The sequence below is a fragment of the Scytonema sp. NUACC21 genome (genome assembly GCF_054684315.1).
In genome coordinates, this window is sequence record NZ_BAAFZH010000087.1 from 1 (window position 1) to 115,343 (window position 115,343).

The window sequence follows — 115,343 nt, forward strand, 5'->3', positions numbered from 1 at the left end:
CTCGAAGAATATGCACCAAAAACTTGGTGGACAGAGATTATCGAGGTTAATATTACCAATCTCGCAGGTGTTCCTTCTATCGTTTACGGATTGCTGGGATTGGGTGTTTTCAATTATCTCATGGGTTTTGGTCCCGCATTGATTTCTGGGGCACTCACTTTATCTTTGCTGTCCTTACCAGTTATTATTGTGACTTCTAGAGAGGCTATCAGAGCAGTTCCAGATTCTCTCAGAAACGCTTCTTATGGTTTGGGCGTCACAAAGTGGCAAACCGTCAGCAATCATGTTATACCTTATGCTGTTCCGGGCATTCTCACGGGTGTAATTATTTCAGTCTCCCGTGCCATTGGTGATGCAGCATCTCTAATTGTAGTTGGAGCAGTTGGGTTCTTAACATTTAGTCCTGGTTTGTTCCAGAGATTTATGGCATTGCCCATCCAAATTTACTCCTATATCACTCGCCCCGAACCAGGTTTTTCCAATGGAGCAGCAGCAACGATTATTGTTTTAATGCTCGTCATTTTGATTCTGAATGGCGCAGCAATCTACATCCGACAAAAATACTCATTATTGCGGTGAGAATTGTTAGTGGATAGTGGATAGTGGTTCTTGGTTATTGGTTAACTACCAACTACTAACCACCAACCATTAACATCTTTCAAAGTTTTGCAAATATTTGGAGAACACACATAATGACTTACAATAATCCAAGAAACAGACCTACTGGCGCAATACAAGAACGACAAGGAAATTCAGTGTTTAATGTCGAAGGCGTTAGGGTTTTCTATAATGGATTAATGGCTCTTCAAGAAGTTTTTATGGAGATCCCCGATCGCCAAATTGTAGCTTTTATTGGTCCTTCTGGGTGTGGCAAAAGTACTTTGTTGCGCTGTTTTAACCGAATGAATGATTTGATTCCTGGAGCCGAGGTTAAGGGTAGGCTGCATTACCGAAGTAAAAATATTTACGATGACAAAATCAATGCAGTAAAGTTACGCCGTCAAGTGGGAATGGTTTTCCAAAGACCAAATCCGTTTCCCAAGTCTATCTATGAAAATATCTCCTTTGCACCACGTACAAATGGTTACAAAGGAAATATGGATGAACTGGTAGAGCAATCGTTGCGTCAGGCGGCTCTTTGGGATGAGGTCAAAGACAAGCTGAAATCAAAGGGGACAGCATTATCTGGAGGACAACAACAACGTCTTTGCATTGCACGAGCGATCGCAATGAAACCAGATGTGCTATTAATGGATGAACCCTGTTCTGCGTTAGATCCAATCTCAACACGTCAAGTTGAAGAACTTTGCCTTCAACTCAAAGAGCATTACACCATCATCATGGTGACCCATAATATGCAACAAGCTTCGCGAGTTGCTGACTGGACGGCTTTCTTCAACACCGAAGTAGATGAGCACAACAAACGTAGAGGAAAATTAATCGAGTTTAGCCCTACAGAGCAAATGTTCGATACTCCTGCAACGAGGGAAGCCGCAGAGTACATCAGCGGACGTTTTGGTTAATCTCTAAAACAATAATTCACTAATTCCAAAAACCCGGTTTCTTTGATTAACAAGATCGAAATTTTGTTAAGAAAAGTCAAAGAAACCAGGCTTTCATATTTTAGGTTTTGTGATGTTGAGCTAAGCTATTGTACTTTTAAATTGCGTGATTGAACGGGTAAGGAAACCTATTCCATTCATAGTTACAATGTCGGCATTTAAAAATAAGAAGTGTTTGCTCCAAGGTCAAATGCCAATAGATTTAACACTGAGTAATTTCGGAGCTAGAGATGAGAAAATTGTCAATCAATAATCCGGATTCAATAGTAGAGTCCCCTACATCTACAACTCCAATCCCTAAAATATATGTTCCGGTAGTCGGTATTGTGAAGGAAAAAGTTTGAAAGCCAGTCTCTTCAAAAAACTGTGTCGTCGAGGAAATTACGGTTGATGGCAATCTTGTGTCAGCTAGTTCTGACAAGGCATTAATTGAAACGAAGGCAAAATCGTTAAAAGGGAACACTTGTGCTTTCTCATTTGTAAGGAAATTCCAATCAAAAGTCAAAATGTCACCAGCCTCCGCCGTAAATGTTTGTTGAATAGCGGAACCTTCAATAGCATCCCCATTGCCAAAGTTATCTAAGCTTCCAGGTTCTAACCCTAGGAATGCTTCTATAACTTCGTCAGAAAATGTAGCATCGCCAGTTGACAACAAAGCCTGGAAAGTTCCTTCGCGAGGATCGCTGCCAAACTCTGACGTTTCAATACTGGTAGAACCTATTGTTGTCCATCCAGTAAAATCATTAGTTTCAAAGCCACCGTTGGCGAGCGTTGGGTTAACAGAGGGTTCGGGTAAAGCAAACGACTTCAATGAGACTGTATAAGAACCAGATTCAAAGTGGTCACCTGTAAGTCTATCATCGTTCAAGCCAGACACTGCGAAATTCAAATTACCACTTGCTGGTACTGTTCCCGTCAGTACGGATAGAACACTCTTTTCACTTCTATCAAGATTTATCTTCACAGTATTACCAGAATCATCCAGTAACCCCAGAAGTGGATCGATTGCCTCTGCATTTATTTCTAGAGTAAATAAACTTCCAGCATCAAGACCTGAAAGGGTGAAAAAGTCAAGGTCACCGCTGTTAAGTTCTCCATTTATTATAGTAGTACTAGATGGTAGAAATTGTCTGGCAATGAAAGAGCTATTGGGTTCACTTTCAGTTACTGGATCGGTAAGTTGAAGTGAAGGGGAATTTTCTGTCATGAGAGTTACCGTAGAAACTAAACGTTGAATGGTTTGTGTAATTCTGACCTGCCTTTAATAAAAGCTACGGTATTACCTCAAAGGGCAGCATCATTTCGTTGTCCTCATGTTCAAGCATATGGCAGTGCCACACATAGCGCCCGGTGAAGGAGTTACCAAAGGGTAAATTTTCTGCCGCTTGAGCACCAAATGGCACAATGAGGCGAGTCACCTCACCTGGTTGGACTAACACTGTATCCTTCCACCCAGCCTCGTTCGGTGCGGGCGGTCTTGCAGGACCGATGGCAAAGGGTGTGGGGTCGGGGGGTGGGTATCCAGCTGGCACGGTTGGTCCACCTGGTGCATGGTGTGTGAGTACCGTGCGAGGACCAGTAGCGAGGTAAGCTTTCATGTACTGGGTCGTATCAATCTTTTGCCGATTCAGAATTTGGAAAAATACCAGGTGCAAGTGCATTGGGTGAGCAACAGGCTGAAGATTGATGATGTTCCACTGCTCCACCGTGTCCACCTTTGGTCGCTCCATAAACAATTCCGGGTATTTCTCAGACTCATCCCAATATACGTAATTGAGCAGCACCACAAGTGGTCCGGTTGGGCTTGGAATCTCTACCAAGGTTATAAAGCGCTGTTGCACTGGTGGATTTGCTATCGGTGCTATGAGTGGTTTATGCACTCGCAATCTCTGGGGAATGGGTTTAGGAGAAGCAGCGCCAGGGTTTACCGTAAACTGCATGATTTCGGGTAGTAAGAAATTACCTAATACAGTATTAGCTCTACCATGTGGATACGGTGCAATAGCCTCATTTTCTAAAACGATCTTGTCTCCCGGTAGATTATTGGAAAAGTCGATCAGCACATCAGCCCGCTCACCGGAAGATAGCAGCAGCCTGGAAAGCTGAACTGGTGCGTTGAGCAGACCTCCGTCAGTGCCAATTTGAATGATTGGCTGGTTCGACGACAGCTTAAGGTTGTAGGTTCGGGAACTTGAGCCGTTAATGATCCGGAATCGGTATAAGGTGCGGTCAACATTAAGATTTGGCCAAGCTTTACCGTTGACGGTAGCGACATCACCAAGAAATTCTACTTCCCATTTTGCAGGGTGGAATATTGACCCATCGTCGTTGAATGTCCGGTCTTGTATCACTATTGGAATTTCATAGGGAGGACCTGCCGGAATACCAAGCGGTCCATTCCCACCAGCGGGATCGTCAATGTCTCTAAGTAAATAAAATCCAGCAAGTCCAATCATGACATTCTGACCAGTGATACCAAGTGCATGGTCGTGGTACCAGAGTGTTGCCGCTTCCTGATTGTTGTTGAAGTTGTATACGTAGTTTTGCCCTGGAGTGAAGGTGTCTGTTGGGTAACCATCGCTTTGTGGTTCGGTGTTGCTACCGTGCAAGTGCAACGATACCCTCGGGCTAGTTTTGTCGGATTCCAGCACCCCATGCAAACTTGTGTCGAGGGGCAACGGGTGAGGTCCGAGATTGTTGATTACTTTGAGCTGAAGTGGCGTACCCCGAGTGACCTCGATCGTAGGACCAAGGTAATCAGCCCCACCATAGCCCCAGGTGGGTCCTGCCCCTAAGTTGCTGTGGAACGAGTGTGAACTTGCTGCTATCTTTAAGGTCTTAGGTGGTGCAGTCGGGAACGGGATAGGCAGAGGCTCAGTAAATTTTGATATCTGCGGTGAGGCAGCATAAGTTTTTTTTGCCTTGAACATCGCAGGAACGAGAAATGCTGTTCCCAACCCCGCACTTGCCATTATCAATTGCCTTCTGGTTAACATTGCTACCTCATCATTTGTCAAACAAGCTTACCCAAGTTCATTTGGGCTTGATTTATTGTGTTGCTGAGTGAAGGGATGGTTATATCCTTCTTAAGAGCTAGGGTAGTCTAAAGAGATAGATATACCATTTAATTAAACTGTTTGTATTAAGAACGCTCAAGCTATCAGACACAGTTATTATTCATTGGTGTTTGGTTCCAAAGTCTTTCGCTATGAAACTTCGTTGATTCTGCCGATTTAACAAAGCTCTTGTCCATTGAAGATCTATATCTTAAAAAGAAACTTAAGGTTTTTACCACTCAATGAAAATATATTTCTTAAAAAAAATATAAGCTGAAAAAGCATTGCAGACAGGACTTACACGTTGACAAAAAGATTATTATATGGATACAACCCAACCTTCTGCTTAGGTTATATCAGAAGATCGAAGTGCTCATTCGCATGAAGTACAACTTTATCTATGTTTATCTGCTAAGTAAGTCGGCGGAAATCAAAGCAGATATATTAAGATATGTAAACCTCACTATAGCCTATTAGTTTTATCATATAACCAGCGCATCACTACTGAATACATCATGAAGGAATTTACAATGACAAAACATAAGTTAGTTCTTAAATTAGGGAAATTGACTGGTCAAGACTTTTTTAAAAGTGAAAACTATACTTACTCAATGAGCTATTTATACAGTTGCTTAACCAAGCTAAAAAGAGGTAACCTCATGCTTAGAATCTCTGGAGCTTATAGACGATTGCGTCAGTCGGTGCTACTGGTAATGCTGAGTTTCCTGGTGTGGGCGATCTGCTTGCTTGTAGCATGGGTTCATTTTTTGCCGAACAGTGAATATGAGGTCACAAGACAAAGCCTTGACGAACAAAGCATTTCTTCCATTAACCCTGTAGTTGGGCGTGCTACCAATGAACTTGCCGAGTATATTCAGCTCAGTACTAACCTTGTTAGCAATACCATTCAAGATTTGATTGACCAAGAATCTGCCAAAGCTGAGGCTCAGTTCAAGCATATTGTTGGCCCTAATGCCCTACCCGCACCTGGTCTGCGTGATGCTATTAAGATCACTCTTGTTCAAAATCTTTGCAAAGAACTTAGAGAATAAGTAAGTTTTTCGTAGGTCGATCTCTATGCAAGTCTAGAGGTATTGATATACTCTTGTGCTCTATTACAAATTCAAAGTCAATTGGCCTCACTTTTCTCGATGATGTTTGCGCTGATTTTGCCTTCGTATTCTGGTTGCTTAAAAATGCTCGGTCTCTTATCATGGCTTCAATTGCCATTATTGATAATACCAATGATGGGAACTATTAATTTGTAGGAATAACTTTAAATCATTTGTTTATACAGCTAATGTGGAAATTCGTAATTCATTAAGCTGTTATTAAATGATGAAAAAGGTTAGATTTATTGAATTGAAGCTAGAAGTCATTGAAAATTCAAAGACAGATTTATTATTCAAAAAGGAGCGATAAAAACTTGATTCACTTTGCTAGCTAAAATTTCCGAGATGAATCAGGCTGAGAAATAGTTAATTGCTTTACTTAAAGCCTACAAGAACTTAGAGGAGGAAAAGCAGTGGTTGCTGAAATACAAATTGATATCCAAAAGCAAACCGATGAACTGTGTATCAATACCATTCGTACCCTGTCTATAGATGCAGTTCAACAGGCAAACTCCGGTCATCCAGGCACCCCCATGGCTATGGCACCGATTGCTTATTGCCTCTGGCAGAGATTTTTACGGTTTGACCCTAATGACCCGATCTGGTCAAACCGCGATCGCTTTGTCCTGTCCATCGGTCATGCTTCTATGCTGCTGTATTCGCTACTACACCTATGCGAAGTTAAGGCGGTAAATGCCAAATACGAGCAGTTAGGGGAGTTGTCGGTCTCCTTAGAGGACATCAAGCGTTTTCGTCAACTTGACAGTAAGTGTCCCGGTCACCCTGAGTATCGTTGGACTTCTGGCGTTGAAACGACCACTGGCCCCTTAGGTCAGGGAGTTGCTACAAGTGTGGGAATGGCCATTGCTGGACAATGGATGGCCCAGTATTTCAATCGCCCCGGCTTTGAAATGTTTAATTATGACGTTTACGCCCTATGCGGTGACGGCTGCATGATGGAAGGGGTATCGGGCGAGGCTGCTTCTTTGGCTGGTCATCTTAAACTTTCTAATTTATGTTGGATTTATGACAACAACAAAATCACTATCGAAGGTAACACGAGTTGGGCCTTCAGCGAAGATGTAGCCACTCGCTTCATCAGCTATGGATGGAACGTCACCCGCGTCGGCGATGCCAATGACTTGGATATGCTAGAGCGGGCTTTTCATACCTTTAAGAACACCTCAGACAAACCCACGTTAATCATCGTTGATAGCCATATTGCCTACGGTGCGCCGAATAAACAAGATAGTAGTGCTGCTCACGGAGAACCGTTGGGCGAAGAAGAAATCAGGTTGACTAAGCGGAATTACAACTGGCCGGAGAACGCTAAGTTTTTGGTGCCCGACGGAGTGCGGGAGCATTTTCAATCCGGGATTGGTAAACGCGGATCTGAACTGCGTAATGGCTGGATGGCAAAGTTCAGTGACTACAAAATTCAGTATCCAGAACTAGCTGAGCAGTTATATCGGATGCAGCGTCGGCAGTTACCCGAACATTGGGATCGCGACTTGCCTGCATTCTCTCCAGATGCAAAAGGATTAGCCGGACGTGACGCCTCGGCAAAAGTACTTAATGCGATCGCCAAGAATGTCCCGTGGCTGATTGGAGGTTCGGCTGACTTGGCTCCCTCAACCAAGACCCGCCTCACGTTTGATACAGCTGGAGATTTCACCGCTAAGAATTATGGCGGTCGGAATTTCCACTTCGGCATTCGCGAACATGCAATGGGATCTATTCTCAATGGAATGGCGCTTGCTAAAGTCCGTCCTTATGGTTCCGGATTCTTAATCTTTAGTGATTACATGAAACCACCAATCCGACTCGCAGCGTTAATGGAAATCCCAGCAATCTACATCTTCACCCATGACTCCATAGGGGTCGGTGAAGATGGACCGACACACCAGCCTGTAGAACAGTTAGCTTCATTGCGAGCTATCCCTGGGTTGATTACCCTGCGCCCTGGTGATGCCAATGAGGTGGTAGAGGCTTGGCGGGTAATTATGCAGCTACAGCACACACCGGCAGTTCTTGTCCTTACACGTCAGCCACTACCCACTTTAGACCGTTCTAAATATGGTTCTGCGTCTGGTGTCCAACGAGGAGCTTATGTGCTGGCTGATACTCCGGATGGTAAGCCTGACGTTTTATTGATAGCTACAGGTAGCGAAGTTTCTTTGTGTGTTAACGCCTACGAACAACTTGTGAGCGAGGGCATTAAGGCTCGTGTGATTAGTATGCCCTCGTGGGAGCTGTTCGAGCAACAAAGCCAAGAGTACCGAGACAGTGTTATCCCACCCACTGTTACCGCCCGAGTTTGTGTTGAACAAGCCTCCACCTTTGGTTGGAGTCAGTATGTCGGTTTGGGCGGCGATCGCATCGGTATGCATACCTTCGGAGCTTCAGCCCCTCTTAAGGAACTCCAGAGCAAATTTGGTTTTACTCCTCAGAAGGTGGTTGCAGCTGCCAAAGCACAACTAGCTCAAGTTGGGTAAAAATGCAGACCGAGCAGGGGCAAGGATACACTAGTTCTTCCTCGCTTGAACATTTTAGGATTAGGGGTGCGGTCAAAGTGTACTGCATCCTTTAAGAGGACTCGTATAAACGCAAAAAGCAAGGCGGGTTCTTTTAAGTAAGAGACGGGCAGCCGCTTCTCTAAAATAGAAACGCAGCGCGAACATCGGGAAAAATCCTGGTGTTCGCGCTGTGCCGATCGATGCTTTATCCCGACTGGGATGGTATGAGCCGATGGCACAGAGAACCAAATTGGTATAAATAATTACATTTTTCTTTCTGCATAGCTGCCTTCTTGGACTCGCTAGTGGCAGTTAAAACCATATGGTGAATTTGTAGGATATTCGTACAGAAAAATGTGCAATTTAGATTCACGACCTCTTAGCACTAATCTGTTACCGTAAGCAGTTACGATGAAATTTACAGAAAAAATTAAGTTTGTCCTTAACTTAGCTATTTTAACTGGTCAAAACGTTTTTGAAGGTGAAAACTTTAATACAGAGTTATCTTCCCCAGTACCGCCTCGATCTGTATCGAACAAACCGTAACCAAAGGTGAAGGTCAGTAGCTCGGCAACAGTAGCTCGTGCATTGGATGTATATCTTTGGTGCTTTGGCTCTAAAGGAACTCCAAAGTCGAAGTCCCAGGAAGGCGGTTGCTGCGGAAGACACCGTAACTGGTAAAACAAGTTGAGAAGCTGTAATGCAAGTAACGTTAATCAATGCTTCTAAAACCGCAACCATGAACCCTTTGCAAACCCTGCAGAATTACGGGCAGTCTGTCTGGCTAGACTACATTCGCCGCAACCTGATTAGCAGTGGCGAACTGCAACGCTTAGTGGATGAGGATGGGTTGCGTGGTGTCACGTCTAACCCTGCCATTTTCGAGAAAGCGATTGCTGGTAGCACCGACTACAATGATGCACTCATTGTGCTAGAGCAGCAGAAAGACATGGACGCTATGTCGCTGTATGAACAATTAGCGATTAAAGATATTCAAGATGCTGCTGATATCTTGCGACCTGTTTATGAGCAAACGAAAAAGCGTGACGGTTACATCAGCTTGGAAGTATCACCTTACCTTGCTCACAACACCCAAGGCACGATCGCGGAGGCACGGCGACTTTGGCAAGCTGTTGGACGCGAGAACGTCATGATTAAAGTTCCGGCAACCCTTGCTGGTATCCCTGCTATCCGGCAAATAATTAGCGAGGGCATTAATGTTAATGTCACGCTGCTATTTTCCCAAAAAACCTACGAGCAGGTCGCAGATGCTTATATTAACGGTCTAGAAGCCTTTGCAGCACAAGGTGGGGACGTAAGTAAGGTAGCGAGCGTTGCTAGCTTCTTCATCAGCCGCATTGATAGTGCCATTGATGCCCTCATTACCGCCCGCACCAAAACAGCTACCAGTGCCAGCGAGCAGGCGTCCTTGCGTAGTCTCTTGGGTAAAGTTGCTATTGCCAATGCTAAACTGACTTACCAACGTTACCAGGAAATCTATCAAACCCCTCAGTGGCAAGTGTTAGCGGATAAGGGAGCACAAACGCAGCGGCTCTTGTGGGCTAGCACCAGCACCAAGAATCCCTTGTACCGTGACGTGGTTTACGTAGAGGAACTGATTGGTTCGGATACAGTAAACACGATTCCTCCAGCAACCTTTGAAGCGTTTCGCGATCGCGGACAACCCCGTGCTAGCTTGAACGAGCATCTGGAAGAAGCGCATGACGTCATGGAAACCCTGTCTCGGGTTAACATTTCAATGAAGGATGTCACGGACAAGTTATTAACAGAGGGGGTACAGCTATTTATTGAAGCATTTGACAAGTTGTTAAGTGTGGTGGAGAAAAAGCGTGAAGCTGTACTGGGCACAGAATTAGATCGGCAAACTTACTCTCTGCCAGAACACCTCGCTAAGAGCGTCCAAGAATCCCTTAAGGATTGGCTTGTTAACGGTAAGGTGCGTCGGTTATGGGCGCAGGATTCTTCGCTCTGGACAAGTACGGATGAGAACCGTTGGCTTGGCTGGCTTGGTATCACTGAAGACCAATTGGCACACATTGACCACCTAAAAAAGCTTGCTGAAACGGTCAAGAGTGCGGGTTTTGAGCACGCACTACTACTAGGAATGGGGGGCTCTAGCCTGTGCCCTGAAGTGATGAAACTTACCTTCGGGAAAGTGTTAGGCTACCCCGAACTACACGTGCTGGATTCGACAGACCCAGACCAGATCAAATCCATAGAGAGCAAAATAAACCTGGCTAACACCCTGTTCATCGTGTCTAGTAAATCGGGTGGCACTTTAGAACCGAATATCTTTAAGCAGTATTTCTGGGAACGGGTACAGCAACTTCTGGGTGCAGAAGAAGCAGGCAAACGCTTCATTGCCATCACTGACCCTGGCTCGAAACTACACCAGGTGGCAGAGGGCGACAACTTCCATGAGATTTTCTTTGGCTTACCCAGTATTGGCGGAAGATACTCGGCATTATCAAATTTCGGTTTGGTACCTGCAGCGATTATGGGCGTAGATGTCGCGAAATTCCTCGACTATACTGAGGAAATGGTACACTCTTGCGCTGCAACCGTTCCAGCCTCAGATAATCCCGGTGTAGTTCTGGGAACTATTCTAGGGGTACTTGCCAATCAGGGTCGGGATAAAGTGACTCTCATTACCTCCCCCGGTATCGCAGACTTGGGCGCGTGGTTGGAGCAGTTGTTGGCCGAGTCAACCGGTAAGGACGGCAAAGGTCTAATTCCCATCGACCTAGAACCCTTGGGGAAACCGTCCGTGTATGGCAGCGATAGCGAAGCGCCGCTGCGAAGCGCAGATCGCGTGTTTGTCTATATAAGGCTGGAGTCAGCCCCAGATTCGGAGCAGGATGCAGCAATAGACGCGTTAGAACAGGCAGGGCACCCTATAGTACGCATTTTGATACAAAATCCGTACCAATTAGGTCAGGAGTTTTTCCGTTGGGAAATTGCCACTGCTGTTGCTGGCTCAATCATTGGAATCAATGCATTCAACCAGCCAGACGTGGAAGCGAGCAAAATCGCTACACGGCAGCTAACTTCGGAATACGAACAGAAAGGTGCATTACCTGCAGAAACGCCAATTCTTGTAGAAAACGGTATTCAGTTGTTTACCGACCAAAAGAATGCATCAGCACTCTTTGAAGCAGCTGGCGATCGCTCACTGGTGAGTTATTTGCGAGCACATCTCAGCCGCATCCAAGCTGGTGATTACTTTGCCCTGCTAGCTTATATCGAGATGAACGATCCGCACCAAAAGCAATTACAAGCAATCCGGCAGTCTGTTCGCGATGCAAAGCGAGTAGCAACTTGTTTGGGTTTCGGTCCTCGCTTTTTACATTCCACAGGACAAGCTTATAAAGGCGGACCAAATACAGGTGTTTTTCTACAAATTACTTGCGATTCGACAGTCGATTTACCCGTACCCGGACAAAAATACAGTTTTGGTGTAGTCAAAGCGGCTCAAGCACGTGGAGATTTTCAAGTATTGGCGGAGCGGGACAGACGGGCTTTGCGAGTGCATTTAGGCTCGGATGTGCAGGCAGGTTTAACAACACTACAAACAGCGATCGGGCAAGTTTTGATTTAAATTAGAAATCTGAAGGAGAAATAATATGCAAATAGGTATGTGCGGTCTAGGACGCATGGGCGCAAATATAGTCAGGCGTCTGCTACGAGACGGTCACGACTGTGTCGTATACAACCGAACCCCCGATAAAGTGAAGCAGCTAGAAAGTGAAGGGGCACGAGGAACAACATCTCTGGATGATTTCGTCAATCAATTGACTAAACCCCGTGTAGCTTGGGTAATGGTGCCAGCCGGTGACGCGACAGAGCAAATAGTCATGGAGCTAGCACAGAAGATGGAGCCAGGTGACATCATCATTGACGGCGGTAATTCCTATTATAAAGATGATGTGCGCCGTGCTAAGGCTCTGCAAAAATTGGGCATTAACTATGTAGATGTGGGAACCAGCGGTGGAGTGTGGGGATTGGAACGAGGCTACTGCTTAATGATTGGCGGAGACAAAAAGAGTGTTGAACATTTAGACCCGATTTTCAAGACTATTGCTCCAGGACTTGGCGATATCACTCGCACACCAGGGCGCGAAAAACTCACCAGTACTGCTGAAGTCGGATACTTGCACTGTGGGCGAAACGGTGCCGGACATTTTGTCAAGATGGTTCACAACGGCATTGAGTATGCCCTGATGCAAGCCTACGCTGAAGGCTTCGATATCTTCCGCAATGCCAACTCCCAGGAACTGTCCGAGGATTATCGCTATGACCTTAACGTAGCAGACATTGCCGAAGTTTGGCGTCGAGGCAGTGTTGTGGGCTCATGGCTACTAGACCTAGCCGCAATGGCCTTGGTGGAAAACCCAACTCTTGATAATTATACAGGTTTTGTGCAGGACTCTGGCGAAGGGCGCTGGACAATTATAGCAGCAATAGAGTCAGCCGTGCCTGCAGATGTGCTGTCGGCGTCACTCTACACGCGCTTCCGTTCTCGACAGGAGCACACTTTTGCCGAGAAGGTTCTGTCAGCAATGCGGCAGAAGTTTGGCGGGCACAAGGAGCAAAACGGCTCGAGCATAAAGGCAGATGCAAAACCTGTTGGCATTGGGCATTGAGACAAATAAAGCCATGACGGGGCAAAACAATGAACATGACTGATAAACATTTGGATCGACCTGGCGATTCCTGCGTTATAGTCATTTTTGGCGCTGCCGGAGATCTAACTAAACGCAAACTGATTCCAGCTCTCTACAACTTAGCGCAAAGCAACTTGTTACCCAAGGAATTTGCTGTTGTGGGAGTGGCTCGCGCTCAAATGAACACCGATGACTTTCGCCAGAAAATGAGTCGGGACATTCATGAATTTGCGACCATCTCAGTTGATACCAACCTTTGGGATTCATTTGAAAAGCGGCTTTACTATTTGTCGGGTGAGTTTCAAGACCCCAGCACTTACGAGCAGTTGCGGGATCTACTGGCGACTGTGGATCGAGAATGCGGTACAGGCGGCAATTACCTGTACTATCTAGCAACAGCGCCTAACTTCTTCAACGATATTATGTGGCAACTTGGAACTGCTGGGTTAACTCGTGAAGATGAAAGTTGGCGGCGAGTGGTCATTGAGAAACCCTTTGGGCATGATTATGATTCGGCTCGCGCTCTTAATAAAAATATCAGTAGCGTGCTTGCAGAAAGCCAGATTTACCGCATCGATCACTACCTTGGTAAAGAAACGGTGCAGAACATCTTGGTCTTTCGATTCGGTAATGGCTTATTTGAGCCAGTCTGGAATCGGCGTTACATTGACCACGTGCAGATTACGGTCGCCGAGAGTGTTGGTGTAGAGGGCAGAGGCGGCTATTACGAAGGAGCAGGTGCGTTGCGAGACATGGTGCAAAACCATATGTTCCAGTTGCTGGCGCTGATGGCAATGGAACCACCGCTTTCGTTTGAAGCCGATGCAGTGCGGGATGAGAAATCTAAACTGCTGCGAGCAATCCAACCGCTTAGCCCAGAAGAAGTTCTTACCCAGACTGTACGGGGACAGTATGGTGCGGGCACTGTAAAAGGTTCCCCGGTGCCTGCTTACCGCACTGAGCCTCGCGTCGATCCAAACTCCGGGACCGAAACCTTTGTAGCACTCAAGTTGATGCTTGACAACTGGCGTTGGGCTGGTGTGCCATTTTATCTGCGAACTGGCAAATCTTTACCCAGTCGCGTGACTGAAATCGCCATCCAGTTCAAGCACGTCCCGTTCTTACTGTTCCGTCAGACACCCGTCGAGCAACTGACACCAAATTTTCTGATTTTACGCATCCAACCCGACGAGGGCATCAGCTTGCAGTTTGGCGCTAAAGTGCCGGGTCCTACTGTACGCATGGGCGCGGTGCAGATGGATTTTGAATACGCTGACTACTTTGGCACCCAGCCGAGTACTGGTTATGAAACGCTGCTTTACGACTGCATGATTGGCGACGCCACTTTATTCCAACGTGCTGACAACGTTGAAATTGGCTGGAGTGTGGTAACACCCATTTTAGATGTGTGGAGAGCCTTACCCCCTCGTAGTTTCCCCAACTATGCAGCAGGTACCTGGGGTCCAAAAGAAGCTTTTGACTTACTAGAGCGCGACGGTCGGCAGTGGCGGACGATCGCTCCATGACTCTGGTAGATATAGAAAGCGTTTACAGCTAAAGGTTGTCTCCATATGACTACAATATTGAACAACAATACCCAAACAATACCACCTAAACTTTCCCTGCTGGTTGCCGATGTAGACGGTACACTAGTGACCAAACAGAAGGTACTCACCGAGCGTGCTCGAAATGCGGTAAGTCAGTTGCACGCAGCGGACATCATTTTCACAATTACAAGTGGGCGTCCGCCCCAAGGTATGAGAACACTCATCGACTCCCTCGCCCTGACAGCGCCTATTGCTGCCTTCAACGGTGCGGTGTTCCTGCCGTTCGGTGAGTCTTGCTCTTATTCTTTCTCCACCGATAGGCAACTTTTGCCGTTCGGTGAGTCTTGCTCTTATTCTTTCTCCACCGATAGGCAACTTTTGCCGTTCGGTGAGTCTTGCTCTTATTCCTTCTCTACCGATAGGCAACTTTTGCCGTTCGGTGAGTCTTGCTTGAGATTGCCAGAGCGATCAACATCAGGAGTAACGCGAGTGACATACTCCTACACCAAACTGGCGTTACGGTATAGGCTAGCAGCCCTGTAGTTGTAAACTTTTGTATCAAAAGTTACTCATCCGGCTAAGTACTAGACTTTTGCCAGGGAGGAAGAAAAACCCCTTGCCATCCAATGTCAAGCTTAAAAAGCGAGATACGTCGGTATAGCTATGTAAACTTCTGTTAAGAGCCTTAAAGTCGGTGTAACTACTAACCACTATCAGCCCTAACACCAAGTTATGTTTATTCACAGCGACTTACTTAATAAGAGAATTGGGGATATTTTTCTTCTATCAACTCCTGATAGCGCCGATTGGCTCGAACATCGGCAGATGGAACCCACTCTTGAAAATGTTCCAATATCGTATTCAATTCTTCCTGGCAAGCATTTAATTCAACCTCGTGAATCTTAAGAATTTGTGTATTTATTAAATCTTGAATTCTTATTATTTTAGCGCTTCCTTCAATAACTAATTCCTCTATACCTTCTTGAATCACGTCTACAAAATTAGTCAACCAGTTGCACAAGTCCTCGACGTTGGTGTTTTGATTGAAGTGGTTTAACTTATTCAATTGTAGTGCGTGCTTGAGAATTGAATAACGAGAGCCAACATTGCTGAATAGCTTGCGACATTCACGGCAGAGGGAATAAAGTGCGTTAATGCTCTTTCTCAATTCTTCGATATCGCCACTATCTTGTCTTTGGTAATATTTAGCGAGACAGCCGTGAGCTTTGTTAACGAGTGAAGGTATTCTTTTTTTGCCAAAACCATCCATGCGTTCAATAATGACTGAGAATTCCAGGATTTCAGTTCTGGCGGTAACAGTTGACCTCATGATTTCAGGAGGATTTTTGTTCCATTGGTCGCAAGCGATCGCCACTAGCTCTTTATGAGGTAAAGGTTTAATATTTAGCCGAACTGCGGATAGTGCCTCCCTAAATAATTGCTGCTGCTTCTGAATTTCTAAATCTCTTATATGTGCTTCAATTCGTCTTTCTTCTTCTCTTTCTAGACGAGTTTGAGCACCTTTTCTAGCTGCTTCTCTACGCTTGGACGAAAGGATTTTCCACTGCTCGAATTCCTGACTGGATTCTGCTTCTAAAACGCGTGTTAGTAAATATAAACAAACTGGTGCTGCCTGACGGTAGAGGGGATTTCTCGTGTTCTTATCCTCCTTACCAAGAAACTTTTTGATGGCTGCATCTGTCCATCCGCGAGTTATTTTCAGATCCGTTTTGGTAATATATTCTGTGTTCATTGCTTTGATAGTGCTTGTTGTTGATTGTGTTTGGATGGGTGGGTAATGCCCTCCTTTGCTTTACATACTGAATCTGTAAAAATTAAGTATAATAAATAACATAATATAATAAATTAGGTATAAGTGCTACTTCCAATTTCCTCTCTTCAGTCACCCTAGCGAAAGATGAATCAAGGCTTTACAAAGCTTTACATAGAGGGAGAGGCTAAGGGTAATAATTATGCAATTAAAACCTATTAATCAACAAGTTGTTGCTGTTGTTGGTGCTTCCAGTGGAATTGGGCGCGAAACAGCAGTTAAGTTTGCCCAACGCGGTGCTAAGGTCATGGTTGCTGCACGCAGCGAATCAGGGCTAAAGTGTTTGGTATCCCAAATAGAACGCTTTGGAGGCACGGCAGCATATATTGTTGCAGATGTAAGTGATTTTGAACAAGTCAAAGCGATCGCATCCCAAACCGTAGCATTATATGGAAGACTGGATACCTGGGTGCATACAGCAGCTACAGGTGTACTTGCTCGCTTCGACCAAATCACACCAGAGGAGTTTCAACGCGTCATAGATGTTAGCTTGATGGGACAAGTCTATGGTGCAATGGCAGCATTACCTTATCTCAAACAAGAGGGACGAGGAGCATTAATTCATATTTCCTCAATGGAAGGTGTACGCAGTCTACCACTACAAAGCCCCTATTCCTCTGCCAAGCATGGGGTTGAAGGCTTCTTAGAATCCCTGCGTGTTGAATTGCAACACGAAGGATTGCCCATTAGCGTCACATCAATAAAACCTGCAGTCATTAACACCCCTTATTACAACAAAGTTCGTACTAAGCTAGGAGTTAAACCTACAGGGATACCGCCATATTACCAGCCCAGCATTGTTTCCGATGCCATTCTCTACACCGCCGAACATCCCACTCGTGATTTTATCACTGGAGATGTTGGTAGAGTCTTGGATTTCCTGCAGCGCCTTTCACCAGAACTTGTCGATTATATACTACTGCAGATTGGTTTTATCGGACAGCGCACTAACGAACCAAAGTCAGAAGATGCACCTGATAACCTCTATGGTCCGGTACCTGAATATGACCGAGTTAAGGGAGACTTTGACCAATTGGTAATTCCAACTTTCTTAGATTGGTTGGATATGAATCCACCTCTAAAATGGGGTGCCGTTGCCTTTGCTGCATTGGGTGTTGCAGCATTCCTCGGTGGATGGCGTCCGGGAGACAATGTTTGATTTAAGACACGGTAAAGACGCGAAATTCCGCGTCTCTACAGACTATCTTGTTGATTGAACAAGCGGTTGTACAGACACTTTTTCTAGCCCAACCAATTTTAGTAGGTTCTTCCACTCTTCAACTAACGCTGAATCTTGGGGACTTGCAAGGCGGAGTTCAGCCAAAATTGTAATTGTATCATACCAAATGCCTTTAAGAGCATAAATTTCTGCTTGTTGGTAGGGGGAAGCTTCTTTGAGCCCCACTCTTGAGGCTGTATCTAGATTGACTCGCTGTATCCAGCCTTCGACATAATCTAAGGTCTCTGTTTGTTTGGGGTTACATGCAACCCTAACTTTGAAAAACCAGTGATAGCCCTTGTCTGTCTCTAAGGAAACTGGAGTATCTTTGAGGGGCACCCGGATAATTCCGGGAGTTGATGGTATTGAGACATTTGTGCGGTAAATTGTTTTATTACTTTTATTTTGTAAAACAAACTCAATTGCTTGAATAAATGATTTTTTGTAAGGAACGTAGAACCAAAAGCTGGGCTGTTCTAAACTGGTTAAACCCCAAACTTGGGTGATCCTTTCTCCTCCATCCTGGTTTAACCGTTGTTCATAGCTTGGCACCAGAGCAGTTAAAGGTACATCAGTTGCCACACACTCTCCCCGTGAGGCTCCTTCCCCTCGGTTCCCTGGTGCGCCGCGATCGGGTGGTGGCGGGGGTGGGTTGAAGCGAATGGGCGCTGATTTTGCCTCAAGTGCTATCGGGCTGCTGAGGTAACTGATTAGAACTAAGGTAAATGTTGTTACTGACGTCAGTTTCTGAAAAAACGGTTTCATTTGTCACTCCTAAGCCGTGTTTAGTAACATTGGTTTTTCACCTAATTAATTACTTCAAGTGTCTTCTCATGTGGGCAGTGATGATGCTAGTACTCCCGAGGGCAATAGCAGAGGGAACAAGTGGTATCCAAACACCCCACTGAATTAAACAGACAAGGCAAGCCCCATAGAGACAAATAATGGCAAGCCCCGTGGCAATTCCTAAATAGGGTAGTTTTCGGATAGAGTACGCTAGTAAACTACCTATTAATGACCATCCCCAAATCCACATTGTTTCCTGCCATAGAGGCAAAGCCCACAGAAGCACACGTCCTTCAAGGGCTGCACTTAGCAATTGACCGATCGTCTGTGCTTGCAGGATAACGCCCGGTATTTTTTGTATCCCCCCATCGGCTGTTCTATAAGGTGTGAATGAGGAATCTTGGAAGCTTTCAGCAGTTGTACCTATAAGAACAATTCGGTCTTTGACTGCGCTGGCATTGACTTTACCTGCGAGTACCTCTGCCAGTGTCACTTGTGGCACAGACTTCTGTAGTGAATCGCTGGAGCGGTAGTTCAACAAAATTTGGTAGCCTGAAGCATCAATGCCTTGATATCCACTCGTATGGGCTTCTAGTGGTCTAAAAGCGGTTTTACCCAATTGCCAACCCCCATTGGTCGTAAATTTTAGTGCAATATTCTGAGTAGCCAAGTACCGCAGTGCTAGCTGTACGCTGAAGGCGTAGTTAGCAGTACAGGGGGATGAGGGCGGTGGCGTTAATGATAGGAGATGGCGACGGACAACGCCATCGGGATCGACTGCTAAGTCACTAAAGCCCAAGCGATCTTGCGGTACCTCTGGGGGCGGTGAGATTCCCGGTCGATCGGAGTGAGTATCGCTAACTCGACAGACTGCTACCAAGCGATCGCTCTTCTGCATTCTAGCTGCAAGTTCTGGTAAGTTTCGCCTCACTGCATAATCTCGGTAGATATCCAATCCGATGACGCGTGGTTCGTATGCCTCTAATTTTGCTAGCAATTTCAAGAGCGATCCATCACTTAGAGAACCTCGGCGTTCCTCTTGGGGCTGTGATTGTACATCTTCTTCAGTAATCTTTACAACTAATAAGCGAGTGTCGGGGTTTTCAGAAGGGCGGAGTCTTAGCAATCTATCGAATGCTTGTAACTCCAATGGCTGAAGCATTCCCAGATAGCGCACGCTAACCAGTAAACTGGCGATCGCCACACTTATGACAATAACCCGAAGAATATGACGTTTTAAGTTTTGAGTTTGGGCGTAGAATAAAGAGGACGCAAAGACATAGGGAACTCTTAATCCCAACTTCGAGGCGATTCGTGACGACGGGGATACCGAGTCATTTCTTGTCTGGGTGCTTTCAAGCCTGTCCGCATCTTCTTGCTGCTCTATCAACTCCCGCCAACTAGGTGGCACTTCTGCTGGATTTTGATAAATAACAGGTAGCCAAGTTGCACAAGGAAATTGCCCCTCTAGCCCTTGCATCCGTTCCCTTGCCTCCCGAACTGCCAGATAAAGCGATTTACCTCCCGCATATGCCTGTAAGAAATGTTTGAGAAATGTCTGCGCCACGACATCTGGTACGGGTTCGCGCATGACAATCAACTGTGGAATTTGCAAAGGAGCGAATTCTCGTGCCAACCCCAAGCCATCGCAGGAGTTGAAAATTGCTAACTTTAAGCCTCGTTTCACTGCCTGCCTCAAAGCATACTTTAACTGACTAATCGTCAAACTCTCAGTTTGGTTAATGTAAATTAGACCTGTATCCCCGGAACTTTGGGTTGAACTGTGTCCTGCAAAAAAAAGAATATCCCAATTTTGCTGCCAGAGATTATTTGTTAAGTCTTCACGAGCAGGCTCTACAAGAAAGTGAACTTTTGCATCAGGTAGTTGCTCTAGCAGCTCGCGATCTGCTATCACATTAATTCCACTACTGTCACCCAATAAAGCTAAGATTTTAACGGTTCCACTCGGTGTTGAGGTCAGACTAACTTTTTCATAGGAAGGGGTACTTACAGCAATTTCTGCGTTTGGATAGCGCTCTACGAGTTCCCAAAGATGCCAAGGAAGTTTTTGAAGTTGATAGTCCTGAGTCTGTAAAATCACGCGAATTTTGTCTGAAGGCAGAAGTTTCTCCAGCCATTTCTCCCGTATAGGACGAAAGACCTCTGATTGGAGCCAGCAGTTAAGGCGATCGCGTAAATCTTGTGCTGCTTGCAAACACTCAGAAATACTCAAAGATTGTGTCCTTGGTTTTGATAACCCAATGGGACGAGCTGAAGAAAAATCCAGGCTACGATAAATTGCTTGCCAACGATTAAAATTTAGCGGCAATTCTATGTTTGGTGGAAGTTCACCTGTCACCTCAGTTTGAGGACGGCTGTTTTCCTCACCAATCTCAAGTGCGATCGGAAACCCAGTTTCAAAGCTCCCTTTACCAAATTTTAAAACCACCAACTTATTCACTGCAATCTCTCCCTTTAAGTAGAAAAGTCAAAATAAAACCTCCCCTTAAAAACGATTTTTATTCCTATAAATGTAAATTTATATACAAGAAAAAACTTGCGAGAATTGGAAGTAAAAATTAACAGAGAGTAAGTGTATTTCAACTTACAGTCTCTATATACGACTATCCACATTTTTTATGCAAATTTCATCATGGAACATAAAATTGTTAGATTATTTTGCGCTCCAACTTTGAGCGATTTCAACCATATAGATATTTAATCTCCATAATAGATATGGTGCCAATTTTCCACGCCCAATAAAGTGGCGACAGTGAGGATTGGTCTAAAATCATTTGCTATTTTTGCAATATCAAAAATTTCATGCATTCAAGGCAAGGTATAATAGAGATATTTTCCACATTTCTGCAATTTGATAGAGATGCTTTCAGTCGTTGGGTTAGTGTTCCCAAGTTGCGACGCAGTATGCAGAACTGTTTAGAGCAATCTTCTCAACAAGCGTCCGAAACCTATTGGGCAATCTATTGGCATCGCATCTGGCTTCTTCAAGCAAGTTCTCTTGCCACTGCTCATCTAACAGCCTACTTGCAGGAAGTTTGCTATTGGGTGGCTAAAAAAATAAAGATGAATGTGTCGAGCCAACATTCTGTTGCAGATTTCTTCCAAACTGCAATCTCTCATATCGACAAAGTTCTCAAAGGTTTTAACCCGCAGTTCAGTTCAAATTTGAAAGTGTATGCTGAATATGCTTTTAAGAACCTAATTAAAGACCTGTTACGCAAGCACCAAGAGACTGATATTTGTAGCGACTGGGGCTTACTGCACAAACTCAGCCAAAAGCGTCTGGTGAAATCTCTCCAACAGGCAGGGTATAATGAACAAACTATTGCTCGTTACGTTCTCGCTTGGAATTGTTTTGTCCAACTCTATGCACCCGATAATACTGCCACTGCTTACAAGTTGGACAAACCAGATAACGCGACTTTACAGGCGATCGCACAGCTTTACAATCGTGAACGTCTGAGCCGGCTGAGTTTTTCTAGTCCAGCGTGTACTCCAGAACTTTTGGAAAGCTGGTTACTTGCTTGTGCGACAGCGGTACGTTCTTTCCAATATCCCACCTTAGTTTCAATTGATACTCCTATACCCGGACAAGAAACAGGGGAATTTTTCGACCGTCTAACGGGAAATTCTCAGGAATCCGCTTTAAATGAAATAATTGTCCAAGAAGAAGCAGAATCAATAGCAACGCGAAATATTGAAATCAATACCGTTTTAAAAGATGCACTGGCAAAATTAGACACCGAAGACCAAGCGCTTCTGCAAGCTTACTACAGGCAAAGATTAACCCAGCAACAAATAGCTCAAGAGCGAGGAGTCAAACAATACACAGTTTCTCGCCACCTCGGTAGAGTCAAACGAACTTTGTTGCTTTCATTGGCTCAGTGGAGTGAAAACATTCTGCATACTCCCCTCACATCTGACGTAATCAACAGTATGAGCAATGCTTTAGAGGAATGGCTCAATGTGTACTATCACCATCCCTCTTTATCGTCATGCTATTAGATGGCTCCTTTTGTTTACGCGCTAATTTCTTTTGTTTGCGTTTTAGGTTCTTTTCATGCAGTGCAAGATGTTTAGGGTTGTCGTATTTGGAAACCTTTTTGCCATCTGCAATAACAGCAAAGTGCTTCAACCCTAAATCAACTCCATAAATTTTCCCGTATGTAATAGAAGGATTTTCACCCTCTACAGAAGTCAAGATGGATGCAAAATATTTCCCTGATGAAGTTTTGCTCACAGTGACAGTCTTTATCTTCCCTTCGATTGGACGATGAATTTTAGCTTCAACCTCTCCAATGTTTCCTGGAAGCTTGACAATATCGTCAAGAACTTTGACGTTTTGAGGATATTGAATAGACTGCTTGCCGTGCTTAAATTTGAACCGAGGGAAGCCTGCCCTGCCTTCAAAAAAGTTCTTGTACGCTGTAGTTAGATTGAGTGTTGTCGTATTGGCTATAGCGTCTGCTATATAATAGCTTATTTTGAGGAAATATATAAATCAATACGGTTCAGTTAAGGTTGATGCGTAAAAAATTACGTATGTACAGATGCGTCATGGCGCGTCTGTACAATGTTGTCCCGCTCGGGTTATGGTCTTATGTTAACCGTATTGATTTGTAAACAGTCGGATAAACAAAAATGAGAAACCGGGTTTCTTTGCAAATCCCGGTTTCTAAAACTTGAAATATCGTTAATCAATTGATAATGTGTAGCTTGAGTTGAAGAACGAAACCAAATGACAATTAACAATTAGCAATTAGCCACCAGCTACAGCAGGGACAATACTCACTTCGTCACCATCTTTTAATGGTGTTGCCGTCCCGTCCAAAAAGCGGATGTCTTCGCTGTTAACATATAGATTCAGAAACCGCCGTGGTTGTCCGCTTTCGTCACATAAGCGCGATTTTATACCAGGGCAGTGCTGTTCTAGAGACTCGAACAACTCGGAAATGGTATTGCCTTTACACTGTAAGGTAGCTTGGTTGTTTGTGAATTTCTGAAGGGCGGTAGGAACTAAAACTGTTACAGACATAGGTGTAGAAAGTATGAAGTATGAAGTATGAAGTGTGAAGTATGAAGTCTAAGGTGGAAAGTACTCGGTTTTCATACTTTACCCTTTATCCTTCATACTTTATCCTTTATACGAGAACTTGCTGCCATTCCAGGCGGTCGAGGGTGTGGGAACGCTCTAGTGCTCTTTCAAAGCTGTCGAGCTTCGCTTCAATGGTCAACGGTTCGCCAATGTAGCCTTGTACGGCTTCTTGGGTCTTCAAACCATTTCCGGTAATGTAGACCACGGTTGTTTCGTCTGGGTCAATCTTGCCAGCTTCTACCAATTTTTTCAGCACGGCAACGGTTGTACCTCCAGCAGTCTCGGTAAAGATACCTTCTGTCTCAGCAAGCAGCTTGATGCCTTCGATGATTTCGGTATCTGTTACAGTCTCAATATTACCACCTGTTTTCTTCGCTATATCTAAAGCATAAACACCATCTGCAGGATTGCCGATCGCAATGGATTTAGCAATTGTATTTGGTTTTACTGGCTTGATAAAGTCGCGTCCTTCTCTATATGCTTGAGCGATTGGCGAACATCCTTCTGCTTGTGCGCCGCTAAACCTAACACTCTTAGCTTCCACCAAACCCAGTTCCACAAATTCTTGGAAGCCTTTGTAAATTTTTGTATATAGCGAACCAGATGCCAGAGGTGCAACGATATGGTCGGGTAATTCCCAACCCAGTTGTTCTGCCACTTCAAAACCTAGGGTCTTAGAACCTTCCGAGTAGTAGGGACGCAAGTTGATATTGACAAATCCCCATCCATGTGTATTGGCTACTTCGGAACAGAGACGGTTGACTTGGTCGTAATTGCCTTTAACAGCCATGAGGGTTGGGCTGTAAATCAGGCTACCCAAAACTTTTCCTGCTTCCAAGTCAGCGGGAATGAACACGCAGCAATCCAAACCGGCGTGGGCGGCGATCGCAGCAGTAGAATTTGCTAAGTTACCGGTACTCGCGCAAGAAACAGTAGAGAAACCTAATTCCCGTGCCCGAGTCAGGGCGACTGACACCACTCTATCTTTGAAGCTGAGAGTGGGCATATGGACGGCATCATTTTTGATATACAGTTTATTCAGACCCAAGCGACGTGCCAAGCGATGGGAACGAACCAATGGAGTCATACCTGTTCCCACATCAATTGGGTTTTCGCTTTCGACAGGCAAAAAGTGACGGTAGCGCCACATGGAATTTGGTCCTGCTTGAATTGTTTCACGGGTAACCCTAGAGCGCAGTGAACTGTAGTCATAGGTTACTTCCAATGGACCAAAACAGAACTCGCATACGTGGAGAGCTTTGAGTTCGTATTCCGCACCACATTCCTTACATTTTAAGGATTTGAAAGTGCCGGCGCTTGTTTGGGTATGGGTGGTTGTCGCCTGTGTCATATGTCCGCTTTTCCTGGGTATCCGTCTACTGTGGTTTTGATAGTAACACGAGCAAAAATACCCGTCAAACATATCCGACAATTTTTGTCGGGATTAAAAAAACTGCAATAACACAGTGCGGTCATTTTTTATCGATAAACCTTGTAAAATTTCTGCCCTCTGACTGACCCCAGGCAAAAATAGAGACGCGCCATGGCTCGTCTCTACAAAAAACTAGGTTTTTATGATTTTTGTACCGATGCTGTAACCCGTGCTATAAACTGGACGGGCAAGGATGCCCACCCCACATTCTGAGGTAATCTATTTGTTAGGAGTTTCTGAAAAATGGCTTGTTTGGATTTGGAGCGTTTAGGTTTGCAGTTCGCTAGAACTATCTGATACTACGTCTGCTAAGGTTTCAAGCAAACTATGGGCACTAGCGCGTATACTATTACTTATATTAGGGTTGAAGCAGCAGACTTTCCTGTTGCGCTGCTACAGAATTGCCGTTGAGGCGGCGACAATGGCAATGCATTACAGTCTTATTGTCCCCGTCCTGGTTTACAATCTGCAAAACTATCATGCCTCTGTGTCGAGAAAGCTGGCGATCGCCATCTCAATAACTGCTTCAACGGGATACTCTATTTCAGCAGCACGAGCAATTAGGGCAGATCGAATTCTCTCAGGTAAGCGTTCCAAGATGGCTTCGGCATCAGCGGAGGAAAGTTGTTCCAAAAGTTTTGCTTGCATAGCTTTACTGTTCGCTTGGGATCTGGACGTTATAAGGAGGTTCGGTAGCTCGTAGGAAGTATATCAGTAGGGGCGAACGGTTGAGAGCCCTTACAGCAATCTGTACCTCCTCCGCGTTGCAATCTGCTGTATGTTCCCACAAAAAGCATTTCAGCAGATATTATCACCTTTGGCTAACAAATTTATTAAATCCTACTGCCGTAACAAATATTTGGACTGGTTTTCTCAAGTGTGCAGAAGAGGTAGTCCGTATGGCATTACCAATGAATGTAAAGAAACATTTCTGTTTCTTAGAATAGAGTTAAAACGCTTTTATTTCCTCTAAGGAAGCCCCAACTGCTGCTTTAAGGCTTTAGGCAGAGTAGTATTTTCTAAGCCCCTGACACCATCCCATTTTGTATTCTCATCCCAAATAATATCTCCTCTATCTTCACTAATGAGGATAGTTTCATAAAGGTCAGCACCACTGAGGTCAGCACCACTGAGGTCTGCACCACTGAGGTCTGCACTGCTGAGGTCTGCACCACTGAGGTCTGCGCTGCTGAGGTCTGCACCACTGAGGTCTGCGCTGCTGAGGTCTGCATCACTGAGGTCTGCGCTGCTGAGATTTTGTATTGCTCCTTGATTAACAATTTGCCAAACTAAAGACCATTTTTGATCAATTTTTGTTGTTTCAATAATTTGAGTTTGTCTCAGGTTAGCGCCGTTGAGGTTAGCGCCGTTGAGGTTAGCGCCAGTGAGGTCAGCGCCAGTGAGGTTAGCGCTATCGAGGTCAGCGCCAGTGAGGTCAGCGCCAGTGAGGTCAGTGCTAGAGAGATTAGCGCCTATGAGGTAAGTGCCTATGAGGTTAGCGCCAGTGAGGTCAGCGCCATCAAGATCAGCGTTATCAAGGTAAGCGCCTCTGAGGTAAGTGCCTCTGAGGTTAGCGCCAGTGAGGTCAGCACTATCGAGGTAAGCGCCATCGAGGTCAGCGCCACCGAGGTCAGCGCCATCAAGGTCAGCGCCAGTGAGGACAGTGCCATAAAGGTTAGCGCTTCTGAGGTTAGCCCCTCTAAGAAATCGACCAACTACAGATCCAAAATCTTCAGCTTTAAGGCACTGACTGTAACCTATGATAGAAGATAGTCGAAATTTGTCTTCATTCTTTGTACCCGGTTTCCCTAGTGGGAAGAATTGGATTTTTTGTTTGAGCTCGTCGTCATCTTGTTCCTGACCATAACGATGCAACTCAAAGAGCAAAATCATGACATTTAAACCTACATAAACGTCAACCTGTCGCTGACCTATTTGAATGTTATATTCTTTCAGTTGTTGCACTTTTTTCTGAGGTAAAGTTTCTGTACCAGAGTCAATAAATTTGCCTTTGAACCAGTTATTATAAAAATTATTTAAGCGCGTAAATAGCGTCTCCCAATCAAAGTTTTTACTCTCAATAAGCAACCCCATGAGGTATTCCATAATTTCTGGTGTTAGTTTACCAAAACCCAGTAGGTCATAAATTTCCCAATCGATCTGAGCTATGGGAATCATAGGTTCTTTTTCTTCGTCTTCATCTTCATCAGATTCTTTGTATTGTGTCCAGGCTTTTAGGCTAGCTTTCAAACGCTCGGCAAACAAGAATTCACTAAAACTCTTATGATAAAATTCAATGCCACCTTCTTGATTACTTGCAGGACGAATATAAAAAGCAGCCAAAGCATTTTTTAAAGCTTCTTCACCAGCTTCTTTTTTAGCTGTTTCTAGAGCTTTTTTCACAGGATCATCTTGTAAACGCCCTTCAAGCATTGACATTAAAGCCAGTTCGCCACCTGATTGAGCAACACATAAAGCGGCTTCTGTCAGAATACGTCTTAAATCTTTAGGTTTGAGTTTAGTTATCTTAGGATTAAGATTAGTACTGTCATCCTGAGTAGAACGTTGTTTGTCTAAGACCAATTCTAAAGCCTTTTGATAAATGACTATTTTTGCCGATCGCGCAGAGATCTTTTCAAATTCTTCAATTGCTAACTTGCCCTCTCGATGCATAACCGCCAATAAATAGAGTAAGAGAGGCTCTTCAGCCAATTTCTTTACTTCCTTTAATGAATCCGGGCAGTCATCTTTCTGTAAAACTTCCAAAAACTGTTGGAAATTTGTAGGTTGTCCTTGGTTTGTTGATAGTGCTTCCCATTTTTTGACCCATTCTTTTTGGAGTTCTCGATCGAGTTCGATAATTTCTACTCATTCAAAAATGCGGGGCAATTCATAGATACCTTGTAAAGACATGGGTCTACCAGTGATTAATACTCTATGACCCATCTCTTTAGAATCATTGCACTCCTTCTGAAACCCTTCGACTTGGTCGAGAAATGCTTTTAAATTAAAATTGTTTCTTGCTTCAATCTGTAGCTCGTCAAAGCCATCAAGTAAAAACAAAAACCGGGTATTCCTATTTGTTAGCCAATTGGGGTCATTTTGAATAAAACTATATTTTAGTTCTGCTTTTAAAGTACTTTCTAACCGGGATTCAAAATGGTCAATATCCCGCAAGCGAATCAAAATAGGTGTCCAAACAGGATGCAAATACCGCCGCACCCAGTCTGCAAACATCCGACAAAATACGCTTTTACCCCGTCCCGGTCCACCTTGAATAAACAGCACTTTCTTCTGTCGGTTTGGCTCTGTGTCTGTAAGCATTTCCCACGCCCATTTCTCCAACAAAACAGGTGATGCATCATCGTCCCTCTGTCCATTTTCCTTGACGGGTTTTTCTTCCAAGGATACATAAATATCTCTATAAGAGAAATTTTCAGTAAAGACCTTTTCTAAAGGTTTCTGCTTAATTTCTTCCAAGTAGTTATCAATACTAACAAGTCTTTCCTCTTCTTTAAGCCAATCACCAAGACTAGGCTGAACGACTTTTTTGATAGTCTCATCTGACTGTATCCAAGCTTTCATCAAATAGCGGTGAGTATTCCAAGCAACTCGTTCTGTTAAAATATCAATAATTTGTAGATTTTTTAAAACTGTTAAGCGTTGTGATAAAATTTTATTAAATTTTTCTGATAATTGCGAATCGTGGAAACAAACAACTGCATATCTAGCGCTATCATAATCTAATTCAAAATTATTGAGTTCTTGGCGAATAAATTTTCTGACTTCTTCATTAACTTCAGAAATATTTTCACGATTATCCCAATTAAGGTCTGGATAGAAAGAGAAAATTTTGCTGAGGCTTTCTAAATAAGCCGCTTGACTCACTATAAATACACAGTCTTCTAAAGAAGGATCTTTCTCAGTCAATTGACGATAACCATTTAACAAAGCTATGCCAACAGATACAAACGGTAACCCCGCACCCACGACTTGTGCTAGGGGCGAACACAAGACATCTAATAATGAAGAGGAATTTTGCAATACAGGCTTCAATAACTCTATACTGCTACCCTGCTCTTTAAAGGTTTTTACTGCCTCTAGAACCGCTTTACTAGCCTCAGCGGTCGTTTTTACGCTCTCTTCTATTGAAAATACTTCCCGCAAGCGCTTCCAGAGACCCATTTGTATGCTCCCGTAAAACTACTTACATAGTAAAACACAATCCATTGTCGAAGTTTACAATTTACTAAGCTTTTGTTAAATACGGTTTCATAAATGTAGTTATATACTTTGATCTAACCCTGGCGCTCAACCACTAAGCCTGATAATAGCAACTCCATATGTTTTGGGCTACTATCAGCGATCGCTTCTCCCTGCTGTAAAATTTGCTGTTAAGTTTTTCTTCATATGTTTTGCCAGTGCTTCACAGATCGTGTTTTCTTCCCCAGCAGGATCTAATGGAACTAAGTCAGTAGGACTGGACATAACTAGCAGAACCTTGAGCGGCTGACTGGCTGACTTTAGCTCGCGCTTCTGCAATGAAACATCAATATAGTTAAGTTGTTAATCGTTGATGCGGAAAGTGAGGTAATTGTGCAATGGATAGATTAAAACATTATCGGAAAATCGTCCAGGAAGTTTTAACAGAATACTATCAACTTAATGAAAAATTGAGTTCTACAACTGAAAGTGCTTTAGCTTTTGATGAGGTACACGACCAGTACCTTTTGCTGTTGATGGGTTGGCAGAAAGATGATCGGATTAAAAGTGTAATGATTCATATCCGGCTTTAGTCATGCTCCTGTTAAGGGTTACATGACAATAAATATGAGGACAATGACTCCAGATACCACATTGCCTGAAATTGAGGCATTGATGGTGACCTACGATATTGGACGACTGCCAGTTTTAGAACACGGGCAGTTGGTAGGAATTGTCACCCGTACTGATGTATTGCGAGAATTGCACCAAGAGGAGCATGGGAGAGGAGCAGTCGGGGAAAGGGCAAGCAGAGGAGAAAGGAATCTGAAATTTCCTACCTTGGAAGAATTAAAATTGCGACTAGCTCCTCAACTCTGGCAATTGTTAGCTAAAGCATCAACAGAGGCAGAAAAACGGGGTTGGCATCTTTACATCGTTGGAGGCGCAGTACGGGATTTACTTTTAGCAGAAGAAGCCGCCGGAACTCTGCTAATTAAAGATATCGATTTAGTGGTTGATGGCTTTCATAAAGCAGCTGATGTGGGTGCCGGTGTAGAATTGGCAAGAGCGCTTCAGGAAATTTACACAACAGCACGCTTAGAAATTCACGGGGCTTTTCAAACAGCAGCTTTATTGTGGCGTAAAGACCCAGAATTAGATTCACTGTGGGTTGATATTGCCACTTCTAGAACAGAATTCTACCCGTATCCAGCAGCGAATCCAGAAGTTGAGGCAAGTTCAATTCGTCAAGATTTGTATCGCCGCGATTTTACAATCAACGCAATGGCATTGCGGCTGACACCTCCCCGCGCTGGTGAATTACTTGATTTCTTTGGTGGAATGCTCGACTTAAAGGCAAAGCAAATTCGGGTATTACACGCTAACAGTTTTATTGAAGATCCCACCCGCATTTATCGCGGCGTGCGCTTTGCTGTCAGATTGGGATTTCACTTGGAACCCCAAACAGAGGAGTATATCCGCTACGCTATCAACAGTGGTGTTTATGACCGTACCACCCGAGAGAATGGCAGAGCACCAGCACTGCAAACCAGGCTTAAGGCAGAACTAAAGCATATCTTAGAAGCTCCCTATTGGAAATCGGCATTGCTGTTGCTAGAGGATTTAGGGGCATTGCAGTGCATTCATCCTACCCTCAATTTAAATGAGGAACTCTTACGGCAATTACGCGTTCTAGAGCGGTGCTTGCGGCGGTACGATCCCGAACAAACTCTCATCATTCACTGGCAAATGCGTTTGGAAACCTTAATTGCCCACTTAGCACCAGAATATCGCGGACAAGTTGCAAAAAACCTGCAATTGCCTGATGACAGTATTAACAGGTTGGATAACGTAGCGCGGGCGCAGGAAAATGTCAAGACCCTCACCCCCAACCCCTCTGTGCAAGCAAACAGGGAAAAGGCGGAAATATATCCTAGTAAAGTCGTGCAATTGTTACGGCAGTACGATTTACCAATGCTGATTTTAATTGCAGTTCAAAGCCCGCGATCGCTAAGACAAAAAATTTGGAAATATTTAACAGTTTGGTCAGGAGTTCAGCCAATTCTTAATGGGAATGACCTGAAAAAATTGGGCTACAAACCAGGACCCCAGTTTCGACAAATGCTTGATGATTTGCTAGCCGCAACCTTAGATGGAGTGATTTGCGATCGCGCTCAGGCTGAGGAGTTTTTGACTCAACACTATCCTCTCCGTCTAATTTGATTGGGATAAATGGGACTTGAGCCGAATATCATCAGGAGAGAGAAAATTGAAATAATCGCTGACTTGCGTTGTTAACATAGTCTTTCTCATTAAAGTGTTGCTTTCTATTTTCTCCCATCCTAGTCAGCCCTTGTTCCTCCCTCATCCTGCAAAAACTGGGACTAACATCAAGCCCCTGAAGCAATTGCCAGCATTTGTAATCGCGCTTCCGGAATCCTGTGCTACTATAGTGTAGCTAGAATCAAACCTCAAAACGCCTCATATAGCTGAAATGAAGTAGTAGCAAAAGACAGTTGCCTAAAAGCAACAGTGACTGACAAATAAATCTCTTGGCTCTCATATCTTGTGGGACTTGACTCTTATCTCTTATAAGACTTGGCTCTCATATCTTGTGGGACTTGACTCTTATCTCTTATAAGACTTGTCTCTCATATCTTGTGGGACTTGACTCTTATCTCTTATAAGACTTGTCTCTCATATCTTGTGGGACGGGCGAGACGCCCGTCATAGCCCATAGACAATTAAAAACTCCACTCCACAAGAAAGTATTCACTGAAAAAAATAATCCGCATATCTATATATAAAGCAGCCATGAGCTAAGGATTTGTCACGACAATTTTTACTACAAGCCGCCTTGTTATTCTCTGCGGCTAAATTTGCTCACTCAACTGCACGACTCATGCCCTTCATAACACGCATTGGGCAAGTATGCGCTGCACAGCTTTACTAAGGTTTGAAAATAATGCAGAAAAAATCAATATTGATAGCCGAAAATTTGGGCTATGAACTCAGCGCAACCAGGGCTTTGTTTAAGGGTGTTCATCTCAGCATTGAAGAGGGAGCACGCATTGCTTTGGTTGGTTCTAATGGGGTTGGTAAATCAACTCTGCTAAAGATTTTGGCGGGTCAACTCACCCCCACAACAGGTTCTGTCATGGGTCATAGCACGATTTACTATTTACCTCAAATCAGCAACATTAGACGGGAAATCAGAACAGAAACAGTTCTCGATATTCTGACTTCTAGTTCTGAAGAATGGTGGAATATTGAAACAATTTTGGAAACTCAATTCCACACCGTGCTTGACTTATCTCTACCACTCTTTAATTTAAGTGGTGGCGAACTTACAAAGCTCTTCTTAGCTATTGGTTTATCCCGACAGCCAAAGTTACTATTGCTAGATGAACCGACAAATCACTTGGATTTGATGGCTTTAGAAAGCTTGAAAGACTTTTTGAATAATTTTTATGGGTCATTTGTCATTGTTTCCCACAAGCCATTTTTTCTAGACCAGGTGACAGACACAACTTGGCAACTCACACCAGAGGGCGTCAAAATTTATGGAGGAAATTTTTCTCTATATCGAGAGCAAAAAGAGATAGAGTCAGAAGCCGCATTACGATCGCATGAAGTGGCAAGAAAAGAACTCAAACGTGCCAAATCGTCGGCATTACAAGAACAGCAAAGGGCAGCCCAATCTCGCAAACAAGGACGCCAACTAGCGGGTAGCATTCCTAAAATTGTGGCTGGAACAATGAAACGAAAAGCAGAGGTGACAGCGGGAATCGCCAAACAAAAACACGAAGCAGCTGTAGAGAAGGCAACTCAGAAATATGCAGAAACAAAAGTAAAAACAACAAAGGCAACAAGTATTAAACTGGAGGAAAGAAGTCAAAAACGCAGAAATATTATTGATATTCAAGGTGCAAATCTTTGTGTGGGGGAACGGCTGCTAATTGAGAACATTCAGCTTCATATCTCTTCTGGCGATCGAATAGCTGTAGCTGGTACTAATGGTTCCGGTAAATCAAGTCTGGCAAAAGCAATTTTGGCAACTTTGGCAATGGATGAGGTAACGGAGAACTTATCTGTCAGGCTTACAGATAGACTATCCGTTACAAAATCTCCTACCAAAGCGGTTTATCTCGACCAAACCTACGAAATAGTCAATCGCAAACAGACTATCCTAGAAAATATGCAAGCCGCCAACCCCAATCTCAGCTATCAGCTTTTGCGGCAACAGTTAGGACACTTCCTGTTTAAATATGATGATGTAAATAAACCAGCATCCGTGTTGAGTGGTGGTGAGTTAGCAAGATTGGCGATCGCTATTATCAGTATCTCAGAAATCGATTTGCTGATACTAGATGAGCCAACAAACAATTTGGATATCGAAACCGTTAACCAAATGATTGAAGGTATCAATGAATATCAAGGTACACTTTGGGTTATTTCCCACGACCTAAATTTCTTAAGCCATATCGGTATTACCCAATCCTACAAATTGAGCGGGCAAGTCTTGCAAATGACCACCTACTTACCTAGTGAACCCGAGCAATACTATCAAGAGTTGCTCAGTAATGAAACATAAAGTATCAAGAATAAAAAATAGGCTATGTGAAGAAGGGTAAAGGATAAAGGATGAAAAACAGGTTAATATTTTCCTTACTCCCTTATACCTTATCCTTCATACTTTATCCTTCATCCTTCATACTTTATCCTTACCTCAATCCCAGCCAATTTTTCATTTCTTGAACTAGCCACAAACATTCTGTTTCAGCAGATTTAAAATCAAAGTTGCCAAACTTATATTTATTTTCACTAGCAGCAATAATAATTTTCATAATTTCCGAAGAATTTTCTCCTTTGGTTTGATAAATATAGACATAAACGTTATGTATATCTAGTGTTTTCCCATGAACTTGTCGGTAACGCTTACCGAACACACTCCACGTAATTGTAAAGGAGTCGCGTTGGAAGCTGATGTCTGTTTCAGTCAGAAGAGGAATTAGGTAACCTAGTGAGACAAGTGAGACAATAAACCAAATCGATGGAGCAACAGCTACGCCAAAACTAAATAATAGAGCAAATAGAAAAGACGCAAATAACCAAAGTATTAAGGCAAAAAAATCTAAAGCTCTCATGGGTTGCTTGGGAAGTTTGATGTGGAGTTGGTGCAAAGACTTTTTAATCTGAATTCGGCTGTTCTGTGGCTTGTGAACCGGGAGATGAGTTTTAGGATTCAGAGGTGTATCGAGTGCTGTTAAAGCTTGACGAGCCATGCTAAATCTAGCTTCGACATCCGGTTCCGTGAGGGTTTCAATCCAACTGACAAGATGGGGGCTGACGCTGACGTGCTCGCCAAACTGAATTCGCATCTTCCGTTGTGGTAAATCAGCTGGTGCGACTCCTGTAAGCAAATGAATTAAACTTGCTCCTAATGCGTAAAGATCGGAAGCGGGAACTGCGCGACCGCCAAACTGTTCCATTGGTGCATAACCGTAGGTACCAATTACAGTAAAAGTTGCTCTCTCACTAATGGCTCGATCTTGTACGGCTCCAAAATCAACCATATAAATTCGCCTATCTTCCCCTAAAATTAAGTTACTAGGTTTAATATCTCGGTGAAGTACAGCAGGGCTGAGTTCGTGCAAATAAACCAAAATATTTAAGACATCCGTGGCAATTTTGCGAATTTGCTTTTCAGAGAACTTTTGCCCTTGAGTTAGCAACTCTTTTAAAGATGAACCGGGTATATAATCCTGTACCAGACAAAACCACAGAAGACGATCGTCAATCGAAAAATAGTCCCGATATTTCGGAATTTGAGGATGGTTCAATTGCTTAAGAATATTAGCTTCTCGCTCAAAGAGTTTCAAGCTTTCCCACTGGACTCGATCGCCAAATGTCAGGAGTTTCACGATAACCCGTTCAGGAGGCTGTGTTGTCAAATCTTCTGCTAGCCAGGTTTGACGACCCGCATTTTGTCCTAATTTCTCTTTAAGTTGATAGCGTGTTTGTAAGACTTGCCCCACTTCTAGCATTGCCAACCCCTCTCAACAACTCAATGAGCCTCAGATCCTCAGTGATGTTGGGATATGGCTCGCTCTACCTTTATAACCCCTGTTTCGTAAGAGCGCTGATTTCCTGACAGAAGTCTACCACTAAAGCAGAAGCACCAAGGTAAGCGAGCAAGTTATAATTTTTTAGCGGATGAGCGTAACAAAAATTTATGAGTAACCCTTTAGTGCAAGCATTTTTCGTTGGGCGAGCCGTTGCTGAGATTGTCAGCGAAAAGTTAGAATTCGCCCTTACTGATGCCTTGAGCGAACTCGGTAAGTTGGATGCCCAAACCAAAGAGCAAATGCGTGAGTTTACTGAAGAAGTCATGGAGCGAGCAAACCGAGCATCGGAAGCAACGGGTGCAACTTCGACCTCTCCAGGATACCCCAGAACCAGTTCAGCCTCAGTTGACACACAAGCCACAATTGATGAGTTGCGAGCAGAAATTGCTACATTGCGAACTGAGTTGCAGCGCTATCGCAACCAAAGCAATGCCAATGGTTAGTGGTGAGTGATTAGTGGTTAGTGGTTAGTGGTTGAGACTCAACCAGTAACGACTAACAAATAAAAATAAACTATTAGCATAGCAAATACCTTTTTGCTCCCCTATTAAAGATAGTTTAGGAATCAGAGTGTCTTTTCTTCCTACTGACTCAGTTAAGAACCAGCGGTAAGCAAAACATATGGAAAAAGGTTATTCAGATAAGGCATACCGTTGGAATCGGGAAAATTACTCTCGCAGACGGCGCTTTTTGGACATTTGGTCTTTTGTCTTGACTTTCATGTTCAAGCTTTGGCGTTACAACAAATCTTGGAGTTACCCAGGAGGAGTCACTGAAGCCAAGAAAACAGCAAGACGAAAGGCTCAAGCACTATGGATTCGCAATACCCTCCTAGATTTGGGACCCACTTTTATTAAAGTTGGGCAACTTTTTTCTACCCGTTCTGATATATTCCCCAGTGAATATGTAGAGGAACTTTCAAAGCTACAAGATAGAGTACCGGCTTTTAGCTATGAGCAGGTAGAAGCAATTATTGAGCAAGAGTTAAGCAAAAAAATCCCCGAACTCTTCGAGAGTTTTGAACCAGTTCCTTTAGCTGCGGCTAGTTTGGGACAAGTTCATAAAGCTACTTTGCACACTGGAGAAGCTGTGGTTGTCAAAGTGCAGCGTCCCGGTCTTAAGAAATTATTTGAAATAGATTTACAAATTCTTAAGGGAATTACTCGCTACTTCCAAAACCACCCCGACTGGGGAAAAGGTCGTGATTGGATAGGAATTTATGAGGAATGTTGCCGCATCCTTTGGGAAGAAATTGATTATCTCAACGAAGGTCGTAATGCCGATACTTTTCGCCGCAATTTTCGTGATTTTGATTGGGTGAAAGTCCCCCGAGTTTACTGGCGTTACACCTCGTCCCGTGTTGTGACTCTGGAATACTTACCTGGTATAAAAATTAGCCAATATGAAGCAATAGAGGCAGCAGGTTTAGATCGGAAGGCGATCGCCCGTCAAGGTGCGGAAGCTTATATGCATCAACTTCTCAACAACGGCTTTTTCCATGCAGACCCTCACCCAGGGAATATTGCTGTCAGCCCGGAAGGTGCGCTAATCTTCTATGATTTCGGCATGATGGGGCGTATAAAAAGCAACATACGTGAAGGGCTAATGGAAACTTTGTTTGGTATTGCCCAGAAAGATGGCGATCGCGTTGTGAAATCTCTGATAGATTTGGGGGCGCTAGCTCCAGTAGAGGACATGGGTCCTGTACGGCGTTCTGTTCAGTATATGCTGGACAATTTTATGGATAAGCCGTTTGAAAATCAATCAGTAGCTGCTATTAGTGACGATTTGTACGAAATAGCATATAATCAGCCATTTAGATTTCCAGCTACCTTTACTTTTGTGATGCGAGCTTTCTCAACTCTCGAAGGTGTGGGTAAGGGGTTAGATCCTGAATTTAACTTTATGGAAGTAGCCAAACCATATGCGATGCAGCTTATGACTAATATGAATGGTTCTGAAGGCAATAGCTTTCTTAATGAATTAAGCCGTCAAGCAGTTCAAGTCAGCAGTACGGCGTTAGGACTACCTCGCAGGCTGGAAGATACACTAGAAAAACTAGAGCGGGGAGATGTGCGGGTACGGGTTCGGTCTATCGAAACAGAGCGACTGCTGCGACGACAAACAAATGTTCAGCTGGGAATGACCTATGCTGTTATTGTGAGTGGTTTTACACTCTCAGCTGCCATTTTCTTGGTGAAAGACTATACATGGTTAGCTGCACTCGCTGGTTTAATCGCCGCGGCTGTCTCGTGGCTGCTGATTCGACTGCTTCTACGCCTCGACCGCTATGACCGTATGTATTAAATTCTGTAGAAACTATATGAAAATTAACTCCACCGGGAAAAGCGATCCGGGACTTATTCGTTCTAATAACCAAGATGCTTACTACATTGACCCTGAAGGGCGGTTTTTTATAGTTGCTGATGGTATGGGTGGTCATGCAGGAGGCGAGCAAGCAAGTCGCATTGCCACACAAGAAATTCAATCTTATCTCACACTAAATTGGAGCTCCTCCAAGTCTTCCGAGCAGTTACTAGAGGAAGCTTTGTTAAAAGCCAATGAGGGAATTTTGCGGGATCAGCAAAATCATCCGGAACGTGGTGACATGGGCACAACGGTCGTAACCATCATGTTTCGCAATTCGGAGCTGCCTTGGTGCGCTCATGTTGGGGATTCCAGATTGTACCGTTTCCGTGAGTCTCAATTAGAACAAATTACTGAAGACCATACCTGGGTAGCACGCGCTCTGAAAATGGGTGATATTACCGCCGAAGAAGCTCGAGTTCATCCCTTCCGTCACGTGTTATCTCGTTGCTTGGGACGTGAAGATTTACATCAAGTCGATATCAAGCAAGTAGATATTAAAGCAGGCGATCGCTTCCTATTGTGCAGTGATGGGCTTACAGAAGAACTCGCTGACCAAGTTATTGCTTCCTACCTTCAAGAAAACTCCTTGCCAGATAAAGCTGCTTACTCCCTGATTGAATCAGCCAAAGAGCACGGTGGACACGACAACATTACGGTTGTCATCGTTACAGTTGACTAAACCCTATGGAAAAAATCCTCGCTCGGACAAAGACACAGTAGAAATTCCCCCCTTGTCTACCTTGTCTACCTTGTCTACCTTGTGCTCCTGGTGTCCCCATTTCCAAATATCCCACTTACGATTTTGTTCAGCCTGAGCATTTTTCTTATTTACTAGTTGATAGATATATTCATAAGCCTCCGTAGTTAAAAACTTCGGAGGCTTATTACCGTATTTTGTATAATTGACATCTTGCACCTTATAAGGTAGTGCGAATATAATTCACATTTACTACCCCTTATCTCTTGCCACAAGCAAGGGAACTAGAGGAAGGTAGAGTAACAAAGAAAGCCAATAACCAGCCTAGCCTTCTAGACCTTTGACTTTCTCAACAGCTTTTTACTTTCCGGAATCTGCTTTAGCAGACTTGGGGTCTATATCACTAGAATGAGCCGCAAGATGCTCAACCCCAAAAATTATCCATTAGGGTATGGGCAATTCGTCAAACAATTGTTATCTTCTGTAATATACAGCAGAACAAATGTATGACAAATCGCAGTCCACAGAAACACCCTTTTGGACTTCTCAAGACTAAATCACTCTCAAGACTAAATCACATTAACTTATTCTCTTAGGAGAGAACTTATGAACCAACCCATCGAATTGACTTTAGAACAACAATTCAGTATCCGCTCCTTCGCTACTCAAGTTCAAAACATGAGTCACGACCAAGCAAAAGACTTCTTAGTCAAACTTTACGAGCAAATGGTGGTACGCGAAGCCACTTACAAAGAGCTTCTCAAGCACCAGTGGGGGCTAGACTCAGGTTCCACTTTGGCATAGAGATTTGATGTCGCAGTGGGCGACCTCCTTCTCTTGCTCAGTTCCAAGGAGGAAAAGGGCTGGGGATGCAGGGGCGTCAACTCCGAAAAAAAACTCATTAGTATAAGTTTTATAACGGATAATTTACCCTACTAGAAACATGGCTGCTCCTTTAAAGCAGTGAAAACTTTGGTATGGAGTATGAATTGTGCATATACCTATCTAAACACCTGGATGAAAGGCAATGACAAGGCATTTGCCTACTTTTGCCTTTTTTAGCATCACACCAGATATCGAGGAAAGTACACACAGCCTTTAGTTTACCCGTCTTTCACAGCCAGTAAGTTGATTATTTATATTTCTTATAACTTTAGACAGCGTCTTGTATACAGGGTTTTTAACATTTTGTAATAAAAACCGTCAACAATGCTTTACTAGTTATAAGAACAATTAAGTATATTTCCCTTAAGCAGAAAGGTCAAATGGCGAATCCGTATCAATAGCTTGTATTTTTGCCAAAATTTGGGATTTTATCTTTTCGTACTCTGCTTTTAATAAACTTTTACTAATTTGCGGGTCGGCAGAGGATATGAGTGTAGCGCTCATTTTAACCCAATCCTGCAAACGCTGCCGTTGAGCAGGTGCAATGCTAGAGAGTAGTACGTGGGCACAGCGACTTGGGGCTTCTCGAGAAAAGAAGAGCAAACGGTAAGAACCTGTTTGTCCGAGTAAGTTAGTCACCTCTCGCCCAAAACTTGTTTTTAAATCAAGGTAATATGGCAACCATTTAGGACCGTGCTTGCGATTGTGTATCAGAGTAATCCACAACAACATGGGATGGGGAGAAGCAATAAAAAGAAATTGATTGTAACGGGTACATAATAAACGTTTGACAATTTCTTGTTGTGGCAACATGACCCACAAAGCTGCAATCACCTCTTCATTAGGAGTACGGATCAGCTTTGGAAAAACAATATCAGCAATAGGTTTATTGGGGGGCCAAGCAGCTTGTTGTGCAATTTCATCAGTTAACATAGATGGCAGAAGAACAGGTTTTGTCTTCTGCTCGGAATCCGTTCTGAGGGTAGAAGCACTAGCAGGTGTCAAAGCAACTACTTCGTCTTGTGGTGGAATTTTACGCGTACCGTAATTTTGTTCAAGAGATACTAAAACTTTCAGAATTTCATCGACACTCTGAGGACGAGAACTTGCTGATTTGGCTAGGCAACGCATAACCAAATTTTCCACCTCATAAGGCAGTTGCAGCGTAGGTGCTATCTCAGAAAATGGACGCGGTTGTTGTTGGTGATGTACTTTATACCATGCTCCAAAAGAGTGGTTAGTGGCTACAAAAGGCAATTTACCAGTAAGCATCTCATACATCATCACTCCTAAACTATAGATATCAGCACGGTTGTCTAGTTCCTTACCATCCATTTGTTCGGGCGAAGAATAAGCCAAAGTACCTAAATAATAGTTAGTATAATTAGAGTCTGACAATAGTAACTTTGCAATACCAAAATCCAAAACCTTCACAAGCTCGCCAAAGCTAGCATCTTGAATGACTAGCATATTACTTGGTTTAATATCACGGTGAATAATTGGGCAAATTTTGCCCTCAACTGGAATGCCATTATGAGCGCAGTTTAACCCCAAGCAAATTTGACGTACAATACTTAAAAATCTCGGTAAAGACAATTGTTGCTTGCGGATGAGATGACTGAGGTTTGTCCCTTGTAAGTATTCCATTACATAGTACGGGGTAGCATTCTCGTCTACGCCATAATCCATCACTCGGACAATGTGAATACTTTTTTGCCCCAGTAAGGCACAGGTTTTTGCTTCTCGCTCAAACCTTTCTAGTACCCGTATTTTTTGGTTTTGAATTGATAGGGAAAGAAATTTAATCGCAACCGGTACACCACCCAACAAAGTGTCCTTAGCACGATAAACTCTACCCATTGCTCCAGTACCAATTATGTCCTGAAGCTCGTAGCGTTTGCTGAGTAAGCGACCAATGTTGGGGTCTGACATAAGAAATTCGACTCCAAGGTTAAGTAATTTTAGAAAGTTTCTACTGTACACACAGGTTAGAAGTTTTGGGTATGTGCATTTGGCACAACCTAGTAGAACTAGTAAATACACTTAGTTCTTTTGTACAAACCCGTACTTTAGTTACTCTTTTTAGTTACTATTTATTTTTCCCAATTTTTATTCATTAAATAACACGGTTAGTAGTTAGTGGTAAGCGGTTATTGCTTATTGGTACTACTCGCTATTCGCCACTAACTCTTAACTACATTTATTTGCCGTTCTACGTTAGCTTCCATTGTACTGGTTAAAAAATGACCGGATAAAATCCCACTTGTTAAATAATAGGTATTATCCGACACTTTATGTAGGGTTTCAAAGCCACTACGACGTTGGCGATCGCCAAGTACCCAGTAGCGTTGCACTATCGTCTCTATGCCAATCCAGCCTTCTCCTTCCACCTGACCCAATAAATTGTGTTGAAGTAAAAAAGTATACTGTCTTTCTCCTCGATCCAGACGCCCCTTGTATTGCAAAGCAATTTCTGAGTGTTCGCTACCGGGAAATATCAACTTTGTCGCCATTGTGAACCAGTTATCTCGATTCCAAGCAACCAAAGTCATGCCTTTGACGCTGATTGGCATACCATTACGTTCCAGCCAGGTTCCTTGCAAAATCCAGCGTCCCGGTTCCAATAAAAAAGAGTGTGCCACCTTGTATTTTCCTTGCTTCGCTTGCGAACAGCGTGAATTGAAAAAAGTAAGTTAAGTATAACCGTTCGTCCTTTGTCCTTTGTCATTCGTCCTTTCTCATCAGAAAATTGGGTCTGAAACCCCGCCTTTCGCTTTGCTAAAAGGCGGCTGTACAAATATCTTCTAGGCTGTAATTCTTACGTAACTGAATTTTATGCTCCCTAACTTACTTACCATTTACTTCATAAACTTCTCCCAAAAGCACTTCTTGAGTTGCTCCTGTCGCAGTGGGTAGGTTACCAGGAGTCCCCATCTGCCGCCAATAGGCTAACACTGCGAAAGCAATCGCTTCTTTAAAATCGGCATTCAAACCCACATCATCCGTTGTCATGACCGGCACTGGTGCTAACAGTTCCTGTATCCGACCTCTTAGATAAAGATTGCGGCTACCACCTCCACATAACAACACCCGTTGTGGCATTAGTGGCAAGAAACTGCGGTAACTGTGAACAATCGAAGCCGCCGTCAGTTCTGTAAGAGTTGCCAGTATATCGGCTGTACTAAGTTGGTACGCCTCCGCATCTTTTAAGCAATCCAGAAAATAGGATTCCCCAAATAACTCTCGACCGGTGGATTTGGGAGGTGGTAAATGAAAATAATCTTGACTGAGCCATTTTTCTACTAACAAATTGCTTGGACTACCACTTGCTGCCCAAGCACCATTTTCATCATAGGTTTTTGCGCCAGCAGTTAAATGCTTGACTGCCAAATCTAAAAGACTGTTTCCCGGTCCGGTATCCCAGCCACGAATTTTCTCCAACCAACTGCTGTCATGACGGGGCGGTAGATAAGCCACATTACCAATACCACCAATATTTTGAACACAGCGAGCTTCGTGAAAATCACTTAGTAGTGCTGCATCTATACGCGGTACTAAAGGCGCACCTTGACCGCCGACCGCAATATCTGCTACACGGAAGTTGCTCACAGTGGTAATTCCCGTGTGATTGGCAATCACCGCTCCACGTCCCAGTTGCAGGCTGTAACCAAGTGGATATGGGGAAGACGCCTCAACTCTCTCGACTAGAGAACCGCGCTGACTTCCTTGTTTCCCTGCTCCTCCCTGAGGTGGCCTGTGATACACTGTCTGACCGTGGGAACCAATTAGAGAAGCGTTTTCGCGACCAAATTGAATACTTTGTGCTGCTTGAGCAAAAACAAAGGCGATCGCATCATCCAATTCTGCCAACTCAGCCATAGAAAGGGCTGCTCCTGCACAAACAGCCAAGATGCGTTCTCTCAAGTGTACGGGGTAGGGATAGGTTGCACCCGCTATCAACTCGATTTTGATATCTAAATCTGTTCCAGAAATATCAACTAATGCCGCATCTATACCATCTACGGACGTGCCACTCATTAAACCTATGACAATAGCCATATTATTTATAACTCATGACCAATAACTCATCTATTTTGCTGGCGGTTAAATTCATCCAAATCCAAGGCATAATTTAACTTTAGAACATTGACGGCAGGTTCACCAAAAATCAGTAGAAATCTACCTTCTGTAAACCTATTTAGAAAAGGTAAGATTTCATCTGGTCTAAGTCCACGAGCACGAGCAACTCTCTCTAACTGCTCCCGTGCTGCTCGTATTGAAATGTGAGGGTCTAAGCCAGAACCAGAAGCATAAACTAAATCGGTAACTGGTTCAATACCTTCGTCTTTGAGCCGAGTTATTTCCTCTGTAATTCGCTTGAGCAAAGCTGGATTCCCCGGAGCAAGATGACTGGCTCCAGATATGCCCGTTGTCTTTGCATTTGTGCCTTGGCTATATTCAACCACACTGGGACGAGAACGAAAATAGCGATCGGAGGTAAACTGTTGACCAATCAAAGCTGAGCCAATTTGTTCTCCTTGGATATTCTGCACAATACTGCCATTAGCCTGATAGGGAAATATAAACTGACCAATTGTAAGTACAATTAAAGGATAGATAATTGCAGTTAATAACCAGAGTACTAAAGTAATACGAACTGTTTTAGAAATTTCTTTAAAAATATACATAATAAATTTCATAAGATTATTAAACTACTAGCCATTAGTCACTTCCTCACTTCCTCACTCCCTCCCTCCCTGCGCTACAGTTAATTAAACCAACCTCACCATAGTAAGAAACAAATCAATCAACTTAATTGCAATAAACGGTACGAGCAAACCCCCCAAGCCATAAATTAAGATATTACGTTGTAACAATTGATTAGCATTTAAGGGTCTAAAGCTCACACCTGTTAGTGCTAAAGGAGTTAATGCTGGAAGAATCAAAGCATTGTAAATTAAAGTCGATAGAACAGCGGAATTTGTATTAGTTAACCTCATGATATTGAGACTTTGTAAATTAGCCGCAGTAAATAAAACTGGGATAATAGCAAAATATTTAGCAATATCATTGGCGATAGAAAACGCAGTCAAAGCACCGCGAGTTATGAGCAGTTGTTTGCCTATAGTAACGATATCAATCAGCTTTGTGGGATCGGAATCCAAGTCCACCATGTTCGCGGCTTCTTTTGCTGCTTGAGTACCAGTATTCATTGCTACACCTATATTGGCTTGATTAAGCGCGGGTGCATCATTGGTACCATCTCCCGTCATCGCTACTAATTTGCCCTCTCTTTGTTCCCGTTCAATGACAGCAATTTTATCTTCTGAACTTGCTTCAGCGATAAAGTCATCTACTCCTGCTTCCCTAGCAATCACAGAAGCCGTAATGTGGTTGTCCCCAGTTAACATAACAGTACGCACCCCCATCCGCCGTAACTGTTCAAAACGAACCAATGGTTTACAAAGTTCCGGCGTGTCAACCAATGGTTTACAAAGTTCCGGCGTGTCAACCAATGGTTTACAAAGTTCCGGCGTGTCAACCAATGGTTTACAAATTTTGCCAACCAACGAGCGTCAAGTTCGACCTTTGACAAAACTGGAACCAGAACAACAGCAAGAGGCTTGGCATCTAGCGGTAAAGAGTGCAGGTGGAAAGGTACCAACAGGTCGGCTTGTCGAGGACATCGTTCAACGTATTATGCAGCGCACGCGGGTACCCAATCCCTATCGAGTTGGTGAGGTTTGCCAATTTGTTTCCAAGGGCAATCCAGAACTGAAAGGGAAGGGAGGATGCTGGTGCATTGTGGGTCAAGTCAATGATTTCAGTTGTACTGTGACTGCTTGGGATGGAGAGTACGTTGTCAGATTCGACCATCTCAAATCCCTAGATTATTCGGATTCTGATTGTCAAGAAATGCAAAAGATATGCGATCGCATAACTAGGCTTCGCAGTCATAATATCCTGGAGGACGCAGCACATGCAGTTTTAAGACATCTAGGAGAATTGAAACGTCCTTATCTGACACCAATAGAAGAAGGATTGTTAAGTTTTTTGGAGCAAAAGCACGGGCATTGAAAGATTGCTTTTTGGTGGGTAGGGATGCCCAGCCCACAAGAGATAGATTTTTTAGAATGCTTGTTTAAAAGTTGTTCATTCAGAAAGTAAAGATTGGTTTCAATAGGAATACTTATCTCAATAGCAGTGTTAGTTTAGTAATTGAAGCTAATAGCTTCCCTGGCAGATTTAACAGCCATGAGTAAAAAGTTGAATTGATTTAATGAGGTAGAAAGCTGTTTATTTATCTGTCTCGTCAACCAAGAGCAGCGCCCAAGACGAACGCTTAAATTTCCTCCCATTAGTTATGGAGGGTAATGTGACCGAGCTTTAGTCCGATCGTCAGGACAGGCGAGCGGTACAACCCTAGGTAAAGTTATAAAGAAGAGGAAATTACTAGGTCAGTAGAAGCTTGGGTGTTGCTATTTTAATAATTCTGCTGTTGCACTTGAGAAATGCAGATGGAGGAGATAGCAAAGATGGGAATCTTTTTATTATTAGGTTTTGGCTTTCTCTGGCTTATTGGCTTAACACTTTTAGCAGAAATTTGGTTTTACGAAGAAGAGCAGCAGTTGTGACTGCAAAATCTAATGAGAAAATTATGAAAGTCTTTCTGGGTTTTAGGAATGTCGGGAATGTCGGGTTAAATGTTGGGTAGAGTTCCTCAACCCAACCTACAGCTTTTTTTGTGTGACGACCTACTTAATCCTAATTAAATAGGTATCTTTTCATATTTATATATGTTGATATTTTTCTATTTATATCTGGTGATTGATGAATATATATTTCATAAAATATAAGATTAGAAGAATAAAAATAACAACGAATTTAATACAGCAATTCTGTAAAAAAATGTGAACTGATTGTTATGGCTGTCATTTGTCCTTATGAATACGAAGGATTGATAAATGACAAAGGACGACTTTGCAGGAGAGTGTCACAACCTTGCAGGGGATTGCTGTAGTTGCTTAGCCTCATTTGTAACTGTAAAAAAAAATGAACTCAGGTAAACAAAAGCGTATTCTTGGCATATTTCCTAACCTTTACGATGCAGAGTTTGCCCTTAACGAACTTCGAGATGCTGGTTTTTCTATGGAAAAGGTTTCTGTAGTCATGCGGGATGGTAGCGGTATTGAGGAGAATGCGATCGCTACCATTAGCAATTCGCTCAATACTAATAGCTTGGTATCCAATGATAATAACGGAAAAGAAGCTGTTACACGGGGTGCAATTGCAGGTAGTGCATGGGGAGGCGTAACAGGTTTGTTAGTAGGTTTTAGTGTGTTGCTTATGCCTGGAATTGGTTCTGTAACAGTAGCAGGTTCCGGTCTGGCTACAGCCTTTTCTGGTAGCGCAATTGGCGCAGTCACTGGTGGATTCCTTGGTACATTAATGAGTTTGGATATCTCTGAAGAGGTAGCTAAAATCTATAACCAAGAAGTATCTCAAGATGAGTATTTAATCTTAATAGAAGGCTTTGACAGGGATCTGCATCAAGCCGCATCCATCCTTCTTGAATTGGGTATTCAAGAATGGAAAATATATAATGCACCAAATCTAAGTAGAATGTAGTTCAATCATAGGCACCTAGCCAAGGACCATCCAAACTACAGGTGTGTACCCACACTCGGTTTGCACCAATTGCCCATGCTCGTTCTACTCCGACGCTGAGCAGGTGCCCTCCCAATCTTTGCCCAATAAACTGTTGTAAAATACCGAAATAGGCAACTTCCACATTTTTCTCTGGTTGAACTTCAAGTTCAATGTAACCTGCGGGAGTACCGGAAACGTAAGCAACCCAAGTTTCTAATTCTGGTCGGTTCAGATAAGCTAACCAACGTTCATAATTCCAATTTAAGCGATCGAGCCAATACCAATCTCCCCCCACGCTGGTATAAAGAAAGCGACTGAATTCAGGTGAAGGAATTTCTGCTTGCTCTATTTTCAGCTTATTGTTTCTTGGCTGTACTGGCTGTAGTTGCTTGGAATCGAGCATTTCTAAATACCAAGTGGTGATTTCAACAAGCATGGTATGGCATTGCCAAAGGTATTCATTGAACCAAGTTTAATAAAAAAAGCCTCTCGATTAAGAGGCTTAACTATGAACTCGATAGAACACTTATTAACTGAATAGATTGGAACCAGACACTGCTAAAGCTCCCGCTATTGCTGAAGCCGCCAGAGATACAAAAGCTGTATTAAATAACCACCAAGCAGCACCTGCAACAGTTTTCTTCGTTTCTATTGCTTGTTTTTGAGCTTGCTCTTTGATGGCAGAAAGGCGTTTTTGTGTTTCTTGTTGGATAAGTTCAGCAGATAGAGTACGCTATCTCGTAAGGATTGCAGTTCTTGTGCCCGGTGTAAAATATTGTCGCGGGTACGTTCGAGTTGACTAACAATATTATTAGCAATCAGGAAATGCCCCAAAGGTTTTATTGGCTAGTGTTATAAGCCTGGTAAAGGGCTCAGTCACTAGCCATATAATATGCCTTACTGATTTAAGAGATACGCCTACAGTTTCGGCAATGACACTTTGGGGATTGTCCAAGGCTTTTGAAGCATTCATCCAAGGAACATGGATATATGGGATAAGTGCTTACCTACGATGACCAAACCACTTAGAAGCGATCGCTCCCAAAGCTGCTCCTACTAATGGGTTGCTGAGAAACTTCATAATTGCTGGTTGCTCTGCCATCACTTCTTGGAACACATCAGGATGGTTATGATAAACAAAAGACGCAAGTTTGCTGACATCATCAGCTGACATCCGGTTGGGGTGATGGGTGGAAAGCCCTAACTGTTGCTCCAGATGGCGCTCGTCCAGACCTCTTTGCTTTAAGTGCTTGAAAAACGCCCGCGCTACATCATCACGTTGATTGGGCTGAATCTGAGCGATCGCCTTTTGAAGTTCTGGCTCCATCTGGCTCGGAGGGATGTTGTTATGATTTAAAGAATCACGAAACAATTGACGGCGTTCATCATGGGATGAGCGTTGAGCAAAATCGTCAAAGTTTTGGTATTCTTTCGTTTGATTGGATGGGGGAGCATCATCAAGGGATTCGACATTTCCTTTAGCCAAGTCATTCATAATTTGGCGTCTGTATTGTTCGCTGCTGCTCATTGTACTTGTCTCCTTTTCTACTTCTTATTAACAGAGAATGTTCGGTTTTTCATCAAATCAAGTTATTATTTATACTCAATTTGATTTGATTGCGTATCATATTGAGCCGTCAAAATCAGTTTTTTGTCTGGTGCATATACCAAAACTGTCAGGTCTTGATTGGGGAAGTTACGATGAAAACCTTGGAGTAAAGATTTTGCCAGTGGTTGTACCTCTGTCGGACGAACTTGAGGTGCAATCACAACACCTAACTTGTTGTTATCGCGGACATAGGCATCTTGAACGATACCCTTAGCTGTTGTAACAACCCAACTGCCAAAATCCTGACCCTCTGTAGTGTTACCCCGTTCCAACTGGGCATAGTCCCCACTACGACTAATGGATGGCGATAATTGCGTTGGTTGTTTAGCTTGAACCGTACCACTACAGGCTGTAGTTGTTGTTAGTACTAAAATCAAGACTAAAGCTACGAAAATTTTGCGAAGCTGTTGAACCATTCTCAATTTGACCTCCTATCTAAGCTTTTTAACTCTTTTGCGACATCAATCTGCTTGAAGTCCTTTTTATACAAGTAGATAGAAACCACTCCTACTTAAATGTGGTTTAGCTAGGTTAGACGCGGTCAGTTCTATCCACTATTGGACGTCCTTCCATGTCAATATCTAACTCTTCGCGCCGAACTGTTTCTTTAGCCTCAACGGTTTCTTGGTCTACTACTTTCCGCACTCTGACTTCTTCCCGTACAAAGGCTTCTTTCCGGATCTCAGGAGTTTCTTCGTAGATTTCCATTCGAGCGACTTCGCCTTCAGTGAAGTTAGCTTCACCAGGGGCAACAGCTCTACCCGCGTCTTGTGGAGTCACTCGCTCAACAACGACTCGCTCTTTTTCAATGGGAACAGAAACCCGTGCAGTTTCGGTTTCAATGTGCTTGCCTAGGGCGACTTCTCCGGCTTTCCGGCGCTGTTTGTTGGCAATCAACCTTTCTTGGTAGAGTTTGAAAGTTTGGTCTTCGTGACCGCTGACATCGTACAGATCCGGCTCTTGCGAATAGTTATAGGTATTGCGGTTGTAAGAAGCAGTGCCACTACCAACTGTTGGTTGTGCTAAATCAGCCGCAGATGCTGAGGAAGATGCTTCCACAGGTTTTGTACGATATGCCCCACGCACCCGCTCTTCATAGTCGTAATCAAGGGGCATGCCGTCTTTGTATTCGGGCAAATTTTCTGCTTGTTCTTTTGTCATTCCAACTACATAAACACGGTTTGCGCTAGAGCTAATCCGCGCACGACCAATGGGTAGTAAGACTTTCTTGCCAAAAATCCAAAAGCCTAAATCAAGGATTAAATAGCGGAACGCACCTTGCTCGTCTACCATTACATCGCTGACTGTGCCAACTTTATCGTCAGTTCCTTCAACATAGACGCTCATTCCATGAATATCGTTACCCTGAATAGTATTGCCATATTCTGGATCGAATTCGCTAAGTTTTTGAAGTGGCATTATCCTGTTCCTTAAAATTTTCGCTCTTGATACTTAAATTAGAAAAAATATTCAACATAGTTCATCTCTCTGAAGATTGAATTCATTTTTTTGACCTTAGTAAAAGTTAATAATTTATTGGATTGGAATAAATTTCAAAAATATATTCGTAAGCTGAAAGCTCCCTATTAAAAGGCTTTTTAGAATATCCTTTGCCTAGAAGTTCTAATTTTGGTGACTGGTCTCTAGATAAAATGTAAGGTATTCAAACCAGTATCTCTTTAGATTTTATGCTAATTTTGTCTTTTACTTAAACCTTACATTTACTAAATAAGGTTTGCTGTCTTTAATTTTTATTTGTAGCGTTACTGAAAACTCTACTTTTATCAATCTTGAGAAATACATAACTTATTCCAAAAGATTGATAAGAAGTTCCTAAAAAAATGTAGAAATACTATTAACGGCATCAATAGATTTGTGAATAAGTCATTTTGTCCTGCTACTAAGGAGTCACAATGGTCGTAGGTGTACATCGGCGTGCTGTAGGCGTATTGACTCATCGTCTGGATGCAGAACACGCTCTGTATGAATTGAGAGATTCTGGCTTTCCGATTGAGAAAGTCGCTGTGGTTGCACAGAATGCAAGCCAGAATGATGGTCTTGCTGGTACTGCAATTAGAGAGCGCGTTGGCGATAAAGTTGACGAAGCTGCAACAGTAGGGGCAATTTCTGGTGGTGCTTTGGGTGGATTGGCTGGTTTATTAGTCGGTCTTGGCAGTTTAGCAATCCCCGGTATCGGTCCTATAATGCTCGCCGGTGCAACTGCAACTGCCTTGGCTACAACTCTTGCAGGAGCTGGTATTGGTGCTGCTACTGGTAGTTTGCTTGGTGCATTGATTGGTTTGGGAATTCCACCAAGAGCAAGCTATAGGATACAACGAACGAGTAGAGCGCGGACACTACTTAGTTATCGTAGATGGCACAGATGCAGAAATTGCTAAAGCAAAAGCTATTTTACTACGTTGGGGTATTGAAGAGTTTGGTATTTATGACTACCCCAACGGCAAGCATGAAACTACAGATTATGTCTCTACGACTCCTCCGACTAGTGCCATTCCTTATAGGGGTGTGAATCTAACCAAACACGCTATCGGTTACTTTAGCAAGATTGGCGATGCTGAAGCTGCAATTCACTATTTATACACGATAGGTTTCCCATTGAGCCAAATTTCCCTAATTTGTAGAGACTTTTCTCAATTAGAACAGTCAATGGGTGTTACTGTGAGCGATCGCTTTGACGCCATGAGGTTAGGGCTACCAGATGAACGGGCTCGCTTTTACAACGACCAAATCAATCAAGGCTATTACGCGGTTATTGTCAGTGGCACAGACAATCAGCTTCATCATGTTAGCTCTCCTCTTGCTTGGCATGGGATTCAAGAGTTGCAAATTTACGACCCAATGTTAATTCGTTCCACAAGTCCTAATAACGCTGCAGTGCCTGTTGCTCACTCGACTGCTACTAGTGCTTAGTTATTCAGCCTCCACCAGGTAATGTTATCAGAGAAGCTAGAAAAGCAAAAGGATGGTCTAGGGCTTTTTTCGCTGCAATTATGGAGAAAAGTATTTCTTGGGTTGATGCAATTGAGATCGGTCATCGTAAAGTGTCAGAAGGACTTGCTTAAGCTGGTTAATAATTTGGAATTACACTAGTACAGAAAGGCTAAAGTATGAAGGATAAAGGATGAAATTAAAAGGCTTACACTGTAAGCTTTGGAGCGATTTACAATAGTCGCCTTATTTACGCCGACTTGTACTAGTACAGAAAGGCTGAGGCATGAAGGCTAAAGCAATAATAAGCACTTGGGCACCTTGTAATTTTACGTAAATTTTACAAAAAACTCATTATAAATTTACTAATGGTTAGGATTGTTTAGGGTAAATCAAATTATAAGATAGTAGCGGTCTCCTAAAAACGTTGCATAAATCAAGGAAGGTGTGCAACATTTATGGAAACTTTATCAATGGCTATTGCAGAATCGGTGTTTTTAGAATTAGAAATGACTAAGGCTAATTGTTTCGCTCTTTGTCAGTAATAATTCTAGTTTTCTTATTGCTGATTTTTATATGTTGAAATAACATGAAACAGTTGATGAGTAACCTCTAGCTCTCATACAATTTTTTGTAATTTCCTGTTGGCTAGACAAATTAGTTGAATAGAAATTAGGCACCTTGACGTTAAGGAGAAGCGAAATGAAACTGACTGATGGTCTTGTAAACCCAGATAAAAAGAATATACTCGTGGCTGACTGCACAAAGTTGCTAGACGAGCAGGTCGGTTCAATGAAAGGAGTTTCTGGTCTCGCCATAAAAGCAGGCTATGCGGCTATAAAGGGAATTGCGCCGGATTATTGTTCTGGTGCCATTGAGCGGCTTCTGCCAGAATCCTTCACGGCACTCGACCCTATTTGGAATGAGGGTGTACAGACCGGCAATCCAGTTGAACACCTCACCCAAAATCGCGATCGCACTGCAGATGCATTGCTTGGTATAACTGACGCAAAAATCGAGAGAAGCAAGAACACGACCGTGCGAGGCGTGTACAATAAACTCCGCAGCTCGGCTAAGAAGCACGTGGAAGATGCAGTACCGAACTTAGCCAAAATCATCGATAACTATACCAAGAACTAATCTGGTCTTCGGTGGTAATAAAAACTTCAGGGCTTGCAGCACTATTACGGTAAGTTAGCAAAGAAAAAATGTCTCGCGGTACCAGCCATTTCTGTATCCTCTTTCCTGAGGGAAGGCATTTATCAACAGTGTACCGCAGGCTAGTTCAGCGCGTACTAAGATTGCTGACTCCTTTAAGGTATAGCGGAAATGGCTGGCAGTTTGCGGCCACCGCTACAACTAAAAACTTATAGACGTTATCATGAAGGTACGGGTCTTCTGCATCCGCTGCGCTTATTACTGCGATCTGCCGCTATGCTGTAGCGAAGCTATCGCATACCGGACTCAAGCAGATGTCCGAACCTTAAGATATGAGAAACCTTATATTAACTAGCTTTGAGAAATGGTTACAACGTCAAGAGCAATCTATTTTGTTATTTAATTCAATTGCTGCAGCTCAAGACATAGCCTATATGCTTAACGGCGAGTGGGATGGTTGCAACAGTGTAACGATATCTAAATGTGATGAGGTAGCTGTGAATGCGGCTGCTAGTTTAACGGAAGCCCAATGGTGTTACCAAGGCGCTTGTGAAGCTGTTTTACACAGATTGGTAGCTCGTGAATTTCTACATCGTTATGCAATAGGAGAAAGAAACTTCATCAATGCAAATCTAAGATGTACACAGCTTTGTTCGCTTTCTTTAACAGAAGTCAACCTAAGTTGGGCGAAATTGCATTTAGCTAATCTTAGTGGAACTAACTTAAGTCAAGCACGCTTAACAGCAACAGATTTTCGAGAAGCCAACTTAAGTGATGCTAATTTGAGCCGAGTGCAGTTAGTGAGAGCCAACTTGACATCAACTAATTTAGTTCGGGCAGATTTAAAAGGGGCGGATTTAAGTCACGCCTGCTTGGTTAATGCTAATTTACAAGAATCGGATTTAAGAGGCGCAAATCTTTCTGGGGCAGACCTAAGAGGAGCTAATTTGAGTGAGGCACTTTTTGATAAAAGTTTTTGACTAGTTAAGGAGGGACTACGATGTTTAGAAAAGAGCAGTTAAAAATCTTTGTTGTTATTTTAACTGCCTTGCTGTTTGTGGTACTAATACCAATTGTTAGTTCCGCACAGAAATCTCCTTCTTCGAACATTACGACTTCTCCACAACCTACAATGGTGGCTCGTATGTGGCATGGTAGAACACCATCTGCAAAATCTTCGGAATACGCAGAACATCTTTATGAAGCTGGCATTAAAAAAATACGTTTAATTGATGGAAATAAAGGTGTTCATGTATTTCGACGCACCGATGATAAAGTAGCAGAATTTTATGTTATTTCCTATTGGGCTTCACGAGAAGCAATTAAGAAGTTTGCAGGTGAGGATATTGAGAAAACCAGCCACTTACCAAGAGACAAAGAATTTCTTCTCGAACTTGAACCTAAAGTAAAGCATTTTGATTTGCTTGTTAATGAGTGGAGCAACTGATAATTCATCACTTAAGTTCGTTAATTTCTTGCTGTTTGAGGTTATGTTGTTTCAGTAAATGTATTATCAAAATTCCTATTCTTTCCTGCATAAAAAGCTCGTCTGCATCATCCAACGTAAATCACAAAAGACATAACCACTACTTTCTTGGAAAATAGGTTTTTGTATCATTTACTTTCCTTTCCTGCCACAGCATCCTTAGATTTGCATTTTTCAATTTCAGTCATGGGTAATAATAATGTTTCTATAATATTATCTTTAACTTCTTGGCTAATACTACAACTGCTTTAAGACTTCTTCTCGATCTTTCAAATAAGTTAACAAGAATATTATTAGTGCGATCGCTCGCAATGCTTTACAAGAATAAGTCGGGTCGTAGAAAGAGGAAATCTCAGAAGTGATTCTGGGAATCCCACTCCTTTTAGGAGTGGGAGAATGTCAAAATACAGTGCTTGCTATTTTTGCTCTGGTACTCACAATTCTAGTAAGTCACATGATTTATCTACTGCTACCAGTAAATTAAGTGGAGCAAGTGATAATTTATCGCTTGCTTATTCAATCAAGAGCGTATTTCTACTTTCCCCAAAGGGTTACCTCTTGACTATACTATAGTCTTGTGTTTTTCACTTACGGTTTGTGGCAAAGACTCAGGCAGTGAGAAGATGAAACAAACAATGCCACTCATGACCACTTGCTCACCACCATCTTCTATAAGCCCGAGTAAAGTATACAAGGAGGGAGACTTAACCGCTATGTGAACCATATCTACTACAATCCCAAATAAAGCGAGAGCAAACAGCGCTAGGATCAGATATCTGGATGTTTTTCTGGCAAAGCGATCGCTGAAATAATAGGTAATACCGATAAAAATTAGAAAAAATAAACTTACTAAAATAGATACCGTAAGTTCCCCAAAGTCTTGTGCGCGTAAGTTGAACCAGCTAGAGAAATTGAGTTTTCTACTTATAAAAACGCCTAACTTTTCGTGAATCTGAAGTGAATCATCAAGTAACAAATAAAAGAACAACAAAGACCAGATTAAATAGAGAAAAGAACGCTGGCGGAATGCTAAAAAGCTTAATAAAAGAACGCTCCAATATTCTTTAAAGTATTGAAATATCTCTGCATATCCTCGGTCTTGTTCAATTGAAAAAGAAGAATTTGAAATCAAGTCAGTATACGTATAAATGATGTGAAGAGCGATGAAAGTAAAGTCCATTGCTAAAAGTAAGTACAAAAGTTTACTTGACCAAGTGCTGAGATAAAGTTTCACTGAAACGCCTCCTTGAGCTTGCTACCTAATAAGGAACTAAAACCCGCAGAAAATCACAGGCTAAAAACGCTTTTCTACTGCAGCACTTCCTGAGCTTGAACAGTAAGCACTTGCGTTTACCCGAGACAATATAGTTTGGTTAAGAGTTGTTTATGAGAATTTCAGGTGTACCAAAAGCTCCAAACATCTTGTCTGAACAGGGTTTATCGGTAGATGAATCTGAGTCAAATAGTACTGGGATTTACCAATCGCCGTGCTGTACCTGATAACCAATAATTAATTATTGCTTAACCAAAGCATAATTTTTACTACCAGGCAGAAAAGTGACAAAGCTGTAACCGGGTATTGAGGCGATATCCTGGCTAAATCGTGCAATTTTGTTTAAGCTGTACGACTTATAGCAGTTTTCATCTGCATGAAATGCACCCGATGTAGGGGCACAAGGCTTTGCGTCCTTATATTGGAAGTACTACAACGTGTATTATGGCTCTGGCATGTAGGGTCTACCTCCCTTTATCCCCCTAATAAAGAGCTTGCAGATCCAATTCCCTCCCCTTGATAAGGGAAGGACTAGGGTGGGGTAATATTTCAGACTTTTGTGTACGCGTAGCCTTATAAAGCAGGACAGGAGCATTCTTGCTTGTCTTATGTTAAAAACAACATGGAAGATGGGAACTACCCGTCCTCATGAGTTAGTCTGTTCTAAAAAAAGAATTAAGTTTTTGCGCCTCTATGCCTAGTGATATGACGACTGTATATAGCGTTAATATTTCTGAGAAAAAATTAAAAACCAGCAGCCCCATCATGAATGCTCTCTTTGGGATGTTCGCCGCTTTACCTGTTGCATTCGCGTCCCCTGCACAAGCTTTACAAGTACAGGTGAGCCCACCAAGCCCCCAGCTTGGAGATACGATATCAGTTGTGGTCAATTTAGACAATACCAATCCCGGCACCAATGTGACTGTCACAAGTAGCGATGAAAATTACCCAGCATATGAAATTGCACCCAATCAATATCGAGCTTTTATTCCCACAACACCATTGGAAAAGCCCGGAACGAGAGAAATCCAGGTTTCAGCAGAGGAACAGGTAAAAAACTTAACCGTACAAGTACGGGCTCGTAAGTTTCCCGTACAACGGATTAATTTACCTCCAGGAAAAGCTGGGGTGAAAGCTACAGAGTATGAACTTCAGCGTGTCGCAGCTTTCAAGGCACTGCAAACCCCAGAAAGATACTGGAACGGTCCTTTCTTAGCACCAAATAGAGGACGAATTAGCACAATTTATGGCGTTCGTCGCTACTATAATGGTAAATTCGCAAATGATTACTACCATCGCGGTCTAGATTATGCTGGAGGAGCGGGTTCACCTGTAGTTGCTCCAGCTGCTGGGCGAGTAGCGTTGGTGGGTAGAGTCTCTGAAGGTTTTCGAGTCCACGGTAACGTCGTTGGTATCGACCACGGTCAGGGAGTGACCAGTGTTTTTTTGCACCTCAGTCGCATTAATGTTAAAGAAGGCGATATTGTGCAACCCGGTCAGCTTATTGGTGCGGTTGGTTCAACAGGTGCTTCCACAGGACCACATTTACACTGGGGTCTGTATGTCAATGGTAAATCCATCGATCCTGTCCCCTGGCGAAACCAAGAAGTTAAATAACAATTTTCTGAGAAAATAACTTTTTGCGTATTATTTGGTTCTTAAATTGGGCACAATAAGTAGGATTGGTACCGTCCCAACCTTGCTTGGATGGCTTAATATTATGATGGGCATTATGAGTATAGAAAAAATTGTGGAACAAGCTCTTCAGGATGGTTATCTTACACCAGCAATGGAAGCAGAAGTCGGGCGAATTTGTGATAACGCTAGCGAACTGTCAATAGAAGAGTACATGGCGTTGGATCGACTGATGGGAGCGCTTTTAACTGGTGAGGTGATGGCGGTACCACGCAAACAGTTTATTAACGTCATGGAAGAGTTGGTACTTACAGAGGCAATAGCCCGCGTCGCAGAAATTGAAGCAACTAGCGAAAGTTCTCTCGATGTGGGAGATATTGCTGCTTATGCCCTCAACCGTCTGCCACCCCTGTATGCCACTACAGAAGAAGGTGCTAACTACCAGCGTCAACGCGCTAGAGCAGAACTTCAGGAATTGATTGCTCAACAAGTTAATGAGGCAATTGCTCGCAGCCTCGACAGACCGACTGTTGGAAATACTCCAGTCGGAACCAAAAATACGAGTAATGAAGTTTTGCGTCAGGTTAGTTCGTTGCTTGAAGCTTACGCACCTCAATTTGAACAAAAATAAATTTGGTCATTAGTCATTAGTCATTGGTCATTTGTCATTAGTTATTTGCCAAGGACAAGGGACTAAGGACTAATGACTAATGACCGTTGTTGTGTCATTAGTTATTCACCAAGGACAAAGGACAAAGGACGAAGGACAAAGGCCTATTATTCGCGTACTTCTACTGGTGTACCCAAGGTGACTTGCTTGTATAAAATGTGTACATCTGGATTCCGCATACGCAGACAACCGTGAGATATAGCAGCACCCACGAGCTCATCATCCGGTGTGCCGTGAAAACCAATTTGATTGCGTCCATCAGTCCAAAAACCAATCCAGCGATCGCCTAAAGGGCTATCAATCCCTGACGGGAAAACTTTACCTGTAATGGGATGCTGCCAAATAGGATTGCGTTGTTTGTGCAAGATTTGGAATGTACCTGTAGGTGTTTCCCAGCCTTTCTTCCCAACACCAATTGGGTAACTTGCTATGACTGTATCCCCACGGTAAACATAAACCCGGCGATCGCTTAAATCAACCAACAACTGGCTGTTTTTAGATGCTGGGTTAATCGTTTGTTTTGAGGTAGGGTGAACCGACAACAAAGTTAGGGAATTATGACCATTTGCTTTGTGTTCTCCACTCGTCGTTCTTTGTTTTACCTTCTGTTCAGTTTGAGGTGCCATAGAAGTTGTAATCCGCCAATGGACAACGAGGGATAGGAATGCAGTACCAAAACAGAGAAACATTACTATACGCGTTAAAGAGTCATTTCTTGCCATCGCCATTGTCTATCTTCTCCAGCACATCCCACTCTTTGATTTAGCTATGAGCCTACCTTAGTCTATCTTGAAGCGAAAAGTCTCTTCATTAGTAGTTTGCACAGGAATACTGACTAGTTTTTTATACTTTTATCATGTAGTTACGAAAAATTCATAAATAATTATCACTCCCCTCATGAATTTTTTGATAATCCTGGGCACACTAGGGCTATGGAGAGATTGTGCCACTGCTTATATTTGAAAAACGTTGCTGAGAGAACCTTCGCTCCTTGGAACTCTTTCAAAATGCAGCCATCAATCATCATAGGTGTGGGTGGGAGAAAAGCCATGTTGGAAAAATTATTCCTAGCGGTTACAATTACTTTTTCTTTGAACCTGTTTTTGCAAGTTGAAGGCCCTCAAAGAAGCAATACAGAGACAAATTACCTACAGCAATCTGAAACAACAACTAACGTTGTTGTAACGCTACCAAGGAAATAGAAGCAGGAGAGTAGGGGAAAAATGGCTTTTTTCCTCTATTTCCCCAAGTTCCGATTTTCCCAATGGCGTTCTAAAATTGGAACATCAGAGGCATCAGTACAGTAATCCCAAGCAACCCGATTTTTTGTACGGCAAAGACCGAAATTTGGTTGAATCAAGCAGTAGCAACCGGATTTTTGTCTATTGTATCGAGACTCAGAGCGTAGATTGCAAGTAATAAATGTTGCGATTATCAAAGTAATATTACTAAATTTTCTTCTAGGTGGACGGATGAAGGTGCTAATATCTACGCAAAAGACATAGGGAGCAGCCAACTGTCCTGCTATGCATCTACCAAAGTTGTATACCTTAGTGTTCCAGTCAAAAATCCGTCACTCACTAAGGGAACATACACCTGATTAGCAGGTCTAATAGATAGGGAAGATTTAAAGCCAGTACGATCTATGAGTCAATCGATTACTGTATCCTGGTCAACGGTTGATGCGAGGCTTCCTGAAGCGTCAGTGCAAGTTGACAAATTATCAAATCACGACCTAATTCTGCGCTGTCAAGCTGGACTGCGTCCGGATCGTGCTGCGTTTGCCGAGTTGTTGCGTCGCTATCAATCTCAAGTTGACCGGGTGTTATATCATCTGGCTCCCGATTGGCCCGACAGAGCTGATTTAGCTCAAGAGGTTTGGATTCGCGTGTATCGGAATATCAACCGATTACAAGAGCCGTCCAAATTTCGGGGCTGGTTAAGCCGCATTGCTACCAACTTGTTTTACGATGAGTCTATGGTGAACGTTACTCCTGCTCAAATATGGAAGTCGGTATGCCAGACATTGAGCTTTTGGCAAAGGCATACGGCATTACGGGCATGGTGATTCAAAATCGTGATGAATTGCAAGATGGAATTGCCAAGATGCTCGCCCATGACGGACCAGTTATTGTCGATGTCCGTGTCACTAAAGACGAAAATTGTTACCCAATGGTAGCCCCAGGTAAGAGTAACGCCCAGATGATTGGTTTACCACGCCAACCTCAGAAAGCATCACTTGAACCAGTTTATTGCGGCAACTGCGGTGCCAAGAATGCTCCCGGCAATAACTTCTGTCCTGAGTGCGGGACAAAGTTGTAATATTTTCTTTCCCCTTAAACAGATCTAATAATTGCGGCAATGTCGGAACACTATCCGTATTGCCGCATAAATTTTTTATGTCCTATATAAAGAAGCAAACGCGTTCACCAGTCTTGCCGCCTGCAGTGCTGTTAATTTAAAGCACGATTTTGGGAATACTGAGTATATAAAGGTTCTCAGTTGCGTGAGATACAAAGAGAAATATAAAACTCTTGTGGGCTGAACTCACTGTTGGCCCTAGTGTATTTAAACAAAACGGGAATTGCTATGTACTTGTGCCCATTAAAAACATCAAGAATCAGGAAAGTTAAATCGTGGGAAGAATTAAGGAAGCGGTGACTCTTTTTAGCGACAATATTATCCTATTTAGCGCCATTATACTTACGGTCCGATTCCCCGCTAATATTTTATCAGAGATAATTATCCATAACCTAACACCTACAAATGATGAGTTCACTAGATTTGCTACAGAATTAAGAGTTTATAGCTTTTCAAGTGCAATTTTCGATCCAATTTATGTAGGTTCTCTCATTTACTCTTTGTGGCAAATCAAGCAAGGTCGTAATTGTAACTATTTTAAAGCAATATTTGTGGGAATTAAGAATTGGGGAAAAGTTTTTACTATTCGCTTTGTATCTGGATTTTTTCAATCCTTAGGATTTTTAGCCTTGATTATTCCTGGAATTGTAGTGGCAGTCAGATATAGCTTAGCTGATTCTATAGTTGTTATTGAAGGATATAGCAATGCATCATCTGTACTCAGACGTAGCGCTTATTTGACGAAAGGAAAAAGATGGCAAATATTTGGATATGGTTGTTTAATAGTATTAGCTGTGTTCATTTACTCCATTATTATAGGAATATTTTCCATTGTTACAGACAATCTTGTAACTAGGATAATAGTTTCCTGTATTGTAGACTTAATTTCAGCTATAATTCCTATTTTATTATTCCTGTTTTATTGGCAAGCAAGGCAAGCAGGAGAAAATGTTTAGTACCTCGTCGAATGTGTTATAGCATTTCACATTAATCGTAATACATATAAACCTTGTAGAGACGCGCTGTTTGAAGCGTCTCTACACTATCTATTTGTATTATTTTTTTCGGAAAACGATATTACCAAGAAAGACGCAAACCTTGCTTTTTCATCACTTGTTGCAATTGAGGCATTCGTTGTTTTGAAACAATCTGGGCTGGCGTTAAATCTGGTTGAGACAACAGCCAAGCTGCTGTCGTTCCAGATGCTGCCCCAATACCCCACTCGCTATGATGAATGCGAGTCACGGCGTTGACAATATGAGTGACGGCTATGCCCTTGCTACCAATCAAGAGATTATCTATTCGTTGAGGAATCATACTTTCCAAGGGGATCGTGGTGGGTCGAACTACAAACTCTCGGGCAGGGGCTTTAGCTGCTTCGTTTGATGGTTCCCAGTTACGATAGCGACACCCATGTATATCAATATCATAGTGAGTAACAGCGACTACGGTTTTTGAGAAATCGCGACCACCTGAAACATCTGTTCTAATATCTGCTTCCCGCATCATGAACTCGTTCTGTCCGTAAGCTTTGCGTCCTAAAATCCGGCGTCCTTCCCGAATGTAAGGCACCACACTTAATCCTGAAACTGTGCCCATAGGAGACTCGGTTCCAAAGAGGTAGGCAAGAGGGAAACCGGGTCGAGTTTGAGTTTCTATCAGCCATTCCGCAAACAAAAGCGCATGGTTTTCACCGTTCTTAAGTGCTTCTAAAGAAAGCCCCCCCATCCAGTTCTGGCGCTGTCCGGAGGCGTTTAGCTCTTCTTGTGTCAGAATCAAAGGCGGATTCATTAGGTTCCAATCGTTGCCTCGATTCCAATTCACCATAGTTATGTCCCCCAGGATAGGGGTATCAACAAAGGGGTCGCTGCGTTTCATACTGACAATACGTCTGTAATTAAAAAAGCTTCGACCCGCAAAAATGGGAATCCCTTTGACAGAATAATCTTTCCGATGTTCTTTTTCTGACATTCCTGGCACAACACGTGATAGGTGAGTGCGGCTTAAATCGCGATCGTCATAAATGGCAAGTGCAAAGGGAAAGGTGAATGCTTGGGTACATTGGGGGTTATCTTTGGGCGCTGCGTGAATTTCACCTGTTGTGGCACGAGATTCCGATCCCAGTCTATGGGGAATACCTGCCCATCCTATCAACTCCCCGGTATCAGTAGCATCAATAACTATCATGCGATCGCCAAGAGGAGGTTGCAATCGCAGTGGTACTTTTTCAAATTCTTCATTGTCAAACCAGGAGTACCATGAGGCGAGTTCTTGAGAAAGGCGACCTTTAGGAACATAGTTAGAATTACGCGGTATTCTTCTAACTGCATGAATTGCCGTAATCTGCCGTCCGTTACTATCAAATTCAGCGCCTTTAAAGGCTATTGAAGTTTCCCAACGACTGCCAGGAGCACGACTGGATGAAGACTCCAGCAATTTTTGTGCTGCCTGCGCCCCAGCCTTGGGAGGAAAACACAACTTACCCACCCAACAGCTATTAATATCCTTTACCTTGAGAGGAGAAGAAATATTTGACCATGCGGGCAGTTCTACAGGTTGTTCTTTGATTAACTGCTTAAATTCAATCCAACTTCTTGAATGATTCTCCTTTGCACGCATTGCCAGCGATTCATCAACAGCCGATACCCCTTGGGAACTAATTTGTCCCCCAAGCCAAGGAGTCAGTTCAATTAAGCAAGTCTTTGCCCCTCCTTCCATTGCCTTGGAAGCAGCTGCGACTCCTCCTAAAGAACCGCCAACAACAACCACCGAGCATTCCCAAACCTCCTTTGCCTTTGGGAGGGGGCTCAGTTGGGGTAAGCCATTCTGTGTTATAGAGGATTTAACTTTTACAGGTGAGGTAGGTGTCGAATCCAGTTTCCAGGTTGGCAGGAGTAATGCAAACTGGGTACGGAGATAAATCAAGCCAAGGGCAGCAAGGACACTTAAAGGTAATATCAGGAGAAGGATCTGACTCAGACGGTGGGGTAGCTTCACTATCGGTAGACAAAAGGGAACATGTTGTCATCTTTCAAGTGTTTATCTTAACCCTAAATCTTTTTAAAAGTTTTAAAAACAGTTTCCTTCCGGTACATTACACTTTTTCTATAAGTACTATTATGGTTCGGTATTCATTATTGATTTTGGTTCCTAAAACCGAACCTCTACCTCTTATATTTTTGAATACTATAAGAATCAAAGCAAGTGAATTGCTGAATTTTTTAAATAAAATACTACAGACCAAGAGAGGAAAGATATGACACTAGCTCGTTGGAACCCCTGGCAAGAAATGAACACTCTACAACGTCAAATAAACCGCTTATTTGATGATGCTCTTGTCCCAACAACATGGTTAGACACAGAGTTGGCAAAAGTTCCTGCAGTTGAGTTACAAGAAACAGAAAATGCTATTCATCTTAAAGTAGAACTGCCAGGAATGGAAGCTAAAGACCTGGATGTACAAGTCACAGAAAATGCTGTTTCTATCACTGGTGAACGTAAGTCAGAAACTAAGACTGAAGAGAAGGGTGTGACCCGCAGTGAATTCCACTATGGTAAATTCCAGCGCGTTATTCCTTTAAACGCTCGCATTCAAAATACAAATGTCACTGCGGAATACAAGGATGGTATCTTGAATCTGACTCTTCCTAAAACAGAACAAGAAAAGAACAAAGTTGTTAAGGTAAACCTAGACCAAGCTACTGCCTAATTGATTCTCATCAGTGATTAATTTTATCTTTAGGCTTTTTAACTTAAATGCACAGTAGGTTAGCCTAAAGGTAAAGCCCAGTCGTTAGAAAGCGGCTGGGCTTTTTTAATATTTAGAATCTGTGCTTCCCTAGCCAATATGTTTGTATCGGTTCTTCTGGTTTGTATTGATAATCGCACTGGGGACTTAATAATCATTGCTGGCAAAGAAACTTAAGTTGAACGCGTGTAAGTAGCTTTTTTAAGTCCTAGTTGTTCAACACTGATTGCTTTACCTTCACGCTTGAAATCAAAACCTTTAATCACTCTTCCGTGAATAAACAATGTCCATGCTTGTTTATTCTCTTCAATCCAGATTGAATGATACTTTTCAGCAGACCGGAAAATAATCGAACCTGGTTTGTACCATCTGACACCTGCTTCGGTTTTTTCCCAGTAACCACCCTTCAAAATAATACTTATATTAAACCAGGGATGATTGTGGAGTATTCCTTTGTACCATTCAGGACGATCTAAAATTTGATTAAGTGTAATGTTAAACCACCTATTGTTAGGAAATAAAATAAAGTGAGTATGTTGTCGGGGTTCTTTTTCGTCTGTATCATTAAAAGCTGTTAGACGAGGACGAGACTCTAAATACTTTTGAAATAGTGAGTACATAAGCAGTAACCGTTGTGGTAAACAGTCCTTTTCCACTCTAAAATTACCGATTTTTTATAGGGTGAGTGGCAAGCAACAGCTATCGGTGGGCAGTGCCCACCCTACGTCTCTAAAATTATCGATTATTTTAGGGTGGGTCGTGTTGAACAATAGCTAACAGTGGGCAGTGCCCACCCTACGTTTCATATAACAATATACAACTGTTATCTGAATTGTTAGTAGTCAGTAGTTGTGTAGCAAGTAACCACTAACTACTAACTACTAACTACTAACCCTAATGGCCAACATTACTTCTGAGCCAGAATCTGTGTAATCTCAGCATTTGCCAACGCAGCAGCTGGTTCACGTTGCAGAGCATCATAGTACTTTCTGCCGAATGTATCGCCATCCTCGGATGGCGTAAGCAGCGTGCGAACACTATCAATCAGACTCTCAGCATCGTTCAATGATAGGGGTTCGTCGCCTTGGAGTGCCTCATCAATTTCGACAACTAACATAGAGATTTGACGCAACCAAGCGAATTGCTCGTGAGAGATTAGGAGTTGCAGCAGTTCTCCTCTGGAGACTCGCCCACGTACTTGTTCATAAGTTATACGCTCTGTATCCAGTAAGATTTTATGCAGGTGAAGTAGTTTGTTACGTAGGGCAGACAGACGTTGAAGTGTTGATTGTAAAAGTTGGTCAGTCATTATACAGTACCCATCCTTCCGTTTTGATAATCTTCAAAGGCTTGAATAATTTCGGCTTCGGTATTCATCACAAATGGACCGTAGCGAACAATTGGCTCGTTCAGTGGGACACCAGCAATCAACAGTACCTCCAATGGTGTTTTTGCATCTTCTGGATTGGTGATGGCTGCGTCTTCGCCATCTTGGGAAAACAGAACCATTTGTCCATCCCCCGCACGTTCAGCATCTGCACCAAATACCCCTTTACCTTCAAGCACGTAAGCAAAGGCATTATAATCTCTTGGCACAGGCTGAACTACTGTTGCCCCAGGACTGAGGGTAAAATGTAGGTACAAGATTGGTGTTCGGGTTGCGATCGCAGCACTCGCACCAAAAGCACTTCCTGCAATGACTTTCACCGTTACCAAGCCGTCCTCAGTCCGGACACTAGGAATGCGTTCAGCAGGAATTTCCTGGTAGCGAGGCTGGATCAACTTATCGCGCTGCGGTAGATTGACCCAAAGTTGCAACCCATGCAATTGCCCACCAGTACGAGCAAATTCCCGTTCCGGAATTTCTGAGTGAACGATACCCGCTCCTGCTGTCATCCATTGCACATCACCAGAATTAAGGATTCCAGTGCGTCCTTGGGAGTCTTTGTGCTCCAAGCGCCCTTTAAGGAGGTAAGTCACTGTTTCAAAACCTCGGTGAGGATGATCGGGGGCTCCCTTTGCTTGACCGGGCTTAATTTCAATCGGACCTAATTCATCTAAAAGCAGGAATGGATCGAAGTCTGAAAAAGTACTCTTTGGGAAAGGACGACGCACGAGCATACCATCACCCTCTAGGGTTTCGACACTGCTGATGATGCCTGCTACAGTCCGCTGTCCTTTGCTAAGGTGTATGGTAGCCATGCCACCCTCCTTTTAAATGTTATATCCTATATATGATTAATCATATATTAGCACAAGCTTATATAAGTACTAACAGTGTAGTTTATAGTACCTCAAGGTTCGGAAAACCGTATTATGTCATTAGCACACGCAATTATGGGATTACTGAAGCAGGAAGAGATGACGGGCTACGATCTCAAAACGCGCTGCTTCGATCGCTCTATTGCTCATTTATGGCAAGCTGACCAAGCCCAGATTTACAGAACTCTTGAGAAATTGGAAGAGCAAGGTTGGATTAGCTGTACAGTCGAGATTCAGCACGATCGCCCAAACCGTAAAGTTTACTGCTTAACCGAAGCAGGTAAATCGGAATTAGTGAGATGGCTTCAGTGTCCCCAACCACTGCCAACTATACGAGACCCCTTACTCATTCAGATGTTTTTTGCGGGTCAGTTACCGAACGATGCCATCATTCGCCTGTTGGAGAAACAGTTAATTGCCCGTCGAGAGAAAATTGCTGAGTGTGAAGAGATCGAGCTACCGCCCCTTGGAAATTCCGCTGCTAGCCGTGACCAAGTCTTGCAGCGGCTGGTGCTGGAACTCGTGCTGCAACAGGAACGAACGTATATTGACTGGTTGGATACGGCGATCGAGACTATCCGCAACCAAACTCAATCTTAAGTCGGCTTGAAATAGGTCTCATTTAGCTTGCCATATTCTAGTCATCTATCCTTTGTACACCGACACTCCCATAATCTTGTCTGTTGTTTCCTCTGACGCAAGGAGTCGTGCTAGCAGAAGGAACATCGGCGAAAACTGCTAAGGTGTTATATTCAGGGGTACCATTGCTGTAGATAACTCGGAAGGTGTACAGCTTTCTTTGTCCTTGCTTTTCAGTAACCACTGTTAAAAGTGTAGAGTTAGTGTTGGGAAGCCCAGGAATGTCGAGTTTTTTAATTCGTCTCAGGTGAATCACGCTTGCTGCTGAATTTTCACAATCTCCTGTTTCCGAGCCTTGTTGACCAAACTGCATGCATACAGGACCATCAAAATCTAATGTCACCTGGGAAGGGTCGTCCAACCAAACTTTTTTAATTGTTTCTCCTGTTTGAATAAAACTTAAATTTGTTCCTTGTTGAAACCAAACTGTGATTTGTGGTATCGCTCCCCCTAAACCTTGGGCTTGGCAGGAAAAGATGGAACGCAAAACAGAGTTCTCCGCAAGAGCGCGACCTGCTAGCAATAAAATTGCAGTTGAGAAAAAGAGGGAGAGAGGGAAGAAGTAGGGATTGCGTGGGGTGTGTTTTTTATGGTGAATGTTGTTCATAATACTTTGCTACAGGTATAGCTATTGGCTCATAGCATATTGGGTTTTTAACCACAGATAAACGCAGATGGAGGCAGACATTTTTGTGTTTTATCTGCGTGATTTTGGGTATATCAGTTGTTCAATTTTGCGATTTTAAATTTGTAGATAAATATGCTATGACGGCGATGGCTGATAACTGTTGGTTTTATCTATGGCTACTAGGGTATATCAGTGGTTACAAGAAATCAAGTTATTATCAAGTTTAAAGGTGTAGAAGAGAAAGTAAAAAGTACAAGTCACTTTTTACTTTTCACTTTGCTAGACTTAGCCTCCACTAATGAGGTTGACACACGATCGCAAGAGCAATTAAAACTGAGTCGAGCGAGCAACTATAACTTCCATTTTTGTTCCTGCTGGTAGCCACCAAATATTCGTTCTTTGTGCCTTTTGGGATTGTGCCTGTTGGCTGCGTCGCATTATTTCAGGGACTATAGATCTCATACCTCCATCTGCGATTGCAGCTGCAATGTTGTCGGTGTTCTCATCCTCGCAAATATAATCGCGATCGTTGTCACCACTACTTAAAATGTTGTCCACCAAGCGGCACTCTCTCCTAGGACGATTAATTAACTCTCCTGCTTTTTGAGCGCCCCCAAAGGCAAATAGCATGGCATCACGCCCAAGGGATGACCCTCCACCACCACTTGTATACTGGGTGGCGACGGGTGGTTTACCCCCAGCACCGCTAATCATCAACGCACCTTGCGGTACACTCCTTTCTATACGGTTGCCATTTTCTTCCCAGACAACTTTGTCTACATTAAGATCCAACAAGCCTCCTTCAGAAATAGAAGCAACTTTAGTGTGTAGCTCTGCATTTGCGGGTATGGCAACAGAACCATCTTCAGCTTTTAATGGTTCCCTTAACTGCACCACAAATACTTGATTATTATTATTATTGTTATCGCGACCCCTATTGGTTGTCCCATACAGACCTTTTACTAAGGTAGCCTTGGCGCTAGTCCCTACTACTGTCGATTTGGATGATTTGGTTCTTCGCTGTGCTACCGGGCTAACTGCAGAGCTTTCTGGAGGCTGAATTCTGATAGGCGGTCTGGGAGTCACCAGAGGTTGGGGTGGTTCTATACTTGGTCTACTAGCGATTGTTGCATTACCGGCATTTTGATTATCAGGGGTAGACACCTGACCGTAGCTACCCAACTTTGCTAACCTTGCCCACTCCTGAAGGGGATCTGGGGTTGGTGGTGGGGTAAATTCCACAGATGATTGCGTATTGGGAGTCGCAAGTGGCGGTGGAACTGGTGGTACTGCGGCGGGTAGGGGGTTGGGTGTTCTTCTTGCTACAGCCTGAGACGGTCTCACGGGGCGATCGACAGTTACAATGCGATCGCGGTAAACAGTTCGCACGACGGGCGCTGCGGGTACCCTTTGTACTACCACCGTTGGTCTATCTCTGGAGAAATCTCGCGATTCCACCCGTGGACTTGGTCTAAGAGCCACGCGAGGGGTTGTTGGTTGTACGTTTCTCAGTTGTTGCTGTGCTGCCTTCACTGCTGCTGCTTGTTCGCTCAGAGCAAGTTTCGATTTCAGTGCCTCATTTTCTCTTTCTAACTGCTCCATGCGTGATTCTGGTTTGGGCTGCGGTGGGGCTTCCGGTACCAAAGCGCGATTTTGAGTGTTGGGCTTATTATTCGTGCCGCTCATAAGCTGGGTCAAAAACGTGCCAGCAACTACAACCACAGTCAACGTTGCCGCCCCCACTACGCCTACCTTGGCAAAGGGATTAGATGACAGGGGTTGCTTCGTTTGGAGTTCTTGAGGGTCTTGTGGTTCAGGAAGTGACGGCTGAGTTATGGCAGTTGAGCCCTCATCAGGAGAAGGAGGCTCTTCTTCCAAACCAACCAATCTTGCCATCCGTGATTCCAAATCCAGAGAGTCTTCTGGTTCAAAAGGGTTATCTGAACTATTGTAAGAACTAGCCATTGTATTATTTAAGTAGATAGGCTTTACTTTAGGAACAGTTTTTATCTGTAATCTCACATATATTGTATATTTCTAGCTTTGCTTCGCCGAGACGATGCACTGCTAAATCCAAAGGAAGCGGCACTTTGGGTAGTGATGTTGCCTGTTCATCTACTGCCTGAACTAAAATTTGTTTCCGGAAAGGAGTTGTCTCTCCCAGTGAGTCAGAACTGGTAAAAACTGTGTGATTGCCAACTATCTCCACTTTCCACTTGCCATCCTCACCCTCTATCTTTGTTGGTTCAGAGATTCTTTGTACAACGAAGACAGATTCAGTGCCTTGATTGATATTGCCTGCTTGATTGTTTGGAATTAATTTATTAACTTCAAGCTCGAATCTTTGCCGCACACCACCACCTAGCAGTTGAGAAGTCAATTGCCAGACTGTTCTGGGTGGCTGTTTTTGCGACCAGGTTAACATCAAGGTCATGGTCTCACCGACAAAGCGCCGAATTGTCTCCGGATTACGTTCCGTATTCTGTTTGGGGTCTACTGTTATGGCACTACCATCTGCAAGTTGCACCAAACTCTGAGAAGCATTTCTACGATTTAGCTGCTGCAACATAGAACCGTGAAACATAAGTACCAATAAAGCCAACATATTTAGACCAAATGTTGCTACTGCCAGCAGTGGTAGTATATTTGTTTTCTTGTTTTCTTGTTTAAGTAATTGCATTTACAATTAATCATCTAAATTTTCAATGTTTTTAAAAAGCTTTGTTCTTAAGGCATTTATTAGTTAATGCAGGTTTTAATAAGGTAATAATCCTTACCTGGAACTTTCATTTTACCTAGTAAAGCTATCTGAATCTCCTATACTTTCTTGGCAAGAATTATTTCCTATCGAACCCCCATATCCATCCAGCAAACACAAATTACGCAATTCGGCTATCTCCATCTTTTCAGAACGCATAGCGTAAACTGCTTTTTGCAAGTCAGTCATCATATCGGGTTGTGGATGTGCGTAAGTATTGACTGCTCTCACAATGACATCTTTGTTAAAAGGAACTATGACTTTCTTATCTTCTTGAAAACGCTTTTTTTGAACTAAATCTGCAACTATACCAACTCGCCACAAACCGGGTTCAATTTTCTCAGGGCGAGAAATCTGTTTAATAATTAATTGGGCTGACATAGCCTGAGTGGGGTTGTTAGAGAAGACTTCTAGTGGGGTCAGGTCTGCAATTTGTCTTAAAAAATCCTTGCGTAAATCTTCTGATAAGGCAAAACTGGCAATCCAACTGCTTGTGGCAATTCTTTTGTTATAACCTTGTGGAGCTTTAATAGATATCCCTGCGTCTGGTAAAGGTTTTGTGGCTTGTTCAACGGTTTGTACTGGTAGTGTTCCAGACCAATTAAACATTGATGTCATTGTATTACTGACGAATTGGCGAATTGCTTGTGGTTCTCGTTCCAAATCTTCAGCTTGAGTAACAGTAACTGGTTTCCCATCAATAAGTTGTACAAAGGTAGGAGTTTTTGCCAGACTTAGTTGGCGAATAGTCAACCCTTGAACTATAAGTAGAAATAGAGTCAACAGATGCAGACCGAAGGTAAGAAGCGCAAAGGCTGCCAAAACGCTTCCCGTTCGCTTTTTTCTTTTTTCCAGTAAACTTACCATTGATTCATCCCCTTTTCCAATCTCCTATAAAGCCTTTTTTATTAGTAGCCTCTTCTGTCAAGTTTGTCTAATCGCCTACAATCAAAACTACTCCAAGATGTCCCTATTATAGGTATATAACCAAACATAACGCTATACCCTCTCTCTCACTAACGAAGCTGTATTGCTGACAGCGTTAAAGACTGCAAATCCTCCAGCAGCGGACAACGCCAAAGATAAAATTGGTGCTAAAAGTCCCAAAAAAATGACGAACCACATTAAGTCTGGATCGGCATTAGGATCTTCTGCAGGACCATTAACAATCACCGCAGCAGTTAACACAGCAATAACACTGAATGAAATTTTAGCAATTCCGGCAGATAAAAACCCTGTAAGCCATGCAAAAATTGGTTTTCCACCTACAGGTAGCAAAGACCCACCCACAGCTAGCGGACCTAATACTGCTAGCAGCAGCATCGTAGATTCTATCAGATTTTGGAAAGCAAATTGTAAGGAAATTAAAAAACTTTTGATACTGGTTTGTATTGTAGAACCTACGACAGAATTCAATGCAAGTTCCGATTCATTACCTGGATTATCTAGAACTAAATTTACTTTACTTTCTAGTCTGCTTATCCAAGTTCTATCACCATACAAACTTCTGTACTCAACCCATAGGTAGTCAATTTTCCTCCTAGCCTCTGCAAAGCATTGAGTTTGTTGTATACCAGTCAGTGTTTGACAAGGACGCAAGTAAGAACCAGCAATTTCTTCAGCAATGCTTAAATTAAGTGCTTGCTGGTAAGTTTGATTTGTGTCGCCTGCTTGCACTACTTGCTGATTCACAGTATTGATAAAGTTTCGCAACCCTAGTGTGAGATTAGACAGTATGGTTCCATTTCCGGGGTTGGCTAACAGTATAACGACAAGAAATGGCCAAATAAATGCTGATATTGGACGAGAATATTCGTTGTCTAAGACATCTCTCAGCCATTGCGTCATGAATACTAGCAGGGTTCCTACTGCAAAAAAAATACCTAAATTTGTTAGCGCTCCGTATATGTTATTACCAGTATTATTTTGTAATAAGTCCAACCACTGATTGTCCCAACTGTCAGCAATGCTTTGTGTGGTTGTTGCACCACCATTGAGAATATCATTAACAACAATTTGTGCGAGAATATTCAAACTATCAAGCCACATTTTTGCTCTCCATATCCAACTCCCTACTTCTAATAACCGACGAGATGCTCCTTCTAAGTCACTCTTATTGTCTTTCTTATCATTCCCAATTAAAACGAGGAAACGATAATACACGGGAGAATTTATTGTGACTCCAGATTTGTAGCGTCTGGATTCTGTACGGGTGAAGTACCGTTGTCCCCTACTGCTGTTGTCTGATTTCTAGCTCCCAGCAAATCTGCTTGAGACGTCGCTCTCAAAAGTTGCGCCGCTTCTGCAGATGCATCGACTCTTCTAGCACGATTTGCCTCTTCAATCTGCTGGGAAATATTTGCCAGATTTAAGTTTGAAAATTGCTGATATTGGTTCCCCTGTATTGTCTGAGCAAGGGTTTCTCCTAGCATTTTTGATTGCTCGCGCTGAATTATGAGGCTTTGCAACTGCATATTTGCTTGAGTTACATTTGCACACGCTTGATTAGCAACGACTCCAGGATTAAGATTATTATTAGGATCATTTACAGCCTGACAAGCAGAGGTGACAATTTGATCCAGTATGCTTTTGCTTTCCTCAGCATTTTCTACTGCTTTCTCGATATTCTCAACAGAATTCTCAACACTTTCTAATTTCGCTTTTGACCTTTCCTGTCCGCCTTCACCCAATACACTTTCCACTACACCACGAGTAATTTGGCGATGGATTTCATTGCTAGCTATTGTTGCTTGCACCCCTGGATTGTTCTCAAAGGTACCTGAAGAATTGTCAAACACTCGCTCGCGAAAGCGGTTTCCTGCTGCAATCGGGTTGGGTATTCTGCCTTCTTGCGTGTAATTGGATGCAGAATAGTCGATCGCATCTTGAATTTCTGATTCTACAACTCTTGAAGGATTGGGAATATTATCGTAATTATTTCCTGGATAAGTTTGATTACCCAAGTAAGATTGTAAATCTCTTGCGTATTCTTGAAAATCATCCCAAACCTTCCCTAAGGATGGCTGGGAGAATTGTGCCATAGCTGGTAACATTCCTAAAAATGCCAACGAGGAAGCCAAGATTATAGTTTTTCGCATAAAGAAAGCACCTAGTATAAAAAGGCTAAAGTATGAAGGCTAAAGGATGAAAGTAACGTTCATATTTTGCTCCTGTCTTGCACTATACGTAGAACTAAAGATCGCCGCTTAAAGCTTAAACCCGTTTAAACAGGTTTAAATCTTGACACAGTAAACTTTAGCTATTTGTCCCTATCAACCCGGAACTTATTTTAATGTGGGTTTTTAACTAGGTGCAAGATATGAATTTTGCACCAGCAATTTGTCAAACCCGTTAATCTCATACCACACCTACACGTTACAGCCCACGTCCTTAAGATCCCCGTAGAGAAGCTACTAACTGACGTGCAAAAACGGAAATTGCCTCATACTTATCACTGTAACGCTGCATACTTTCTGTACGTGCAGCTTGTTCGTGAGGATTGTTAGCAACAACTGCCAATTGTTCAAAACCAGGATAATAACGACAGAAAGTATAAATACCGTTGTCATCTAGCAACCATTGGCTGTACACGCCTTCTTTACGCGGGAAAAAGCTCTCTGAGGCATTGCGAACAATAATTTCCCGAGGATATTTTAAAATGTTCGTGAAACTATCCACCGCAACTGGCTGAATGCGACCAATTAATCGTGTTGAGAGGTTTTGCAAGATTTTTGATGCTGCTTTGGATTTGGCAATGGTGTCGGGGTCTTGTGCTGATAGAATAACCCTAATACCCGCTTTAGCACCGTTGGCACAGATTCTCCCAACCAAGCTAGCAATTTGCTCGAATTCAAAGAGAATTGGAGCTTCGTCGATGAAGAATATTGAAGATGGGCTGCTTAATGCGCGTCGCAATGCTGCTGAATATGCGCTCAAAGATAATATTGCTGCATCTTCATTATCAGATAGATTTCTGAGGGCAAAAACCAAAAGTGGAGCATCCGTAGGGAAGCTAGATGGTGCAGAAATAGCTTGTCCTACGCGGCTCGAAAGCCAAAACCGCAAGCGCAGGTGAATTTGATTGAGTGCATCCTCAACTCTGCCACCTACGGTATCTAGCTGCAGGTGTTCTGGAGAGCAGAATAGGATAAAATCGTTTAAAGTCGGGGTTTTTTGCCAAGCTTTAGTGCCAAATCCCTCTTCAATAGCCTCCCGATACCGTTGTTTTATACCCTCATCGGCAAAGAAAGCTCCTAAAGCCAAGTTGAGAATGGAACGCACTGTTTGCGTCAGCAACTGATTTTCAGCTGATGAGCCTAAAATCATTGTCATCAGGGCTGATTCTAGGAATCCGACATAATCCAGCATACGATCGCGCTGTTCATCTCGGGAGAGCGATCGCAAATCTGGCTGCTCAAACAAATTATTCGATTGTTTGGAAATATCAAAATACGCCCCATTCCTACCCATAAACTCCGTGTAATCGGTAAAGGTAGATGTCCCATCGGGTTTAGGGTAATCCAACGCTACTACAGGAGGTAAAGGTGGTATTGGTAAGTCTACTACCTCGCAAAATACCTTGGCAGCTATGGCAGAAATGGGTCAGCGCATTTTGATTGTAGGTTGCGATCCTAAAGCTGATTCCACCCGTTTAATGTTACACAGCAAAGCCCAAACAAGCGTTCTCCAATTGGCTGCTGAACGAGGCGCTGTGGAAGACATAGAACTCGAAGAAGTGATGCTTACTGGCTTTCGCAATGTACGCTGTGTAGAGTCTGGCGGTCCAGAACCTGGTGTAGGTTGTGCTGGACGCGGTATTATCACCGCCATCAACTTTTTAGAAGAAAACGGTGCATACCAAGACGTTGACTTTGTTAGCTACGACGTATTGGGTGACGTTGTCTGCGGTGGTTTCGCTATGCCAATTCGTGAAGGGAAAGCTCAGGAAATCTACATCGTTACCTCCGGTGAAATGATGGCAATGTATGCTGCTAACAACATTGCTCGTGGGGTTCTGAAATATGCTCACTCTGGCGGCGTGCGCTTAGGTGGTCTAATTTGTAACAGCCGTAACGTTGACCGGGAAATCGAGCTTATTGAAACCCTAGCAAAACGTTTGAATACCCAAATGATTCATTACGTACCACGTGACAACATAGTGCAGCACGCTGAGTTACGCCGCATGACCGTGAACGAGTATGCACCTGACAGCAATCAAAGTAACGAATATCGAACATTGGCGACGAAGATCATCAACAACAGCAACAATCTCAGCGTTCCTACACCTATTGAGATGGAGGAGTTAGAAGAGTTGTTGATTGAATTCGGTATCCTCGAAAGTGAGGAAAATGCAGCAAAGTTAGTTGGCAAGTCATCTGCTGAAGCTGAAGTCAAAAATTAAGTAATATTCTAGGGTGGGTAGCAGCCCACCCTGAAGCATTCGCCTTCGTCATCATCTGTACTTAAATCTTAATTGTTTATATAAATTTATATAACGTTTTTCTCGTTACCTCTGTGTAAAGTTATCGATTATGCCATGATGAAAGATGAGACTTAATTCGGTTAACAGCTTTTGTTTTTAGTATTAACAGGCTTTTTGTTTTTGGTATTGGCAAACGTTTCTCCGAAACTTAAATCTCCACACATTTATGATTTGGGAGACAATGTATGTCAGTTTATGTAGGCAATCTTTCTTATGAAGTGACAGAAGATAGTCTGAATGCTGTGTTTGCAGAATACGGTTCTGTTAAGCGAGTTCAGCTACCTACAGATCGTGAAACAGGTCGTTTACGCGGCTTTGGTTTTGTAGAAATGGGTACAGATGCTGAAGAAACAGCTGCTATTGATGCGCTTGATGGTGCAGAGTGGATGGGACGTGATTTAAAAGTAAATAAGGCTAAGCCTAGAGAAGAAAGAGGTTCTTTTGGTGGTAATCGTGGAAACAGCAGTTCCCGCAATCGCTACTAATCTTTGTAAATTTAGCAGTGGCTCAGGCAAAAATGCTTGAGCCTTTTTCATTGTCGATCGGTACTTTTCTTGAACGCACCCCAACCAACCTTGCCCCAGAAAACTTAGCAATTCTTAACAAAGATCGTTGCTATTAACGGTCGGGCAACCACGAAACTTCGTTTTGCCGTACCGATCTCTAAGCAGATTTCAAAATCAGATCTATCAACGCATCAACAACTCGTTCGCCCTCCATTGGAATAATCTCCTTACCGTGCATCATCTCCTGAGTCATCATAAAATGAACCAATGTGCCAAGGAGAATCATTGCTGTTGCTTCTGGATCGGCTATTTTGAGTTCGGGACGATCTGCCAAGTATTTACTGAGAACGTCGATCGAAGGCTTTATCAAGCTACTAACACACAATTGTGCTAATTCAGGAAAACGTCCGGACTCCCCTATCAATACTCTCTTAAAAGCACGATACTCTTCATCATTGAGCATTTCATTCAATGCTTTTAATGCCAATCGTCGCAGTACTGTTTTGGGATTTCCTTTTAAGGGTTCTGTACCAAAAACGGAATGAAACCTTTCTTGAGCTAATTTTTCTACCAATGCTTTAAACAACCCCTGTTTATCTTGAAAATGGCTGTAAACTGTTGCTTTGGAAACCCCCCCACGCGACGCTACTCTATCCATACTCGTACCGGCGTAGCCATGAGACAGAAATTCCTGCATCGCGCCTTGCAGAATCTGTTCAACTTTATCTACCGAACTATCCCGCTCAACTTCAGTAACTCTTTCTCTTACCATTTTTTATAGTCCTATCATATATAAACAATCTTATAGACCTTTGCTTATTTCCTGGTGTTCTCTAACATTAGACTTAACTTTCTGCAATATGTCCTAGGATAGGCAACATATACTACTCACAATCTCAGGGTTTTTCCTGTTGGCACAATCAGAACCTAAAATGCAACCTAAGATATATGGTTTAAGCACCCGCTCTTTGGATAACCTTACTTCTTAAGGTGTATTCATCAAAGGCAGTTTCTGTCTGTGTGCGGTGGTTGACTGCAGGAGCACAACTCACTGTGCCCTAGTAAGTGTAAATAAAAACTCCTAGAAACACAGATAAACTAAACTGAATAGTTTAGTTTATTATAAGACTAAACGGTTTAGTTTAACACGCGATGGAAGCATAACTATGCTGGAACACTCCAAGCTAGAGGGTTCATCTCCTTTAAAGCCTTTTTTCCGCCCACCTATTCTGATTGCTATTTTGGCAACTTTAATAGCCGGGGGAATAAGTCTATATACTGTCCAAAAATATCGGAGTAATGCTGCTGCAGCACAAAAGCAACTGGCAACCATTCCAGAGGTCAAAACGGTGACAGCGTTGGGGCGTTTGGAGCCAAAAGGAGAAATTGTCAAACTGTCTGCACCGGCATCGGCGGATGGAAGCCGAGTCGAACAACTGCTGGTTCGAGAAGGAATGATGGTTCAACAAGGGCAGTTGGTAGCGATTCTAGACAGTCGCGATCGCCTAAGTGCAGCACTAGCAGAAGCACAAGAGCAAGTGCGAGTGGCCCAGGCAAATCTTGCTCAAATCAAAGCAGGTGCCAAGCAAGGTGAGATAGAAGCGCAAAAAGCTACGGTTGCCCGCATACAAGTAGAAAAAGAGACAGAAGTAGAAGCGCAAAAAGCCACTGTTGCCCGCATACAAGCAGAAAAAGAGACAGAAATTGAAGCACAACAAGCTACAGTTGCTCGCATACAAGCAGAAAAAGAGACGGAAACAGAAGCACAAAAAGCGACTATCGGTCAGTTTCAAGCACAGGTAGACAATGCCCAAGCAGAATACCAACGGTATCAGAAACTCTATCAACAGGGAGCGATCGCGATATCTTTACTAGATAACAAGCGCTTAACTCTGGCAACAACACAACAACAACTGGCAGAAGCAAAAGCCAACCTCAAACGCATAGAAGCATCGCGAAACCAACAACTGGCAGAAGCAAAAGCCAACCTCAAACGCATAGAAGCATCGCGAAACCAACAACTAGCAGAAGCAAAAGCCAACCTCAAACGCATAGAAACATCGCGATCTCAGCAAATTAAGGAAAGTAGCGCAACTCTAAATAGAATTGCTGAAGTTCGTTCTGTAGATGTGGCAACTGCCCAAGCAGAGGTCAATCGAGCCTTAGCAGCTGTGAAAAGAGCAGAGGCAAATCTCAGACAAGCTTTCGTGCGCTCGCCCCAAGAAGGTCAAGTCTTCAAGATTCACACCCGTCCTGGGGAACTCGTCTCCAATGAAGGTATCGCAGAAATTGGGCAAACCAGCCAGATGTACGTGGTTGCAGAAGTTTACCAAAGTGATATTAACAAGGTGCGTATGGGACAGAGGGTGCGGTTAAAGAGTGATTCCGTACCGAATGAATTGCAGGGAATTGTTGAGCGAGTTGGCTGGCAAGTGCAGCGACAGAATGTGGTCAATAGCGATCCTACAAGTAATATTGATGCAAGAGTCGTGGAAGTTCACGTCCGACTGGACGAACCATCCAGCGTCAAAGCAGCCAAATTATCGAATTTGCAAGTTATGGCAGTGATTGAGTTGTAAAATCATGATTGGATTTATGTTTCAAGAAATACGGCGACGAACGCCGTTGGGATGGCTGCAATTAGCTCACCAAAAGGGTCGATTTTTGGTCGCACTGTCAGGTATTGCCTTTGCGGATGTTCTCATGTTCATGCAGCTGGGTTTTCAAACTGCCTTATTTGATAGTAATACCCGATTGCATCAAAGTATGAAAGCGGACATTTTTTTAGTCAGTCCCCAAGCACGTAACTTGGCATATTTGTCTACATTTCCTCGGCGGCGATTATTGCAGGCAATGGATGTACCGGGGGTGCAGTCGGCGCAGGGAATGTATCTTGGCTTTATTGACTGGAAAAATCCCCAAACACGTAAGGAAACTGGTGTGCTCATAATAGGGATCGATCCTAATAAACCGGCCTTTAATTTACCGGAAGTGAACAGTCAATTAAACGCCATTAAGATACCAGATACCGTACTCTTTGACCGTGGTTCTAGAGGAGACTACAACGAAGTCTTTGCTCAAGTAGACAAAGGTAAACCTGCTACTACCGAAATAGAACGGCGAACAATTACTATTAGTGGCTTGTTTAAAGTGGGGGCTTCCTTTATTGCAGATGGCAGCCTGATCGCAAGCGATCAAACCTTTTTGCGAATCTTTAGCAGACAAGAGGCAGGCAGTGTCAATTTGGGGCTCATTCAGCTAAAACCAGGTTATGACGAGGAGCAAGTCAAGCAAGTCGCAAATGCGTTGAAATACCATCTTAGAGGTAGTAATGATGTCAGAGTCTTGACAAAAGAAGAATTTGTTGAGTTTGAGAAGAATCATTGGCAGCAAAGTACTCCTATCGGCTTTATCTTCAGCTTGGGCGTAACAATGGGCTTCATAGTCGGCGTTATTATCGTTTATCAGGTTCTTTCCACTGATGTGAATGCTCATATGAAGGAATATGCCACCTTTAAAGCAATGGGATATCGCAATGCCTACTTACTAGGTGTGGTGTTTGAAGAAGCTATTATTATGGCAGTGTTGGGTTTTTTACCAGGAATCACCGTGTCTTTTGGGCTTTATTCCCTCACCAGAAATGCCACGAACCTACCACTGTACATGACTTTGGCGAGGGCATTTCAGGTACAGATACTAACCGCTATCATGTGTATGATTTCCGGTGCGATCGCAACTCGCAAAGTTCAATCTGCTGACCCTGCTGATATGTTTTAAAATGTCGTCTTTTGTCATGCGTCATTTGTCATTTGCTGCTACAAAAGACTAAGGACTAAAGAGTAATAACAATCATTACGAGTAATTTAATTATTTATGACTGGGGAACCTGTTATCACTGTCAAAAATCTTGACCACTTCTTTGGGAAAGGACAACTCCGCAAACAAGTCCTATTTGATATCAACTTAGAAATATACGCTGGTGAAATTATTATCATGACAGGACCCTCTGGTTCCGGCAAAACGACCCTTTTAACATTAGTTGGTGGATTGCGTTCTGCCCAACACGGAAGTTTGCGGGTATTAGGAAGAGAACTTTGTGGTGCAAGTGCAGAACAACTGACACTGGCACGACGCAATAACGGTTATATTTTCCAAGCGCACAACTTGCATAATAGCTTAACGGCAATACAAAACGTCAGGATGGGTTTGGAATTGCACAAGGGTCTTTCTCCAAATGAGATGTTAAAACGTTCAGCCGAGATGCTGGACTTGGTTGGATTGGGACACCGTTTAAATTACTATCCGGATGACTTGTCTGGGGGACAAAAGCAACGGGTTGCTATAGCCCGTGCCCTGGTCAGCCATCCTAAAATTGTCCTGGCAGATGAACCCACAGCTGCTCTTGATAGTAAGTCAGGTCGAGATGTGGTTAACTTGATGCAACAACTCGCCAAAGAGCAAGGTTGCACGATCTTGTTAGTAACTCACGATAACCGTATCTTGGACATAGCTGACCGCATTGTGCGTATGGAAGATGGTAAATTAGCAAGTGCTGCTGCTGCCGTTAGAGGTTAACAAGTAAATTATTAACAATAAATCTCTGTATTATTACTTAATAATAAACTTTTTCCTCCCATTCTTGTATTGGTCACAAAAGGCAAAATACGTATTTTTACTATAGATTTTAAAACTAGAGTCTAGTGTAAACTAGCAATGCCAACTTGCTTTCAGTAATTTTTACTAGAAGCAACAATTCACCAGAATCTATGAATCGGCAGAGTAAACGGAATCGTGGCGTTATACTAACTAGTGAAGGCTGGCAAAAGCTTCAGAAGGCTAAACGCAATGAAGAATGTCAGGCAAAATCTGGCTCTAAGTACACTTTAGAAGAAATTAGCGAACGTACTGGATTAACTGCAAACACAATCGCCAAGGTACTTAGTCGCCAAGAAGCAGTTGACAAACGAACACTACTTCACGTGTTCTTAGCATTTAACTTAGAACTGGATGCCTCCGACTATTCAAAGCCAGAGCCAAATCAAGCAGTACCTCAACGCTTAAACACTCCGAAGCGTATTGATTGGGGTGAAGCCGTTGATGTATCTGTTTTCTATGGACGTGCCTCGGAACTGTCTGTGCTAGAAAAATGGCTTATAAAAGATCGTTGTCGGGTGGTAGCATTGTTAGGAATGGGTGGCATTGGGAAAACCTCTCTGGCGGCTAAGCTGGTACACCAAGTTCAGGATGAGTTTGACTGTGTTATCTGGCGATCGTTGTACAATGCCCCACCACTTTTCGATCTACTAGCAAGTGTGATTCAATTTTTCTCCAACTTGCCATCTTCAGAAATTGACTTACCAACTAGTGTAGAACGCAGAATCTTACGGCTGATTGACTTTCTGCGAGAAAATCGCTGTCTGATCGTGCTCGATAATGCTGAGACGATTCTGCAAAGTGGTGCTATTGTCGGTTGCTATCGAGAAGGATATGAGAACTACGGTCAACTCTTAACAAGGATCGGAGAAGTCTCTCACCAAAGCTGTTTGCTGCTGACGTCTCGGGAGAAACCCAAAGAAGTCGCGTCTAATGAAGGTGAAACACTGCCTGTGCGATCGTTAAAACTGAGTGGTCTCAAAGCTAAAGAAGCACAGAAAATTATTGCAATCAAGGGAATATCCGGTTCAGAGTCAGAATTGAGAACGGTTGCTGAGCGTTATGGAGGCAATGCCCTTGCCTTAAGGATAGTATCAACGACAATTCAAGATGTCTTCAATGGTAATATTACAGAATTTTTAAAACAAAACACGGCTGTTTTTGGTGACATTCGCGAGCTATTGGAGCAACAGTTTTTGCGCTTACTGGATATAGAGCGTGAAATTATGTACTTACTTGCAATTAATCGCGAGCCAATGTCGCTATCAGATTTGCACGAAGAGATCGCAATATCATCAATGCCACAAAAAGTACTAGAAGCTTTGGTGTCTTTGGTACGGCGATCGCTAGTCGAAAAAAGTGGAGCGCTCTTTACGCTACAACCTGTGGTGATGGAGTACGTGACCAATCGACTTGTAGAGCAAATTTCTGAAGAGCTTCTCACTGAAAATATCCAGCTTTTTAGACGTCTTGCTTTAATGAAGGCAACTGCAAAAGATTATGTTAAAGAGGCTCAAAGTCGTCTTATCCTTCAACAAATCATCAATGGGCTTCTGACTAACTTTAAAAGCGTTATAAAAGCAGAAAATCTATTGATTCAAACTTTAGAAAGCTTAAGAGAAAGCGCGTTGCTAGAACAAGGTTATATTGCAGGCAATATCCTCAATATGCTTTGTCAATTACAAACAGATTTAACTGGTTATGATTTTTCTCACTTAACGATATGGCAAGCAGATTTACGGAATGTAACTTTGCACGATGTCAATTTTGCGTATGCTAATTTAGCTCAGTCTGTTTTTGCTGAAAACTTTGGTGGTGTTTTGTCGGTTGCCTTCAGCCCAGATGGAAAACTCATGGCTACAGGTGATAGCAATGGAAATATTCGCATATATCAAGTTACGAGCGGTCAACAAATTCTGATTTGTAAGGGTCATACCAATTGGGTTGTATCGCTAAGCTTTAGCCCTGATGGCAGCTTTATTGCCAGTGGTAGTACTGACTACACTGTGAGATTGTGGGAAGTTAGTACAGGTCATTGCCTGAAAATCTTACGGGAGCATAGCAATGATGTTTGGTCAGTGACCTTTAGTCCCGATGGGACTCTACTCGCAAGTGGCAGTGACGATCGGACGATTCGGTTGTGGGATGTGAGCACGGGTAGATGTGTCAAAATTTTGCGAGGGCACACCAACTGGGTATTATCAGTTGCTTTTACTCCCAATGGTAAGGCGTTAGTGAGTGGTAGTGACGATCGCACCATTAGATTGTGGAACATAAGTACTGGACAGTGCCTTAATATTTTCCAAGGGCATCTTGATGGTGTCAGGTCTATTGCTCTGGGTCCTGATGGCAAGACATTAGTGAGTGGAAGTGAAGACAACACACTGAAGTTATGGGATCTCCGCACTGGTAAATGCCTGAAAACTTTACAAGGACATACCGATAGAGTCTTTTCAGTTGCCTTCAACTTGAAAGGTGATATTGTAGCCAGTGGTAGTCACGACCAAACGGTAAGGATATGGAGTGTAGCCACAGGGGAATGTCTGAGAATTTTCACTGGGCATACTAATTGGGTGTTTTCAGTTGCTTTCAGTTCACAAGACAATATTTTGGCTAGTGGCGGTTACGATCGAACAGTGCGGTTGTGGAGTGTGAATCTCGGTGAATGCTTGAGAACTTTCCAGGGATATTCCAATCAGGTCATTTCAGTTGCTTGTAGTGCAAATGGGCAGATGTTAGCAAGTGGTAGTGAGGACCGCAGAATCAGGTTGTGGAACCTTAGGACTGGTGAATGCCTCAAAACTTTTCTAGGGCATTCCGATTGGGTATCTTCACTCACATTTAGCCCAGAAGGCAATACCCTAGTCAGTTGTAGTGGGGACAAAACAATAAAGCTATGGAATGTCAATACGGGTCAAGTTTTAAGGACTTTACAAGGACACCGCAATCGAATATGGTCAGTTACCTTAAGTTCTAATGGGCAGATGTTAGCAAGTGGCAGTGAGGATCGCACAATTAAACTATGGAATGCCAGCACTGGTGAATGCTTACAAACTTTACTGGGGCATGGTGCCGCAGTCTGGGCAGTAGCCTTTAGCCCTCAAGGTACAATACTAGCCAGTGGAGCATGGGATCAAACGGTCAAGCTATGGGATGTTAGTAGTGGTGAATGCCTGAGAACTTTCTGCGGACATACAAATTGGGTTTGGGCAGTTGCCTTTAGTCCAAATGGTGACATATTGGCAAGTGGGAGTGTAGACCATACAGTCAAGTTGTGGGATGTTAGCACTGGTGAATGCATAAGAACTCTTCAGGGACACAAGAGTTGGGTTCGGTCAGGTGCCTTTAGCCCAGATGGCAAAACATTGGCTAGCAGCAGTCATGACCACACTGTAAAGTTGTGGGATGTGAGTACTGGTGAATGTCTGAGAACTTTCTACGGACATACGAGTTGGGTTTGGTCAGTTGCCTTTTGTCCCGATAGTCAAGCTCTAGTTAGTGGTAGCGAAGATGAGACAATCAAGCTTTGGGACATTAGAACAGGTGAGTGCTTAAAAACTTTAACAGCCAAAAAACCCTACGAACGGATGAACGTTGTAGGGATCACAGGTATAAATGATGCAGCTCTTATTACATTAAGAGCTTTGGGAGCAGTTGATTGAACTTATGTTTCCCAGTCTATTTAGAGACCACCAATTATATCGCTCGCAAGCCCTTGCTTGAATTCATCGCTCAAGATATCGTCCAATTTAATTTCTTCCATGTCATTCAAAACTTCAAAGTTGATACTCATCAAGAAGCTAACAAAATCCTGGTTCAAAGACTGCTGCTCAATATTGGTAGTTGTTGTAGTTGTCATTGTTTTCTCCTTACGGTTGCCCCATACAGTTCAATATGGGAATTGTTAAATTTGCCGTCTTATCCGGACGAAGTGTTTTTTGTTTTCGAGTCACCCTTGTTAAGGTGACTCAAATGGTTTCAAAAGCCGTTGGAGTTCGACCTCCGATATGTAGCCTTGCTTAGGGGGACTAAAGCACAAAAGTGCCGTTTCGTAACAGGCTGCAGCTACGCGGGCACGCTCTTCAGGAGTAAGCCCTGCAACCATTTCAACAGTCTCTTTCGTGTGCTCTAAATCAGAGCCCACACGACTGTGTACGTGCAGACATCGGGTGGCATTTGTCCCTGCGGGTAACAAAGTCTCTACCATCTGGATAAATTCTTCTCCGATGCCCATCACAAGGCGTTCCATCGTGTAACCATAACCAACGCATTCTATTGGATCTGGAGTTTGCACGCTCTGAGTAAAGAAATTCACTAAAGCGACAGCAGCTGGAGGAACGAGTGTTTCCACCAAAGCTTCTGCTTTGTATCCTAAAGACTGGATATCCAGCAAGGCGAGTTGGTCGTGACCTCGTTCTTCTTTGACCTTTTGCGCCGCCCACTGAGCCAAACGCTCGCGACCTGCCGAAACAAAGCGTTCTCCTGCCTCCTCCATGAGTTGTGGGGTAAAATGGGTCAGATAGTAGGAACCGGCAAGTTGCCAAACCCAACGCGCACGAGTCAATGCTGGCGGTCTTTGGTTGAACGAGACAGTCGCACGAGCAAAAGCTATGGCTCCGTCCAATAGTTTTTGGGTTGTAGCTACGCTGCCCGAAACGGCCATCTGTTGGGCAAAGGGGTCGCTACTCCCTGCGGGAATGCGATGTACCCACGCACGGTTGGTAGTTGCTACTACCACCTTGTCAGGAGTAATACGCGCCCATTCAAAATCAGTGTCGGGTGCTACTGTAACTGTATTGGTTTGACACATATCGCAGCATTGCTCGTCAGTTAGTTCACAGCTCCTAGTTATCAGTTGATTCACAGATACTTAGTTGCACGTATAGCTTACTCTCTTTACGAAAGCTTAACCACTCAAAATCACAAATTTAAGAAGTGAAGATAAGTTTTTTTTATATTATATTTTCCTCACCTGAAGTTCCTCTCATCTCAAGCTGAGCAACAATCACTTCCCGAACTTGCTAAGTGGCTCGTCATCATCACGAAAAAATCTTATACGTGCAAAAATAAGAGGGCAATCCCTACTTAGGGTCACCCTCTTTCTATTTGGTATTGCTGATTGGGATTCGCGTAATAACAGTGGCTTGTATTTTACCAACCTTCTAAGCGTTATCCAGTATTCAGTATTAGTTGTAAACTAACCAATAACAAGTCGCGGCTGATTTCTTAGAAAGCTCCAACTCGACCCAGAAGTATGATAAATGTTCTGGCAATCAAAAACAGGTCATATAATGGAGACCACTTTTTCTGATACTGCAAGTCGAGATCTACAATTTGCTCAAAATCTTTTACGTGAGAACGCCCATTGACTTGCCATTCCCCAGTTAAACCTGGTTTGACATTTAAACGTTGCCAGTGGCGTTGGTTGTAGTGCATCACCTCATCAGCTGTTGGAGGACGTGTACCTACCAAACTCATTTCGCCTACTAGAACGTTCCAAAATTGCGGTAATTCGTCCAAGCTTGTACTTCTTAAAAAACGCCCTACTCTTGTCACCCGGAAATCATTTTTATTCTTAAAAATGAGCCCATTAGCTTCATTTTTTACTGATGATTTTAATTTCTCGGCATCCAAGACCATAGAGCGAAATTTTCGGAGACGAAAAGTGCTGCCATGCAACCCGTAGCGTTCTTGTGAGAAGAAAATTGGACCGGGGCTATCAAGTTTAATTGCGATCGCTATTGGTACAAACACAATTGCAAGCACAAATAACCCTACCAAGCTTCCCAAAATGTCTAAAAGACGTTTAAATCTGGAATTTACAGAGGGGTGAGGATTGAGTTGCAAATCCCAAGTGTCAGCAGTTGCACCGTCTATAACAGGTGTGTATGATATCTGGTACATTATCGAGCCAGTGAGCGAAAAGCGTAGAATTACGTAGCTTACTTTGACTATAAACTTAGAATCCTAAAAGAAAATCAGGCTCAACAGTAGTTTCACTGAATCTTCATCCAGAGACATGGGATCATGATTTTTTATAAATTTAATATAAAGGAAAATAAATATAACTTATGAGGGATGAATTATGAATAGAAATCTGGCAAATTTGGGTTCTATGTGTTAGAATTCTCTACCATATCAGGTATACCGCTAAACGTTAAAGTTATATCTGAAACACGCAAACAGCAAGTCAAAAATATCCCTCTTTAATTGTGAATTGCTCGCTCAACTATTATGTGGGATAGCGTAATGGATGCAGGTTGCAGGTGTCAGATGTGAGCTACGGTAAAAGTCAAGTTTTCACCGAGACAACAGTAGCGTTACTTTTTAGCGGAAGCATTGAGACACAAAGGATGCTTTACTTTGCTTTGAAGGAATCTGAATGAACAAAGTTTTTGTTCCGTTTTCTTCATTCTCCGAAAAATTACCTTTCTCTAGAATCTGGCAGTCGCTCTAAATTAAGCGTTTCTACCAGTGTTTTAAAGGAGATCGCATAATACTATTCAATCAGCAAGGTTCACCCTTTGTGGCTACTTGTAATTTTTATTTCAAATTTAACAGCAAATTTACTGTAAAACTCACTCAAATTGAGGTGCAAAAGAAATGGTACTCGCAGGGTCTCAAATTAAAGTAGGTAGATTGGAATCCATCGTGGAACAAATTGGAGAAGCTGTACTTGCGACCACAGAGACTATCGAACGTCTCGCTGAAAGAGTAGATACCCTTAGCGCCCAAGTTGAAGCACAAGGTAAACAACTACAGCAGCAAGGATATCAAATTTTTGCATTGTGCGATGCCGTGCAAACTCTTGCTGACACGCAAGATGATTCACTGCAAAAACTCACACAACTTACGGGAACTTTGGATCGCCTGATGACCTTAATAGAAGAACCATCTGAAGGATAACATGAATCAAAGTGTTAAGGATGAAGAATAAAATATCACTCATTTCTACTTTACACTTTATCCTTAACACTTTGTCCTTCTCGCTTGATGAATTAGTTAAATCTTTAACTTAGTCACGGCAACTTTACCAGAGAAACATATATCCACATCGCTGCCTGGAGTGCGATCGCGCTTGCCATACTCTCCAACATAATAAAAATTATCACCCTCAATTCGGTAGTTGACGGGTAATGGTTTGGTGCAAGGTTGGCAAAACACAACTTCTGGATCGGGTTCTTCAGGTGAGAGATGGGGTAAATTAACATTCCAGAAAGTTTCCGGTTCGAGAGGGCGATTGCATAAGTCAGCTAAAACCTTAGCTGTCCATCGTGCAAGGATATCCCAATCTACAACGAAATTGCGTTTGCGATAGTGAGAAACCGCAATTCCAGGAATTCCATGCATTGCAGCTTCTCTGACGGCGGCGACAGTGCCGGAAATGTACGCATCAACTCCCAAATTGCCACCAGCATTGATACCAGATAACACGAATTTGACTTTTGGAGAAATATGTGTTATGGCAATTCTGACACAATCAGCGGGGGTGCCTGCGATCGCATACTCATTATCCAAGCGACGGTACACGTGAATTGGTTGAGTTGTGGTCACTTGGTGTCCGCAGCCAGATTGATGGTCGCGAGGAGCAGCAATAATTGGTTCTTGAGCATCTATAGTTTGAACGGCTTTCAGGAGTGCCCGAATCCCAGGAGCATCGATCCCGTCGTCATTAGTAAGAATCAGAGTCATGAATTGTTGTGGTTGGCAAAGAAAAACTATTTGAACTGCTTCTTAACTATGACATTTGGGAGAACCAGATAGCAGAAGTATCAACTCAGTTATGAGTAGATGAAGTGATGAAGCGTTTAATGCCAGAACACAAACCTATCTTGTTACCTTACACTCAAGGCATTCAGCAAACATTTTTTGATGCCCGTTATCGAGTACGTAACTAGCTATGTAGAGACGTAGTATGCTACGTCTTTACACCGTCGATGCGTGCGTCATTACCGATAAAAAAACTGACATGCACTTGAACGCACATGCCAGGAAATCGAGTGTAATTTGGAGCGATAAGTAAAACGAGGAACTTGAGAGCGTCAGCGATTATCTGTTAATAGTTGTGCGATTAATCAAAGGATCGCTGCCATTACCTTGAACTTGTCCTGTCGCAGCTGTGGGTGAGATGGGTGTGCCATGCAGTCGTGGATCTGCTTGTGGAGGAGTGGGTTCCGGTCCGAGGGGTTGGGGATTTTCAATATACTGGAATTCCCCCTTGCCATCTGGAGAAGGACCTTTTGCCCAGCGACCTTCAGCACTTTCAGTACCTTCGGAGTGGTTCCAGAACTGGTATGCAAACTCGCGCTTTTCCAATTCCAATGGGAAGGAACTGGGAACGGGTGTGACTTCCAATCCGGATTCTTCGAGATCCTTAATAGCTGCTATCCACTGGTTCTGATGCATCGTGTCGCGAGCTATCATGAAACTTAAGGTATCTCTCACACCAGAGTCGTTAGTCATCTCGTACATTCGCACTGCTTGCAGACGCCCTTGAGATTCAGCGTGGAGATTGGAACGGAAATCAGCTAAAAGGTTTCCACTTGCAACGATGAAGCGCCCATTCCAAGGGTAACCCACACTGTCAGCCGCTTGAGCACCCAAACCGGAGACAATAGCGTGTTGGGGATTCATTGCTGCGCCGATAATATCTGTAATAGTATCGTATGGCTTAGACCCGCCCATCACTGCTCCTACAACTGGGTCTTTTGCGCCCTCTTCCTGCAATTGAATGGGTGCCTTATCCAATAAGTGAGCAATCATGGTAGCCAGCATCTCAACGTGACCGATTTCTTCGGTACCGATGTCCAAAAGCATATCGCGGTATTTAGCAGGTCCGCGACAGTTCCAGCCTTGGAACAGGTACTGCATCATCACGGTCCATAGATGTAGATGTAGGTAGGGCTAAAGCCCACCACAACGCCAAGATGGTGGGCTTTAGCCCTACCTACAAAAATCGGTAATTTTAGAGCAGAAAAGGAGTAGTTGAAATTATCTACTAATGGGGTAGACTAATAAATAAAATTTATTAATACTAAAAATAAAAGTATTTGCTTTTATCGTTTTTTTAGCTTAGAAAGGAATAAGGGGGTTAAAATACTTAGTAAAAAAAGCTGTTCGTGTAGCGTCTCCTCTGGAGAAGTATAAAGGCTGAAGGATGAAAGTGACAGGCTTATACCGTCAGCTTGACAACAATTCCCATTTGTGGGCCTTATTTTCGCGCCGTGTGTACTCGTATAAGAGGTGAAATATAAAACAAATGACAAGCAAACAGAGTTTTCTCGATCGCGTTCTAAATTTAAGAGGTGGATTATGTCACAGCAAATAGACAAAGAAAATTTTCTTTATCAAAAGCGAAGCTATCAAGGTCATTTTACGCCAGAGGCTTTGATGTTTAATGCTAACCTACAGGAATTTGCAACACGAGTTGGTTATATCAGCAACTTACAAACTCTTGGAAAACTTTCTCCAGAGGATTCTTACCACCGAATTGATGCGCTTTGGACACAGTTAAAATCTAGCTATTCTACACTCGAGTTAAATTCCAATACTCACAAGTAGCAGTAACAATTAACATTTTTTGGCTTTCTTCTTAAGAATCATTGCTTCACTTAACACCCAATTCCTCGATTTCGTCTTAGCCAATAAGCTAACAATCTACTCGACTGCCTAAATTAAAATAGCGGATAGCTGATGGATGAGATAGCTACCACGCCATGTCTAAAACAGAGAAGCAACAAATACAGCCAAATCAGTGTGAAGCGCCGAATTTCTTGTAATTGCGTAGTTGCTCTACTATATAGTTTTCCAGTTCTTGCCTTTCTCGGTTACTGGCATTTCTGTGATAAGTTCTTCCTGTTTCCTGAATAAACTTACGTTTCTCGCTTTGGGAAGATTTGAGTTTTGTACCCGGTCCTTTGAGGCTGTTCTGTAACTCCTCCCAAGTTTTTTCACCAATAGACTCACCAAGTTGTACCAGTGCCTTAGGTAGTAATCTTTTGGCTTCTTGACGGATATCATCGTCTGTCTCAAGAGAGAGTAAATCTATCTTGCCAAAGTCAATAGTAATTTGTTCAAATCTACTCATCACAAAATTCCTCATATAGGGACTGGCACCCCAGGTAAACAGTTTAACCCTAGTTTGCCCGATTGTGGAAGAAACTAGGGTGGGGGGATGTTAAATTGTGGTGAATGAGTTAGAACTCAAAGCAGATGCCTGAACTCCAGTTAACATTGCCAGAAGTTTCTGACTGGAATTCTCAAAGATAAAGGTGTCGCTAAGAACTTGAGTCATGGACAGACCAGAGTATGTTAAGCCGCCAGACAGACCAATGACATCTTCACCTACACGGAAATCGTTAATGGTATCAGTACCCTCATTCCTTGTTAGAACAAAGATATCGTTACCTTTACCGCCAGTCAGGTAATCTCTACCTTGGCCTCCCCAAAGTTCATCGTCACCATCGTTACCCTGTAGCAAGTCGTCACCCGCCTCACCGTAAAGCCAGTCTTTCCCATCACCACCGTAGATGAGATCGCTACCTTTACCACCTTTGATAACATCACTATTGTTAAAGGTAGTATCAGCGACAGCAACAACGAGGTCTCCGAATACAGTGTCGTCACCATCTCCTGCATCAATCTCGTCAAAACCCAATCCACCAAGAATGCTGTCGTCACCTTCTAGTCCCAAAATGCGATCGTTGTCTTTGGTTCCAACTAAGGTATCAGCGCTGGCTGTACCCCCGATTGCAGATGGGAAATTAATGGTGCCAATTCCCGTATCATCAGCGATAGTGGCACTGGGAGAGGGATTGGCAAGTTTGACAGAAAATTTTTCTACATCCTCAAATTGGCTATCGATTAATGCTGTAATACTAATGGTTTTGCTAGTTTCACCTGGAGTGAAGATGAGACCTCCCGGCAATGGCGTTACCGTGTAATCAACGTTAAAAGTAGCAGTTCCATCGGTAATGCCGCGATCGACAATGTCATAGTCTACTGCAATCTCCCGATCGCTGGGGTTAGAGAGGGTAACATTAAAAGTTGCTGTGTTACCTTCGCTGAGAGTAACATCATCAATACTAATAGTGGGTTTGCTGTCATCATTAGTGATTTCAACCGTAGCCTTATTGGTAGTAATTGTGGAATTTACCGGAGGATCTGTCAGGTTGGGGTTACTCAAGACAACAATAATAGCTTCATTGGGTTCGTAAGTGCTATCACCCAAAATATCAACCGTAATAGTCTTACTTGTTTCCCCGACAGCAAAGTCTAAAACTCCAGATAGGGAAGGGGCAGTTGCTCCACCCGCAACTTGGAGGTTGTTATAATCACTACCAAAGGTTGCTGTTCCTTCAGTTTGTTCAAAGCCATAGTTTACCTGACTTGCTACACCAATTCCGCCACTTCTAGTAATGGTGAAGGTGAGCGTTTGAATACCGCTTTGACCTTCATTCAGACTAATGGTTGAGAGGTTGGGAGCAATATTGTATGTGATAGCATCATTAGCAGCAATTGTTACCTTAGCGTTACTCTTAGCAGAATCAATAACGTAATTCTGGCTACTGCTTTCGGCTAAGTTCAACTGCACACTTTCTTCTCCCTCCGGCAACACATCATCAATTGGGGTGAGAATAACATCAACATAATCTTGTCCCTCAGGGATCGCCACAGCTACTATGCCTTGGTTAGCGATATTGGCGGTGTAGTCGTTTAGACTCGCAGTGCTTGCATTATCGATCGCAAGATTCACTGTTAAATTGCCGATTTTACCCGTGCGGCTGATGCGGAAGGTGGCAGTACCGGAATCGTTACTGCTACTCGATTCGTTAGCTGTAGCATCGAATGGTGTAATACTGACAACCGGAATAATAGTAATATCGACGGAGTCAGGATCGGTTAAAGCGCCTGAAGCCCCATTAATACCAGTATAACCTTGGTCATTGGTCAAAATTTCTACTTTTCCAGGACCGGAGTAATCAGCCAGGGGATTAAAGCTCATCCCATCAAGTGCGGCGTTGATGTTCTCTACCGTGCCTGTAAACGTCATAACGGCATCGTTTGTACCGTCACCGATATTATCCACAAAGGTTAATCCCGTCGTACTCTTCAAGCTGAGAGTGCCATTGGTAGCGGTGAGTGTCACCTTAACAGGGTTGTTAAATGCATCCACATCACCGATAGAGAAACGATTGTTGTTGGCTTGATTGAAAACAAGGGGTGTATTAGCGATCGTTGTTTGTGCTGTTATGGGTACTGAGTTGACGGGAGGTTCGTTGGTTGGCTGGATGTTGATTTTAATGGTATCAGTGACTGCAACTGAAGAACCGCCAGAATTTCCCAAGTCATTGGTCTTAATTGTGATACTACCTTCTCCAAAGAAATTGGCAGTGGGATTAAAGCTCATCTCAGCAAGGGCAGCATTGATGCTGTCTAAAGTACCCCTAAAAATCATCCAGTTGTCACCAATGCCGTCGCCAGTTGAGAAAAATAACTCTGTAGTACGACTCAAACTGAGACTGCCATTAGCAGCAACGAGTTCAACTTCAACTTGATTAGTACCAGCATCCACATCACTAATTGAGATACTATTACTATTGCTTTCACTGAAGACGAGCGGTGTGTCCTCAAATGTACTTAATGCTTTAGGTAAGTTGTGAACAGGAGAGTCATTTAAAGGGTTGACAGTAATCTCAATTTTGTCTCGGTCAATCTCTGCTGGCGTACTACTACTATCCTGTAAGTCATTAGTAATAATTTCTACACTAGCAGACCCAGAATAGTTGGGTGTTGGATTAAAGCTCATGCCAGCTAGCGCAGAGTTGATAGCAGCAATGGTGCCACGAACGGTAATTCTGGCATTGTTCATACCATTGATGCTACCCTCGGTAACCTGTAATCCACTAGTGGTACTTAAAGCGATCGTGCCATTAGTAGCAATCAGTTGCACTTGGATTGGGTTCTCCCTGGCATCTGCATCGCTAATGGAGATGAGATTGCCGTTTTCTTTATTGAAGACAATTGGTTTGTCTTCATCTGTCGTTAATGCCGCCGGTACAGTATTGATGGGAGGATCGTTAACAGAGGTGATTGTAATGTTAACTGTATCTACGTCCCTGAGAGCTTCGTTTTCATCGGGAGATTTCGGGTTGCCACTATTTCCCAAATCGTTGGTCAAGATTTCTATACTGGCAGAACCAAAATAGTTGGGTGTGGGATTAAACCTCATGCCCAAAAGTGCGGCGTTAATGTCGGCGATGGTACCTTTAAAGGTCATCCCAATATCGTCAATGCCATCGCTGTTATTTTCGGAAAATTCTAACTTTGAGGGATCGCTTAAAGTGATAGTGCCATTGGTAGCAATGAGTGATACCCGAATTTTGTTATCTCCTGCATCTATATCGCTAATAGAAATGCGATTGTTCTCATTGAAGATGATGGGTGTGTCTTCAAGAATAACCAACTCCTTAGTGGTTATAGTATTCACAGGAGCATCGTTAATTGAAGTGACATCAACGGTCACGTTGCGAGTGGTCGTTTTAGCTCCTCCATTACCAGTCTTTCCTTGGTCATTCACAGTAATTTCTATAGTCTCTGTATCAAAGAAATTAGCTTTGGGATTAAACTGCATACCTGCAAGTGCAGTATTAATATCGGCAATGGTGCCAGTAAAGGTCATGATGGTATCTTCAATGCCATCGCCGATGTTATTGGTAAAGTTCAAGTTTTTGGTACCACTCAAACTGATGCTACCATTGCCATTTAGGGCTTTCAGGGTGACTTCAACGGGAAAAACGCCTGCATCTACATCACTAATTGAGATAACGCCACCCTTGTCTGCACTAAAAACTAGAGTTGTATCTTCATTGATTGTTGTTGTAGCAGGTGCATTAATAACAGAAGCGTCGTTAACTGGATTAATTGTTATCTCAGCATAGGCAATGCCAGAACTAAAGGGAGTGTCACTACCGTTTTTTACAGTGTTGCCAACACTGCCGTTACTATTATTGTCGCTGCGATCCCAAAGACGGAAGGTCAGCCCATTGGTGACTTTACCATTAAAGTTTTCGTTGGGCACAAAGCGAACTTTTGTCGTACCGTCGGCTGCTAACAACCGAGCAGAAGTTTCGGATACAGTGCCAAAATCCACCCACTGACCACCAGTGATTGAGTATTGCCATTTCCCGTTAGTGTTGTCTCCACCGATGACCGCAATTCCTTGCACAGCCTCAGCATCTGTGTCTATTACCCGCCCAGCAAGCAATGCAGACACTAGGGTGCCATCACTGTTGGTATTGTCTTCATCAATGGCTGCGAGGGAAATGGGTTTGAGAGTAAGATTTAGTTGGGGAACATCTTTTTGGTTTTCTCTAGATTGGTAGCTGAATACAAATCCAGGTTTAGAGAAGTCAGTTTGCATAGCAACCAACGATAGTTTTTGGTTACCCGTGAGTTCTGCAAGGACTTGGGAGCTAATATCAAGAGTCGGTTTTTGGATTCCATTGTTGTAGGCTATTGACCAAGAACCTAAGGAGGAATTGTAGGATGGTTTGTTGTTCCAGGTGATTAAATTTTCCTGCCAAGCATCATCGCTTACAAAATAGATAACGTGAGAATCTTCCCCACTGGATGCCGTACTATTGCCTGTCATCTGGAAGGTAGCCGATTGCAACGCGGTAGCAATACCCTTGGGCAAGGAATTGAGATTAAATCGAAGGTATGCTCTTTGTTCACCGTCTCTTACACCGCTGACGTTTAAGAGCGTATTACTACCGTAGTTCCTGTTTGGAGACAATGAAGTGACCCAAGAGTCAGCTTCTGCATACAAGGGGACAGTGTCTGAGACGAGTACAGGCGCATCATTGAATGAATCAACAGTAACGTTGATGGTACTTGTGGTAGTTTTTTCTCCCCCCAAATCTGTGTTATTTTTATCGTTTGTTGTGATTTCAATTACAGCATTACCACTGTAGTTCAGTTTTGGAGTAAAGCTGAGACCGTTGAGGGCATTGTTAATATCAGCGATCGCGCCGGTAACAATGACCTTACCTGTGTTGTTACCTTGAGCACTCACTCTATTATTGCTACCGAGACTTAAGATTCCATCGGTAGCAGTTAATGTAACCTCCATGGGATTGCTAAGTGCATCTACATCGTCAATCCGAATCTGATTGCCCTTACTGTCACTAAAAATGAGTGCTGTGTCTTCATTTGTTTTCTGTACTGTTGTAGGTACTGTATGGACGGGTGCATCGTTTACTGGATTGATGTTAACAGTGATACTTGTGGTCGCATTTTCTGCTTCTCCGTTCCCAGTATTGTCTTTGTCATCAACAGTAATGTCTATCTTACCGGCATTTACAGAATTATTTGCAGGATGAAACTTCATGCCCAGAAGTGCAGCATTAATGTTAGCAATGGTGCCACTAAAGGTCATGGTGGCATCTTCAATTCCATCGCTACTATTGTTTTTAAAGGTCAATCCTGTGTTACCACTTAAGCTGATAGTTCCACTTGTAGCAGTGAGTGTCACATCAATGGAGTTTTCACCAGCATCTACGTCTTGAATAGAGATGACTCCACTGCTTGCATCAACGATTAATGGTGTATCTTCATTCGTAGTGAAGGCACTAGGTGCATTTATAATAGGCGCATCATTAACAGGGTTGACAGTAATGGAAGCAGTGGCAGTGCTAGAACTGAAGGCAGTGATACCGCCATTGTTAGTAACATCAGGGTTACGATTGGTTTGATCCCAGCCACGGAAGGTGATACCATCTGCAATAGTACCAACAAAATTGGTTTTAGGTAGAAAGCGAACTTTTGTATTCCCATCGGCGGCTAGCAATAAAGTTGAGGTTGGAGATATGTTTCCAAAGTCAGTCCAAAGACTACCTCCATTAGTTGAGTACTGCCAGTAACCATTGGTGTTGTTACTTTGTACGATCGCAATCCCTTTTAATGCTTGTAAATCTGAATCGCTTACCAGGTCTGCAACAATTGAGGAAACAAGGGTACCGCCGTTGTTGGTGTCATCCTCATTAATTGGAGGTGCGATCGCCACAGCGTTGGAAAGAAGTACGGGGGCATCATTGACTGGTGTAACACTGACATTGATGATATCTTTGTCAATTTTTTCGCCTTCTCCTCCTGAATTGCCCTTATCGTTTGCGGTCACTTCAATTGTGGTATTACCATTGAAGTTTGGAGTTGGAGTAAAGCTCAGACCATTAAGAGCGGCATTAATGTTGGAAATTGCCCCAGTGAGAATAATACTGTTACTATTGTTACCTTCAGTCGTGACATCAGTTGTGTTTCCTACAGTAAAGGTGCCATTAGCGGAAACCAATGTTACCTGGATCGAGCTGGTAAGTGCATCTACATCGCTAATCAGAATTTGATTGCCCTTGTCTGCACTAAAAATCAGTGCTGTGTCTTCCGCTGTTTGTACCGTGTTAGGTACTGTATTGATGGGAGCATCGTTGATTGGATTGATTGTGATACTGGCACTACTAGCAGCGGTTTCTGGCTTTCCACTGCCAGTGTTGCCCAAGTCATTGACAGTAATGTCTACTTTACCAGTCCCCACAAAGTCAGCTTTGGGGCGAAACTTCATACCCGCAAGGGCGTTGTTAACACTGGCAAGAGTACCAGTAAAAGTCATGGTGGTATCTTCGTTACCACTGCCATTACTAAAGGTCAATCCTGTAGTGCCATTCAAACTGATGGTGCCATTACTAGCATCAAGTTTTACTTGAACTGGATTGTTGCCCGCATCTATATCACTAATGGAAATGACACCGCCATTATTATTATTGATTGTTAGTAATGTGTCTTCACTTGCACTTAATGCTGTAGGGACGTTAATGACAGGTGCATCATTCACGGGGTTAACAATAACCTCAGCAGTCGCAGTACTAGAACTGAAGGCAGTAGAAGCGCCGTTGTTTGTGGTGTCAGCTTTCATAGCATTTTCACCACTTGTTCGATCCCAAGCGCGGAAGGTGATACCGCCAGTCACAGTGCCAAAAAAGTCTTTGTTCGGGACAAAGCGAATCTTGGTATTGCTATCGGCTGCCAGGAGTAAAGCAGAGCTGGTGGAGACGGTTCCAAAATCAGACCAAGTACTACCATCGCTTGAGTATTGCCACTGACCGTTTTGATTGTTGCTACCGATAACTGCTATTCCTCTAAAGGCTCCAGAATCTGCGTCAGCAATACGACCGCTAATAATGTTGGATACTAATGTACCACTGTTATTGGTATCATCCTCATCTATTGCGATGGGAGAGATGGGTTTGAGAGAAAGGGTCAGTTGTGGAACATAGTTGAGAGTAGCTGTATTTTCTCTAGAGAAGTAATTAACTTGATTGCCTGGAGTATTAGAATTGTTGATAACAAATGACAATCGTCTGTTACCTACTAGTTCTGGCAGAACTTGAGGCATCACATTAACAGTTTGTTGTTGAATTGAGCTACCACTGTTAAAGCCCAACTGCCAATTTCCTGTTTGCTCGTACACGGGTTTGGTAGCCCAAGTCATTAAATTCTCTGACCAAGTATCGTTGTTAATAGAATAGAGATTGTGAGTGTAATTGCCAGATGTCGCTGCGGTAGATCCTGTTAATCGCAGGGTTGCCGAATTCGTTATGTCAGCGATACCGAAGGGTAGAGAATTAAGATTAAATCGGATATAAGCTTCAGATTGACTGCCTGCGTTCAGAGTTGTGCTGTTACCATAGTTTGCCTGGGTGTTAGACAAATCTACCCATGTATCTGCTTCGGCATAAACTGTGACTGCATCCGAGAGCAACATAGGAGCATCATTAATCGACGTAACTTCAACGCTAAAAGGATCGCTGTCAGTTTTTGCTCCATCGGCACCTGTAAAGCCTTGGTCGTTTGTTACGATCCGAATAGTGGCACTCCCATTGAAGTTTGGAGTTGGGGTAAAACTCAAACCATTGAGGGAGTTATTGATGTTGGTGACTGTTCCAACAATGTTAATGCTGCCAGTATTATTACCAGTGGTCGTGATTCCCGTGGTGCTTCCTAAAGACAGAATGCCATTGGTGGATGTTAGTTTTACTTCAACTAAGTTGTTGTTAGCATCCTCATCACTGATGGAAATGAGATTATTGTTAGCTGAATTAAAGACAAGTGTTGTTTCTTCGTTGGTAGTTTGAGGAGTTACGGGAACTTTATTGATTGGTGCAGCGTTAGTAGAAACATTCAGTAGTACCGCAACGTTGTTAGACCCAGCGTTTGCAACTGCAATATCAAATTTGTTATCTCCATCAAAATCAGCTGTAGCAACAGATATGGGATTGGTAGCGTTTGACCCCACATTAATGTTAATCGGGCTACTAAAACTGCCACCACCATCTCCTAACAGAATCGAAAGAGTTGCAGCCCCGGAATTTGCTACAACCAAATCGGATTTACCGTCTTTGTTAAAGTCTGCTATCGTTAGGGATGAGGGATTTGCTCCTGTATTAAAGTCAACAGCAGTGCCAAATGTGCCGTTGTCTCTACCCAACAGCACGGCAACTCGATCGCTACTGGATTTTGCTACGGCAATATCCAATCTGCCATCACTGTTAAAGTCACCCGTAACGATCGACTTGGGATTTGAGCCTACTGTATAGTTTACGGCATCGATAAAGGTACCGTTGCCTCTACCAGATAGCACTGAAACAGTTCCTGAGCCAAAGTTAGCTACTGCTAGATCGAGTATACCGTTGTTGTTGAAATCACCTACAACAATTGACTGGGGATTCGACCCAACTGCGTAGTTCGCAGCACTGACAAAGCTACCGTTGCCGTTATTTAAGAGCACGGCAACATTGCTGCTATTTGTTGTTACAGTTGTTACAGCTAAATCAACATCGCCATCCTTATCAAAGTCACCTGCGATCGCAGAAGTAGGATTTGCCCCCAGTCCTCCCACTGGTATGCTTGTAGCACTGCCAAAATTCCCATCACCATTGTTGAACAAGATTGAAACGCTGTTAGAGCCAGAGTTTGCTACAATTAAATCGAGTTGAGCGTCACTATTTAATAAACCCGTTGTCACGAAAACGGGATTTGTTCCTACTGCATAATCGCCAATATTATCAAAGCCAGCAGAACCATCACCCAAGAGTACTACAACACTATGAGAGGTTGTAGTCTGTTGTACGACAGCTAAGTCAAAATAGCCATCCTTATTAAAATCACCTGTAGTCAGGGATTGGGGTTTTGCGGTGCCTGAAATTACATTAGAGCTAGCAAAAGATAAAGGTAATATTGCTTTATAAGTTTTTGTGGCTGCTGGTGTAAAAGCAATACCTGACTCAATTTGTCCTGTCTTTACCTCTAAATCCCAATCTCCACCAAACTGGGCGCTACCTGTGGTGTCATCAGAAGCCGTTACATCAGCCCCTGTTATTTGCGCCAGTTCTTGCACAAAAGCTTGACCTATCTCTCCAGATGCAACATCACAACCGTAAAGCAGTATATTGGCATCATCGGTTAAAGCGTTTGCCCACTGCTGCAACTGTTTTGTGTAGAGGTTCAGGGTATCGCTGTTGAGTTGTGTTGCCCCTAGTTGCAACGTGCCTTTCGCCCCGTGGGAAACTATATGAACGGACTGATATTTGCCTTCTTGTAAAGACTCTGTGATTTGCGCTATCCCGTCTTTTGTCGGGTCTAAAATAACAATTCGGCTACCCGGTTTTACACCTGATATTAAGTTCTGATAATCCGAAACTGCTGTGTCTATAAAGACAATATTTAGATTTTCCCGATCGCTATTAGGAAGAATGTTTTCTTCGTTATAATTTTTTTGAGTATTTTGGGTAATATGCTTTGTCTGTTCCATGATAGTTGCTTTTTCTCAATAGAAATTAGAGTCAAAACAGATACCTGCTGACTCGGAAAAATAGTATTATTGCTTTGTGTAGGTAGCAATTGCGGTCGCTAATGTCAGGTCAAGGTTCAAGCACAGAATTCGCTCTGGCGCGACACATCCTGCCCTGGTATTAGAACAGCAGTCAACCTTATCACCCTAACAATAGAGGTAAACTCCTTCCTTGATAGTTAAATAATTCAAGAAACTTGAGTTTCACACAGGTTGTTAGCAGTTATAGTCTTAGGTCTCTATCACAATTTATGCTGTGTACCACCTAACAACTAGCGTAGTTGTACTGAAACAAGAGCGTTTTCACCACAAAGTTAAGTGAAGAGTCTCCTTAAAATACTGAAGTTATTTTATACAATTCCTCTAGAGATTCTGAGGCTTTCGTTGTTTCCCATTGAAGAATTAGGATTGGGCGTACCAAAGTCCAGTTACTTGAAATACTCATCTTACCAATACCGCGATCGCGAGTCCTGTTAACGGCGGTATTGGTGGTATTGAACAGTCAAAAATCTATAATTTTTAACACACCCAATTATAAATATAGCCTAAAATGACTATCGCTGTAGATAGCTACAGCAAGTAGTAATCAAAGGACAGGTAATAATTTAGTATTGGATATTAGAAATAATACGAGGTATATACAATTAAAAGTAAAAATCTAAAAATACTATTCAAGTAATTGTACGATAGTTTTTGCTTTATTGAAATTTTTCACATGACTTACTTATAATTGCGGCTAAATTCATGGGACAAGGTTTTGTTCAAATAGGAGTGACACTTTGTATCTTAATAGCGCTCGCGCCGCTATTCGGTAAATACATAGCACGTGTCTTTATGGGAGAAAAAACACTACTTGACCGGGTCATGAACCCCATAGAGCAAATCATATACCTGTTAGCAGGGATTGCCAAACAAGATAGTATGACAGGCTGGCAGTACGCCAAAGCAGTGCTGTACAGTAACATAATTATGGGTATTGTAGTTTATATTCTCCTTTCCCTTCAGAGATTCTTACCCTGGAATCCTACGGGGTTAGGGGCTCCTCAGTGGGATATTGTATTACACACTACAATTTCCTTTCTGACAAATACTGACCAACAACATTATGCAGGCGAGACAACCTTAAGCTATTTTAGCCAAACAGCAGCTTTGGGTTTTTTGATGTTTACCTCAGCAGCTACCGGATTAGCAGTGGGGATTGCTTTTATCCGAGGATTAACAGGTAAACCGTTAGGAAATTTTTACATCGATATAACCCGTTCCATTACGCGCATATTGCTGCCAATCTCTATAGTAGGAGCGATCGCACTCCTAGCCTTGGGTGTACCGCAAACATTAAAGGGACCTCTGGCATTAACAACTTTGGAAGGAGGTACACAATACTTAGCTATTGGACCCGTTGCTTCCTTTGAAATGATTAAGCAGTTGGGAGAGAATGGCGGTGGTTTTTTTGGCATAAACTCAGCACACCCATTTGAAAATCCCAACAGCGTTTCTAACCTAATAGAACTCATCGCCATGATGAGTGTTCCAGCTGCGTTAATTTACACTTACGGCTTGTTTGCCAAAAATACCAAACAAGCTTTGCGGCTATTCTGGATGGTGTTTGTCATTTATGTTGTTTTGGTTAGCCTAGTAGCAATAGGTGAGTATCAGGGTAATCCCGTTGTCAACACTGCATTGGGGTTGGAGCAACAGCCTAATCTAGAAGGTAAGGAACTTAGGTTTGGTTGGGCACAAACAGCGCTTTGGGCAATCACGACTACCGGAACCATGTGTGGTTCTGTGAACGGAATGCTTGATTCCCTTATGCCCACGGGAATCTTTTCTACACTATTAAATATGTTCTTACAAATTGTTTGGGGCGGGCAAGGAACCGGAACAGCTTACTTATTCATTTTCCTGATTCTTGCAGTGTTCCTGACTGGGCTGCTGGTGGGACGGACACCAGAATTTTTAGGGCGCAAAATTGAAAAGCGAGAAATAATCCTTAGTAGCATAGTCCTCCTTATTCACCCAATCGCAGTGTTGATCCCCAGTGCCATCGCCTTGGCATTTCCTACAACCCTGGCATTTCAAGTTCCACCCCCTGGATACACGGGTACGCCAGAATTTCACAACATCTCACGGGTTGTTTATGAGTATGCTTCAGCTAGCGCCAACAATGGTTCTGGCTTGGAAGGGCTGGGCGATAGTACTTTATGGTGGAACTTAAGTACTTGTTTGGTGCTGTTAGTAGGACGTTATATACCAATTATTGCTATTTTGCTTTTAGCAGATAGTATGGCACGCAAACAAGCAATACCCGAAACTGTAGGGACTCTCAGAACAGATACAACGTTATTTATAACAGTGGCAGCAGGGGTCGTTTTGACGTTAGCCATACTCACATTTTTCCCTGTTTTAGCTTTAGGCCCAATTGCCGAAGCTTTTAACCTTAAATAATTTGGTTAGTAGTTAGTAGATAGTAGTTTGTAGTCAAAAACCACTAACAACTAACCACTAACAACTAACCACTAACCACTAACCATTAATACTTACAATGATGGATTCTACAAATCCCAGGTTCCCATATTCTCGTAGGGGCGATCGTCGTCAAGCACACAAAAAATCAAGGGTTCCCACAAAAAGAATTTACCAATTAGCTATTAGAGATGCCTTTGTCAAGCTAAATCCCAAATATACAATCAAAAATCCCGTTATCTTTGTGGTTTGGGTGGGAACCCTCATTACTTTACTAGTCACCATCGACCCCTACCTATTTGGTTCAGTTCCAGGAGATAACTTGCGACTGTTCAACGGATTGGTGACAGGGATTTTGTTCTTAACCGTTTTATTTGCTAACTTTGCTGAAGCGGTGGCGGAGGAAAGGCGTAAAGCGCAAGCTGATGCTTTACGCTCGACCAAGTCAGAAACAGTCGCCAAAAAACTTGCAGCTGATGGAGCCATTGATGAAGTCCCGTCTAACAGCTTGAGAATTGGTGATACTGTGTATGTGGTTGCGGGTGATACGATCCCTGCTGATGGGGAAGTGATTATGGGGGTCGCCTCGGTGGATGAATCGGCAATTACCGGGGAATCTGCGCCCGTCTTAAAAGAAACTGGCTCAGATGTATCTAGTTCTGTCACTGGCGGTACGCGGGTTCTTTCTGATGAACTGATTATTCGGATTACAGCAGACCCAGGTAAGGGGTTTCTCGATCGGATAATTGCCTTGATGGAAGGAACCCAAAGAACGAAAACACCTAATGAAATTGCTCTGACCGTGTTACTCGCAGTTCTGACGTTGGTCTTTTTGTTGGTGGTAATGACTATTCCCGCGATCGCGGGATATCTTGGAAATCCCATTAATGTTGCTATTTTAGTTGCACTATTAGTTGCATTGATTCCCACGACAATCGGAGGATTACTCAGTGCGATTAGTATTGCGGGCATGGATCGAACTGCCCAGTTTAACGTCATAGCAACTTCAGGAAGAGCAGTAGAGGCTTGCGGTGATGTTAATACTCTAGTCCTGGATAAAACAGGTACGATTACTTTAGGTAATCGTTTGGCAGAAGAGTTTATTCCCATTAACGGTCACTCTATCGACGAACTAGCCCATGTGGCTTTGGCAGCAAGTGTATTTGATGATACACCAGAAGGGAAATCTATTATCCGACTTGCAGAAGGATTAGGAGCTAGTATTAATTTTGACATTTTCAGCTCTGAAGCGGTCGAGTTTTCCTCAGAAACTCGTATCAGCGGTACAAACTTACCTGATGGTAGCGAAGCCCGTAAAGGCGCAGTATTAGCTATTAAAGGAATGGTGCGTTTCCAAAATGGAAATGATACACCTGAACTTGATGCGACATACGAAAGAATTTCGCAATTAGGTGGTACGCCTTTAGCAGTAACTTTAGATAATGAAATTTATGGTGTTATCTATTTAAAAGACATTATCAAACCTGGTATTCGCGAACGTTTTGAACTGTTCTAATTGTGGCAAGAAAGTTCAAAAGTCTCTGTCTACCAGAACCCATGTTTGTACTCATTGTGGGTATGTAGAAGACAGAGACGTGAACGCCAGCATCAACATTCTCAGATTAGGACTCAGTACCGTGGGGCACACGGGAACTTACGCGCAGGCGTGATTTGCCCTCTTGGGCAGTTGGTGAAAGCCTGCTGTTTAATGGTGAGTCAACGAACCAAGAATCCCCGTCTCTTTAGAGCGGGGAGTGTCAATTCATCGGCTGCGCGTAATGAAGTTAAAAGTATCAGTACCTTAATTATCCTGTTGAGGCTCCACTCCTTCATCAATCCAAACATCAATCGCTGCTTTTACTTCTGATTGGTGTGATAGCAGACCACTCTTTTTCATTAATAACGGTCTTAAATACGGATCTTTTACCGTGACCTACTTTTTTTATTGGGTATCCGCGATATACTAAATTTTTAGGCTTAATCATTTTTCTCTCAATTTTACTGACTATTTTAACCCACATTCCATAGTATCTTTGAACTATTCACCCTTGCCCAAGATTGTTGAGCCCATACTCGTACCGCAATATGTACAATGTTGCTTGTGAATGCGATTCGCTTGTGTCAAGTACGTTCCAGTGAGTGCGATCGCCCTCCAACCCTTAAAAATTCAACAGCCATTATGTTAAAAATAAAACAACATTATCGGGGTGAATTTTATCCCACCACTGCTACCAACAATTTGCATGAAAAAAACAACAAAGATTGCACCCTGGTTTACCCTAGAAATGTGGGTAAAATGCCAACTGATTGAGTTATGAATAATACAACCTCAATACTTTTTTACGCAAACCGGAACTGTCCCTATGCACAACGCAGTTGGCTGACACTGCTCGTTCTAGGAGTGGATTTTAACTATCTGGAGATTGAGCTAGGTAAGGACAATAAAACCGACTGGTTTCTTGCCATGAATCCCAACGGTACTGTGCCAGTTATTAAGCATGGCGAGACGGTAGTTTACGAATCCCTGGTAGTCAATGAGTACTTGTGCGAAGTGTTGGGCGGCGATAAGATGAGCTTAATGCCAAACGATCCCGCAGGGCGATCGCGTATCAGAATTCTCATGAACCGCTGTGACTTGAAATTTGTGAAGCTTTCCTACAGTTATCTTTCCCACAAGCGTACTGCTCAACAAGATTCAATTGTTAAAGATGACCAACTGCGTACTCAGTTAGAGGACGAGCTACGATTTCTTGACAGTGCCATCGGCTCTACTGGTGGTCCGTATTTCATGGGAAAAACCATGAGTCTTGTGGATACTGCATATATGCCTTTCTTTGAACGGATGAGTGTGGCGTTAGCTCACTGGAAAGATTTTGATATTAAAAGTCTTGGGCTACAATACCTTAATACTTGGCAGATGGTTTTGTCCAACCAAGAAGCATACCAAAAAACTCGTATGTCACCCGAAGGCATTGTAGAACTGTACTCTCGTTTTCTTGATGTGAATTACTTTCAACGTGTGGGGATAGCACAATAAGGAAAGTCGTGTTATTTGTCGTACCATTTTCAAGTATCTTTCCAGTACAAATGACAATAACTATTTGCTGAAAGAAAGAGTGATTTTGGGTACCAATTCGTGGGTTCAAATATTAAGAGCGTCACTGACTTGCGTTTCGCTTGCTGCTGTCAAATTGCTTTTCTAAAAGACTGAGATGATTCAGCTGTTGGGAGCGCGATCGCGTAACACTAGGAGCCAACCATCAATCACCAGCAAGGCTAGGGTAAACAACATGCTAGCGCCATAAAAGTTGGGACTATTATAATTGAGAATATAATTGAGAAATAATTTAATTAAGAATTACGAATTATTCGGTCATGGTACAACAACCAAGACGGGACGAACCGCTTTATTGCTGCATAGTTCCCGTTGAAAGCATTACGGGAAACCTTGAGGAAGAACTAACCACTTTTGGTAAGTCGGAGGATGCAGCTCGATGCCAAGCTCAACAAATGCTCTTCTTAAACTATAAGTGTAATGAAGAACAAATCCAACAATTAATGGAACAAGCGAGAAGTGAGTACGTGTCTCCTTGGTGCTCCCCTAACTAATACAAACACTGCAATTTGATTGGTGTGTTAATAGTCCGTGCGATTGAAATGCATATGTCATGATCGGAGCGCACTGCCTCTTCAAACGTGGTCAGTGAAAAATTTAAACCAGTTGCCGTGTTATTTTCTCTCACTTGAGGCAGTGCTGCTGCTTTTCAGTTTTCTCGCCTTGACCCTTCCCAAGGAACAATTCCGTTACCGTTGTATAAAAATTATGGAATACTGTTGGCAAAGTCATATTTACCTCCACGATCGAGCGCACGCAAGTAAGCTTTTCGCGTATGGATGCGCTCAAGAAATTCCCCAATTGAGGGTCGGCTAAGGACTTCTTGAGGGAGCATGGCAAGCAATTCGAGAGGAAAGCTCATTTGGATATCGGCGGCAGTTAGGTAGGAACCAACAAACCACGTGCTCTTACGAAGTTCGCCTTCTATATAATCGGAATGAAGCTTAATCTGCGGTGCGACGAATGCGCTCATAGCCTGACTATCGCCCAGTCCAAAACGGTTAAGAATGAGATTGAGGAGCAAGGGCGGCATTGCAGAGCCTTCAGCATAATGCAGCCAATACGTATAGCGCAGACGCTCTGTTGTATTGGGGGGTGGGACTAGCTGACCATTGCCGTAGCGCTCCACCAAGTATTCGATAATAGCACCCGATTCGGCAAGAGTCAGGTCTCCATCTGTAATCACTGGTGATTTACCGAGCGGATGGACGTGGCGCAATGACTCGGGTGCTAGCATGGTTTTTTCATCGCGTTCGTAGTACTTAATTTCGTACTCGATATCTAATTCCTCAAGCAGCCATAGCACGCGTTGCGAGCGTGAGTTGTTGAGATGATGAACAACTATCACAAAACGTTCCTCTATACGTAGTAACTCATGATACTTAACTTCCTAGATTAGCTTAAGACCAATTAAGTAACGTCCACCCTGGAGACTATCATAAGCACAATTATGAAAGCATCATACATAGTTTTGACACTCATTTTTATCTAGAAAACTAGCACGCCTGATTGATGTTGGATGAGTAGCACGCGTTATCCATTAGATGGCGTGGTGGCTTTCTTGTTTTCAAGGTTCGCTTCGCCGCATGGACGGCGCGATCGCATGACAGCGCCGCCTCCCCCAGCTTATCGCTACTGCCTGTCAGTGCTTGAAAAATATATAAAAGTAAAATACCCAGCCTTGGTTCTACCATGTTGAAGACAGAGGCTGGGCTTGTGTACTCAACGTTAAAAATTAGATAATGGTACACGAATACCAGATTCAAGGGGGGGAACTTTATAATAGTTGGCTGGCTCAGTAGGTTTAGACTCTAGGTTCTGCGGCTGTTGTGGCTTAGAACATAACTTCAGGTTAGCAGCAGGATCTTTGAAAAAGTCCAGAGGGTTAATATTTTTACATTGCTGCTCGCGTTTCACCCCAATAGAGACAGGAGCTGGTCTTCGATTGTTAATTCGGTAGATAGTACTACCTGCTTGATTTTTTATCGAGGCTGGTTTAGTTAGCAGAAGAGAAGCTTGACCCCGGTCAGTTGTGGTGGTCGAAGTATTCTCTTGATTAGCATAGGCAGAAGGAGCCAAGGCGATCGCACCCAGGACAATCAGTAGGGCTCCTAGTGAGCATTTCATAATTTTCTCTCCAATGATGATGCTTGCCTTACATTAGCAACACCCTGTATGGCAAGTTTTCCGGTAACTTAAAAAAAGCCGAGTAAATTTGTCGTAGCAAAAACGTGCAGGAGTAGAATGACCAAAGCTTAGCATACTTACAGGGGATTTTTAAAATTTAAGCAAAGTTTTTTACTTATTTTTAATCCGTGCTGGGGATCGCTCAATACAAGTAGGTCGGTACAAATAGAGTGAACGGGTGTTAGTCGTTCTTTGTCATTTGTCACTTGTCATTTGTAGGGGGTATAGCATTTTTAAAGTCCTTTTATTTCTGCCTACCTACTTAATAGTTGTCATTCCTCCCCGTTCCCTGTTCCCCAGAAATGTTAAATATTAGTTGCACATCATTTATGGGCATACTAAGCAATAGTCTAACAGTTGAACCAACTGATGAAAAGGCGTCGCTCCAGCAAAGTCAAAGCTTTGCCACTACAACTTGTTCTCATTGTTCCGTTTGTCTTGCAGATTTTTGCAGCAGTGAGTTTAGTAGGCTACTTATCATTTAGGAACGGACAGAAAGCGGTCAACGACTTGGTAGACCAGCTGATGAATCGAACCAGTAGTATGGTAGAACAACATCTGAATTCTTATCTATCCATTCCCCATAAAGTGAGCCAGATGAATGCCGACGCGATTCAGATGGGATTGCTGGATGTGGGCGACAGGCAAACCGTGGGTAAGTATTTCTGGAAACAGATGCAGGCGTATGACCTAACTTACATCGGTATTGGGCTGACAACGGGGGAGGGAGTAGGTGCAGCCCGTTATGATGGTAAAACAGTTACGATTGATGATTGGAATTCCAAACCTGCGAAAAATTGGTACAGCTATGCTACAGATGAGAAGGGCAATCGTACCCGTGTCATTGGTATTTTTGATTGGGTCAACTTTAACAAACCTTGGTACACCGACCCAATAAAAGCAGGCAAACCGGTTTGGTCGCGGTTTTTAACCATAAATTATCCCCATTATCCATATATCAGTGCCTCAGCAGGTCGCCCCATTTATAACAGGCAAAACCGATTGCTGGGGATGGTGAGCGCAGATCTTCATCTATCGAAGCTTAGCGATTTTTTACGGCGTTTGGAAGTCAGCCGTTCTGGACAAGTTTTCATCTTAGAGCGCAATGGTATGCTGATTGCTAATTCCAGCAAAAAGCAACCTTTTGCCGTCATTAATCATCAAATTCAGCGCATCAAGGCGATTGACAGCCCCGATCCTATGGTTCGGGGAGTTACTCAACAGATCCAACAAACCTTTAAAGGGTTCGAGTCGATTACCAAACCGAAAAAACTTCGATTAGATTGGCAAGGAGAAGCGCATTTTATATACATTACCCCTTGGCGTGACAAATATGGGCTTGATTGGCTCGTTGTGATTAGCTTGCCGGAACAGGTTTTTATGGCAAGAGTCAACGCTAATACCCAAACTACAATTTTGCTTTGTTTGGCTGCATTGACTGTAGCTAGTTTCATGGGGTATCTTACTTCTCGCTGGATTGCACATCCTATACTGCGAATGAACCAGGCAAGTCAGGCAATGGCATCTGGTAACTTAGACCAGAGAGTAGATGTTAGTAACATTCAGGAACTTAACACCCTTGCCCACTCTTTTAATCATATGGCAGGGCAATTGCATGAATCCTTTAATGCGTTGGAAAACAGTAAGCTAGAGTTAGAAGACCGAGTGGAAGAACGTACTGCCGAACTGAAAACCACTTTGAGTGAATTGCAGCGCACCCAGGCACAAATGATTCAAAGTGAAAAAATGTCTAGCTTGGGTCAACTGGTGGCTGGTATTGCCCATGAAATCAACAATCCAGTGAACTTTATTCACGGCAATATTAGCCATTTAAATGACTACATTCAAGATTTGCTGCAGATGCTCTATCTCTACCAGCAACGCCATTCCGATAGCGATCCGGAAATTCAAGCGCTAGCAGATGAAATCGATCTGGAATTCCTCATAGGAGACTTACAGAAGATGCTGGTTTCTATGAAAGTAGGCACTGACAGAATTCGTAACATCGTGCTATCCCTACGGAATTTTTCCCGCATGGATGAAGCAGAGTTCAAAGCAGTAGATATTCATGAAGGGCTTGAAAGTACGTTATTAATTCTGCAAAACCGCCTAAAACACAAATCAGACTGTCCACCTATTGAAGTGATTCGCCACTATGGCAACTTGCCTCGAGTCGAATGTTACCCCGGACAACTCAATCAAGTTTTCATGAATCTTCTGACAAATGCCATCGATGCCTTGGATGAGGTCTATGTCAAGCGCAGCAATCAAGAAGTAGAGGAAACTCCCCGCCAGATTACCATCCGCACCTCCATAAATTTGCAGTGGGTGGAAATTGCGATCGCTGATAATGGATTGGGAATGCCAGAACAAATAAAAAACCGCATCTTCGATCCCTTTTTTACAACCAAACCCGTGGGCAAAGGCACGGGCATGGGTTTGGCAATTAGCTATCAAATCATCACTGAAAAACATGGTGGCAAATTAGAGTGTTTTTCCACCCTTGGTAAAGGAACTGAGATGAAAATTCAACTCCCTGTCCGACAGATGGTTTCCAAAGAATCGACTTAAATAAGTATGTGGGTAGGAAAACCTACTTATAATCCGGCAAAGAATGTTGAAATTGTTTGAAATTCTATTCAGAATTTAAATAGATTTATTTCAGCGATCGCGCAAACAACTTGATTTTAAATTTCACTGAATTTTTCTTAGGAATTGAAATAAATTATGTGTCATATGACTCTAATTATCGCTATTTGCAGATGTACTGAATATAGTTCTTGTGGTAGGCACATCCCTGAAAGCCCTTTCAATCTAAAGAAAGATACTGAAATCTGTAAATTCAACTATATTGAACTTATTATTAACCTTAATTTAACCTTCTTGTGAATGATAACAAGTGTCAGTAGGAGGGAAAATTTAAGCACTCAGTTAGAACCACCTCCTGAGTCAATTTCTAATTGGACGCAAAGTGATTCAATGCTCGAAGTGAATCAGATTGATACCTTTGCTGCCAGAAAATCAGTGGGTTTTTGGAAAAAGCAAGGTCTGAGTTTGATTGCCATCACCCTAGGGTTACTACTTGCAAGGATAGTTGGAATCAAAGGCTCGGCAGTAATTGCAATCTTCTTAATGACTGTAGGTGTTAAGCGTAAAGCAAACGCTCACCAAAAAAGCAGGACGAAGAAAAATTTATTACATTATAAAAAAGTAGCCTATAGCGTTGTTCATGCAATTCCAGGACGAGTAAGATTTAACGTGCCTTTGATTGTCCGAGATTCTAAATACGCACAACAACTTGAGGATTTACTTACAGCAGATAAGCAGCTAAGCAGTTTCCGTGTTAATCGTGATGCAGCATCGGTAGTCATCACTTATAAACCTAATGTAATCTCAGATTCTCGAATGCGATCGCATCTAGCCAGTGTGATTCAATCTGCTCGCAATACTCCAGTAAAGACAAATTTAACAACAGCGTCAATAATCCTTGCTTGCTCATTAGAAGTACGACAGACAACTGTTTCATCAGATAGTTGCTGTTTGCTAAAAAGTAAATCTGGAAAACCTCTCAAGGGTGGTGCATTGGCAGCAAGAAGTCATAGGCTTTGTCGGATTGGTGTGTTGTTGAGTTAACCATTGCCCGCGCTTGCTAAACACGGGACGAGCAAAATTAGTATAAGATAAAGTTTTGAAAAAGATTTTTTTTACGAAACCCATTGATTTGTGATTTAAGTTAATTCTCGTATACTCCGTGGGATGACTTTGTCAAAATTATGCTCGTTGTATCTGAATCTCGCAAAACTATCAACGCAATTGCGGATACAGGTAAGTTTGCTACCAACCAATACAGCCAGTTTCTTGATTTATCAAAAACATTTCTATACTTATTTTGAAGCTTCATCAATTAAATAAATTTGGTAACAGTCATACACAGTATTAACAAGAGACTCTTATTCTAGGTGTTTATTAAACTTAAAGGAGCGAAGGCGATCGCAAAAACCCTGGTAACTTTGACAACACAGGGGTTGCTTGATAATTATTTACGTGCAAGGAAATTTATCAGTGTTTGTCACTCCTGCACGGACTGCTATAAATAGATGAATCTTAATCCCAAAGCATCAAGGCCAGAAGTGGGTACCGTCTGTCCCCCTTCAGTTGCAATAAATAACTGGTTAATGAAATAATTCCCCGATTGAGAGCCAAATAGCTGAAGAAATAAATTAGCAGGGACTACGCACCACGGACGACAAATCTAGGGCGCTCCTTTCTCTGTTGCTCCAGAGTATTTTGAATCAACATATGAAATTTTACTTCACAACCATACTCACAGTGGTAATGGCTCTAACCCCACTTTGCACCTTAGCAGGATCGAGTCAAGATCCCCCTCAGGAGAGCCATCGTGGGGGTCCAAGACGCGGAGTAAGGACAGAAGACTTGACTCAAACACAAGTAGGTGGGTGGGCAGAAGTGAAAATAACACGACTAGGTCTTATGGGTTAACACCGATCGGGCTTTTTGTTGTCCTATCGATGTTTCAATATTCTTCAGTTAAAGGTTATTTGTGACAACACTCATCCTCATCAGTAACCTGAGTGGTGTAGATAGTTTGTCAACCAATGGTTTACAAAATTGGGCAATGTCAACCAAATGCAACTCATCCTCATTAGGAGTTTCAGGGATGTAGACAGGTTGTCAACCAATGGTTTACAAAATTGGGCAATGTCAACCAAATGCAACTCATCCTTATCAGGAGTTTCAGGGATGTAGATAGTTTGTCAACCAATGGTTTACAAAATTGGGCAATGTCAACCAAATGCAACTCATCCTTAGCTAACTGTTTTTGAAAGCGTTGAGCTAGCCCTGTCAATTGCTTGTGAGAAATTTGGTTTTGTTGCTTGAGACACTTGATTTGACTATGTAAACTGGAACTATATGGTTCTACCTGCTTCTAACTGATTTTGCCTTGCTCGACCTCCTTCATAAGTGCGATCGTTGACATCTTGCTCCTGCTTAATAAGGAGTGGTGGGCAGTGCCCACCCTACGGAATAATAAGCTTTTCAGCCTATAATTTTCTCAAAAATATGGTATTGCAAGATATGCGATCGCGAATCCCCTCGCTTGTGTGCTACTAGTAAAAACAATAGAAGACGCAGCAAGCTTAGTATGAGGACATCGCGATAGAGATTGTAGGTGAGATGTTTCGTCCCAACTAGATCGCAACAGTTTGTGGAACTTTTTGGTCTATAACCAAGCTATGACTTCTGCTAGAGGAATTATTTGCTTGTTCTTTGCTAATGTTAAGAAGTGTTCGGGACAGCAAATAGGCTTGAAAATAGGTTGGTTTAGCTACTCCATTCTACCTGCCAGCCCGTACCTGCAACAAGCCTGCATATGTGCCGAAAGTGTGAAAAGTATTGAGAATGAACTCATGGAGTTAAGTCATGACAAATCTGTTTTCTAGAGCAATCTCTCACATCAGTTCCCTGCTTAAAGAGCTTCAGGTAAAACGTTTTTTAGCTGTTGTTCTAGTTGGGTTGATTGTGCTGACAACAAACGCTAATGTCCAGGATCGTAGCCAAGTCCTAACCAAGAAGATTGACCAAGCGGTACATCAAGGCGATTCCCAAAGACCAAAAACCACAGGGGAGTGGAATAAGGAAGCTCGTGAAACAGAAGATGCTCCTGGTGAAAGACTTCAAAAAATTGCAACTGAATCAGCAGAAGCGGTAAAAGATTGGGGCGAACTGTACCCAGACACTATTAAAACAAGTGCTGGTGCTCCCTCTAACCATAGTCAACGCTAAAGGGCTTCTGACATCAGATTACAGTAGTTGCCATAGTTGCCATAAAAAAGCCTACAAGGTTGAAGCACTCAGCATGGTTGAGTGTTTCAACCATCCTTAGGTTGTGGGCTATCTCTTGCCACATCTGTGTATCATTCACAAATTAGAGAGGGCAGCTATATCTTTTATTTATATTATTAAATTAAGCATTGCCAGAAATTATTTATCAGCTTCGATTGTTTCGACTATTGCTAAACCCAGTGTAGAAGCTAGCATAATAAAGATGATTGATGCTAAATCTACTATGACAAATAATTGAAGTGCTGCCTCAAATGAGAAATAAGCCTGCATGATTTATACCCTGCTTTCATCGAACACATTTCTTAAAATAGGGGGAAAAAATAAAGAAATTGTGGAGACTGTCAATAAGTCGGTACGAGTAGAGTTAAAGGGGTGAGGACCGTCCTTTGTCATTAATCATTGGTTAATTGGCATACAAAGGACAAAGGACAAAGGACAAATGGCTCTCAAGACAGTTATATTGAATTCTCCCCACCTACTTATGAGTCAACAGCAATCAGGTTTGCAATGCGTTCAAGCGTGCATACAATCCATTATTGTGTTGCAGTAACTCATCATGCCTGCCAATTTCAGCAATTCGCCCTCCATCCAAGACAATAATTCGGTCAGCATTACGGATTGTGGAGAGGCGGTGGGCAACCACAAAAGTTGTACGATTTTTCATCAGGTGTTCAAGTGCCTCCTGAATTAAAGCTTCCGATGCAGTATCCACGGAGGCTGTAGCTTCATCTAGTATTAGTACTTTGGGATTGCGGACTAAGGCACGGGCGATCGCAAGGCGCTGACGCTGACCACCTGAAAGTTTTGTTCCGTTTTCACCAATAAGAGTATCAAGCCTCTGGGGCAATTTGACGATAAATTCATGAGCATTAGCATCAACGATAGCCTGGTGTAATTGCTCTTCGCTCACCCCAACGGAACCATAAAGAATATTTTCCCGTACCGTGCCTTCAAAAAGAATTGTTTCTTGGGGAACCACCGAAACAAACTGCCGATAGGTTCTCAAATCTAAGGTGTCCATGTCTTGACCATCAAGATAGATCCGTCCTTTTGTAGGTCGAAGAAAACCAATCACAAGATTGAGTAGGGTAGACTTGCCACCTCCTGAAGGTCCGACAATAGCAATAGTCTCTCCAGCATTAACTTTGAAGCAGATATTATCAATTGCTGAACGCTCGTGATTGGGGTAGGCAAAACT

At 42.9% G+C, this 115,343-nt stretch carries 89 protein-coding genes and 11 pseudogenes (1 of these 100 running past the window's edge); 50 read left to right on the forward strand and 50 right to left on the reverse strand.

Annotated elements, in window-relative coordinates:
- Nucleotides 1–579: phosphate ABC transporter permease PstA (gene pstA / locus ACYRY3_RS21725; protein ID WP_460203712.1), on the forward strand; the 579-nt coding region annotated here is incomplete at its 5' end.
- Nucleotides 580–692: 113 nt separating this feature from the next.
- Nucleotides 693–1,523 carry a phosphate ABC transporter ATP-binding protein PstB gene (gene pstB / locus ACYRY3_RS21730; protein WP_460203713.1) on the forward strand — a complete coding sequence of 277 codons (831 nt, stop codon included), beginning with the start codon at nt 693–695 and terminating at the stop codon, nt 1,521–1,523.
- 241 nt (nt 1,524–1,764) lie between these two features.
- Here the strand turns inward: pstB and ACYRY3_RS21735 are convergent, their stop codons facing one another.
- Complete coding sequence (locus ACYRY3_RS21735) at nt 1,765–2,769, reverse strand: hypothetical protein (protein WP_460203714.1); 1,005 nt, start codon at nt 2,767–2,769, stop codon at nt 1,765–1,767.
- A gap of 64 nt (nt 2,770–2,833) precedes the next feature.
- Nucleotides 2,834–4,558, reverse strand: coding sequence for a multicopper oxidase family protein (locus ACYRY3_RS21740; RefSeq protein WP_460203715.1), 1,725 nt, complete (start codon nt 4,556–4,558; stop codon nt 2,834–2,836).
- A gap of 719 nt (nt 4,559–5,277) precedes the next feature.
- Here ACYRY3_RS21740 and ACYRY3_RS21745 point away from each other — a divergent pair.
- Both ACYRY3_RS21745 and tkt read left to right on the forward strand, forming a co-directional pair.
- Complete coding sequence (locus tag ACYRY3_RS21745; RefSeq protein WP_460203716.1) at nt 5,278–5,670, forward strand: hypothetical protein; 393 nt, start codon at nt 5,278–5,280, stop codon at nt 5,668–5,670.
- Between the two features lie 473 nt (nt 5,671–6,143).
- Nucleotides 6,144–8,225: a transketolase gene (gene tkt / locus ACYRY3_RS21750; RefSeq protein WP_460203717.1), complete on the forward strand. Its 2,082-nt coding sequence runs from the start codon at nt 6,144–6,146 to the stop codon at nt 8,223–8,225.
- A gap of 485 nt (nt 8,226–8,710) precedes the next feature.
- Here the strand turns inward: tkt and ACYRY3_RS21755 are convergent, their stop codons facing one another.
- Nucleotides 8,711–8,932, reverse strand: a complete 222-nt coding sequence (locus ACYRY3_RS21755) for a hypothetical protein (RefSeq protein ID WP_460203718.1) — start codon at nt 8,930–8,932, stop codon at nt 8,711–8,713.
- Nucleotides 8,933–8,946: 14 nt separating this feature from the next.
- Between ACYRY3_RS21755 and ACYRY3_RS21760 the strand changes: the two genes are divergently transcribed.
- The 4 genes from ACYRY3_RS21760 to ACYRY3_RS21775 are packed head-to-tail and all read left to right on the forward strand — an operon-like array spanning nt 8,947 to nt 15,021.
- Nucleotides 8,947–11,865 carry a bifunctional transaldolase/phosoglucose isomerase gene (locus ACYRY3_RS21760; protein ID WP_460203719.1) on the forward strand — a complete coding sequence of 973 codons (2,919 nt, stop codon included), beginning with the start codon at nt 8,947–8,949 and terminating at the stop codon, nt 11,863–11,865.
- Between the two features lie 25 nt (nt 11,866–11,890).
- Nucleotides 11,891–12,910 carry a phosphogluconate dehydrogenase (NAD(+)-dependent, decarboxylating) gene (gene gnd, locus ACYRY3_RS21765; RefSeq protein WP_460203720.1) on the forward strand — a complete coding sequence of 340 codons (1,020 nt, stop codon included), beginning with the start codon at nt 11,891–11,893 and terminating at the stop codon, nt 12,908–12,910.
- A 35-nt stretch (nt 12,911–12,945) separates the two neighbouring features.
- Complete coding sequence (zwf, locus tag ACYRY3_RS21770) at nt 12,946–14,457, forward strand: glucose-6-phosphate dehydrogenase (RefSeq protein WP_460203722.1); 1,512 nt, start codon at nt 12,946–12,948, stop codon at nt 14,455–14,457.
- Nucleotides 14,458–14,502: 45 nt separating this feature from the next.
- Nucleotides 14,503–15,021: an HAD-IIB family hydrolase gene (locus tag ACYRY3_RS21775; RefSeq protein WP_460203723.1), complete on the forward strand. Its 519-nt coding sequence runs from the start codon at nt 14,503–14,505 to the stop codon at nt 15,019–15,021.
- Between the two features lie 211 nt (nt 15,022–15,232).
- Here the strand turns inward: ACYRY3_RS21775 and ACYRY3_RS21780 are convergent, their stop codons facing one another.
- A complete protein-coding gene (locus ACYRY3_RS21780; protein ID WP_460203724.1) occupies nt 15,233–16,231 on the reverse strand; it encodes a hypothetical protein in 999 nt (332 codons plus the stop codon).
- A gap of 220 nt (nt 16,232–16,451) precedes the next feature.
- On the opposite strand from ACYRY3_RS21780, the gene ACYRY3_RS21785 reads away from it, so the two are divergent.
- On the forward strand, nt 16,452–17,468 hold the full coding sequence (locus ACYRY3_RS21785; RefSeq protein ID WP_460203725.1) for an SDR family oxidoreductase: 1,017 nt from the start codon (nt 16,452–16,454) through the stop codon (nt 17,466–17,468).
- Between the two features lie 42 nt (nt 17,469–17,510).
- Here ACYRY3_RS21785 and ACYRY3_RS21790 read toward each other — a convergent pair whose 3' ends face one another.
- Nucleotides 17,511–18,293 (reverse strand): DUF928 domain-containing protein, encoded by a 783-nt coding sequence (locus tag ACYRY3_RS21790; protein ID WP_460203726.1) that lies wholly within the window; start codon nt 18,291–18,293, stop codon nt 17,511–17,513.
- A 49-nt stretch (nt 18,294–18,342) separates the two neighbouring features.
- A complete protein-coding gene (locus tag ACYRY3_RS21795) occupies nt 18,343–20,775 on the reverse strand; it encodes a CHASE2 domain-containing protein (RefSeq protein ID WP_460203727.1) in 2,433 nt (810 codons plus the stop codon).
- A 362-nt stretch (nt 20,776–21,137) separates the two neighbouring features.
- Here ACYRY3_RS21795 and ACYRY3_RS21800 point away from each other — a divergent pair, with 362 nt between their 5' ends.
- Nucleotides 21,138–22,340 (forward strand): sigma-70 family RNA polymerase sigma factor, encoded by a 1,203-nt coding sequence (locus ACYRY3_RS21800; RefSeq protein WP_460203728.1) that lies wholly within the window; start codon nt 21,138–21,140, stop codon nt 22,338–22,340.
- Between the two features lie 7 nt (nt 22,341–22,347).
- Here the strand turns inward: ACYRY3_RS21800 and ACYRY3_RS21805 are convergent.
- The 7 genes and pseudogenes from ACYRY3_RS21805 to ACYRY3_RS21835 all read right to left on the reverse strand — a co-directional run.
- A pseudogene (locus ACYRY3_RS21805) lies at nt 22,348–22,794 on the reverse strand (RNA-guided endonuclease InsQ/TnpB family protein); the annotation flags it as partial.
- Nucleotides 22,795–23,094: 300 nt separating this feature from the next.
- On the reverse strand, nt 23,095–23,370 hold the full coding sequence (locus ACYRY3_RS21810; RefSeq protein ID WP_460203729.1) for a MoaD/ThiS family protein: 276 nt from the start codon (nt 23,368–23,370) through the stop codon (nt 23,095–23,097).
- Between the two features lie 106 nt (nt 23,371–23,476).
- On the reverse strand, nt 23,477–24,781 hold the full coding sequence (thrC, locus tag ACYRY3_RS21815) for a threonine synthase (protein WP_460203730.1): 1,305 nt from the start codon (nt 24,779–24,781) through the stop codon (nt 23,477–23,479).
- A gap of 521 nt (nt 24,782–25,302) precedes the next feature.
- Nucleotides 25,303–25,510 (reverse strand): annotated as a pseudogene (locus ACYRY3_RS21820) (hypothetical protein).
- Between the two features lie 321 nt (nt 25,511–25,831).
- The gene (locus ACYRY3_RS21825) at nt 25,832–27,574 is read right to left on the reverse strand and encodes a pentapeptide repeat-containing protein (RefSeq protein ID WP_460203731.1); all 1,743 of its coding nucleotides are present in this window, start codon (nt 27,572–27,574) and stop codon (nt 25,832–25,834) included.
- A 156-nt stretch (nt 27,575–27,730) separates the two neighbouring features.
- Complete coding sequence (locus ACYRY3_RS21830; protein ID WP_460203732.1) at nt 27,731–29,047, reverse strand: NACHT domain-containing protein; 1,317 nt, start codon at nt 29,045–29,047, stop codon at nt 27,731–27,733.
- Between the two features lie 174 nt (nt 29,048–29,221).
- The gene (locus ACYRY3_RS21835) at nt 29,222–29,404 is read right to left on the reverse strand and encodes a hypothetical protein (RefSeq protein WP_460203733.1); all 183 of its coding nucleotides are present in this window, start codon (nt 29,402–29,404) and stop codon (nt 29,222–29,224) included.
- Between the two features lie 59 nt (nt 29,405–29,463).
- Here ACYRY3_RS21835 and ACYRY3_RS21840 point away from each other — a divergent pair, with 59 nt between their 5' ends.
- From ACYRY3_RS21840 to abc-f, 3 genes and pseudogenes are all read left to right on the forward strand, one after another.
- On the forward strand, nt 29,464–29,658 hold the full coding sequence (locus ACYRY3_RS21840) for an element excision factor XisI family protein (RefSeq protein ID WP_460203734.1): 195 nt from the start codon (nt 29,464–29,466) through the stop codon (nt 29,656–29,658).
- A pseudogene (locus ACYRY3_RS21845) lies at nt 29,651–31,288 on the forward strand (CBS domain-containing protein); the annotation flags it as partial. The gene ACYRY3_RS21840 and the pseudogene ACYRY3_RS21845, both read left to right, overlap by 8 nt.
- A gap of 742 nt (nt 31,289–32,030) precedes the next feature.
- Nucleotides 32,031–33,659 carry a ribosomal protection-like ABC-F family protein gene (gene abc-f, locus ACYRY3_RS21850; RefSeq protein ID WP_460203735.1) on the forward strand — a complete coding sequence of 543 codons (1,629 nt, stop codon included), beginning with the start codon at nt 32,031–32,033 and terminating at the stop codon, nt 33,657–33,659.
- Nucleotides 33,660–33,789: 130 nt separating this feature from the next.
- Here abc-f and ACYRY3_RS21855 read toward each other — a convergent pair whose 3' ends face one another.
- On the reverse strand, nt 33,790–35,112 hold the full coding sequence (locus ACYRY3_RS21855) for a serine/threonine protein kinase (protein WP_460203736.1): 1,323 nt from the start codon (nt 35,110–35,112) through the stop codon (nt 33,790–33,792).
- Nucleotides 35,113–35,300: 188 nt separating this feature from the next.
- Here ACYRY3_RS21855 and ACYRY3_RS21860 point away from each other — a divergent pair, with 188 nt between their 5' ends.
- From ACYRY3_RS21860 to ACYRY3_RS21875, 4 genes are all read left to right on the forward strand, one after another.
- Complete coding sequence (locus tag ACYRY3_RS21860; RefSeq protein WP_460203737.1) at nt 35,301–35,636, forward strand: DUF6825 family protein; 336 nt, start codon at nt 35,301–35,303, stop codon at nt 35,634–35,636.
- A gap of 178 nt (nt 35,637–35,814) precedes the next feature.
- Entirely contained in the window at nt 35,815–37,500 is a 1,686-nt protein-coding gene (locus tag ACYRY3_RS21865; RefSeq protein ID WP_460203738.1) for an ABC1 kinase family protein, read from the forward strand.
- A 16-nt stretch (nt 37,501–37,516) separates the two neighbouring features.
- Complete coding sequence (locus tag ACYRY3_RS21870; protein ID WP_460203739.1) at nt 37,517–38,242, forward strand: Stp1/IreP family PP2C-type Ser/Thr phosphatase; 726 nt, start codon at nt 37,517–37,519, stop codon at nt 38,240–38,242.
- A 624-nt stretch (nt 38,243–38,866) separates the two neighbouring features.
- Nucleotides 38,867–39,064, forward strand: a complete 198-nt coding sequence (locus tag ACYRY3_RS21875; protein WP_460203740.1) for an NblA/ycf18 family protein — start codon at nt 38,867–38,869, stop codon at nt 39,062–39,064.
- A 444-nt stretch (nt 39,065–39,508) separates the two neighbouring features.
- On the opposite strand, the gene ACYRY3_RS21880 is transcribed toward ACYRY3_RS21875, so the two are convergent.
- The 5 genes and pseudogenes from ACYRY3_RS21880 to ACYRY3_RS21900 form a co-directional block, all read right to left on the reverse strand.
- The gene (locus tag ACYRY3_RS21880; protein WP_460203742.1) at nt 39,509–41,077 is read right to left on the reverse strand and encodes a serine/threonine protein kinase; all 1,569 of its coding nucleotides are present in this window, start codon (nt 41,075–41,077) and stop codon (nt 39,509–39,511) included.
- Nucleotides 41,078–41,328: 251 nt separating this feature from the next.
- The gene (locus ACYRY3_RS21885) at nt 41,329–41,787 is read right to left on the reverse strand and encodes a hypothetical protein (protein WP_460203743.1); all 459 of its coding nucleotides are present in this window, start codon (nt 41,785–41,787) and stop codon (nt 41,329–41,331) included.
- Between the two features lie 205 nt (nt 41,788–41,992).
- Nucleotides 41,993–43,204 (reverse strand): anhydro-N-acetylmuramic acid kinase, encoded by a 1,212-nt coding sequence (locus ACYRY3_RS21890; protein ID WP_460203744.1) that lies wholly within the window; start codon nt 43,202–43,204, stop codon nt 41,993–41,995.
- A gap of 26 nt (nt 43,205–43,230) precedes the next feature.
- On the reverse strand, nt 43,231–43,833 hold the full coding sequence (gene kdpC / locus ACYRY3_RS21895; RefSeq protein ID WP_460203745.1) for a K(+)-transporting ATPase subunit C: 603 nt from the start codon (nt 43,831–43,833) through the stop codon (nt 43,231–43,233).
- 84 nt (nt 43,834–43,917) lie between these two features.
- A pseudogene (locus tag ACYRY3_RS21900) lies at nt 43,918–44,595 on the reverse strand (HAD-IC family P-type ATPase); the annotation flags it as partial.
- A gap of 109 nt (nt 44,596–44,704) precedes the next feature.
- Here ACYRY3_RS21900 and ACYRY3_RS21905 point away from each other — a divergent pair.
- Together ACYRY3_RS21905 and ACYRY3_RS21910 are read left to right on the forward strand one after the other, a co-directional pair.
- Nucleotides 44,705–45,223: a hypothetical protein gene (locus tag ACYRY3_RS21905; RefSeq protein WP_460203746.1), complete on the forward strand. Its 519-nt coding sequence runs from the start codon at nt 44,705–44,707 to the stop codon at nt 45,221–45,223.
- Nucleotides 45,224–46,198: 975 nt separating this feature from the next.
- Nucleotides 46,199–46,774 carry a DUF1269 domain-containing protein gene (locus ACYRY3_RS21910; protein WP_460203747.1) on the forward strand — a complete coding sequence of 192 codons (576 nt, stop codon included), beginning with the start codon at nt 46,199–46,201 and terminating at the stop codon, nt 46,772–46,774.
- A gap of 1 nt (nt 46,775) precedes the next feature.
- Here the strand turns inward: ACYRY3_RS21910 and ACYRY3_RS21915 are convergent, their stop codons facing one another.
- The 5 genes and pseudogenes from ACYRY3_RS21915 to ACYRY3_RS21935 all read right to left on the reverse strand — a co-directional run bounded on the left by ACYRY3_RS21915 (nt 46,776) and on the right by ACYRY3_RS21935 (nt 49,823).
- Nucleotides 46,776–47,231 carry a GNAT family N-acetyltransferase gene (locus ACYRY3_RS21915; protein ID WP_460203748.1) on the reverse strand — a complete coding sequence of 152 codons (456 nt, stop codon included), beginning with the start codon at nt 47,229–47,231 and terminating at the stop codon, nt 46,776–46,778.
- A 93-nt stretch (nt 47,232–47,324) separates the two neighbouring features.
- A pseudogene (locus ACYRY3_RS21920) lies at nt 47,325–47,611 on the reverse strand (hypothetical protein); the annotation flags it as partial.
- Nucleotides 47,612–47,798: 187 nt separating this feature from the next.
- Nucleotides 47,799–48,323, reverse strand: coding sequence for a hypothetical protein (locus ACYRY3_RS21925; protein WP_460203750.1), 525 nt, complete (start codon nt 48,321–48,323; stop codon nt 47,799–47,801).
- Nucleotides 48,324–48,388: 65 nt separating this feature from the next.
- On the reverse strand, nt 48,389–48,826 hold the full coding sequence (locus tag ACYRY3_RS21930; protein ID WP_460203752.1) for a hypothetical protein: 438 nt from the start codon (nt 48,824–48,826) through the stop codon (nt 48,389–48,391).
- 109 nt (nt 48,827–48,935) lie between these two features.
- Nucleotides 48,936–49,823, reverse strand: a complete 888-nt coding sequence (locus tag ACYRY3_RS21935; protein WP_460203754.1) for a DUF2382 domain-containing protein — start codon at nt 49,821–49,823, stop codon at nt 48,936–48,938.
- Nucleotides 49,824–50,317: 494 nt separating this feature from the next.
- Between ACYRY3_RS21935 and ACYRY3_RS21940 the strand changes: the two genes are divergently transcribed.
- The 5 genes from ACYRY3_RS21940 (at nt 50,318) to ACYRY3_RS21960 (ending at nt 53,958) form a co-directional block, all read left to right on the forward strand.
- Nucleotides 50,318–50,803, forward strand: coding sequence for a hypothetical protein (locus ACYRY3_RS21940; protein WP_460203756.1), 486 nt, complete (start codon nt 50,318–50,320; stop codon nt 50,801–50,803).
- Nucleotides 50,700–51,335 carry a hypothetical protein gene (locus ACYRY3_RS21945; protein WP_460203757.1) on the forward strand — a complete coding sequence of 212 codons (636 nt, stop codon included), beginning with the start codon at nt 50,700–50,702 and terminating at the stop codon, nt 51,333–51,335. The genes ACYRY3_RS21940 and ACYRY3_RS21945 overlap by 104 nt, the downstream gene beginning before the upstream one ends.
- 720 nt (nt 51,336–52,055) lie before the next feature.
- Nucleotides 52,056–52,493 carry a DUF6918 family protein gene (locus ACYRY3_RS21950; RefSeq protein ID WP_460203758.1) on the forward strand — a complete coding sequence of 146 codons (438 nt, stop codon included), beginning with the start codon at nt 52,056–52,058 and terminating at the stop codon, nt 52,491–52,493.
- 350 nt (nt 52,494–52,843) lie between these two features.
- Nucleotides 52,844–53,491, forward strand: coding sequence for a pentapeptide repeat-containing protein (locus ACYRY3_RS21955; protein WP_460203759.1), 648 nt, complete (start codon nt 52,844–52,846; stop codon nt 53,489–53,491).
- Between the two features lie 20 nt (nt 53,492–53,511).
- The gene (locus ACYRY3_RS21960; RefSeq protein WP_460203760.1) at nt 53,512–53,958 is read left to right on the forward strand and encodes an antibiotic biosynthesis monooxygenase family protein; all 447 of its coding nucleotides are present in this window, start codon (nt 53,512–53,514) and stop codon (nt 53,956–53,958) included.
- 601 nt (nt 53,959–54,559) lie between these two features.
- Here the strand turns inward: ACYRY3_RS21960 and ACYRY3_RS21965 are convergent.
- Entirely contained in the window at nt 54,560–55,231 is a 672-nt protein-coding gene (locus tag ACYRY3_RS21965) for a hypothetical protein (protein ID WP_460203761.1), read from the reverse strand.
- Nucleotides 55,232–56,035: 804 nt separating this feature from the next.
- Here ACYRY3_RS21965 and ACYRY3_RS21970 point away from each other — a divergent pair.
- Entirely contained in the window at nt 56,036–56,887 is an 852-nt protein-coding gene (locus tag ACYRY3_RS21970; RefSeq protein ID WP_460203832.1) for a M23 family metallopeptidase, read from the forward strand.
- 115 nt (nt 56,888–57,002) lie between these two features.
- Complete coding sequence (locus ACYRY3_RS21975) at nt 57,003–57,536, forward strand: late competence development ComFB family protein (protein WP_460203762.1); 534 nt, start codon at nt 57,003–57,005, stop codon at nt 57,534–57,536.
- Between the two features lie 146 nt (nt 57,537–57,682).
- Here ACYRY3_RS21975 and ACYRY3_RS21980 read toward each other — a convergent pair whose 3' ends face one another.
- Entirely contained in the window at nt 57,683–58,303 is a 621-nt protein-coding gene (locus ACYRY3_RS21980; RefSeq protein WP_460203763.1) for a L,D-transpeptidase, read from the reverse strand.
- 917 nt (nt 58,304–59,220) lie between these two features.
- Here ACYRY3_RS21980 and ACYRY3_RS21985 point away from each other — a divergent pair.
- The 3 genes and pseudogenes from ACYRY3_RS21985 to ACYRY3_RS21995 form a co-directional block, all read left to right on the forward strand.
- Nucleotides 59,221–59,550 (forward strand): annotated as a pseudogene (locus ACYRY3_RS21985) (sigma factor); the annotation flags it as partial.
- Between the two features lie 2 nt (nt 59,551–59,552).
- Nucleotides 59,553–59,897: pseudogene (locus tag ACYRY3_RS21990) on the forward strand (zinc-ribbon domain-containing protein); the annotation flags it as partial.
- 314 nt (nt 59,898–60,211) lie between these two features.
- Nucleotides 60,212–60,892 (forward strand): YciC family protein, encoded by a 681-nt coding sequence (locus ACYRY3_RS21995; RefSeq protein WP_460203764.1) that lies wholly within the window; start codon nt 60,212–60,214, stop codon nt 60,890–60,892.
- 121 nt (nt 60,893–61,013) lie between these two features.
- On the opposite strand, the gene ACYRY3_RS22000 is transcribed toward ACYRY3_RS21995, so the two are convergent.
- On the reverse strand, nt 61,014–62,933 hold the full coding sequence (locus ACYRY3_RS22000) for an FAD-dependent oxidoreductase (protein WP_460203766.1): 1,920 nt from the start codon (nt 62,931–62,933) through the stop codon (nt 61,014–61,016).
- Nucleotides 62,934–63,192: 259 nt separating this feature from the next.
- On the opposite strand from ACYRY3_RS22000, the gene ACYRY3_RS22005 reads away from it, so the two are divergent.
- Nucleotides 63,193–63,645: an Hsp20/alpha crystallin family protein gene (locus ACYRY3_RS22005; protein WP_460203767.1), complete on the forward strand. Its 453-nt coding sequence runs from the start codon at nt 63,193–63,195 to the stop codon at nt 63,643–63,645.
- A 117-nt stretch (nt 63,646–63,762) separates the two neighbouring features.
- Nucleotides 63,763–63,861 (forward strand): DUF6888 family protein, encoded by a 99-nt coding sequence (locus ACYRY3_RS22010; protein ID WP_460203833.1) that lies wholly within the window; start codon nt 63,763–63,765, stop codon nt 63,859–63,861.
- On the opposite strand, the gene ACYRY3_RS22015 is transcribed toward ACYRY3_RS22010, so the two are convergent.
- The 3 genes from ACYRY3_RS22015 to ACYRY3_RS22025 all read right to left on the reverse strand — a co-directional run bounded on the left by ACYRY3_RS22015 (nt 63,858) and on the right by ACYRY3_RS22025 (nt 65,886).
- The gene (locus ACYRY3_RS22015; RefSeq protein WP_460203768.1) at nt 63,858–64,304 is read right to left on the reverse strand and encodes a hypothetical protein; all 447 of its coding nucleotides are present in this window, start codon (nt 64,302–64,304) and stop codon (nt 63,858–63,860) included. The two genes, ACYRY3_RS22010 and ACYRY3_RS22015, sit on opposite strands and share 4 nt — an antisense overlap.
- A gap of 287 nt (nt 64,305–64,591) precedes the next feature.
- Nucleotides 64,592–64,918, reverse strand: a complete 327-nt coding sequence (locus ACYRY3_RS22020; RefSeq protein ID WP_460203835.1) for a hypothetical protein — start codon at nt 64,916–64,918, stop codon at nt 64,592–64,594.
- A gap of 74 nt (nt 64,919–64,992) precedes the next feature.
- Nucleotides 64,993–65,886 (reverse strand): pirin family protein, encoded by an 894-nt coding sequence (locus tag ACYRY3_RS22025; RefSeq protein WP_460203769.1) that lies wholly within the window; start codon nt 65,884–65,886, stop codon nt 64,993–64,995.
- 114 nt (nt 65,887–66,000) lie between these two features.
- Here ACYRY3_RS22025 and ACYRY3_RS22030 point away from each other — a divergent pair, with 114 nt between their 5' ends.
- The gene (locus ACYRY3_RS22030; RefSeq protein WP_460203770.1) at nt 66,001–66,546 is read left to right on the forward strand and encodes a PadR family transcriptional regulator; all 546 of its coding nucleotides are present in this window, start codon (nt 66,001–66,003) and stop codon (nt 66,544–66,546) included.
- Nucleotides 66,547–66,583: 37 nt separating this feature from the next.
- On the opposite strand, the gene ACYRY3_RS22035 is transcribed toward ACYRY3_RS22030, so the two are convergent.
- From ACYRY3_RS22035 to ACYRY3_RS22065, 7 genes and pseudogenes are all read right to left on the reverse strand, one after another.
- Complete coding sequence (locus ACYRY3_RS22035) at nt 66,584–67,192, reverse strand: hypothetical protein (RefSeq protein WP_460203771.1); 609 nt, start codon at nt 67,190–67,192, stop codon at nt 66,584–66,586.
- 348 nt (nt 67,193–67,540) lie between these two features.
- A complete protein-coding gene (locus ACYRY3_RS22040) occupies nt 67,541–69,178 on the reverse strand; it encodes a TrbI/VirB10 family protein (RefSeq protein WP_460203772.1) in 1,638 nt (545 codons plus the stop codon).
- A gap of 28 nt (nt 69,179–69,206) precedes the next feature.
- Nucleotides 69,207–69,893 (reverse strand): hypothetical protein, encoded by a 687-nt coding sequence (locus ACYRY3_RS22045; protein ID WP_460203774.1) that lies wholly within the window; start codon nt 69,891–69,893, stop codon nt 69,207–69,209.
- 111 nt (nt 69,894–70,004) lie between these two features.
- Entirely contained in the window at nt 70,005–70,838 is an 834-nt protein-coding gene (locus tag ACYRY3_RS22050; protein ID WP_460203775.1) for a hypothetical protein, read from the reverse strand.
- A gap of 132 nt (nt 70,839–70,970) precedes the next feature.
- Nucleotides 70,971–72,020 carry a hypothetical protein gene (locus tag ACYRY3_RS22055; protein ID WP_460203836.1) on the reverse strand — a complete coding sequence of 350 codons (1,050 nt, stop codon included), beginning with the start codon at nt 72,018–72,020 and terminating at the stop codon, nt 70,971–70,973.
- Nucleotides 72,021–72,142: 122 nt separating this feature from the next.
- The gene (locus tag ACYRY3_RS22060) at nt 72,143–73,069 is read right to left on the reverse strand and encodes a hypothetical protein (protein ID WP_460203776.1); all 927 of its coding nucleotides are present in this window, start codon (nt 73,067–73,069) and stop codon (nt 72,143–72,145) included.
- Between the two features lie 292 nt (nt 73,070–73,361).
- A pseudogene (locus ACYRY3_RS22065) lies at nt 73,362–74,507 on the reverse strand (hypothetical protein); the annotation flags it as partial.
- A 13-nt stretch (nt 74,508–74,520) separates the two neighbouring features.
- Between ACYRY3_RS22065 and nifH the strand changes: the two are divergent.
- Together nifH and ACYRY3_RS22075 are read left to right on the forward strand one after the other, a co-directional pair.
- Complete coding sequence (gene nifH / locus ACYRY3_RS22070) at nt 74,521–75,372, forward strand: nitrogenase iron protein (protein ID WP_460203837.1); 852 nt, start codon at nt 74,521–74,523, stop codon at nt 75,370–75,372.
- A gap of 266 nt (nt 75,373–75,638) precedes the next feature.
- Nucleotides 75,639–75,938, forward strand: coding sequence for an RNA recognition motif domain-containing protein (locus tag ACYRY3_RS22075; RefSeq protein WP_460203777.1), 300 nt, complete (start codon nt 75,639–75,641; stop codon nt 75,936–75,938).
- Between the two features lie 178 nt (nt 75,939–76,116).
- Here ACYRY3_RS22075 and ACYRY3_RS22080 read toward each other — a convergent pair whose 3' ends face one another.
- Entirely contained in the window at nt 76,117–76,731 is a 615-nt protein-coding gene (locus ACYRY3_RS22080) for a TetR/AcrR family transcriptional regulator (RefSeq protein ID WP_460203778.1), read from the reverse strand.
- A 394-nt stretch (nt 76,732–77,125) separates the two neighbouring features.
- On the opposite strand from ACYRY3_RS22080, the gene ACYRY3_RS22085 reads away from it, so the two are divergent.
- The 4 genes from ACYRY3_RS22085 to ACYRY3_RS22100 all read left to right on the forward strand — a co-directional run bounded on the left by ACYRY3_RS22085 (nt 77,126) and on the right by ACYRY3_RS22100 (nt 84,274).
- On the forward strand, nt 77,126–78,538 hold the full coding sequence (locus ACYRY3_RS22085; RefSeq protein WP_460203779.1) for an HlyD family efflux transporter periplasmic adaptor subunit: 1,413 nt from the start codon (nt 77,126–77,128) through the stop codon (nt 78,536–78,538).
- 4 nt (nt 78,539–78,542) lie between these two features.
- On the forward strand, nt 78,543–79,736 hold the full coding sequence (devC, locus tag ACYRY3_RS22090) for an ABC transporter permease DevC (RefSeq protein WP_460203780.1): 1,194 nt from the start codon (nt 78,543–78,545) through the stop codon (nt 79,734–79,736).
- Between the two features lie 96 nt (nt 79,737–79,832).
- Nucleotides 79,833–80,534 carry a DevA family ABC transporter ATP-binding protein gene (locus ACYRY3_RS22095; protein ID WP_460203781.1) on the forward strand — a complete coding sequence of 234 codons (702 nt, stop codon included), beginning with the start codon at nt 79,833–79,835 and terminating at the stop codon, nt 80,532–80,534.
- Nucleotides 80,535–80,725: 191 nt separating this feature from the next.
- Complete coding sequence (locus tag ACYRY3_RS22100) at nt 80,726–84,274, forward strand: WD40 repeat domain-containing protein (protein ID WP_460203782.1); 3,549 nt, start codon at nt 80,726–80,728, stop codon at nt 84,272–84,274.
- Between the two features lie 20 nt (nt 84,275–84,294).
- Here ACYRY3_RS22100 and ACYRY3_RS22105 read toward each other — a convergent pair whose 3' ends face one another.
- The 3 genes from ACYRY3_RS22105 to ACYRY3_RS22115 all read right to left on the reverse strand — a co-directional run bounded on the left by ACYRY3_RS22105 (nt 84,295) and on the right by ACYRY3_RS22115 (nt 86,516).
- Nucleotides 84,295–84,471 carry a hypothetical protein gene (locus ACYRY3_RS22105; RefSeq protein ID WP_460203783.1) on the reverse strand — a complete coding sequence of 59 codons (177 nt, stop codon included), beginning with the start codon at nt 84,469–84,471 and terminating at the stop codon, nt 84,295–84,297.
- A gap of 99 nt (nt 84,472–84,570) precedes the next feature.
- Nucleotides 84,571–85,422 carry a hypothetical protein gene (locus ACYRY3_RS22110; RefSeq protein WP_460203784.1) on the reverse strand — a complete coding sequence of 284 codons (852 nt, stop codon included), beginning with the start codon at nt 85,420–85,422 and terminating at the stop codon, nt 84,571–84,573.
- 416 nt (nt 85,423–85,838) lie between these two features.
- The gene (locus ACYRY3_RS22115) at nt 85,839–86,516 is read right to left on the reverse strand and encodes a sugar transferase (RefSeq protein ID WP_460203785.1); all 678 of its coding nucleotides are present in this window, start codon (nt 86,514–86,516) and stop codon (nt 85,839–85,841) included.
- Between the two features lie 699 nt (nt 86,517–87,215).
- Between ACYRY3_RS22115 and ACYRY3_RS22120 the strand changes: the two genes are divergently transcribed.
- Nucleotides 87,216–87,518 (forward strand): hypothetical protein, encoded by a 303-nt coding sequence (locus ACYRY3_RS22120; RefSeq protein ID WP_460203786.1) that lies wholly within the window; start codon nt 87,216–87,218, stop codon nt 87,516–87,518.
- Nucleotides 87,519–87,614: 96 nt separating this feature from the next.
- On the opposite strand, the gene surE is transcribed toward ACYRY3_RS22120, so the two are convergent.
- Nucleotides 87,615–88,304, reverse strand: coding sequence for a 5'/3'-nucleotidase SurE (gene surE / locus ACYRY3_RS22125; protein ID WP_460203787.1), 690 nt, complete (start codon nt 88,302–88,304; stop codon nt 87,615–87,617).
- Between the two features lie 357 nt (nt 88,305–88,661).
- Nucleotides 88,662–89,492, reverse strand: a pseudogene (locus tag ACYRY3_RS22130) (manganese catalase family protein); the annotation flags it as partial.
- A 432-nt stretch (nt 89,493–89,924) separates the two neighbouring features.
- Between ACYRY3_RS22130 and ACYRY3_RS22135 the strand changes: the two are divergent.
- Nucleotides 89,925–90,173, forward strand: a complete 249-nt coding sequence (locus tag ACYRY3_RS22135; protein WP_460203788.1) for a DUF7219 family protein — start codon at nt 89,925–89,927, stop codon at nt 90,171–90,173.
- A 190-nt stretch (nt 90,174–90,363) separates the two neighbouring features.
- Here ACYRY3_RS22135 and ACYRY3_RS22140 read toward each other — a convergent pair whose 3' ends face one another.
- On the reverse strand, nt 90,364–90,699 hold the full coding sequence (locus tag ACYRY3_RS22140) for a hypothetical protein (RefSeq protein WP_460203789.1): 336 nt from the start codon (nt 90,697–90,699) through the stop codon (nt 90,364–90,366).
- A 90-nt stretch (nt 90,700–90,789) separates the two neighbouring features.
- Nucleotides 90,790–100,476 carry a DUF4347 domain-containing protein gene (locus tag ACYRY3_RS22145; protein ID WP_460203790.1) on the reverse strand — a complete coding sequence of 3,229 codons (9,687 nt, stop codon included), beginning with the start codon at nt 100,474–100,476 and terminating at the stop codon, nt 90,790–90,792.
- Nucleotides 100,477–101,259: 783 nt separating this feature from the next.
- Between ACYRY3_RS22145 and kdpA the strand changes: the two genes are divergently transcribed.
- The 6 genes and pseudogenes from kdpA (at nt 101,260) to ACYRY3_RS22175 (ending at nt 106,587) form a co-directional block, all read left to right on the forward strand.
- Nucleotides 101,260–102,960 (forward strand): potassium-transporting ATPase subunit KdpA, encoded by a 1,701-nt coding sequence (kdpA, locus tag ACYRY3_RS22150; protein WP_460203792.1) that lies wholly within the window; start codon nt 101,260–101,262, stop codon nt 102,958–102,960.
- A gap of 100 nt (nt 102,961–103,060) precedes the next feature.
- Nucleotides 103,061–104,485 (forward strand): annotated as a pseudogene (gene kdpB, locus ACYRY3_RS22155) (potassium-transporting ATPase subunit KdpB); the annotation flags it as partial.
- A pseudogene (locus ACYRY3_RS22160) lies at nt 104,484–104,724 on the forward strand (zinc ribbon domain-containing protein); the annotation flags it as partial. The pseudogenes kdpB and ACYRY3_RS22160, both read left to right, overlap by 2 nt.
- A 346-nt stretch (nt 104,725–105,070) precedes the next feature.
- Complete coding sequence (locus ACYRY3_RS22165) at nt 105,071–105,289, forward strand: hypothetical protein (RefSeq protein ID WP_460203793.1); 219 nt, start codon at nt 105,071–105,073, stop codon at nt 105,287–105,289.
- A 3-nt stretch (nt 105,290–105,292) separates the two neighbouring features.
- Nucleotides 105,293–106,015 carry a glutathione S-transferase family protein gene (locus ACYRY3_RS22170; protein ID WP_460203794.1) on the forward strand — a complete coding sequence of 241 codons (723 nt, stop codon included), beginning with the start codon at nt 105,293–105,295 and terminating at the stop codon, nt 106,013–106,015.
- 338 nt (nt 106,016–106,353) lie between these two features.
- Nucleotides 106,354–106,587 carry a hypothetical protein gene (locus ACYRY3_RS22175; protein ID WP_155746901.1) on the forward strand — a complete coding sequence of 78 codons (234 nt, stop codon included), beginning with the start codon at nt 106,354–106,356 and terminating at the stop codon, nt 106,585–106,587.
- A 212-nt stretch (nt 106,588–106,799) separates the two neighbouring features.
- On the opposite strand, the gene ACYRY3_RS22180 is transcribed toward ACYRY3_RS22175, so the two are convergent.
- The 3 genes from ACYRY3_RS22180 to ACYRY3_RS22190 all read right to left on the reverse strand — a co-directional run bounded on the left by ACYRY3_RS22180 (nt 106,800) and on the right by ACYRY3_RS22190 (nt 108,220).
- Nucleotides 106,800–107,399 carry a glutathione S-transferase family protein gene (locus ACYRY3_RS22180; RefSeq protein ID WP_460203795.1) on the reverse strand — a complete coding sequence of 200 codons (600 nt, stop codon included), beginning with the start codon at nt 107,397–107,399 and terminating at the stop codon, nt 106,800–106,802.
- 190 nt (nt 107,400–107,589) lie between these two features.
- A complete protein-coding gene (locus ACYRY3_RS22185) occupies nt 107,590–107,787 on the reverse strand; it encodes a hypothetical protein (protein WP_460203796.1) in 198 nt (65 codons plus the stop codon).
- Between the two features lie 34 nt (nt 107,788–107,821).
- Nucleotides 107,822–108,220 (reverse strand): hypothetical protein, encoded by a 399-nt coding sequence (locus ACYRY3_RS22190; RefSeq protein ID WP_460203797.1) that lies wholly within the window; start codon nt 108,218–108,220, stop codon nt 107,822–107,824.
- A gap of 429 nt (nt 108,221–108,649) precedes the next feature.
- On the opposite strand from ACYRY3_RS22190, the gene ACYRY3_RS22195 reads away from it, so the two are divergent.
- From ACYRY3_RS22195 to ACYRY3_RS22210, 4 genes are all read left to right on the forward strand, one after another.
- Nucleotides 108,650–110,851: an ATP-binding protein gene (locus tag ACYRY3_RS22195; RefSeq protein ID WP_460203798.1), complete on the forward strand. Its 2,202-nt coding sequence runs from the start codon at nt 108,650–108,652 to the stop codon at nt 110,849–110,851.
- A gap of 318 nt (nt 110,852–111,169) precedes the next feature.
- Nucleotides 111,170–111,913, forward strand: a complete 744-nt coding sequence (locus ACYRY3_RS22200; RefSeq protein ID WP_460203799.1) for an HMA2 domain-containing protein — start codon at nt 111,170–111,172, stop codon at nt 111,911–111,913.
- 1,622 nt (nt 111,914–113,535) lie between these two features.
- Nucleotides 113,536–113,742, forward strand: a complete 207-nt coding sequence (locus tag ACYRY3_RS22205; protein WP_460203800.1) for a hypothetical protein — start codon at nt 113,536–113,538, stop codon at nt 113,740–113,742.
- A complete protein-coding gene (locus ACYRY3_RS22210; RefSeq protein ID WP_460203802.1) occupies nt 113,723–114,085 on the forward strand; it encodes a hypothetical protein in 363 nt (120 codons plus the stop codon). The genes ACYRY3_RS22205 and ACYRY3_RS22210 overlap by 20 nt, the downstream gene beginning before the upstream one ends.
- A 198-nt stretch (nt 114,086–114,283) precedes the next feature.
- Here ACYRY3_RS22210 and ACYRY3_RS22215 read toward each other — a convergent pair whose 3' ends face one another.
- Together ACYRY3_RS22215 and ACYRY3_RS22220 are read right to left on the reverse strand one after the other, a co-directional pair.
- Nucleotides 114,284–114,415, reverse strand: a complete 132-nt coding sequence (locus tag ACYRY3_RS22215; RefSeq protein WP_460203803.1) for a hypothetical protein — start codon at nt 114,413–114,415, stop codon at nt 114,284–114,286.
- A gap of 226 nt (nt 114,416–114,641) precedes the next feature.
- Nucleotides 114,642–115,343 carry the end of an ABC transporter ATP-binding protein gene (locus ACYRY3_RS22220; RefSeq protein WP_460203804.1) on the reverse strand. The gene runs 1,092 nt beyond the window's last position, so the window shows 702 of its 1,794 coding nt (coding positions 1,093–1,794); its start codon lies beyond the right edge, outside the window; it ends in the stop codon at nt 114,642–114,644.

Coding starts and splice junctions, on each gene's coding strand:
- pstB (WP_460203713.1), top strand. CDS start 693: ATGACTTACAATAATCCAAGAAACAGACCTACTGGCGCAATACAAGAA.
- ACYRY3_RS21735 (WP_460203714.1), bottom strand. CDS start 2,769: ATGACAGAAAATTCCCCTTCACTTCAACTTACCGATCCAGTAACTGAA.
- ACYRY3_RS21740 (WP_460203715.1), bottom strand. CDS start 4,558: ATGTTAACCAGAAGGCAATTGATAATGGCAAGTGCGGGGTTGGGAACA.
- ACYRY3_RS21745 (WP_460203716.1), top strand. CDS start 5,278: ATGCTTAGAATCTCTGGAGCTTATAGACGATTGCGTCAGTCGGTGCTA.
- ACYRY3_RS21760 (WP_460203719.1), top strand. CDS start 8,947: ATGCAAGTAACGTTAATCAATGCTTCTAAAACCGCAACCATGAACCCT.
- gnd (WP_460203720.1), top strand. CDS start 11,891: ATGCAAATAGGTATGTGCGGTCTAGGACGCATGGGCGCAAATATAGTC.
- zwf (WP_460203722.1), top strand. CDS start 12,946: ATGACTGATAAACATTTGGATCGACCTGGCGATTCCTGCGTTATAGTC.
- ACYRY3_RS21775 (WP_460203723.1), top strand. CDS start 14,503: ATGACTACAATATTGAACAACAATACCCAAACAATACCACCTAAACTT.
- ACYRY3_RS21780 (WP_460203724.1), bottom strand. CDS start 16,231: ATGAACACAGAATATATTACCAAAACGGATCTGAAAATAACTCGCGGA.
- ACYRY3_RS21785 (WP_460203725.1), top strand. CDS start 16,452: ATGCAATTAAAACCTATTAATCAACAAGTTGTTGCTGTTGTTGGTGCT.
- ACYRY3_RS21790 (WP_460203726.1), bottom strand. CDS start 18,293: ATGAAACCGTTTTTTCAGAAACTGACGTCAGTAACAACATTTACCTTA.
- ACYRY3_RS21800 (WP_460203728.1), top strand. CDS start 21,138: ATGCATTCAAGGCAAGGTATAATAGAGATATTTTCCACATTTCTGCAA.
- ACYRY3_RS21810 (WP_460203729.1), bottom strand. CDS start 23,370: ATGTCTGTAACAGTTTTAGTTCCTACCGCCCTTCAGAAATTCACAAAC.
- thrC (WP_460203730.1), bottom strand. CDS start 24,781: ATGACACAGGCGACAACCACCCATACCCAAACAAGCGCCGGCACTTTC.
- ACYRY3_RS21830 (WP_460203732.1), bottom strand. CDS start 29,047: ATGGGTCTCTGGAAGCGCTTGCGGGAAGTATTTTCAATAGAAGAGAGC.
- ACYRY3_RS21840 (WP_460203734.1), top strand. CDS start 29,464: ATGGATAGATTAAAACATTATCGGAAAATCGTCCAGGAAGTTTTAACA.
- abc-f (WP_460203735.1), top strand. CDS start 32,031: ATGCAGAAAAAATCAATATTGATAGCCGAAAATTTGGGCTATGAACTC.
- ACYRY3_RS21855 (WP_460203736.1), bottom strand. CDS start 35,112: ATGCTAGAAGTGGGGCAAGTCTTACAAACACGCTATCAACTTAAAGAG.
- ACYRY3_RS21860 (WP_460203737.1), top strand. CDS start 35,301: ATGAGTAACCCTTTAGTGCAAGCATTTTTCGTTGGGCGAGCCGTTGCT.
- ACYRY3_RS21865 (WP_460203738.1), top strand. CDS start 35,815: ATGGAAAAAGGTTATTCAGATAAGGCATACCGTTGGAATCGGGAAAAT.
- ACYRY3_RS21870 (WP_460203739.1), top strand. CDS start 37,517: ATGAAAATTAACTCCACCGGGAAAAGCGATCCGGGACTTATTCGTTCT.
- ACYRY3_RS21875 (WP_460203740.1), top strand. CDS start 38,867: ATGAACCAACCCATCGAATTGACTTTAGAACAACAATTCAGTATCCGC.
- ACYRY3_RS21880 (WP_460203742.1), bottom strand. CDS start 41,077: ATGTCAGACCCCAACATTGGTCGCTTACTCAGCAAACGCTACGAGCTT.
- ACYRY3_RS21890 (WP_460203744.1), bottom strand. CDS start 43,204: ATGGCTATTGTCATAGGTTTAATGAGTGGCACGTCCGTAGATGGTATA.
- kdpC (WP_460203745.1), bottom strand. CDS start 43,833: ATGTATATTTTTAAAGAAATTTCTAAAACAGTTCGTATTACTTTAGTA.
- ACYRY3_RS21910 (WP_460203747.1), top strand. CDS start 46,199: ATGAACTCAGGTAAACAAAAGCGTATTCTTGGCATATTTCCTAACCTT.
- ACYRY3_RS21915 (WP_460203748.1), bottom strand. CDS start 47,231: ATGCTTGTTGAAATCACCACTTGGTATTTAGAAATGCTCGATTCCAAG.
- ACYRY3_RS21925 (WP_460203750.1), bottom strand. CDS start 48,323: ATGAGCAGCAGCGAACAATACAGACGCCAAATTATGAATGACTTGGCT.
- ACYRY3_RS21935 (WP_460203754.1), bottom strand. CDS start 49,823: ATGCCACTTCAAAAACTTAGCGAATTCGATCCAGAATATGGCAATACT.
- ACYRY3_RS21940 (WP_460203756.1), top strand. CDS start 50,318: ATGGTCGTAGGTGTACATCGGCGTGCTGTAGGCGTATTGACTCATCGT.
- ACYRY3_RS21950 (WP_460203758.1), top strand. CDS start 52,056: ATGAAACTGACTGATGGTCTTGTAAACCCAGATAAAAAGAATATACTC.
- ACYRY3_RS21955 (WP_460203759.1), top strand. CDS start 52,844: ATGAGAAACCTTATATTAACTAGCTTTGAGAAATGGTTACAACGTCAA.
- ACYRY3_RS21960 (WP_460203760.1), top strand. CDS start 53,512: ATGTTTAGAAAAGAGCAGTTAAAAATCTTTGTTGTTATTTTAACTGCC.
- ACYRY3_RS21970 (WP_460203832.1), top strand. CDS start 56,036: ATGAATGCTCTCTTTGGGATGTTCGCCGCTTTACCTGTTGCATTCGCG.
- ACYRY3_RS21975 (WP_460203762.1), top strand. CDS start 57,003: ATGAGTATAGAAAAAATTGTGGAACAAGCTCTTCAGGATGGTTATCTT.
- ACYRY3_RS21980 (WP_460203763.1), bottom strand. CDS start 58,303: ATGGCGATGGCAAGAAATGACTCTTTAACGCGTATAGTAATGTTTCTC.
- ACYRY3_RS22005 (WP_460203767.1), top strand. CDS start 63,193: ATGACACTAGCTCGTTGGAACCCCTGGCAAGAAATGAACACTCTACAA.
- ACYRY3_RS22015 (WP_460203768.1), bottom strand. CDS start 64,304: ATGTACTCACTATTTCAAAAGTATTTAGAGTCTCGTCCTCGTCTAACA.
- ACYRY3_RS22025 (WP_460203769.1), bottom strand. CDS start 65,886: ATGGCTACCATACACCTTAGCAAAGGACAGCGGACTGTAGCAGGCATC.
- ACYRY3_RS22030 (WP_460203770.1), top strand. CDS start 66,001: ATGTCATTAGCACACGCAATTATGGGATTACTGAAGCAGGAAGAGATG.
- ACYRY3_RS22035 (WP_460203771.1), bottom strand. CDS start 67,192: ATGAACAACATTCACCATAAAAAACACACCCCACGCAATCCCTACTTC.
- ACYRY3_RS22040 (WP_460203772.1), bottom strand. CDS start 69,178: ATGGCTAGTTCTTACAATAGTTCAGATAACCCTTTTGAACCAGAAGAC.
- ACYRY3_RS22045 (WP_460203774.1), bottom strand. CDS start 69,893: ATGCAATTACTTAAACAAGAAAACAAGAAAACAAATATACTACCACTG.
- ACYRY3_RS22050 (WP_460203775.1), bottom strand. CDS start 70,838: ATGGTAAGTTTACTGGAAAAAAGAAAAAAGCGAACGGGAAGCGTTTTG.
- ACYRY3_RS22055 (WP_460203836.1), bottom strand. CDS start 72,020: ATGTGGCTTGATAGTTTGAATATTCTCGCACAAATTGTTGTTAATGAT.
- ACYRY3_RS22060 (WP_460203776.1), bottom strand. CDS start 73,069: ATGCGAAAAACTATAATCTTGGCTTCCTCGTTGGCATTTTTAGGAATG.
- ACYRY3_RS22075 (WP_460203777.1), top strand. CDS start 75,639: ATGTCAGTTTATGTAGGCAATCTTTCTTATGAAGTGACAGAAGATAGT.
- ACYRY3_RS22080 (WP_460203778.1), bottom strand. CDS start 76,731: ATGGTAAGAGAAAGAGTTACTGAAGTTGAGCGGGATAGTTCGGTAGAT.
- ACYRY3_RS22085 (WP_460203779.1), top strand. CDS start 77,126: ATGCTGGAACACTCCAAGCTAGAGGGTTCATCTCCTTTAAAGCCTTTT.
- devC (WP_460203780.1), top strand. CDS start 78,543: ATGATTGGATTTATGTTTCAAGAAATACGGCGACGAACGCCGTTGGGA.
- ACYRY3_RS22095 (WP_460203781.1), top strand. CDS start 79,833: ATGACTGGGGAACCTGTTATCACTGTCAAAAATCTTGACCACTTCTTT.
- ACYRY3_RS22100 (WP_460203782.1), top strand. CDS start 80,726: ATGAATCGGCAGAGTAAACGGAATCGTGGCGTTATACTAACTAGTGAA.
- ACYRY3_RS22105 (WP_460203783.1), bottom strand. CDS start 84,471: ATGACAACTACAACAACTACCAATATTGAGCAGCAGTCTTTGAACCAG.
- ACYRY3_RS22110 (WP_460203784.1), bottom strand. CDS start 85,422: ATGTGTCAAACCAATACAGTTACAGTAGCACCCGACACTGATTTTGAA.
- ACYRY3_RS22115 (WP_460203785.1), bottom strand. CDS start 86,516: ATGTACCAGATATCATACACACCTGTTATAGACGGTGCAACTGCTGAC.
- ACYRY3_RS22120 (WP_460203786.1), top strand. CDS start 87,216: ATGGTACTCGCAGGGTCTCAAATTAAAGTAGGTAGATTGGAATCCATC.
- surE (WP_460203787.1), bottom strand. CDS start 88,304: ATGACTCTGATTCTTACTAATGACGACGGGATCGATGCTCCTGGGATT.
- ACYRY3_RS22135 (WP_460203788.1), top strand. CDS start 89,925: ATGTCACAGCAAATAGACAAAGAAAATTTTCTTTATCAAAAGCGAAGC.
- ACYRY3_RS22140 (WP_460203789.1), bottom strand. CDS start 90,699: ATGAGTAGATTTGAACAAATTACTATTGACTTTGGCAAGATAGATTTA.
- ACYRY3_RS22145 (WP_460203790.1), bottom strand. CDS start 100,476: ATGGAACAGACAAAGCATATTACCCAAAATACTCAAAAAAATTATAAC.
- kdpA (WP_460203792.1), top strand. CDS start 101,260: ATGGGACAAGGTTTTGTTCAAATAGGAGTGACACTTTGTATCTTAATA.
- ACYRY3_RS22165 (WP_460203793.1), top strand. CDS start 105,071: ATGTTGCTTGTGAATGCGATTCGCTTGTGTCAAGTACGTTCCAGTGAG.
- ACYRY3_RS22170 (WP_460203794.1), top strand. CDS start 105,293: ATGAATAATACAACCTCAATACTTTTTTACGCAAACCGGAACTGTCCC.
- ACYRY3_RS22175 (WP_155746901.1), top strand. CDS start 106,354: ATGGTACAACAACCAAGACGGGACGAACCGCTTTATTGCTGCATAGTT.
- ACYRY3_RS22185 (WP_460203796.1), bottom strand. CDS start 107,787: ATGGTAGAACCAAGGCTGGGTATTTTACTTTTATATATTTTTCAAGCA.
- ACYRY3_RS22190 (WP_460203797.1), bottom strand. CDS start 108,220: ATGAAATGCTCACTAGGAGCCCTACTGATTGTCCTGGGTGCGATCGCC.
- ACYRY3_RS22195 (WP_460203798.1), top strand. CDS start 108,650: ATGAAAAGGCGTCGCTCCAGCAAAGTCAAAGCTTTGCCACTACAACTT.
- ACYRY3_RS22200 (WP_460203799.1), top strand. CDS start 111,170: ATGATAACAAGTGTCAGTAGGAGGGAAAATTTAAGCACTCAGTTAGAA.
- ACYRY3_RS22205 (WP_460203800.1), top strand. CDS start 113,536: ATGACTTCTGCTAGAGGAATTATTTGCTTGTTCTTTGCTAATGTTAAG.
- ACYRY3_RS22210 (WP_460203802.1), top strand. CDS start 113,723: ATGACAAATCTGTTTTCTAGAGCAATCTCTCACATCAGTTCCCTGCTT.
- ACYRY3_RS22215 (WP_460203803.1), bottom strand. CDS start 114,415: ATGCAGGCTTATTTCTCATTTGAGGCAGCACTTCAATTATTTGTCATA.